This window comes from Acinetobacter bouvetii (genome assembly GCF_902753875.1).
Lineage (GTDB): Bacteria > Pseudomonadota > Gammaproteobacteria > Pseudomonadales > Moraxellaceae > Acinetobacter > Acinetobacter bouvetii_A.
In genome coordinates, this window is record NZ_CADDTS010000027.1 from 1 (window position 1) to 115,343 (window position 115,343).

Consider the following 115,343-nt stretch of genomic DNA (forward strand, 5'->3'; position numbering starts at 1 on the left):
TCAATTGCTCAACCATCAAATAGAAAGTTGACCATGAGATGCCTGTGTATCGCTTGAACTGAGGATCAGAAAGCTTGTTTGAATCGATGTATTTCATCCGCAGATTATGCACGAATGCTAAGAAATCTGGAGTGCAAATATTAACCAAAAAGAAGATCGTTTTTTGATTTATGAAAGAGATCTATTATAAATTAAATTATAAAAGATGGTCAAAAAAGTTAAAAATGTCGATTGCTTGACACAACCTGTCAGAAGTGTGGCTTAAATTAACCTTAAAATTTAACCAGACCAATTTAGATGGTTTTAAGTTAAATATCATGTGATAAAGGGGAATATATAATGAAGATCATATCAACACCATATACCCGTGTGCATAGTTTCCGTGCTTTAAAACGCCTGCATAAGGCGATTATTCGTAATCAGGTGGAGCATTCAAACCTGCATAAGCTTTATCAGGCGATGCTTCATTTAGAACGTTATGTCGAACGTCTTAATCGTAAGGGCAAAAAAAACCGTGTGACACGGCTGGTTAAATAGCTTTTTAGAGCCTCTGTATTAGTCTTAAGTTGAAGGGAATATTTGAAAATTATTTTTTATTTGGCTGTATAATTTTTTTTGATAATTAAATAATTTTGCATATTTTATATGCGGTGCTGTAAAGCACAAAGAGGGGTTTTATGAAGGATAAGCCTTCAACACATGAACGTCTTGCAGAACGTTTGGCCCGTATATTAACCAAGCTCAATGTGGGGCATCAGCTGAGCGTGCAACAATTGGCGCTTGAATTTCGCGTTAGTAGCCGAACCATAGAACGTGATTTTGATCGTTTGAATTCTTATCTTCCTCTTATTCAAGACACTAAAACCAAAAAGTTTTATCTGGATTCTTCCTATCTCGGGCGCTTTAAATTACAGGACATTCAAAATTTTGCCCAGTTGTCTGGTATTCAGGATCTTTATCCATCTTTAGATATGTCTTTTTTAAGAGAGTTATTTGATAACCGCGCAAATCTGGTTTTTTCTGCCAAAGGTTATAACTTTGAAGATACCACGCAGTATGCGGAACATTTTAAGGTACTCACTGCAAGTATTCAAAAAAGACAGCAAATTGCCTTGTTTTACCGAGGTCAAATGCGGGTTGTAAAACCGTATCGATTAATTCATCACATGGGCAACTGGTACTTGGCGGCTGTACGCAAGCAGGAACTGCGTGTTTACCGTCTGGGCCGTATTGAGAAAATTATCCGTAGTCATCGACTTTCACGGTTTGAACATGATCAGGCTGTGCTGCAGCAATTAAAAGATGAAGATGGTATTTGGTTTCAGCACGAAAAGCAGGAAGTCATTTTATCGGTGCAACCTGAGGCTGCAATTTATTTCAAGCAACGCCGTATTTTTCCGGAACAGGTGATTTTAAATGAATCGGAAACAGGGGAATTGCTGATTAGTTGTCAGATTCGACATCAAAAAGAATTGAACCCCTTGGTGCGTTACTGGATTCCTTATGTGAAAATCGTCAAGCCTGCACATTTACAGCAAGAACTGGATGATAGTCTGCACGGCTATTTAAAATGTGCCCAGTAAATATGAATTCGGTATTTTAAAGTTTTAGTAGGGCTGTAGTTAGATGCGGATAAGTATTGGACTTAACGGCCTTTAATTTTATGATATGTCTGCAAGAAATTTCAGGCATAAAAAAACCAGCTTTCGCTGGATCTTTTATTGCACCATTTTAAGAAGTATTAAAATGGTGCCCGAGGCCAGACTCGAACTGGCACGCTTTGTGGGCGGGGGATTTTAAATCCCCTGTGTCTACCGATTTCACCACTCGGGCATTTTACAAGATTGGAGGCGGAGGTCGGAATCGAACCGGCGTACACGGAGTTGCAGTCCGCTGCATGACCACTCTGCCACCCCGCCATCTCTTGTTGCTGCGTATATTATCAAGCCCTGAAAAAAAAACAATAGTAGATTTATGCAGATGTGCAGAAAAGCAGCATATAACGGAAAATATTTAAAATATTCATGTAGAATGTGCGAAATTGATTCATATCAACACTTGGGAGAAGTGCCGTGGCATTAGTTTTAGATGGTCGTGCATTGGCAAAGCAAATTGAAGCTGATTTGTTAACTCGCGTAGAAGCGTTAAAAGCAAAATCAGGTCGTACTCCAATCCTTGCGACTATTTTGGTAGGTGACGATGGCGCATCTGCAACTTACGTTCGTATGAAAGGGAATGCCTGCCGCCGTGTTGGTATGGACTCATTGAAAGTTGAACTTCCAAAAGAAACCACAACTGAAGAATTACTGGCTGAAATTGAAAAATTAAATGCCAACCCTGATGTTCACGGTATTCTTTTACAACACCCGGTACCTGCTCAAATTGATGAACGTGCTTGTTTCGATGCTATTTCACTGGCTAAAGACGTTGATGGCGTAACTTGCCTTGGTTTTGGCCGTATGGCAATGGGCGAAGCGGCTTATGGTTCAGCAACGCCTGCAGGGATCATGACCATCCTGAAAGAAAATAACATTGAAATTGCGGGTAAACATGCGGTTGTGGTAGGTCGTTCTGCAATTTTGGGTAAGCCAATGGCTGCAATGCTGCTTGAAGCAAATGCAACAGTAACGATTTGTCATTCTCGTACGCAAAACTTAGCTGACTTTGTTAAACAAGCAGATATTATTGTGGGTGCAGTAGGTAAAGCTGAACTGATTCAAAAAGACTGGATTAAATCTGGTGCAGTGGTTGTAGATGCTGGTTTCCATCCTCGTGATGGCGGCGGTGTAGGTGATATCCAGTTGGTCGGTATTGAAGAAGTCGCTTCTGCCTATACTCCTGTTCCAGGTGGCGTGGGTCCAATGACCATTACAACATTGATTCGTCAAACTGTTGAAGCTGCTGAAAAAGCTTTGGGTTAATGCTTTTGTTCCTTCTCCCTCTGGGAGAAGGCTAGGATGAGGGGTTTAAGCAAATTCAAAACCTCTCCCTAACCCTCTCCTAAAAGGAGAGGGAATTTCTTCAATCTAAAACGAATAAAAATTCCAATGAGCTGTACTTTCCAATTTCCTAAAGCCCCAGAACATTTAATTCAAGCTTTACATGAAGTAATTCCAAACTGCAAACTGCTTGCGCAGCAACTACCTGAAACCCCAATTTCACTCTGGCTGATTCCACCGGTCTTTCCTAGCGATAAACTGGATGATGAGGTGATTCGTCGCATCTGGAACGATACTCCATATTGGATCTTTTGCTGGGCATCAGGGCTTGCGATGGCGCAGTGGCTGCTGGCAGAGCCACATCATGTCAAAGATAAGGTGGTTCTAGACTTTGGTGCAGGTTCTGGTGTAGTGGCAATAGCAGCTAAAATGGCAGGGGCGAAGCGTGTCATTTGTTGTGATATTGATCAGGTCAGCCTGAATGCCTGTCGTGAAAATGCTTTACTGAATGATGTGGAGCTGGAATATCTGGATGATTTGTATAAAGCTGAGCAGGTGGATGTGCTGTTAGCCGCAGATGTGCTTTATGACCAATGCAACCGTTTTTTCCTGGATGAGTTTTTAAAATTTTCGCCTGAGGTGTGGGTGGCAGATAGTCGGGTGAAAAATTTTAGTCATCCCAATTATCAAAAACTGGATGAACGTAGTGCCACCACATGGCCAGATCTGGATGAAGCCAAAGAATTTCGAAATGTCAGTTTTTATAAGACGCTGTAAACAGCGTCTTATTTGTTTCTAAAGTACAGTTGTTAAGATTAAGAGCAAGTATAGCGAACGACTCTAAGAGTGGCTGGACGCGCTTCTAGAGCTTGACGGGTTGCATAATCTTCACTGTTATAGAGATCTGGTGTATTTGATAAACCGATACTGGTACGGCTATGTCCCAGTTGACGACCATACTCAGGTGTTTGGATGGCTGGATTGGCTATTTCACTGATGCTTAAAATGGCAATTTTATATTGCTTATTGCCCCCCAAGACTTTTTGACAGGCACGTTGTAATTTGCTTTCATCCATTTGCTGATTTTGACGGCCGGCAAGGGTATAAGCCAGTGTGGCACTGCCATTGGATTGACTCTCAACCTGATAACCGACATTACCGTTGTATTGACGTGGAGTACTTTGACATGCAACCAGTCCAAGCGCTATAAAACCTAAGCCTAGCAATTTATATCTATTGTTCATCTTCAAAAGTTCCAAGCATTATTATTCTATTCAGTATGCCATAAGCCTGTTTTTTTAACGATCTTCAAGCTCTCTTTTAGCCATAAAAAAAGCTTTCCAATTGTGACAAGTTGGAAAGCTTTTTTATGTGAATATTCAATTAAAATGAAACGGACTTAGTTGTCGGTAATCATGCTGTGCTTTTTGGTGTCTTTCATAAATACATAAGTAATCAAAGACAAACCAATCATAAAGGTAATGTAATAGAAGAAGTAGTTTTCATGACCGGCATTTTTAAAGCTTAACGCCACCAATTCTGCAGTACCACCAAACAGGGTATTGGCAATCGCATAAGGCAGTGCAACACCTAATGCACGAATATGTGCAGGGAACAGTTCAGCTTTCACTACCGCATTAATGGCAGTATAGCCAGTGACAATCACCATGCCACTCATACAAAGCATGAAAGCAGTGGTTGGATTGGTTGTTGAACCTAAACCATTAAAGATAGGAATAGTGAACAATACGCCCAGTACACCAAAAGCGATCATAATTGGTTTACGGCCAATTTTATCCGACAATGCACCGACTACAGGCTGTAACAGCATAAAGATGAAGATCGCTGCAGTGGTAATTTCAGTCGCTGTGGTTTTTTCAAAACCTGAAGTATTGACCAGATATTTTTGCAAATAAGTGGTGAAGGTATTGAAGGCAAGTGTACCGCCTGCAGTCAACATAATCACGGTGAAGGCTTGTTTTGGGTATTTTGTAAATAAAGCCAAGGCACCTGATTTAGGGCCACCATTTTTCGCTTGTTCTTGAGCTTCTTTGGAAGACTGGGTTTCTACCAAACCGCGACGAATCCAGAACACCACAATCGCCAGCAAGGCACCAATCAGGAAGGGGATACGCCAGCCCCACTCGGTGAGCTGACCTTCAGTTAAGGTGCGTTGTAAAATGATGAGTACGCAAAGAGCAAGTAGCTGACCTGAAATTAAAGTTACATACTGGAAGCTGGAGAAGAAACCACGATGATGTTTCCCTGCCATTTCAGTTAAGTACGTTGCACTGGAACCATATTCACCACCAACACTCAAACCTTGTAACAGGCGTGCGAATAACAGTAATGCTGGTGCAAGCATGCCCACAGAGGCATAAGTCGGTGCGCAGGCAATAATGAGTGAACCCACACACATCAATGATACAGATAGAGTCAGACCGGCTTTACGTCCTTTACGGTCAGCGTAAATGCCCATAATCCATGCGCCAATCGGGCGCATAAGGAAACCGAGCGCAAATACGGCAGCGGCTTGGAGCAGTTTTACAGTATCATCACCTTCAGGGAAGAATTGAGAAGCAAAGTACAGAGTGAACGCGGCATAGACATACCAGTCATACCATTCAACCAAGTTACCAGCAGAACCGCCAAGGATAGATTTAACACGAGTTTTTCTATCAAGTTGCACATCTGCAACCTGAGGAGATGAATCTGTCACAACAATTCTCCAAAAAATTGTTGGCAAAACACATCCTTTTAAATTCTTCATGATGAAAAATTCAAAAACATATATTTTGTAGTGGAAGATAGAAATAAATTTTTACAGTTATGTTATACGCCTATTCTGTTGCTTCTTCATTCGACTTTAGTCTAGGCTATGTGTGGATTTTGAACGTTTGTTATTATTAAATAATTATTTTTATTCAAATAATTTACAAATAAAAAGGCCTTTCAATACGAAAGGCCTTTTTTGATCATAAGGGATTAATGTTCCTTGATCTCGGAATGATGCTTGGTGTCTTTCATAAAAATGTAAACCAATAATGAAATCGAAATCAAAATGGTCACATAAATAAAGAACCAAGACTCATGTCCGGCTTCTTTAAAACTTAGTGCGAAAAATTCAGCAGTTCCACCAAACAGGGTATTGGCCAGTGCATAAGGTAAGGCGACCCCTAAGGCCCGGATATGCGCTGGAAACATTTCAGCTTTCACCACAGCATTGATGGAGGTATAGCCCGTGACAATAATCAGGCCGGCCAGGCAGATCCAGAATGCAGACCAGTAGTCATGTGTTTGTCCTAATTTATCAAATAGGAAATAGGTAAATAAAACGCCTAACACACCAAAGGCAATCATCAATGGTTTACGTCCAATTTTATCGGATAAAGAACCGGCTAGAGGTTGTAAACACATGAAAATAAACAGCGCCAGCGTGGTGATCTGAGTGGCTTCAGGTTTGCTAAATCCGGAGGTGTTGACCAGATACTTTTGCAGATAAGTGGTGTAGGTATAGAAAGCAACCGTCCCTCCGGCAGTTAAAAATAGAACCGTGAATGCCTGTTTGGGATAATGTTTGAATAGGGCAAACATGCTGGATTCAGGCTGGTTTTTATCTTGCTGGGCATTTTTAAAGGATTGGGTTTCCATGAGTCCACGTCGGATATAAAACACCACAATTGCCAGACAAGCTCCAATAAAGAAGGGGATGCGCCACCCCCAGTCATGCAACTGTTCTTCAGTCAGTACAAACTGCAAAATCAGCAATACGCAGAGTGCTGTCAACTGGCCTGCAATCAGCGTGACATACTGAAAACTGGAGAAAAAACCGCGATGGTTTCTTTCTGCCATTTCACTTAAATAGGTTGCACTGGCACCATATTCTCCACCCACACTTAAGCCCTGAATCAACCGGGCGACCACTAAAATAATGGGCGCAAAAATACCAATCTGGTCATGGGTGGGAGAGATTGCAATCATCAGTGAGCCTATACACATCAGGGTCACTGAAAGGGTTAAACCAGATTTGCGGCCTTTTTTATCCGAGTAAATACCCATAATCCAGGCACCAATCGGTCGCATTAAAAAGCCGACTGCAAAAATGGCTGCCGCCTGAAGTAGTTGCGCTGTTTGACTGCCTTTGGGGAAAAATGCATGAGCAAAATATAAAGTAAATGCGGCGTAGACATACCAGTCATACCATTCCACTAAATTACCTGCTGAACCGCCAAGAATGGATTTGACTCGTGTTTTGGTATCTAGATTCACCTGAGGAACGTTTTGTTCAATCATCTGTACAAGTCCATTTTGTTATTGTTTTTCAATATTAAGGCAATTGGTAAGGTGACATAAGCATCGGATTTTTGCATTTTGTATAAAAAGTGTGCTGCATTAAGAACTTAATCTGAGCTTAGATATTAGGCGTTAAAACAGATTGATTAAATGATAAAAGGCGATGGTAAAAGTGAAATAAGAGCTTAATCAGCTTTAAACTCAATGCTACAGACAGATTATTTCTTGGTATTATTTCTGCTTAAATAGTGTTAAGTTTTTAAGCACAACAAGAATATTTAATCAGCGGTTTAAACAAGACTAGAGGAGGTGATTATGCAAATGAGTCATCCGGTCTATGACATGGCAGTAGTCGGTGGCGGAATCAATGGAGTGGGTATTGCTGTTGATGCTGCAGGTCGGGGCTTGTCAGTCTTTTTATGTGAAAAAGATGATCTTGCCAACCATACTTCTTCTGCGAGTAGCAAGCTGATTCATGGCGGTTTACGCTATCTTGAACATAAAGAATTTCGTTTGGTGCATGAGGCTTTGGTGGAACGGGAAATACTGTTGGCTAAAGCACCGCATATTATTCGCGCGCTGCGTTTTATTATGCCGCATCAACCGCATTTGCGCCCTGCATGGCTAATCCGTACCGGTTTATTTATTTATGATCATCTGGGGAAACGGAAAAAATTAGCGCCTTGTAAACATATCAGTTTTGAAGCTGTAACCAGTCCTTTAAAAGATGAAATGACACAGGGATTTGAATATTCTGACTGTGCTGTAGATGATGCACGTTTGGTCATACTCAATGCCATGCAGGCAAGAGAACTGGGAGCACGAATTGTAACGCAAACACGTTGTACTGCTGCCTATCGTGAAAATGGATTGTGGAACCTTCATCTGGAAAATGAGCAGGGCAGCTATCAAATTCAGGCGAAAACGCTGGTCAATGCCGCAGGCCCTTGGGTGAAAAGGTTTATTGAACAGAACCTTAAACAAAAATCACCTTATGGACTTCGGCTGATTCAGGGTAGTCATATTATTGTGCCTAGAATTTATGATGGCGATCAGGCTTTTATCCTGCAAAATGATGATCAGCGGATTGTGTTTGCCATCCCGTATTTGGAGCAATTTACATTAATCGGGACCACGGATCATGAATACCAAGGTGATCTGGATCAGGTCAAGATTACTTCGTTAGAAGTGGATTATTTGATGGATGTTTATAATGACCATTTTAAACACCAATTGGCAGTTGAGGATATTTTATATACTTATTCAGGTGTGCGGTCTTTGTGTGATGATGAGTCTGATAACCCGTCGGCGATTACCCGTGACTATACTTTGGCGATATCGCATGAGCATGAAAATACGGCACCTTTGCTTTCTGTGTTTGGGGGCAAGCTCACCACTTACCGAAAACTGGCAGAATCGGCCATGATGCATTTGGGCCCGTACTTTCCAGCCATGAAAAAACCTTGGACTGAGACGGCATTATTGCCAGGAGCGGAAAATCTGGTTTCAGTTGAGTTATTAATGCAGCAGATTATGCAGCGCATTGATGGTGTTTCTTTGGCCTTAGCATCTCGCTGGGCGCATGCCTATGGTACGAGGGTGTGGAAGTTTTTGGATGGTGTTATAGCAACCGATGAACTTGGTGAGGACTTTGGGCATGGATTATTCGCCAAAGAAGTAGATTATTTGGTGGATGAAGAGTGGGCGAAAAGTAGTGAAGATATACTCTGGCGCAGAAGCAAACTGGGTTTTCAATTTGATGATGCTGAAATACAAAAATTGGATCAGTATCTTTTAAAATTATTGATGAAAAGATCTGAAGATACTGCAGCTTAAATTGATGAATCAGAAAATAAAAGACCGCTTGAGCGGTCTTTTTATTTGCATCTAATCTTGTTTTAGATCGTCACTTGGACGATAACTTTAATTTCAATATTACTTAAATTTCAACACCACCAAGTGCTTTACAGTTTACTGGTGTATTCCATTTTACCGCAGTTCCCCAAACCACTGGACGTACAAAACGCCAAGGCCAGAAGCCGAAACGTTGGCTGGCATTATAGTTAATCACTACGTTACCACCCACTTGGTGCGCACGTTCTGCAAAACGAGAATATAGCTCTTCCACACTGCCATAAGTTCCTTTAGCGACTTTAATACGCTTTTTAATCTGGAACTGGCTAGAGTCAGGTGTACCTTTGATCGCACAGACGTGAAGATTAGGCTGTGTAGTGGTCTCTGGTGTAGCCATTGCTAATGTAGATAAACCGAGCAGACAGGTACTGAGTGCTAATGTTTTTAACATGAAATTTCCCCTTTTATGGTTGTTGTTAAGTTATAAAATTTTTGTTATTCAACAAAAAATTAAAAAAAAGACCGCTACAGCGGTCTTTTTAAATATCTGTGATTAAGCAGATTTTTTCACAGCTTCTAAAAGTTCATCTTGACGAGCTTTTAGCGCTTTAGGTAAACGGTCGCCTAGTTTGTTGAACAATTCAGTGTGGCTTTCAAGTTCTTTGATCCACTGTTCTTTGTCTTGTGCAGTGACAAGATCAAATTGTTCTTTAGTGAAGTCAGAACCAGTCCAGTTCAATTGTTCATAAGTCGGTACGCGGCCGATAGGTGTATCAATTGCAGTCGCACGGCCTTCACAGCGGTCAATGATCCACTCAAGAACACGCATGTTTTGACCGAAACCAGGCCATACGAAGTTGCCTTCAGCATCACGGCGGAACCAGTTCACATTATAGATGCCTGGAAGTTTGTTGCCTGCAGCTTCAGCTTTAACAGCAACTTGTTCGCCAAGTTCTAACCAGTGAGAGAAGTAGTCAGCCATGTTGTAGCCAGCGAACGGAAGCATTGCAAATGGGTCACGGCGAACAACACCTTGTTGGCCAACTGCAGCAGCAGTTGTTTCAGAACCCATAGTTGCAGCTTTATAAACGCCGTCAACCCAGTCGTATGCTTCTGAAATTAGAGGCACTGTATCTGCACGGCGACCACCGAAGATGAACGCAGAAATTGGAACACCTGCTGGATTTTCCCAGTCAGCGTCAATTGAAGGGCATTGGCCAGCAGAAACTGTGAAGCGGGCATTTGGATGCGCAGCTTTTTCTTCGCCAGTGTGTGGATTGCCTTTCCAGTTAGTTAGGTTAGCAGGTACTTCTTTAGAAAGACCTTCCCACCATACTTCGCCGTTGTCAGTTACAGCAACGTTGGTATAGATCACGTCTTTGTGCAAAGTTGCCATGCAGTTCGGGTTAGTCTTGGTATTTGTACCAGGCGCTACACCGAAGAAGCCAGCTTCAGGGTTGATTGCATACAAGCGACCGTCTTCACCTGGTTTGATCCAAGCAATGTCATCACCAACAGTTTCGATTTTCCAGCCTTCGTAGCCAGCTGGTGGAATCAACATAGCAAAGTTTGTTTTACCACAAGCAGATGGGAATGCAGCTGCGATGTAGTGTTTTTCGCCTTGTGGGTTTGTCACGCCAAGGATCAGCATGTGTTCTGCTAACCAACCTTGTTGACGACCCATAGAAGAAGCAATACGTAAAGCTAGGCATTTTTTACCAAGCAATGCGTTACCGCCGTAACCTGAACCGTAAGACCAGATTTCACGGGTTTCTGGGTAGTGCACGATATATTTTTCTGCGTTGCAAGGCCATGCAACGTCTTTTTGACCTTCTTCAAGCGGAGCACCTACTGTGTGTACGCAAGGAACGTATTCACCATCAGTACCTAATACGTCATAAACAGCTTTACCCATACGAGCCATTTTACGCATGCTTACTGCAACATAAGGAGAGTCAGTTAACTCGATACCGATATGAGCAATATGAGAACCTAAAGGACCCATAGAGAAAGGAACAACGTACAATGTACGGCTTTTCATTGAGCCATCAAATAAACCGTTAAGACGAGCACGCATTTCAGCTGGAGCTTCCCAGTTGTTAGTTGCGCCAGCATCTTCTTGTTTTTCTGAACAGATATAAGTACGACCTTCAACACGAGCAACGTCAGAAGGATCAGAATTAGCAAGGTATGAACCAGGATGTTTCTCTTGGTTAAGCGCTTGCATAGTGCCGTTAGCGATCATCAAATCGATATAACGTTGATTTTCTTCTTCGCTACCGTCACACCATTCAATTTTTGCTGGTTTTGTTAATTTAGCAATTTCTTCAACCCAGGCAATTAGCTTAGGATGACGAACGAATTCTGGTGCGTTCACTTGGGTCATGGTGAGGCCTATCTCAAATGTGTACAATTCAAATGTACAAAGTACAATCCTGGCAATGGGGTACATCGCAAGGATGAAAATATAAAAAAAAGTGGCTGTATTAAAGCATAAAATCGTAAAAAAAATAAGACTAAAGAACTACGATAAAAGGTTTGGTAGATTATGTATATTTGTTTAAAAAACTTTTTAAAACAATAATTTAAGATTGAAATGGTTTGTTTGTTGTTATATTTATTCATGTTATGGGTGTTATTTATTTAAATTATTTTATTTAAAAACAAATATTTATTATTATTTTTTTTATTAAGATTATTATTGATTAAATAAATGGTGGTAATTCGAATTTTACATAAAGATGCTTTCAATTGCTGATAATTTGGACAAAATTAGAGCAATTACTTCAAATAAGTATAGAAAATGTCAGCGATTTTGAAGCCTTTATCCCTTATCTATAATGAAAAATCTGGATTTCATGCAGCGAATAAAGATGAAGTCTATGAAGAGCTTATAACAAATTTAACGACATATGGTTATGAACTGCAAGCGTTTGAAATGAGTGCTGAATCAGACTTTAACCATTTGATGGAGAAAGTGATTTCCAGGCATTTGCAAGCGGAAGAGATTGGTGTCGTAGTAGCCGCTGGAGGCGACGGAACTTTAAATAGCGTGGCATCAAAATTGATGAATACGGAAATCCCGATGGGAATCTTGCCATTAGGTACATTTAATTATGTGGCGCGTTTGTTGAATATTCCACTTGACCTGCTCAAAGCGGCCGAGGTGGTTGCGACAGGGCAGATTCGTACAGTACATGTCGCTCAAATTAATGAGCATATCTATTTAAATAATGCCAGTTTAGGGTTGTACCCCTTATTTATACAAAGACGTGAATTGTATAACCGTCGCTTTGGGCGTTTTCCGTTACACGCTTACACCTCTGCCTTAGATGTGCTCATTCGTGATCGTAAAGAACTGAAACTGGAACTTCAGGTCGATGGTAGAAAATATCCGGTGAAAACCCCGCTGATTTTTTTTGGCAATAATCAGTTACAACTTGCAGAACTGAATTTACGGATTGCCAAAGCCGCAGAGGCAGGACTGGTAGCAGGTGTGGTGGTTGCCAAAAGTGATAAGCCCACCTTGTTTAAAATTCTATGGCAATTGATTCGTGGAAAACTGGATCATGCACCGCATGTGTATAGTTTTTCAGGCCATCAAGTGAAAATTCATTCACGGGCAAGGAAGTTGACCGTGGCGCTGGATGGCGAAATTGTGGAAATGCAGCCGCCGCTTGAAATTTCAGTATCTAAAAATGTACTCAAAATAATGGTGCCACATGATTCTGCACCTGTCTGATCTACATTTTGGTACTGAAAAGCTTGCCTGTATGGCTGCTATTCGCCTGTTTTGCCAGCAACATCCGCTGGAATGCGTGGTGGTGAGCGGTGATTTAACCCAGCGCGCACGCTATATGCAGTTTTACGATTGTAAACAGTTTCTGGAAAGCTTGAACCTACCTTATCTGGTGGTACCGGGTAATCATGATATTCCGCTGTATCAAGTCTGGAATCGTGTATTTAGTCCATTTACCCGTTATAAATTGTTCTTTGGACATATGGAAAGCAGCCTGGAAACAGAGCACTTCTATATTCTAGGCGTGAATAGTATTCGGCGACATTATCATACCCGTGGGCATATTTCTTTAGAGCAAATCCAGAAGATTGATCAGCAGTTAATGTGTGCTCCAGCGGATAAAACCAAACTTATAGTTGCACATCAACCATTTTATACGCCACCAAATGATCCGCATGGTGTCAAGGATTGTCCAATGCTGGGACGGATTGCCTTGGAGTCGTGGAGTCACAGTGGGTTAAGGGGCTTATTGCATGGACATCTGCATCAATCGGCAGTGTATGATTTAAACCAGATTTACCATTTGGGTGCGCAGCATCCGGTATTGGACATTCATGCCGGAACAGCCACTTCATATCGCTTGCATCGTGGTTTGCCCAACAGCTTTAATGTCATTTATCCCAATACAGATGTAGAGCATTATTACTTTAATAGCCAGCTCAAAGAATTTGTATTAAAAGAAGAAATTGCCCAGTAAATAAAGAAAGATGAAGGATTGAATAAAAAAAATACAAAAAACCGGACTTTTTTTTGGCTTAGCCCTTGAAGCGCTTTTTTCCATCCCCACAAAAGTGTCATCGAAATTATTTTGATGATGACCGAATGGAATTCAAGAAGTCATCGTCATTCATCTATAAATAGACTTAGTCTGATGGAGTTTTCAATGAGCAATATTCGTCCTCTACACGATAACGTTGTGATTCGCCGTGTTGAAAAGGAAACTAAAACTGCTGGTGGTCTTATTTTAAGTACTTCAGCAGCTGAACAACCTGCTCAAGGTGAAATCATTGCAGTAGGTAACGGCAAAGTAACTGACAATGGCGTGCGTGCATTAGACGTTAAAGTTGGTGACAACGTATTATTTGGTACTTATGCAGGTACAAAAGTAAAAGTAGAAGGCGAAGAGCTACTTATCATGAAAGAGTCTGACATTTTAGCTGTGCTTGAAGGTTAATCCTGAACCAGTAAATTCAGACCTGATTATTTATTCAGCTTCTTGAAAATTAAAAAATATTTGGAGTAAATTATGTCAGCTAAAGACGTAAAATTTGGTGACTCAGCGCGCAGCAAAATGATTGCAGGCGTAAACGTACTTGCAGATGCGGTAAAAGTAACTTTAGGCCCTAAAGGTCGTAACGTGGTGATTGACCGTTCTTTCGGCGCTCCACACATCACTAAAGATGGTGTAACTGTAGCAAAAGAAATTTCTCTTGCTGACAAATTTGAGAACATGGGTGCGCAACTGGTTCGTGAAGTGTCTTCAAAAACCAATGACATCGCTGGTGACGGTACAACAACGGCAACTGTATTGGCGCAAGCCATTTTGAACGAAGGCATCAAATCAGTAACTGCGGGTATGAACCCAATGGATTTGAAACGCGGTATCGACCTTGCGGTTCGTGCTGTGGTAGAAAACATTAAAGCTACTGCTAAACCGGCTTCTGACACTAAAGCCATTGAACAAGTTGGCTCAATCTCTGCTAACTCTGATACCACTGTAGGTAAACTGATTGCCCAAGCTATGGAAAAAGTGGGTAAAGAAGGTGTAATCACTGTTGAAGAAGGTTCAGGCTTTGAAGATGCCTTGGACGTGGTTGAAGGTATGCAGTTTGACCGCGGTTATATCTCTCCGTACTTTGCCAACAAACAAGACACTTTAACTGCAGAACTTGAAAATCCGTTCATTTTGCTTGTTGATAAAAAAATCAGCAACATCCGTGAATTGATTGCTGTACTTGAAGCTGTTGCTAAAACAGGTAAACCGCTTCTGATCATCGCTGAAGATGTTGAAGGCGAAGCGCTTGCAACGCTTGTAGTAAACAACATGCGCGGCATCATTAAAGTATGTGCGGTGAAAGCGCCTGGCTTTGGTGATCGCCGTAAAGCTATGCTTCAAGATATCGCAATTTTGACTGGTGCAACTGTGATCTCTGAAGAAGTAGGCATGTCTTTAGAACAAGCAACGCTTCAAGACTTGGGTACTGCACACAAAATCACAGTTTCTAAAGAAAACACGGTAATTGTGGATGGTGCGGGTAATGCAGCTCAAATTGCTGAGCGCGTAACTCAAATTCGTGCGCAAATTGAAGAATCTACTTCAGAATACGACAAAGAAAAACTTCAAGAACGCGTAGCTAAATTGGCTGGCGGTGTTGCTGTCATCAAAATTGGTGCAGCAACTGAAGTTGAAATGAAAGAGAAAAAAGACCGTGTTGATGACGCACTTCATGCAACACGTGCTGCAGTTGAAGAAGGTGTTGTAGCGGGTGGTGGTGTTGCGCTGGTACGTGCTGCATCTGCACTTGAAGGTGTTACTGGTAGCAACGATGACCAAAATGTAGGTATCAACATTTTACGTCGTGCGATTGAAGCTCCACTTCGTCAAATCGTAGCGAATGCAGGCGATGAACCATCTGTTGTCATCAATGCGGTTAAAAATGGCGAAGGTAACTTCGGTTATAACGCTGCAACTGGTGAATATGGCGATATGCTTGAAATGGGTATTCTTGACCCTGCAAAAGTAACACGTTCTGCACTTGAACATGCTGCATCTGTCGCTGCTTTAATGTTAACCACTGAATGCATGATTACTGATATTCCTGAAGATAAACCTGCTATGCCTGATATGGGTGGTATGGGTGGAATGGGCGGTATGATGTAATTCATACAATCATCCAATCTTAAAAAATCCCCTCAATTGAGGGGATTTTTTTATCTAGATTATTTGATAATTCGTGCATTTTTGACTTTAGTCTGGATCAATGTATTCTTAAGAAATAATTAAGAATACAAGGGGTTGAACCATGAATCCTGATGTTGAACACAGTATTATTGGCATGATTTACGATGCGGGGCTTGATGCGACACTTTGGCCTGAAGTGATTCAGAAAATTGTTGAATATACAGAGAGTAAAACCGCTATTTTGACTGCGCTGGACAGATTAAATCCGAATTATGATTTTGTGCATACTTGGAATATTCCTGCGGTTTGTTTAGATGCCTATCAAAATGAACAAATTAAATTAATTGATATGAAGCTTCATATGCCTTTATGGCAGCAGATTGGGGTGGGTGGGGTAATTAATCAGGATTTAAGTCATTATGCTTCTTCCGAAGATCCAGATGCATCGCTATTTTATGAAAAGTGCTTAAAAATAACCGGCATTTGTTATATTGCCGGTGTATTGCTGGAGCAGAATGAATATAGCTGGTCTGTGCTCGGTATTCATCGTTCTCCACAGCATATGCCTTTTTCAATGCAAGAACTGGAGTTCTTTAAACGGATTAGGGTACATATTCGCAGGTCATTGCAAATTCATAAACAACTCAGTTATGCACGCAGGGAAAACCAGAATTTGTACAGGATGCTGGATGCAATTAAAGTTGGAATTATTTTGATAGATGAGCAACGTAGCGTCCGTTATACCAATAAGCGTGCACAAGAAATGATGCAGCGTAGCAAAGTATTTGAACTCGATCGCTACGGACGTATTTCGACATTAAGGGTGCATCAACAAAGATTTGAACAGTTAATTCATTCTGCACAGTTAGACGGCAGTTTGCCAAAACATGAAGTTGGTGGGGTAATGCCAGTTTATAATAGTGAGGGTGAACAATTTATGCTGACTGTGACACCATTTAGTCGAATGAACAGCATGGCAGATTTGAGTCAGTCTAAACATGCCTACGTGGTGCTATCTATTTCAGAAACGGGACAAAAATATACTTTGGCAGCGGCATTTTTAAAAGAAGCATATGGTCTTTCAACGCGTGAATTTGAAATATGTGAACTGTTTGTGAATGGAATGAATTTGGGGGAGATCGCAGAAACCTTGCATTTGACGCTTAGTTCTGTGCGCACCTATGTCAAAAATATTTATGGAAAAATGCGTTGTAATTCTCAAGCTGAATTGATGCATAAGCTTATGGGAATGACTATTGAATTTGAGCATATCGACTAAATAGCCTTGGGCAATCCCAAGGCTGAAAGCTGAGAGAGCTTAAAGAATATCAACTGAACTGGTTTTTATATTAGATGGTATATTGAATTGCTGTTATCAAGCTTCCAAGTCAAGGACCGATGATAAAGTCAATGACTTGGATATGTCATGATAATGCCTTAAGGGCGGCTGAAAATGCGAGGTTCTTCATCTTCATACTGGGTTGTGACAGTATCGCCATTAATCACATAAGTGAATTTATCAAAAACAGGATCTATATAAGCTGAGTCAATAAGTCCCGCGCAGCCATTCGTGTCATAAGACAACGTGACTGGTTTTAAAATACCATTTGCAGCACTGTAAGTCGCAGATTCAATACCATTGCTTCCGCAATCATCAGGTATGGTTTCTATATGCAGATAGGTGCCATCTTTAAAGAAGGCTGCCAGCTGGCCACCGGAAATCCATGCACCCAAGATGCTGCCCGAAGTATTTTCGACCTTGGTAAATGTATATGACCCCTCATCATCACGGACGATCAGCTGATTGGATAATGTACCGTAGCTAATATATTGTGTGCCGGCCGGATGTGAAAAGCCCCATTCGCCATTGGTATCAATACTGAAATCGGTGGTTTTACTGATAGCACCCGTGGTTGCATCCCATTTTAGCTGACCTTGTTCAATCCCAGAGCTACCATCGGCATCTTGTGGAGCTGCTTGACCAAGAATGAAATTGAATGCTTTTTCATCGCCAGCAGAAACTGTTTTTGCATCGATATATAGCAGTACCTTGGTATTTGCCTGTTTATTTTCATAAAGCCATACACCAGCGTTGTCTTTAATGAAACTGTCAAAGAAATTGTTTTTTGCGGTCTGTGCTGAAACCAGTGTTGTTCCTGCTGCTTGTAGAACTTGGGTGAAACTAGGGTCTACTGTAAAGCTGGTTGTAGGAAGTTTGAAATTGATTACTTTATCCTTTAAAGCAGCTTCAACTGCAGTAGAAATTTCAATACCGTTGCTATGATTTTTATCTGCATCTAATGATTGCAAGAAAATGAGCAGATTCGTACGAATAACAGGATCAGTTGCCAAGTCTAGCGGGGTTATTTTGCTTTGAGCTTTAATGCTTTCCCCTAGCTGTACATCACCAATATAAAAGGTGACGGTATCACCTTCTTGATATTCAAATAGCCCTTTTTCGCCTTCCAATACAGATGCGCTGGTTGTACCTTGATGGGTGATTTCATTTTTAGCATTGCGGCTAACATAGCGTACTCCGCTGACAGGACCATCCGTCAAGACCCCCTTTTTTACAGATGCGGAAGGAGTGGATCCTCCAGAACCTGTATTTGATGCATTGTCATCTGAAGAACCGCCACACGCGCTCAGCAATAGTGTCAAAGATAGTGCAAGAAATGTTTTTTTCATTATGATGTCCCCCTGAAAGAATAAAATCAAATTCATCATAAAATTGATAAAAATAATTGAATATCCTCAAATGGGGAGGTCATGAATTATTTCTTTCTATAAAAAATAAAATGATCACATGTTCTATAAAATAAATCCTAATAATATATTTATATCAATGTCTTGAAGAGATTGTTTGGTTTGGGACTAATGTTTTTGCTTGATCAATTGATAGTTGAGTTTACTTTCGATGGGTTGTCCGGTGTGAATATCTCGTGCTTCAACAAAATTTTCACCCACAAAAAATTTACGATTTTCTCCTGCGCTATCTAAAGTAATGATAGAAGGATGCTCAGCATCAAAACGGAAAGTGCCTTTTACCTTAAATTCATTTGCTTTGCCTTTGCCTAAATATTCTTGGGTGAGCTCATAGGTTTTATCGGCTTTTAATTCAAGCTCCGTTTCAATGCCTTCACAATCTGCACAGGGAAAAACGCCTTTATATTCTCCGGCCCAATCCAGCGCAGTTTCTGCTGTATCACCGCCAGTTGTTATCACCATTGTTGAGGATGGTGGCGCTGTGGTGGTGGTCTGCGTCATGGGTTGATCTGGTGCTGTATTACTTTCATGGGTATTTGTCTGGGGTTTACTGCAAGCTGTAAATATCAGGCTACTTACACACAAGATCAATAATGTATTTTTCATGATGTTGCCCTTTTTTATGTAGTAGAGTTTTTGAAAATTAAATAAAAATAGGTGGAAATTAAAGGTGAATCCTGTTTTGGTTTTGTGATGATAGAGCAATAATATTTAGGGGTTATTAGTGTCTACATCAGTTTAGGATATTTCAATCTTCCAGCTGTGAAAAAATAATAAATTTTAAAATTTGATGGGTTAAAGTGAGTTTAATAAAGTCAGTTTTTTAGATTTTGCTACCTTAATAAATTATACATTTATATATTAATTGATTATTTATTGTACGTTTTGCACTTTCATATTTTAGCGACGTTGTTAAAATCTGCGCACTTGATTAGGGGCGGTGCTTGAAGTGTTCGAAAAATTAGCAGAACAAAGTTTGGAAATGATGGGCTGGGAAATTGACAATCATTGGCCACTGGATTTAGATCAATGCGTCATGATTGCTGCACCGCACACCAGTAACTGGGATGCCTTGTACGCTCGTTTGGCCCTCAAAGCCCTAGGTGTCAATGTTCGCATTACCATTAAAGACAGCTATATGAAATTCCCTTTTGGGCCGTTTGTACGTGCGATGGGCGGGATTGGCATTGACCGTACCCCAAAACAAGCAGGTGAACCCCGTCCAAGTATGGTTCAGGTGATGAGTGATTTATTTAAAACCCATCCTAAATTGGTGATGTTGGTAACGCCTGAAGCTACGCGTGCTAAACAGGAACAATGGAAAACCGGTTTTTATCATGTAGCTATGAATGCCGGTGTTCCGATTGCTTTGGCTTATATGGACTATGCCAAGAAAAAAACCGGGGTAGGAAAAATCGTATATCCTACAGGTGATTATGAAAAAGACATGGCCGAAATTATGGCCTTCTATGCCCAAATCAATGCTAAATTTCCGGAAAATTTTAGCGTGGATACGCGTTATCATCAGGCATCATAATGCAAAAAGACAGGATCATTTCTGTCTTTTTAAATTTATAACCGAAAGCGATTTAGTTGTTTTTAGTTGGGTTGATTCCACCTAAATGCTGGCAAGCCTCTTGATAAATTACATATTGTTCCTCAATGATATCAGTTAAAGGAACATCAAATAGCTTTTCACCATCTTTATAACTTTGCACATACGATTCAGCTTTTTGACGGCTAGAAGCCAGGGCTTGTTCATGGTAGGACGTGATTGAACTATGCGCCATTTGTGCTGTTTCAATTTTATTGCATTGAAAGTTGGAAAGTACTTTTTCTGCATGTTTAATATCACGAGATGTCGTTAGGGAGCAGCCAGAGAGAAGAATTATCCCTGCTAACAAAATCAAGTTTTTCATTTCTAGAAGAATTTATAATGTGGGGGAAGTTATTGTATAAAGTTTTCTCTATCAGAAATGAATTATACAAAACTGATTGGATATTTTTTGACTGAATGAAATTTATTATGTCTTTTATCAGACTTATTTCGAAAGATAAGCATCTATCTCTCAATATATGAATTTGCTTTGAGAAAATCCGTCCAGCTTAAAGTAGGCTGCTCAAGATTAAAAAACAACCGGAAGCAAAGAGCAGGCTTAACACGGTATGCTTAAACTGCCGTTCAGAAATTTTGTAGAACAGTTTGGCACCTAAAATGGCAGGGATGCTAACACTAAATAATAAGATGGCAATATAGGGTAGTAGGGCTGTTTTTAGCGTACCTTGGAGCAAATAGGCCGCTAGGGTAAACAGCTGAATCGCAAAATTGAAATGCCTTAAAATATAACGTTGTTCCTGTTTAGACAGGTTTTTCAGCATGACCCAGGCTGAAGGTAATGAGCCACAAAATCCACCTAAGCCGCCTAATATGCCTCCAAAAAATCCGACCAGGCTGTCTGCCAGTTTGCCTGACTGTTGTACTCGTGGGAATTGGGGATTAAAAAACATAATGGGGCACCACAGCACTAAAAACACCCCTAAAACTACCTTAAACGTTTCTGGCTGAATAATATGCAGTAGATAGGTGCCTAAAGGCACGCCAATCAATCCAGCAATTAAATAAGGAAGTACCAGTGTTTTATTCAGATGTGGCTGTTTTTGTTCATGTGCCAATGAAATGAGATGACTCCACACCGAAGCAAAAACCACTAAGGGAGCCGCGATTTGTGGAGAAAGTACCCACACCCAGAATGACATGGCGATCAGGGCAAAGGCAAATCCGGTCAGTCCCTGTACAAAACCTGCGACCATTGCACCAAGAATAAATAACAACCAGGTCATATCAATCTGTATGGATGAAAAGTCAGTAGTATTCAAAAGATAGTATGAAAAGCCAAGCTTATATTTAGCTGTATTTCTGCAAATATAAGTCAAACTTTTGCTAAAACAAATTGATGAAGAAGAGCGTATATATTTTTACGATAAATAAAAACTAATAAATGATTACAAGAGCCCAACAATGACTTCGTTTGCTCTACATCAAATCATCCAATACTAGGTTCATACAGTAAGGAGGTGATGAACATGATGAAAAAAGTGATATTACTTTCTGTATTGGCCGTGTCATTAAGTGGTTGTATTTTAGATCCATATTATGACGACGATTATCCTCGCCATTCAGACCGAAATGGTCAATATGATCGACATCATGGCGATCGTGACTGGAAGGGGCAACACCGTTATGGGGATCATGATCGATACGATCGGGATCGCCGCGACAATCGTTAACCGGGTTTATGTCTACGATGACCTAAAACTGCGGACTACATTTGACAAAAAAGGATTCCATCACAGGAATCCTTTTTTTATGGTTCTACTTTTTATGGTTCTACATTAAAATGTATATTAATTAAGTGCCATCTTTTTGATAAAGCCCTGCACGCACGGTACCAGCTTTGGTCTGTTTGAGCTGTTTCCACGTAGCAGGCAATTTCAGCAGATTTAAATCACGATCGGCTTCTATATAGATAAAGGCTTTATCTTTAATTAAAGGATCGGCCAGTTGGGCCAGTTCTTGCCATAAATTCAGGCTATAAGGCGGATCTAAAAACACCAGATCAAACTGTTGTTTTAAGCTTGGCAATACCTGCTGTGCTGTGGCAACTTTCAATTTGGCATGTTGGTTGGTGACTTTGAGCAATTGCAAATTATCGGTTAAAAATGCCGCTTGAGTGCGATTGGGTTCAATCATCACCACTTCTGCGGCACCACGAGATAGCGCTTCAAAACTTAAAGCACCTGAACCGGCACAGAGATCTAAAACCTGCGCATTTTGAATATCCCACATCAGCCAGTTAAACAGGGTTTCGCGGACGCGGTCAGGAGTGGGGCGTAAACCTTCTACACTGGCAAAAGGCAATTGGCGGCGTTTCCAGTCACCGCCAATAATACGGAGTTGATTTTTCATTGGTCAGTCACCTTCTACCGCTTGTGAACTTGCCGCAGCTTGTGCTGTAGCTGAATTGGTCTGAGGCTTGTTTGGATTGGCATTGTGATCCGTGCTCAGTGGCGCTGTTCCGCTCGGCAATTCACCTGGTTTAATCCCAGCTGTCATTAAACCACCACTGATTTGATGACCCGCCGGACGGATTGGATTTTTCTTACGGGTCAATAACCAGTAATCAAAAATAGGCCGCGCCAATTGTGCAGCTGAACCACCATGACGACCATTTTCCCAAACAATCGCCACAGCAATTTCAGGATTTTCAGCCGGAGCAAAACCGACAAATAAACCATGATCGAGTTGGCGCTCGGTCAACAGTGCCTCGTTATATTTTTTACCCTGCGCAATACTTTTGACCTGTGCGGTCCCGGTTTTACCGGCAATGTGATACAGCGGTGTACGAATACCACGTCCCGTACCTGTTTCAACGACATCGACCATGGCATCACGCATTTTAATCCAGTCTTCAGGTTTGCCATTAAACTGGATTTTACCATCAGGGGCATTATGGGTCTTATACGGTTTGGCACCATGGCTTTCACGTAAGACGTGTGGGGTAATATGTGAACCCTGATTGGCGGTAATTGCCGTGGCCATGGCCAGTTGTAAAGGTGTTGCAGTAAAAGCACCTTGTCCAATACTGACAGAAATGGTTTCACCTTTCAGCCACTTACTTTTTCGGGTACGCATTTTCCAGTCTGGACTTGGATACAAACCGGTACTTTCGCTTGGTAAATCCACCCCAGTTTTTTCACTAAAGCCAAATTGGCGCATCCAGGCATTCATTTTCTCAATGCCCATACGGTAAGCTAGAATATAGTAGAAGGTATCACAAGACACCACTTGGGCTTTATGCAAATTCACGGCACCATGACCGGATTTGCGCCAGTCACGGAATTTGTGTGAATCACCGGGTAAAGAGAAATATCCCGGGTCAGAAATAGCTGTACTCCAATCAATCAGATTGTAGTGCAGACCACCTAAACCAAACATCGGTTTAATGGTGGAACCGGGAGGATAAGCCCCCTGAACAGCGCGGTTATAGAGTGGCTGATCCAGGTCGTCACGCAGTGCGCTATAGTTGGTGCTGCTAATCCCGGTGACAAATAAATTAGGGTTAAAACTTGGGCTGGAAACCAGCGCTAAAATTTCACCTGTTTTAGGATTAAGTGCCACAATGGCACCACGACGTCCAGCCAGTTGTTCAGTCGCTGTGACCTGTAAACCATAGTCAATGGAAAGATACAGGTCATTACCGCGTACCGGATCTTTACGACCCAAATTACGTAGCACATTACCGTGAGCATCGGCTTCTACCGATTCATTACCCGGGATGCCGTGTAAAAGTTCTTCATAGGATTTTTCTACCCCAATTTTCCCAATCAGGTTGGTGCCGGCGTATAAGTCTTTATCAATCGATTTTAATTCTTTGTCATTGATACGGCCCACATAACCAATCACATGGGCAAACAAGTCTCCATGTGGATAGTAGCGGGTCATTTGCGTTTCTATATTGACCCCGGGAAACTGGAATTTGACTTCACTAAATTTGGCGATATCAGTTTCAGTTAAATTCAGTTTCAGAGAAACCCGCTCGGTTTTTTTCGAGGTTTTAATTCGACTGCTAAAACGGTCGATATCTTCTTGGGTCAAACTCAAAATAGGAGTTAGGCGTTTGACGGTACCATCAATATCTTCAACATCCGCGCGGGACATGGTGGCTGAAAACACTGGATAGTTATCGGCCAGTAAAATACCATTACGGTCATAAATATAACCGCGTGCAGGTGCTAAAGGCTGTAGCCGAATCCGATTCTGGTCAGAGGCAGTAGAAAATTCGTCATAATGTGCGATCTGCAAATAAGCATAACGAACGATAAGTAGCAGCAAAAAGAACAGCACAATGCCGATGGAGATAAAAACCCGATTGCGATAGATGCGCTTTTCTTGTTGAACATTTTTTAAAGGAAAGTGCTGCTTCATAACGCGATCGACTTACATACAGGGGAGTGGAAAAACCAAGGGCATATTCTAACCCAAGTCATGATGTATTGATATTTGTTCGGCAAAACAGTTGGCAGTGTTTCGCTTAAACTTTGACTTTACAGACATTAAAATTATAAAGTGCAGTATATAAGAGTTCTTATAATTCTGCTAAAGTCAAAATTCAAAAAAAGGACTGTATTAAAAATAAAATTTAGGGAAAACGATGAAAATAATCACAAAAGCGTATCCTTTGTTGGCTTTTTTTGCGCTGGCAAATGTGGCTCATGCACAAGACAATCCATATTTACCTGAAGCAAAATTGACATCAGATAGTGCAAAAACATGGAATGTAGGGGCAGGTTTTACTCAAAAATTACTTCATCTGAATGCAGAATGGGTCAATCCCTACGGAATTGCCTATGCAAAAGCTGGGGTATTTTATAATGATGATTATAATGTCGGGGCTCAGGTTGGGTTTCGTTATCCTTACCATCTCACAGGCACAGACAAAAATGGTTATTATGTTGGGGTTTATGCCGGACATATTGATAGTAAAAGAGTGGATGATGGGCATAAAGAACGGCTGGGTGCAGGTGTAGATTTGGCCTATGTTTTGCTAAGTAAGGAACGGATTAGTAGCTTTAGTGTGGGGATTGGTGCCGGTGAAGAGTTAAAAGATCGATCTGGCAATGTGGTCGCTGAAACAGAGCCAAGACTACAATTTTCCTATACGCTCAGTTTCGGGTTATAGTGAAAATAGTCAAATTTTATAATTTAGTATTTCGTGATTAAAAATTAAATATGGATATTCTGCATGCTTGAGTACGTCAACGAATTGTGGCAAACCTTCTTGAATCGCCCTGATTTTTGGGCAGTACTGAGCATTATTCCTGTTACGGCTTTCGTCACCTGGGCACATGTGTGGATGGCACTGAAAATGGTGTTTTATCCCCTGACGTTTTGGGGATTCCATTTGGGACCATTGCCAGTCGGCTGGCAGGGCATTGTGCCACGTAAAGCGGGCCGTATTTCCGGGATTATTACCGATAATACTTTGTCTAAACTAGGTTCCCTGCGTGAATTTCTCGATGCCATGGATCCTGAGGATATGGCACGTATTATTGGTGAGCAGGTCGGCTTTGAGCTGGAACATTTGATTGATGAAATGATGATTGATCGTAATGCCGTGCTCTGGGAAAACTTACCTTATTCGATTAAACGCCGTATTTATTCGCAGGCTCATAAACAATTACCCGGTATTTTAAGAGAATTGGTGACTGAGCTGACCATGAACGTCGAGTCACTTGTCGATATGCGCGAAATGGTGGTTCGCCAAATGGAAGGTGACCGCCGTTTAATGGTGAACATGTTTCTTAAAGTTGGACGCAAGGAAATCAACTTTATTTGGCATATTAGCGCCCTGATCGGGATGTTTTTTGGCGTATTCCAAATGGTCGTCTGGTTTGTGGTGCCATGGCACTGGACGGTACCATTTTGGGCATCGGTTTGGGGCTTTTTGACCAACTGGATTGCCATCTGGATGGTGTTTAATCCACTGGAACCTCATTATGTACGGTACCCACAAGTATTTGAATTAACGAAAGATCGCAAGTTTCCTTGGGTCAAGCCGGTAATTCCGAGAATGGGAACCTATAATATTCAGGGCGCATTTATGAAACGTCAGGATGAAGTCTCCGACGTCTTTGCCAGTGTAGTCACCGAAGACCTGATTACGTTAAAATCCATCATGACCGAGATGATGTACGGCGGAAAAAAAGATAAAACTCGCCGCATCGTGAAACGGCATATTAATGAAATTATGGAAACACCGATCGTCCGGACTTCTTTACAGCTCTCTTTAGGGCCAAAAGAGTATGCAAAACTCAAGACGGACTTGATCGATCGCTCGATTGAAATTACGATGGTGCCTGTATGCGACCCTGCTTTCAATGCGAGCCGTGCACAGAAAATCTATCAGATGTTTAGAGACCGCATCCGAGAGTTGACCCCGAGAGAGTTTCAGAACTTATTACGTCCTGCTTTTCAGGAGGACGAGTGGATTTTGATCGTTCTGGGTGGTGTAACTGGATTTATAGCGGGTACAATACATTTGTTTGTGGCTTTCTTATAATTAGATGCTGGATAAATGCTGGATCTTATTGATTCACCATAAGCCAAGCATCACATATCTTGTTAAATGAGGATGTTTTTTTATGCGCATTATATTACTCGGACCACCTGGAGCAGGTAAAGGTACTCAAGCTCAGTTGATCTGTAAGCGCTACAATGTCCCACAAATTTCAACCGGTGATATGCTCCGTGCTGCAATTCGTGAAGGTACTGAATTAGGTCTTAAAGCTAAGAGCGTGATGGAAAGTGGTGGTCTTGTATCTGACGAGCTTATCATCGGTTTGGTAAAAGAACGTATTGCACAGCCTGATTGTGTTAATGGTTGCATCTTTGATGGTTTCCCACGTACGATTCCTCAAGCTGAAGCTTTGGAAAAAGAAGGCATTAACATTGATCACGTGATCGAAATTGATGTTCCAGACGAAGAAATCGTACAACGTCTTTCTGGTCGTCGTCAGCACCCAGCTTCTGGCCGTGTATATCATGTCGTTTACAATCCACCTAAAGTGGAAGGTAAAGATGATGAAACTGGTGAAGACTTGGTACAACGCCCGGATGACCAAGAAGAAACCATCCGTAAGCGTTTGGGTTCATACCACACTGAAACAGAACAATTGGTAGGCTTCTATCAAGGTCGTGCAGCTTCTGGTGAAAATGCACCGACTTATGACAAATTAAACGGTCTTCGTCCAATTGAAGACGTTCAAAAAGATTTGTTTGCAATTCTAGATCAAGCGAAATAATTCATTAGCCTGTACAGGCTGAATGTTTTGACATTAAAAGAGTCCTAAGCCATATTAGGGCTCTTTTTTTATTTATACATAATTTTGAGGATCACACTTTGCTAAAAATGGGTCTGTTTGCACTGGTCTTGGTGTTTGTTGTGATTATTTTGGCTTTAATGGTTCAGAGCTTCAAGGCTTTACGTCGTGTAGAAAAGCAGCAGGTGGCGGAAAAGAAAAACAACCCACCTGAACGCCAGCTTCATCCCAAATTACAGCAGAAAAATAAAGATAAAAATTGAGTCTGGTTTTAATTCTCTAGCATTTGGACTGGAATGTTTTTTGCTGCACCAAATTCATACTTATCTGGCCACTGACAGACATCAGACACCACGCATTCATGGCATTTAGGCTTACGCGCGATACAGCAGTAACGTCCGTGTAAGATCAGCCAGTGATGGGCATCAACCATAAATTCTTTGGGAATGACCTTAACCAGCCGATGCTCGACTTCCAAAACATTTTTCCCTACAGCCAAACCGGTACGATTTCCCAGACGGAAGATATGTGTATCTACCGCCATGGTCGGATGACCAAAGGCGGTATTGAGCACCACATTTGCTGTTTTACGCCCTACACCTGGTAAAGCTTCCAAGTCTGCACGATTGTTGGGAACGACGCTGTTATGCTTTTCTATCAGCATTTTACAAGCTTTAATCACGTTCTCGGCTTTGGCATTATATAGGCCAATGGTTTTGATATATTCTTTTAAACCTTCAACGCCTAAGGCATAAATTGCTTCTGGTGTATTAGCGACAGGAAACAGTTTATCCGTGGCTTTATTAACACTGACATCGGTGGCTTGAGCAGAAAGGGTCACCGCCACCAAAAGTTCAAAAGGGTTGGAATAATTCAGTTCCGTTTTTGGGCTGGGTCTTTGTTCACGTAAACGTTCGAAAAAAATCTGAATCTGCTTTTTGGTCATATTTTTCACAGCCATCATGATGCTCCTTGCAAAGCATTGAGCTGTTGGCTGAGTTCATCTAATTGCTGACGTTTATTCGGATCTTCACGGACGCTCAGCTGTTTTTCTAATTTTTTGATTTGTGTACGAATTTTAGCTAGTTGTATGGTGGTTGCTGCATCGTGAGTGACGACCACTTTGGCGGTTTTTTCCATGATTTCAATTTCTGGCACGGCATCGCTCTGAGCAGAAAATTGAGCAAATAATGCCGTGTCAATATTGGCACGCACGACAGGACCTTTACGGTTTAGGCGTCGTTTTTCTTCACGCTGAATATGTGAGTAATAACGATTGCGCAGATCATTCTGCTCGGTAACGCGAGCGAACTCTGAAGGCACAGTTTGTATGTCTTCAATCAAATCTATGCAGTCCACAGGACAGGGTGGAATACATAGTTCGCAACCAGTACACAGATCCGTCAAAATGCTGTGCATCAGTTTGCCTGAACCAATAATGGCATCCACCGGACAGGCACTAATACATTTGGTACAGCCTATACATTCAGCTTCACGAATTACCGCTTTCATGCGTTGTGGGCGACCATCCGTCTGGATGGGCCAGACGCTTTCTTCCGCTTTGAGTTGAGGGCGAACCAGCAATTGAGCTAAAGCATCCGCAACAGGTTGGCCACCGGGTACACACTTGTTGGCTGCTTCACCTTCAGCAATTGATTTTGCGTAAGGCAGACAACCATCACGATGCCCGCAAAGCCCGCATTGAGTTTGTGGTAGCAAGGCATCAATTTTTTGGATGAGAGAAATTAGAGAGTTCATGTGTAACCGGAAGTGCAGGGCTGGCAGTGTCTAACAATTTGCTGTATGCGCCATATTAGCATGTTTTCAAGCAGAATTCCTGTGCGCAAAAATGGAACCAATAATGCATTATTATCGAGCAATATTATTGAATAATTCATATATAAAAGTTATTCGACTTATAACTAAAAATACTAATAAATTAAATTAAATCTATGTTCTATATGTAAAATTAAGTTTTTTTTAAAAAACTATTGCTGAATCATGACAAAAGATATTTAATATTTTGCGCCAAAATAAATCACTGATTAAAATTTTGACCAATTTTGATCCATACCTGCTGAGGATTAAGCGTTGAAATACAACAGCCTTAACGACTTCCTAAACTACGTTAAATCACGTGACCAACATCAACCAGAGTTTCTACAAGCTGTAGAAGAAGTAATGACCAGTCTTTGGCCATTCATTGAAAAGAATCCAGAATATGCTGATCATGGATTGCTTGAACGCCTGGTAGAACCTGAACGTGCAATTCAATTCCGTGTGTCATGGGTAGATGATCAAGGTCAAACTCAAGTAAACCGTGCTTTCCGTGTACAGTACAATTCAGCTATTGGTCCATTCAAAGGGGGGATGCGTTTCCACCCTTCAGTGAATCTTTCAATTCTTAAATTCCTGGGCTTTGAGCAAACTTTTAAAAATGCCTTGACTACTTTGCCTATGGGCGGTGGTAAAGGTGGTTCAGACTTCGACCCTAAAGGTAAGTCTGAAGGCGAAATTATGCGCTTCTGCCAAGCCTTAATTATTGAATTGTATCGTCACCTGGGTTCAAATACTGATATTCCTGCGGGCGATATTGGTGTGGGTGGCCGTGAAGTCGGTTACATGGCTGGCATGATGAAAAAGCTCAGCAATGACACTTCATGTGTATTTACTGGTAAAGGTCTGTCTTTCGGTGGTTCATTGGCTCGTCCTGAAGCAACAGGTTACGGTACCGTTTATTTCGCTGAGGAAATGCTGAAAACCCGTGGTGATAGCTTTAAGGGTAAAACTGTCGCTATTTCTGGTTCAGGTAACGTTGCGCAATTTGCTGCTGAAAAAGCCATGTTTTTGGGTGCGAAAGTGGTTTCACTTTCAGACTCAAATGGTACTGTTTACGTAAAAGACGGTTTCACTGATGAGCTTCTGGCAGAAGTGATGGAGCTTAAAAACGTTAAACGTGGCCGTATTTCCGAATTTGCTTCTAAACACGGTTTTGAATACCTTGAAGGTCAACGTCCGTGGTCAATCAAGTGTGACATCGCATTGCCATGTGCCACTCAAAACGAGTTGGATGGAGATGATGCTGTTCAACTCCTGGCTAACGGAACCATCTGTGTAGCTGAAGGTGCAAACATGCCTTCAACTCTGGATGCTGTTGAGAAATTCGTTGAAGCGAAAATTCTTTATGCTCCGGGTAAAGCATCAAATGCCGGCGGTGTTGCGACTTCTGGTCTGGAAATGTCTCAAAATGCGATCCGTTTGGGCTGGACTTTTGAAGAAGTTGACGAACGTCTACATGCGATCATGAAAGAAATTCACCGTAACTGCGTGAAATATGGTACTGAAACAGATGGTACTGTGAACTATGTAAATGGTGCGAATATTGCCGGTTTCGTAAAAGTTGCCGATGCCATGTTGGCTCAAGGTGTATTCTAAGAATATATTTTCTTGAATATGAAAAAACCGATGCTTTGGCATCGGTTTTTTGTTTAAAAGATCAATGATTTATTTCACTGTTGCGCTTTCTACAGTCATATCATGGATATAGGCATATTTCGACTGATCTGCGGCAGGATTTTTGATTTCATAGCGTTTGACCCGAATAATCTGGCGTAGGGTAGGGTTATGTTCAAAACCTTCAATTTGGCTATAGAATAAAGTCCAGTCTTTATCGACGTGAGTTTTTACTCCATTTTCTGCATATTTCACTTCCCGAACCTGTAAGCATTGTTGTGCTGCGACACCAGTACAGGCTTTGGTTTCAGGTGAAACTTCCAGGAAGATAATTTCAGCCTGACTTTGATATTGCGTTTCTGGTGTCATTTTGCCACTAAAGACATATTTCTGACCTGTCGCTGAGATAATCGTTAAAGTCGGCTTTTGCGGATCATCCAGATTCAAGACAAAAGGAGCTTTACGATTGCTGAATAAATCTGAAGCGACTTTTTCCTGTTCCATGGCCTTAGGTTCACATGCCATCTGGGTTGCCATTAAATGACCGGTGATAATCTGATTATTTTCAACTTTCCAGTTCGTTCCCATGCCATTACAGCTGGTGGCGATGCTTAAGCGGTCTTGATCATTGAAGTTTAACACCAGTGGCTTAGGGGCAGTACCGGTCTGAGTGCTCCATTGATAAGCAGACAGGGTTTTATCGGCGTTTTGTTGTTGTAAGACAGACACGGCAACATCTCCAGCTTTTTGAAGATCACCAGATTGGCAGGCTGCAAGCGTGAGAGGGAAAAGGGCAATTGCTAAAAATTTCAGTTTCATTTTAAAAGTACTTGGTTTTGAAGAATTTTTCTTAGAATAGCCGATGAGCGTTCAAAAAATATGGATACATTCTGATATATTCGGTATCAAAATGTATCCATAACTATAATTTTGTTAATTATTAATAAAAAGTTATGAGTTTGGGCGTTAGTCAAAACGATAGATGTCCATTCCTAGCGATCCCATACTAAAACTACTATGCACAATACTAAAACGATGACCTGTACCCATGGCAAAAAACAGCGGAGCAAAGTGTTCCAGGGTCGGATGATTACGCTGTACATAGGGAATATTCTGCCATTCCAGTACCGCAGCATAATCGCTATGACTGAGTTTATTGACCACATAATTGCGGAAAGTTGATGCCCATTCCGGCACAGCGGCAGATTCACCATGCCAAGACAGTTCACTTAAGTTATGGGTAATACTTCCTGAACCAATCATCAATACCTGTTTTTCACGCAGTGGCGCTAAAGTTTGACCAACTTTATAGATATCTTCAGCTGACAAGTTCATCGGTAACGAAATTTCTACCACGGGAATATCAGCCTCATGATACATGTGTAGCAATGGCATCCACACGCCATGATCACGTGGACGGGTGCTGTTGGCGTGGGCGGTTAAACCGGCACTGGCCAACAGATGCAGAATTTCTTCAGCCAGTTCGGGCTGACCGGGTGCCGGATAGCGCATTTCATACAGTTCAGCAGGGAAACCACGGAAGTCATGCCAGGTTTCTGGGCGTACACTACTACTGACTTCTAGGGCATTACTTTCCCAATGCGCAGACATCACAATAATGGCTTGCGGCTTGGGCAAATTGATACTCAAGCGTTCTAATGCAGGACCTACTTGCTCAGGATTAAGCGCAAGCATGGGTGATCCATGTGAAATAAATAAACCGGGTAAAGTTTGAAAATTCATGACAATGCGCCTAATTCAAAGAAGATTAACTTTAGTTATGATGCCAAAAAGCAAAAGTTGATGAAATAGTGGATATTTCAACATATTGTTGCATAAATGAAACGATGTGGTGAAATCGTATAATATTGATTTTTAACCAGTTAAAAGCAGTTCGTAATGCCCATCTTGAGGTATAGCCTTGAGCAATGATGAGCAACCATTTATATCTGACTTTTAACCTGCACGATGATAAGGATGATTATTGTTGATACTCATTGCACGGTAGAGCTGTTCAATCAACATCACTCGAACCATAGGATGAGGTAAGGTCAGTTTTGACAAAGACCAGTGCCATGCAGCAGCCTTACGGACTGCTTCAGAATGACCATCTGGACCACCAATGGCCAGTACGACATCATTGCCTTCAAGCATCCATTGTTTCATGGTCTCAGCCAGTTTTTCAGTACTGAATTCTTTACCACCTACTTCAAGAGCAATCAGGGTTTCATTGTGTTTCATCGCATTAAGGATGCTTTCACCTTCAATCTGGCGGTATTTCAGAATATCCGCTTCTGAATCATTCTTGCCGCGTTTTGCCATGGGTAATTCGATGATCTGAGTTTGCACAAAGGGTTGAATGCGTTTGAAGTAATCTTCAAAGCCGGTGAGTACCCAGGCTGGCATTTTTTGACCGATGGTAATAATACGGATTTTCATAAGATACAAGGATGTGAAAGTCAGTCCTATTATAAACGCTAAAATGATTTTTACTGCTTTTGAGCAACAAATTGAAATTGAAAATAGGTTTGTGATGCTGTTTAAATCGTTACTAAGGGACTAAATGTAAATAATAAGAGTGGGATAACAATAAATGAAATTAAAAAACCATCAAAATTTAGGCGTATTCTTTTGTGGTTTGATCAGTTCGGTTTGTATGAGTGTTTCAAGCTGGGCATTACCTAGTGAAACACCAGCCGGTACCGATAATTTAAAAGTTTATCTTGAACAAATCATTGGCGAACAGGGGTATCGTAATTATAAAAATGTTCAGGAATTACAGCGTGTTTCGGCATGGATTAAAGAGCAGATGCGGCTGTTTGGCATTCCTTGCCAGTATCAAAATTATTCGGTCAACAGTTTAGCTTATCGAAATGTGGTTTGTACGTTAACCGCAGGCCATGCTGAAAAGGTAATTGTAGGCGCTCATTATGATGTTTATGGTAAGTTTCAAGGCGCTGATGATAATGCTTCAGGTGTTGCTGGTGTCATAGAAACTGCACGTATACTGTCACAGCAAAAATCCCAGCTGGCGCACAATGTGGAATTTGTCTTTTATACCCTGGCTGAGCCGCCATTTTTCAAATCTGAGCAGATGGGGAGTTATGTACATGCTAAATCCATAGAGGCACAAAAAGACCAAATTCAGGGCGTTTATATTTTAGAGATGATCGGGTTTTTTGATGAAAATCTGGTACAGCAATATCCGGTAGGCCTGAAATGGGTCTATCCACAACATGGTAATTTTATTGCTGCGGTTAGTAATTTACAGTCTTATAATTTGAGTGCGAAATATTGTGAAGCCATGCGAGAGCTGGATGAACTCGAGTGTCAGCGTCTGGTTGCACCATCTTTTATTTCGGGTATGGAATTTTCTGATCATCTGAATTACTGGAATTTAGGTATTCCAGCCATGATGATTACCGATACAGGCCCTTTTCGTAACAAGCACTATCACACTGCCACCGATACACTAAAAACTTTAAATCTGAATAAAATGGCTTATGTGGTTGACGGTTTGGTAAAAATTTTGATGGCGCAATCAGATTGAGCAAGTACTAAACAGGCACGCATAAAAAACGCAGTCCCTGAATGGAATACTGGGACTGCGATCAAAAGGTCATCCACCTGGAGATGTAGATGACCATTCACATAACATATAAAATAGAAACTAACAGCGCATCTGTGTTTCTATAATATTAGATGGGGATGAGGCACAGATTTTTCAAGACTCATGGATGCTTATATAGTAAAACTTTTAAACAAAAATAGAGAGCCGAAGCTCTCTATTTTTTGTATCGAAATACGATTAATGGCGTGCTGCTTTACCTTCAGCGATTGGTTTCACAATCGGAGTTTTAGGCAAAGGTTTTGGTGCTTCTACCAAAGCGAATGGCAAGATCTCATCGATACTTTTCACTGCTTTAATTTCCAGACCTGCTTTAACATTTTCTGGAATTTCCACCAAGTCACGTACGTTTTCTTGAGGAATAAACACCATCTTGATACCACCACGATGTGCAGCAAGCAGTTTTTCTTTCAAGCCACCGATCCGCATTGCACGACCACCTAAGTTGGTTTCACCGGTCATGGCAATATCTGCACGAACTGGAATGCCGGTGAAGGCAGAAACCAGAGCAGTAGTTAAGGCCAAACCTGCAGAAGGTCCATCTTTCGGTGTTGCACCTTCAGGCAAGTGAACGTGAATATCGGTTTCTTCAAATCTTGAAGATTCAATACCCAAGGCATCGGCACGTGTACGAACTACGGTCATTGCAGCAGTAATCGATTCTTTCATCACATCACCCAGAGAACCGGTGGTGATGAACTTACCTTTACCTTTCACCGCAGCCACTTCAATCGATAACAGTTCACCACCGACAGAAGTCCAAGCCAAACCATTGACACGACCGACTTGTGCTTCTTCTTCCGCCATACCGAAGTCGAACTTATGTACGCCTAAGTAATCTGACAGGTTTTCAGCAGTCACATCGATATGCAGGTTTTTGGCCTTTTTGCTCACCGCTTCTTTTACCACTTTACGGGCAATCTTAGACACTTCACGTTCCAGACTACGCACACCAGCTTCGCGTGTATAACGACGCACGATGTCACGAATCGCTTCTTCATGAATAGTCAGTTCTTTACCACGTAAACCGTTGTCCTTAATAGCTTTAGGCACCAGATAACGTTCAGCAATATTGACTTTCTCTTCTTCGGTATAACCCGGCAGACGAATCACTTCCATACGGTCAAGTAACGCTTCAGGAATATTCATGCTGTTTGCAGTACAGATGAACATCACTTCAGATAGGTCCAGATCAAGATCGAGGTAGTGGTCGTTAAACTTGCTGTTTTGTGATGGATCAAGGACTTCAAGCAAGGCTGAAGCTGGGTCACCGCGATAATCCTGTGCCATCTTGTCAATTTCGTCGAGCAAGAACAGCGGGTTCTTCACGCCAACTTTGGTTAAAGATTGCACCACTTTACCTGGCATCGCACCGATATAAGTACGACGGTGACCACGGATTTCAGCTTCATCACGTACACCACCCAAGGCCATACGCACAAATTCACGACCTGTGGCTTTGGCAATGGATTCACCGAGTGACGTTTTACCTACCCCTGGAGGGCCAACCAGACAAAGGATCGGACCACGCAGTTTTTTCACTCGTGATTGAACCGCCAGATATTCAACAATACGCTGTTTCACTTCGTCCAGGCCGTAGTGATCGGCATCTAGAATCTCTTGCGCCTTGTTCAGGTTAATGCTGACCTTGCTCGCTTTATTCCAAGGCGTATCTAAAATCACCTCGATATAGTTACGAACCACGGCCGCTTCGCTTGAAGCCGGTTGCATCGCTTTGAGCTTACGGAATTCAGATTCAGCTTTTTTACGTACGTGTTCCGGTAAATCTGCTTCTTCAAGACGACGCTCAATTTCAGCCACGTCATCTTCCGCGCCGCCATTCATGTCGGAAAGCTCGCGCTGAATCACCTTCATTTTTTCATTCAGGAAATATTCGCGCTGGTTTTTCTCCATCTGGCGTTTAACCGAGTCATGCAAGGTTTGTTCAATCTGTTGTTCTTCAGACTGTTGTAACAAATAAGTCATGAGCTCAGTCAAATGAGCTTCAAAGTCATCCTGTTCCAAGAACTTTTGTTTGATATCGATATTCAGCGGGACACGGGTCGCCACGAAGAACAAAAGCTGTAACAGGTCGTCAATTTTATTTGCCGCAGTAATCAATTCACGTGCATTACGTAATTTGGCTTCTGCATATTGGGCAAATAAAGTACGCAGTTCCTGAATGCGGTTGGCTTGAGTATCGGCATCGACATTAACAGTCATTGGACTAAGTGCATGTTCAGCTGATAAATACTCATCATTTTCAATGATTTTGACCAACTTGGAACGATGTAAACCCTCAATTAATACTTTAATGCAGTTTTCATCGTTTTCATGATTTACCACTTGCACAATCTTCGCGACAGTACCGTATTGATATAAGTTGTCGTGATCAATTTCTTCTGTAAGAGAATCTTGTTGAGCAACTACAAATACTAGATTGTCACTGTTACGAGCCACGTCAACTGCATTGATCGATTTTTCACGACCTACAAATAACGCAATTTGCATGTGTGGATAAACCACGACATCTCGTAGCGCTAAAAGCGGTAATACGCTTGGAACCTGAGTATCTAAGGTTTCTTGATTCATAATAATTTCAGACATGGGCACTCCTAATGAGTAACAACAGTGTTGCCATGTTTTTTATAGTGATGGGTATTTCAAAAAATACAAGGGCAGGGCAAATGAAAATGTATAAAAAATGAGTAAATGTGTGATTTTAAAGTGTTCCTAAGCGTCAAAAATACCAATTCAACGCTTGAAATGTAAATATTTTGCAGGGGTCATTAAAGCATCTAAAGGTTGATCCCACGGTTGGCGCGGCAAACGTAGTTGCAGCAGCTGAAAGTCATGGGCAATGCCTAAGCGAAACGGTTTATGTCTGGCGCTGGCCAGAGTTTTGTCATAGAAACCGCCCCCCATGCCTATACGTGTGCCATGCACGTCACAGGCCAATAAGGGCATGATCAACAGATCTAGTGTGGAAACATGCAAACCGCGACTGGCCATCGGTTCTTGCATCCCTAGCGGATGATAGGAAAAACGCTTGTTGCGATATTGGGTCTGGCTAATCTGCACCCAGTGCAATTGCTGGTTCATAGTGCAAATCATCGGAAGATAAACTTCTTTACGCTGTTTAAAACAGTACTCGATAATTTGATTGGTATTAATCTCACCAAAAGCATGCAGATAGAGACCAATTTTCTGTGCCTGCTGGAACGGTTTGAAGCGAATCAACCGGCTCAGAATGTCTTGTTGGGATTTTTTGTGTCGAAAGCGGGAAACAGATCTACGTTGATGTCGCAGGTGTTTGCGTAAAGCTTTTAAATGCACTGACATCAGTTGCTGTTCCTCTAAATAATCTATAAACGTGCTGCTAGATGAAGTTTAACTTTTTTTCAGTTCCTGCAAAATTGGACAGCAGCTTTCCTGAGTAGATTTACATTCATCAATCCAGCTCGACAGGCGGTTTTTCAGGCTTTGCAGTTCTTGAATACGTTGATCAATTTTATCCAGTCGTTGCTGAATCACCTGCCGCACCTGTGCACGGTCATCCAGTTGCAGTTGCAGCAATTCCTGTATTTCACTGAGTTGCAAGCCTGCATCTTTGGCTTTTTGAATAAAGCTTAAGGTTTCGATGTCTTTGTCATTGTAATAACGATAGCTCTGGGTGGTTTCAGGGATGCGCATTAAACCAATCCGTTGATAATAACGGATGGTTTCGACATTGACCTGACATTGTTTGGCCAGTTTTCCTATGGTGAGCATAAAAATATCCTCAAAATGACTTGACTCTGTACCTAAGTACAGACTTTATGCTAACACAATTGAAGAATAATATGAGGCGAGTCTGATGAATAAGCAACAACCATCTTCCTGCTGTGCCGGGGAAAAATCAGCACTTGAATTGGTGAACATTGATCCGGTCTGTGGGATGCAAGTTTCTGAGCCTTCAGCGCATAGTTTTGAATTTCAGGGGAAGAAATACCTCTTCTGTTGCAATGGCTGCCAGCAGAGTTTTGCCAGTAATCCTGAAAAATATCTTCAACCAAAAAGCAAACCTGTTTCCGGTTGTGGCTGTGCAAGTAAGGTGAAAGTGGCTGCCTCATCAAGTTCGTGTTGTGGCGGTGAAAAAGCACCACAGCAGGCCTATATTGACCCGGTATGTGGTATGACCGTGACCGATTTATCCAAACCGCATATCGAATATTCAGGACAACTTTATTATTTCTGCGGTCAGAACTGTTTGAATAAATTTCAGCAAAATCCGGAACAGTATTTAGCAAAAGAATCTGCAAAAGCTTCAGGTTGTGGTTGTGCATCAAAATCGCAGGTCAAAGCAAAAACTTCCTGTTGTGGTGGGACAAATGAGGAAACTGTGTCTCAAGAAGTGTTGACAGTAACAGATCCAGTCTGTGGCATGCAGGTTAAAAAGGATTCTAAATGGCATAGCCAGTTTGAATCAAAAGACTATTATTTCTGTTCGGAACGCTGTTTGACTAAATTTACCCAGCAAGCTGAACAATATGTGTCAGTCAAAGCCAAATCATCCTGCTGTGGTAGTCAACCAGAAGCAATGGAGAAAAAAAGTACCTGTTGCGGCGGTGAGCATCACGCTCATGCGGAAATAGCGCAAATAACACCTGCTACACCAACCACGCAAACACAGATTGATCCAGTCTGTGGCATGTCGGTGGATACATCGACAAATTTAAAAACCGATCATTTAGGTACCACCTATTATTTTTGTAATCCGTCTTGCCTGGAAAAATTTAAAGCTGACCCGGAATTTTATCTGATTCCGGCAGATCAGCGTCCGGTGCCGGAAGGGGCAGAGGATATGGATTATACCTGTCCGATGGATCCTGAAATTGTGCAAAAAGGGCCGGGAACTTGTCCAATCTGTGGTATGGCTTTGGAGCCTATGCAGCCGAGTTTGAATGATGCACCGAATCCTGAACTGGTGGATTTCAGCCATCGTTTCTGGATGACTTTGCCTTTGACCCTGATTGTTTTTGTTTTGGCGATGGGTTCGCATATCCATGCTTTTATTCCGCAGCATATTCAGCCCTGGATTGAACTGGTGTTGTCCATTCCCGTAGTGCTTTGGGCAGGCAAACCTTTTATTGAGCGCTGCTGGATTTCTTATAGAACACGTAATCTCAACATGTGGAGCCTGATTGGTGTTGGGGTGCTGGCAGCCTTTATTTATAGTGTCATTGCCACCATTTTCCCATCACTAATTCCGATGCAGGCAAAAACCGGTCATGGGGTCGCTGTGTATTTTGAAGCAGCCTGCATGATTGTGTCTTTAAGTCTGCTCGGGCAAATCATGGAGTTGAAAGCCCGAGCCAAAACCGCGGATGCATTAAAATCATTGCTGAAACTGCAACCCCATACCGCGAAATTGGTACAGAACGATCAGGTGGTGGAAGTGGATATTGCCATGGTCAAACAGGGCGATATTTTACAGATTGCTTCCGGTGAGCAAATTCCGCTGGATGGTGTGGTTGTCGAAGGCAAAACCTATGTTGATGAAGCCATGATGACCGGTGAACCTGTACCGGTAAAAAAAGAACTGGGTGATGCAGTGATTGGCGGCACGGTGAATCAGCAGGGCAGTATACGCATTCAAACCACAGCAGTTGGCGCTAATACCACCTTGGCGAAAATGATTCAGACCGTAGCTGAAGCGCAGCGTTCCAAAGCGCCGTTGCAACGATTGGCCGATGTATTTGCCAAATATTTTGTGGTGATTGTGCTCGCGATTAGCATTCTGACTTTTATCGCCTGGATGCTGTTTGGCCAAGCGCAATTTGATCTGGCACTGATGTGTGCAGTGGCCGTGCTCATTATCGCCTGTCCATGTGCCTTAGGGCTAGCGACTCCTATGTCGGTGATGGCAACGACAGGTCGTGCAGCGCAAAAAGGGGTGTTGTTTAAAGATGCCGAAGCGATTGAAGCCTTAAGTAAAGTCACCACCTTAATCATTGATAAAACCGGAACCTTGACGGAAGGCAAGCCGAGTCTGAAAGAGATTAAACTGCTTTCAGATACGGTTCAGCAAACACAGGCGGAACAATGGATTGCCTCGATGGAACAGTATTCGACTCATCCTATCGCGCAAACGCTGAGTAAACTGGTGCCGAATGATCAGCTGATCAAGGTCATTGAATTTGAAGATGTGGCCGGTTTTGGAGTTAAAGGACAAATTGAAGGGCAAACGCTTTATGTGGGCAGTCAAAAGCTGATTGATCAATTGGGACTCAAGCTTAATGCAGATGCTCAGGCACAGCTGGATCATCAACGTGCCATGGGCAATGTGATTAGTTTCCTGGCCAATACGCAGGAGGTTTTGGCTTATTTCTCCATTCATGATGCGATTAAACACAATGCCCATCAAGTGATTGATCAACTGATTGCTGATGGGATCGACGTGGTGATGGCAACAGGCGACCATGAGCAGAATGCCAAACTGGTTGCAGCTGAACTGGGTATTCAGCATGTCTATGGCAACTGTACGCCAACTGAGAAACTGGATATTGTGAAAAAATTTCAGGCGCAAGGCAAAGTGGTCGCCATGGCCGGAGATGGGATTAATGATGCACCGGCACTGGCCCAAGCCAACGTCGGTATTGCCATGGGTAATGGAACTGATATTGCTAAACAAACCGCACAGGTAACTTTAGTCAAAGGTGATATTCGTGGTGTGGCCGATGCGATTCATATGGCCAAACTGGGCGTAAAAAACATGAAGCAGAATCTGGCATTTTCCTTTGTCTATAATGGGCTGGGTGTGCCGGTAGCGGCCGGCGTATTTTATCCATTAACCGGATTGCTTTTAACACCGATGCTGGCGGCAGTCGCCATGTCACTCAGTTCGCTGTCGGTTGTGATTAACGCTTTGCGTTTGCAAAAGTCTGAATAACAGAATTAGACCAAATCAGTAAAAGAGAATACCCAAGATGGAAGTCTTGGGTATTTTTTTGCAGATAATAAAGATGATTTAAATAGCCAAATGATGATTACATCTTTAAATATGAATATTTTTTGAATAAAAAAATAGATCAATGGGACGGTATATATCTTTTAATAAGTCCAAAATCGATTTTTATTGACTTTGTATTGCGATACTTTCTTCCTTATACACTTTATTCAATAGTTTAATAAAATCCAGATTTCTTTTTTCTTCTAACTAGATTTTTGAAACGGAAAATCTTTCATTATTTTTTATTTCACTTAAGAACGATCAAGTTATTCACGAATATTTTAAGAAAAAAAATTAATATTTATAATCTTTTATATGGCTATTAATTAATGTATCTAACGATACAAATAACATTTATCTACAGTCTATGAAGGATATATTTAAAAAAATGGGCGAGAAATCTATTTTATAAATTATAGTATTTTGAATAAGTTGTTATTCTCATCTTAAATAAAGCACTCCGAAGATGCCGCTGCATGTCGTTACCCTGAACCCGAAGAAGTTCAAGGTGGACGCGACGCATACTTGCTGGGTTTCCCATACGAAGATGGGCATACGCTCTAAATATGCAGAACACAATCCGTAGATTTAAGTATCGGCAGGGATATAGACTCGCTGGCGAACACCTCAGAGATAGAATAAGTATAACTAATAATGAGGTTTTGGCAAATCCCCAGTGTGCAACAACTGCTAAGTTAAATCACAAACGCTGATAGTTTATTCAATTTAAATCAAAATTAAGCCTGATCTTCGACATCTTCTAAAATGGTGGCCAGTAAACGTTCGCAATGTGCATACTCTTGCAAGGATTTGTTCATGGCCAGCACTTCCTGCATCAGTTCTAAAGCCACCATAATAATCAGTTTGCTGGGTTCTACGCGTGGTGCTTTACGTCGAAAATCATCGTATTTTTCATTTAACAATTCAGCTGCACGCTCTAAATCTGCTTTTTCCGCTTCAGTCGTGGCTAAGCGGAAATTATGCCCCAATACCCGCAATTCAACCGCAATTTGTTCACTCATGATTAAATGTCCTCATTGGTATCGGTAGGGTGGGCAAGTTGTTGAATTTCTTGCGCATGCTGGTCTTGTGCTGTGCCTAAAATAGACAGACGCTGAATAATCGCTTCAACTTTGGCCTTGGCATGTTCATTTTTTTGTAACAATCTTTCACGTTCCTGCTGCAAACCCTGAATTTCCTGCTGTGTAGCACGTTGTTCATTTTGCATTTTTTCTTTAATGACACGTAATTCATTCCGTTCAGCCAGAATTTCCTGAAAACGGTTTTTAAGATCGGTACAGCTTTTTTCCAGGCGGCTATAACGGTCAGCTAAAGAAGCGGCATCGGTATTCAATTGCTTGAATTGTGATTGAGTTTCGCTCAATTGCTCGCTCAGGTTATCTATTTCTTCTTGTTTCTGAGTAATGATGCCATTTTTTTGCACAATTTGGGCATGATGGTGCTCGGCAGAATCTGCTTTTGCTGAACTAAGGGCATCATTTTCACTTTCATAATGCGCAAGTCGCGTTTTTAAAACGCCAATATGCGCCTGTAGACGCTGTAATTCTTCTAACATATCGTAGTCGCACAGTATCGCAAACAAAGGTAATATATAAGAAGTATAGAGATTGGATAAACGAATGCAAGACGATATTTCAGGTTGGTCGGAATGGCACCACAATTTTTCAAAAATTGAAGAGATTTCAAGCCCAAGTGAGTTACATGGGCTACTCACAGGTATTGTTTGTGTTACTCAAGCACCAACTGGTGATGAATGGCAACAAATTTTAGCTACCCTTGAAATTCCAGCATTAGAGCAACAGGTTTTAGATGCATTAACCGATGAAGCCGAAGATATTGCCCATGCTTTATCTGAAGATGAACTGGATTATTTACCTTTGCTTCCAGATGATGAACATGTTCTTGCGGATCGTGTACAGGCCTTGGCTGACTGGTGTGCCGGTGTAGTTTTAGGGTTTGGTCTGGCTTCAGGTCATATCCGTCAGGATGAAATGGAACTGATTGAACATCTACAAGATGTCGCAGCCGTTGAATTTGATGCTTCGGATGATGACGAAGAAGGCGAAGAAAGCTATCAGGAGCTTTACGAATTTGTACGCCTGATTCCTGTCAGCCTGTCTTTGGGTCGTAAAAAAGTTGAAGTGGCAGAAACCCCATTGTTGCAAAACATTCAGCCACAATCACAAAGCAGCACTGCTTCAGCAGACGCGAATAGTGTCGTTGAAATGTTTACCCCACATCGTCCGAGTTAATTCGGGCGATTGTGTTCAAGAACAGACCATTTAGAAGTTATAAACTCTATTCATAAAAGATAAAAGTACATTTAATGATGAAATTGACTCAAGCAGATTTTCAGGAACGTCGCGACCGCCTGGCAGAAGAAATGGGTCCGCACAGTATTGCCATTATTGCCACTAGTCCGGTGGCCATGCGTAATCGCGATGCGGATTATAAATTCCGTGCAGACAGCAGTTTTTTCTATCTGACGGGATTTGCTGAACCTGAAGCGGTCGCTGTGATTGAGACTTTTGAGTCGATTGATGAAGGTTATACCTATAGTCTGTTCTGCCGTGAACGTAATCGCGAGATGGAAATCTGGAATGGTTACCGTGCCGGTGTCGATGGGGCAGTGGATGATTATGAGGCGGATGAAGCCTATGCGATTGACCTGCTCGATGAAGAAATTATCGAGAAATTGCTGAATAAACAAAAGCTGTTCTATCGGATTGGTCAACAGGCAGATTTTGATGCCCGTGTAGCGAAATGGATTGCCACAGCCAATGGTGAATCACGCCGTGGTACCTCTGCACCTGCACAGGTCATTCAGCTGGACCGAATTGTAGATGAAATGCGTCTACATAAATCTGAACAGGAAATCAAACTGATGCAACTGGCATCGGATATTTCAGCAGAAGCGCATACCCGCGCCATGCAAACGGTGAAACCGGGCATGATGGAATATGCGCTGGAAGCAGAGTTGAATTACATCTTCGGCAAAAATGGTTGCTTGCCTTCGTACAACAGTATTGTGGGTGGTGGTAAAAATGGCTGCATTTTGCATTATGTGGAAAATGACAAAGAGCTGAAAGATGGTGATCTGGTGTTGATTGACGCAGCATGTGAATATCAGCTCTATGCCTCAGACATTACCCGTACTTTCCCGGTCAATGGTAAATTCAGCCCTGAGCAAAAGGCCTTATACAACGTGGTGCTGGATTCACAAATTGCAGCAATTGATGCAGTGCGTATTGGTAACTCTTACAAAGAGCCACACAATGTTGCAGTACGCATCTTGGTTCAAGGTTTGCTTGATCTTGGCATTATGCAGGGTGATATTGACGAGATCATTGAAAAAGAAACCTTCCGTCAGTTCTATATGCATGGTACTGGTCACTGGTTGGGTATGGATGTACATGATGTCGGTTCATACAAGCAAGACGGTGAATGGCGTTCCTATGAACAGGGCATGGTGGTCACTGTAGAGCCAGGTTTGTACATTGCACCGGATGATGAAACTGTTGATGCAAAATGGCGTGGTATTGGTATTCGTATTGAAGATGATGTGGTCGCAACTGAAAATGGGCCACTGGTTCTTACCAAAGATGTAGTGAAAACAGTAGAAGATATTGAAGCCTTGATGGCGCAGTAACTTGCAATGAATAAAAAAAGCCGGTCAGTTGATCGGCTTTTTTTTGTGTATAAGAGTTTTTTATGTTAAATGGATAGGGTTTTGGTGAAAATTATTTAAGCCGAATATACATATGATATATATGAGATGAGTCATTAGGTTTACGTTTATCTATCTCAAGATAATTGAGATTTTCTACTAATGCACCTAGTTTTTCATAACCGTAATTACGAGGGTCAAACGAAGGGTCGCTTTTAATCATATATCCTCCTACTCCGGATAAAGCAGCCCAATCTGAATCTTTGGATGAAGCATTAATAGCAACTCTTAGAGCATCTTTTAACTTTTTATCTTTAGATAATTCAGCTTTTTTAGTCGTTTTTGGCTGTTTCTGATCTACTACTCCGATAGAAGCTATTTCTTCAACTTTAGGTGTTAAATTTTCAACAAAAATAAATTGATCACATGCCACAATAAAGGCATTTGGAGTCTTTTTTTCACCAAAGCCATATACAACTAAGCCATTCTCTCGAATTCTTGTTGCTAGCATTGTAAAGTCACTATCTGAAGAAATCAAACAGAATCCATCCAAATGACTTTGATGCAGTAAGTCCATTGCATCAATAATTAAGGCTGAGTCCGTAGCATTTTTTCCTGACGTATAGCAAAATTGTTGGACTGGTTGAATTGCATGTTTATGTAATTCTTCTTTCCATGATTTTAAGTTTGGCTTAGTCCAATCGCCATAGATTCGCTTAATGTGTGCTGTACCGAAACGAGCGATTTCTTTCAGTAAGTTTTCACAAACAGATGCTTGAGCATTGTCAGCATCTATTAAGACAGCAAGTTTTAAATTATTTATTTCAGACATTTCTTACTATTTATCAAAAATTTTAATTAAAAAATATAACAATAAAATAGTAATTACAATAACTTAAAGAATTAATTATTATCAATATAGTATTTTTACTATGCTAATTTTTCTAAAATTAACATAGTACGGATTATACGAAGCTCGGACACTAGATCCATGCTATTAAATAACTTATTTTATAAGTCACTATACGGAGTAAAACCTATAGCTTGTGCCCCACTATTTTTATTTTTTAAATTTAGTTCTTTACAAATAATTGCATAAGTTTTTTTATTAAACCCTCCCTTAAAATCCCATTCATCTATTTCTTGTTTCATATGAACAATGCCTGAAATATTAGGATAAAGATTGCCTAAATTATTATCTGTTATATAACTAGATAATTCACTGCTGTATGTAAAGTTTTGATTACGAGTATCTTGTAGAAGAGCAAGGAGTTCTTCTGCTTCTATGCGTGTTAATTGATATTTAATAGCTAACCGAGATACTTCAGTCATTTCTAAGTTTTCCTAAAATTAACATAATACACGTAATACGAAATTTTTTATATTTTAATTTAATAATCAATATCTTATATAGATATTTTCTAGTAAAAAGCATGCTGGGATGGATTTTGTGTGAATCATTATGTTTATTGGTTGTTATTTGATCTCTATTTCATGTTTTAAATTAGAAAAAATAAACACGCTACTTTTTTAAAAACTAAGTGATTCAATGCAATCTCGATAAAAGCATCAAGATTCAATCACCTTACTTAGCATCAACGCTATTTCATTATAAAAATAAATGACTTTGCGGTAATATAAAATCCATTACAGATTATACGTATTTCGATTGAATCTCCTGAACTCGAATACCTCATAAAAAAGGATCAAAGCATGCAGCAAGAAGTCATCATTGTGGGCGGTGGTATGGTCGGGCTGAGTTTAGCCTTGATGTTGGCTAAGGCAAAGATTGGCGTAAAGCTGCTTGAAGCCATCAAATACCCAAATTATGATGATGCTAATCTTGCCCCATATCACTCAAGTTTTGATGCGCGAAACAGTGCCTTGTCACGCCGTACTGTTCAAATTTATCAAGAACTGGGTTTGTGGGATGCACTGCAAGAACATGCAACGCCTATTTTAGAAGTGAATATTACTGAACAAGGCAGTTTTGGTAAGGCACGTTTAAAAGCAGAACAAGAAAAGGTCGAAAGCTTTGGACAGGTGATTGAAAATGCCTGGCTCGGTCGTGTGCTATTAACCGAAGTTAAAAAACAATCGCTCATTGAGTTAATTGATGGCATTCAAGTGACCTCGTTAACCCAAGATGCAGACCATGCGTATATCGAAGCACAACGTGGTGAAGCGTTGCTGAAATTGCAATCCAAAATCGTGATTGCTGCTGATGGTCGTGATTCGTTCTGCCGTAAAGCTCTGGGTATTGGCACATCAGTGCATGACTATGATCAAGTTGCGATTGTAACGACGGTACAAACCTCTAAACCGCATCATCATGTCGGCTTTGAGCGCTTTAGCCCGCTTGGCCCTCTAGCATTGTTACCATTACCGGGCGAATACTGCCGTTCTGTGGTTTGGCCGGTACAAAAAGGCACAGAAGGTGAATGGTTGGGCGATGAAAATGACCAGCATTTTCTTGATGCTTTGCAGCAAACCTACGGTGACCGTGCCGGAAAATTCCAGAAAACCGGTAAGCGTTTCAGCTTTCCGTTGTCACAAGTACTTGCGGAAAAGCAGGCCGTGGGTCGTGTGGTGCTGATGGGCAATGCGGCACATACCATTCACCCGGTTGCGGGGCAGGGCTTTAACCTGTGCATGCGTGATGCCTATGTTTTACGACGTTATTTGATTGAGCAAGTACAAAATCAGGCAGATCTCGGTGATGCAGCCATGCTGCTCGACTATGAAAAGTCCCGCCTGACCGATCAGCAACGCGTGATTAAATTCTGTGATTCCGTAGTGCGTGGTTTTAGTAATAGCAATCCATTGTTGAAATTGATCCGAAACACCGGTTTAGTAGCATTTGATACCATTCCGGGCATTAAACCACTGGTTGCCAATTATGCAATGGGGTTAAAAGCATGAGTTTAAATCAGTCAGATATCCTTGATGTCGTCATTGTCGGTGGCGGTTTAGTGGGTGGTTTAACTGCCTTGCTACTTGCCCAAGGTGGAGTGCAAGCCACGGTACTCGATGCTGCACCCATTCTAGATACTGACAAAACCAAAAGTGTCGCCAACCCGCGTGTACTGGCACTCAGCCAAGCGACCATCCATTTATTAAAAACAGTCAATGTTTGGGACAAACTTGCCCGTCAGCAACCTTATACAGGGATGCAGGTGTGGAATAAAAATGGCTATGGTGAAATTAACTTTGGTCATGAGTCAAGCAAAACGCCTGCTGTGGAAAATGCACTCGGTACAATGGTGGAGCCGAGTTTATTGAACTTGGCCATTCAAGAGAAAATGCTGGAACAGCTGCAAGACTATCGTACCCAAGTCAAAGTCACTCGCGTCGAGCAAGGGGTTGGTGTGTGGATTATTCATCTTGCAGATGGCACGCAATTAAAAACCAAACTGGTGATTGGTGCAGATGGAGCAAATTCATTTGTCCGCGAACAAGCCTTTATTGACATCGACATTTTAGATTACAAACAAGCGGGTATCAGTTGTGCGATTAAAACCACACAGCCGCATCAGCATGTGGCGCGTCAGATTTTTCTGGAGACCGGCCCATTGGCATTTTTACCGATGGCCAGTTTAAATCCGGAACAGGAAGGATACTGGCAGTCAATTGTCTGGACATTGCCAGATGACTATGCTGATGAATATGTGGCTTTATCAGATGCTGAATTTACCCAACTGCTGACTCGCGAAAGTCATCACATGCTAGGTGAAGTGGTCGAAGCTACACCTCGGGCTAAATTTCCGTTAAAAGCACGTGCGGCACAACAATATGTACGCAATGGATTGGCTTTGATTGGTGATGCAGCGCATGTGATTCATCCATTGGCAGGTCAAGGGGTGAATATTGGCTGCTTGGATGCTGCCATTTTATGTGATGTCTTGTTGCATGATAAAAAGCGTGGAGTTTGGGCACATGAGCAAACTTTGCAATGCTATGAACATCGCCGTAAAGGTCAAAATGATGCCATGATGCACAGCATGTCTCTGATTGGCTGGATGGAAACTAGCCAGCTTTTCCCGGTAGTCTGGACGCGAAATTTTGGCTTAAAACAGGTGGAACAGCATACAGCATTAAAAGATGCCTTTCTGTCTCAAGCCAACGGATTGCAGATCTTAAAAGATACACGGTATGCTGTTTGAGCTCAAAGAACTGCTTTTTGTACAAATATTTATAAAAGGTTACTTTTTTGATTAAAAAAGATACGTTTTTTTTGAAATTGACTCTATGCGAAACCGGCAGAGATTGCTAAATTTCTTCCTAATTCGCAACCAATTCAAATTGGATTAATAGAAGTCATTTGTGGGGAGAAATTAAGATGACGGATATGAATGACTACGATGATGTAGAAGAAACTGCAGTGGATGAAGACGAAGCAAAAGCTGCGGAAAAAGGTGCATCTGATAGTGAAAGTACAGCAACTGATGGTGATGTCGCTGAAGCTGAAACATTGACCGTTACTGCCAAATTGAAACAGCGTCAGGCACTGGAAGATGAAGTGGCTGCTTTCCTTGCACGCGGTGGTCGTATTACAGAAGTTCCGCCAGACGAATCTGCAAAAGATTAATCTAAGCTTTGCTTGCGTCAGCAACGCTTGAGTCAGGAATATAAAAAAGCATCACAGTAGTGATGCTTTTTGGTTTTTAACTGTTCTATTAATCTTTATGGGTCAGTTCTAAAGCACGCTGATATGCCACTTTCTTTTTGATTCCGGTCAAATCAGCGGCCAGTTGCGAAGCAGCCTTGACCGATAAATCTTGCAATAAACGGGTTAATAACTGGTCCAGTTTTTCCTGTTCCAGATCTTTTTCGACTGTGGCACCGCCAATCACTAAAACGATTTCGCCTTTTTGCTGGTTGTGATCTGATTCGACAAATTCAACCAATTCGCCCAAAGTCATTTTTTTGATGGTTTCAAAAGTCTTGGTAATTTCACGGGCAAAACCCACAGGACGATCCGCACCGAACACCTGAGTCATATCTTTTAAGCAGTCGACAATGCGGTGGGGTGCTTCATAGATAATCATGGTCTGAGTTTCATCTTTGAGTTTTTCCAGCGCCAATAGACGTTGCGACTGCTTGGAGGGCAGGAAGCCTTCAAAACTGAAACGGTCACTCGGTAGACCAACCGAACTGAGCGCAGCAATGGCTGCACAGGCACCCGGCACAGGAATGACACGGATATTGTGTTCTTGCGCAGCACGAACCAGTTTAAAGCCTGGATCACTAATCAGCGGTGTGCCTGCATCACTGATCAAGGCCATATTTTCACCTTTCAGCAAGCGCTGGATTAAGATGTCAATTTTATTGCTTTCATTATGATCGTGACAGGCGGTCAGTGGAGTTGCTATATTAAAGTGCTTTAATAATTGAGCAGAAGTACGCGTATCTTCTGCTGCGATAATACTAACCGATTTTAAAACATCAATAGCTCGATAAGTAATGTCATCTAAGTGCCCAATTGGGGTCGCTACAACAAATAACTGAGCACTCATAAGGTTTCTCCAATGTTGAATAATAAAAAAATTTTGATGGGCTTCATGCTGTATTGCATTTTTAACCACGCTCAAGCTGAAGTGCTGGTCATTTTACCCGAATCGGGACCTTTGGCGCGAGCCGGATTAAGTATCAAACAGGGTTTTATGAGTGCTTATCAAGCATCAGGCTCGAAAACAGCGCTTAAATTTGTAAACTCGGATAAAAAGAAAATAGCCCAGCTGCTCAAACAATATGTGAATAAAAAAACGCAAATGGTAGTGGGACCTTTGGCACGTAACGAGGTAGAAGATTTAATCAGGGCCAGACCCAAGCTGCAGGTTTTGGCATTAAATGAAGTTTCTCCGCAATTGCCTAATGTTTGGCAATTTAGCCTGTCAAAAACCGATGATGCCTATGCATTGAATCAGGTCTTGCAGCAGGAGCAAATCAAAGAACTTTATATATTACGTCAAAAGAATGCAGAGGTTGATAATGAACTATTTCTCATGGCTTTACTGACAGAGGGTGATTATCCGCTCAATATGGTCGATCAGGTTCCACAAACATTAAATAAGCACTCAGGATTATTATTGCTGGGTAGTAATGAATGGCTGAATAGTCTAGAGCATCTACCTCGGAAACATATTTATACTTTACCGAATGCGATTGAAGAACGTCAGGTTTTACCGCAAGGGGTAAAGTTTTGCGATGCGCCAGCCTTATATCGTCTGGCATGGCCTGATGTCATTCAAGCCTATCAGCAGAATCCGGTGAGCATGCCTTATCAGCGCCTATTGGCGTTTGGAGGTGATGCCTGGCATATAATAATGCAATATCTGGAGCAACCCAATGTGAAAAGTATTGAGTTTCAAGGGCGTAGTGGAATGGTACAAATCAGCCAGAATCAGATTCGCCGTATTCCACAATGCTTTGAAAATACCCGAAATAAAATTCGGCCATTATCATGAACCATGATCAGCCGGTACAACTTAATTTAGGGCAATGGGCAGAACGGCAAGCCTTGTATGTATTGCAACAACAAGGTTTTCAGCTCATTGTGGCGAATTATCATTGCCGTTATGGGGAAATTGATCTGATTGTGAAAAAAGATATGGAGCTGATTTTTGTAGAGGTGAAAGCACGCTCAATAACAAAGTATGCACAATCATGTGAAAGCGTGAATTTTTCGAAGCAAAAGAAAATGATGAAATCAGCGCTGTGCTTTTTGCATGCCTATCCGGAATTTGAGCAGTTCTATTGTCGTTTTGATGTGTTTTGTTTTGATTTTTTTCAACAATTTGCAAAAACAATACAGCACGATTTTTCAAAATTCACTTATGATCAACAATGGATTGAAAATGCTTTTACTTTTGATCAAGAGTTTATTAATCTTTGAACAAAATCAGAGCATAAATGCTGAACTAAAATAGAAATGAATGATGAGGAGTCTTGCTGAGTGTTTAACCGTATTGCAATGACGTTACTGTGTGTAGCAAGTTTATCTGGTTGTGCAAGTTTTATCTCCAGTGGCACCGGATCCGCCCCAGTAGGTACAGAAAGTGGCGCGCGTTCACTGGGTCAGGTGTTTATTGATTCTTCTATAGAACGTACGGCTAAAATTAATTTATATAAACTGGATTCCCGTTTTAAACAGTCCCGTGTCAACATTGAAAGTTTTCATGGCAATGTCCTGTTGACCGGACAGGTGCCAGATGCACATTTGAAACAACTAGCAGAAGAAAATGTTCGTGCCATGAGTGATGTGAAAGCAGTACACAATTACATTACTGTAGGCAACCAGATTGGTTATAGCACCATCATGCAGGACACCACCGTGACTGCAAATACGCGTGGGCTGATCATGAAAGCTGTAGTGGTTTCGGATAGTAAGGTTCGTATTCATACCGAAGATGGTATTTTATATGTGATGGGACGTTTAAACACTGCAGAAATTAATGATTTGAATCAGGTGTTACAGCAGGTGGGTAATGTCACTAAAATTATTACTTTAATAGATAATATTGAGCAATCACGTGCTATGTCTTCAAGTTTTGGCAGTCCGATGGTGAGTGCACAACCTGTTGCACAAACCCCGGTAGCGATTGATCCAGATCAAGCTGAGCCAACCTCATATGCTCAATAAGGTCGCTGAAGTCGTCAAAAAGCAGATCAATCAAAACGTGGAACGGGTGAAAATTCTGTATAAGGATTTTCGCCTTTACGACTTTGGAAGTTATGCACTCAATCGTTTAACCCCGCGAAAGGGTTATACCGTACATGAAAATATTGCTTATGGTTTAAAGGCGCGCCATCGTTTAGATATTTTTTCAGCTCAATCTCCCCGTGAGCAACGTCCTTTGATTGTGTTCGTGCATGGTGGTGCGTGGTTGCATGGGGATAAAAAAGATTACCGTTTTGTTGGTGAGGCTTTTGCTAAAGAGGGTTTTGATGTTGCGGTGATTAATTATCATCTGGCTCCGGCGCATGTTTTCCCCAGTTATATTGATGACCTGAGTCTGGCACTCAATTATCTGACCCAGCATCAGTCCAGATTAAAGATTCAGACTGAAAAAGTGGTTTTAATGGGGCATTCGGCTGGCGCTTTTAATGTGATGTCGGCACTCTATCATCCCAAGCCATATAGCCTGCAATGTCGTACAAAAATTCGTGCAATTATTGGCTTGTCTGGACCTTATCATTTTGATTATAAAGATGATCCGATCTGTGCAGATGCCTTTGATCAAAGCGTACCTTATCAGCAGGTCATGCCTTATTATTTTGTGGAAAGCAATACAGTGCGACATTACCTGTTTTTAGCATCCAATGATCAGGTGGTGGGGCATAGCAATTCGGAAGATTTTCATCGAGTTTTGCAGGAAAAAGGTAATCATAGCCAGATGATTACCATTCCGGGCACCGGGCATGTCTCGATTATGGGATCGGTGTCCAGTCTGTTCAGTCGTTATTTTCAGACCAAACGACAGATTTTAACCGTGCTGGAAGAAGCGCTCAAACCTTGATTTACAGCCATTCCCGGGTGTCATCCGCCACAGGATGTCCTTCGGTAATGTGTTTGATCATGGCATGTGCAATACTGCCTTTAAATGGAATTTCAGGCAGTTGATCAAATTTAAAGAATTTTGCCTCGCTAATTTCTTCTTCTTGCAGTTGAATGTCGCCTGAAGCATATTCAGCACGAAAGGCGAGCATTAAATTACTTGGAAAAGGCCAGGGCTGGCTGGCAAGATACTGAATATTTTTGACTTTTAAACCTACTTCTTCCAAAGTTTCACGGCGTACGGCTTCCTCTAAAGTCTCACCTACTTCGACAAAACCGGCAATCAGACCATACATATTACTTTTGTTTTTGGCATTTTTCGCCAGCAGGATTTCATCGTCACCGCGTGTAATCACGGTAATAACGCAGGGGTTCACGCGAGGGTATTGATGATATGCACAAGCTGGACAGACCATGGCATATTCCGTAGCATGCGCGTCAGTGGCATGACCGCAATGACTGCAAAATTTATGATTTCTACGCCATTCTAACAGCTGAATGGCACGACTGGCAGTTTCAAACTGCTCGGTATCCCAAAGCGGTAATAATTGACGAATCGGAACCAGTTGCAAGCCGGCAGGAAGGGGTTCATTTTCTAGCAGATCACGGGCAATCACCTGATCACCCGTGTTGAAGTGAAGATCACTTGCGAGACTTTCTACCTGTGGAAGCTGAAAGTTTTCATCGACCAAAAGTTGATGTTGGTGGAAGATATACGCAAGTGATAATTCAGACATTAGGCTACAGTTTTCAGTTTTTCGCTACTTTCCAATGCTACATTAAACATCGATTGCAATACAGGCTGTTTCGATTTTAAATTGTCAATCATCATATCGGCACTGGCTAGAGTATCCAAAGTGTGATTGATTTGTTCAGCACTGATAGCAGCAGAGCTTTCAATTTGTGCCTGAATAAATGCTGCCGCTGTATTTAACGAGTTCTGACCAGATTCTGCATTCAGGAACAATAATGCTCCACCAATTTCACGTAACTGGGTGGCTGTGTTTTCTAAGGTTGCCAGATTGTTGTCTTGCAAATATTGCATCAAGCTTTCACTCGCCAGAGTCACTACGGCTTTGGATTCATTTAGCAATGCATCATGTGCTTCATCTAAACGGTCTAAAGAGATATTCATGTTATTAACACGAAGTTGTAGACGGCTAGAGGTATGATGACGTTCCAGCACACCAATCGAATTCATGGCAGACAGGATACAACTCATCAATTGCTGAGCAAAACTTTCATCTTTCAGAACTTCAGCCTGACTAAGCTGATTGGCCTGACGGGATAAATCATTGAAAGCTTCATTCAGATTGAGCACTCTGAAAATATTGGCAAGACTATTTAGCTTGTCTTGTAATTCCTTAGTTTTTTCAGCCGTCATGTTCTGATAGTTGTATTCGATATCGTTACGAATTTGCGCCATTTCGGTGGTGACTAACTCGCTAATGGTATGCATGGTATCGAAATCTGGACCATAAAGATGGCGGCTAAATACCTGTAATTGGGTATCGGTCAAATGATCTTCGGCTACATTCAGCTGGCTGCGGATATGCTGCGCTATATCATCTTCTTGGCTAATACATAAGCTTAAGATATTGGCCAAATCGGGCAAACTTGGCTTGAAACGATCTGGCGAGTTGAAAAATTGAGCCATATTGCGTTCAATACTGACCAGGGTGCGTAAACGCGGATCGTTAAGCAGTAAATGATCAATTTGATTAAATGCGACATGCACCAGATTCCAGTACTGTTTACTTGGCGTATTTTCTGCCAGACCGGCTAAATAGGCACCTGTTAACTTGATCGCTTGCAGATCAAACTCAGTTTCTTCCTGTTTAATCAGTTTGTGTAAAGACAATTTGTACAAGCGATGTACATATTGTGATTTTTCCAGACTTGGCGCTTGAGGAAGCTGAAAATCAGGCGTGATACAGTCGAGTAAGGATTCGATATGTTGACCTTCATGGGTAAGCGGTTTACCCAAGACAATTTCCAGACGGTTCAAGGTATCGAGCAGGAATTGCGGAATTTTAACTTCACGCAAGCAAATAAATTCTATATAGCGCTTCAGCATGGTCGTGCCTTCACTTAAGGCAATGACTTCCTGAGTGTTAATTTGCGCAGGATTCCCCATAATCTTGCGCATTAACTCCGCTGAATACTGAGCAATTTTCGCCAGACTTTGCATGTCAATCAGTGCAAGGACCTGAGCACATTGCTCGAACTGGTTCAAGGTATCATCAATACCAAAAGGCAATGTTTGGTCTTCTGCCAAAGTACTAACCGCTGATTCAACTAATTTAATTGAGTTATCAACCTCATTTTTTATTATCAGCAATGCAGTCGGGTCAAAATGAATAGAGGTTTGGTAAGACATGGATCTGCACCTTTCCTAGTGTTTTATCTGTTTATGAGCAGCCTGTTCAAGGCGAAACTTCTTTGCGTTTAACTATAACTTAACTGTTAAACGTTTAAATACAAAAAACAACTAGAAATGTAGATTTTATTTTGTAAAAAGACAAGCTGTTCCATGTTTTTCTTCAAATTGTTTGACCCAATTCTCATGTGCTTCAAGTTCTTCGGCAGAGGGACGGATAACTGGCAGGTCAATTTGCACCGCAGAACGGGCTGTTTGCGCTTCTTGTTGATAGCTCTCGGTCAAGGTATCCATGTCGAAGGAAACCTGACCACCGGTCATGGCCAGATAGACATCTGATAGAATTTCAGCATCCAGCAAGGCACCGTGGAAAGTACGGTCACGCTGTGGGATTTCATAACGACGCACTAAAGCATCGAGGGAGTTTTTTTGTCCTGGATGCTTGCTCTTGGCCATGGCCAAGGTATCGGTCACTGTACAAACTTCTGATAAGGCTACAAAGCCCGCACGTTTAAACTCCATGTCCAGGAAGTTCATATCGAAGGTCGCGTTATGGGCAATAATTTCTGTGCCTTTTAAATAGTCAAACAGTACATCAGCAATCTCTTGATACAGCGGTTTGTCTTTCAAAAAATCATCTGAAATACCGTGAATATTTTCAGATTCACCGACCGGTTTTTGCGGGTTGATATAGATATGAATCGAGCTGCCGGTCAGTTTGCGATTGACCATTTCAATCGCGCCCACCTCAATAATACGGTCGCTGTCCTGAAAATAGAAACCTGTGGTTTCGGTATCCAGAATCAGTTGCCGTGGGCCATGAACTTCTTTGGTTCGCGGTGTAATCACAATATGCGGATGCAGTGATTTTTCCGAAATGGGCGTAGATATATTTGCTGAAACGGCTGCGACTACTTCTGTTGTTTCATTTAAATTTTCAGCCTGTGGGATATCATCTGACACTGAATTTTTTACAGTTTCATTTTCCAATACCTCACTGTCCTCCTGCACATCGGCATCCATCAGGTCGAAACCAAAAGGGTCATCGAGCAGCCAGTCTTGCTCAGCTTTTTTTTTATCTAAACTTGGAGCTTGTGCTGAAGAATTTTTCATGGTTTTTAATGTGTGATCTGCACCCTGGTTTGCCAATTGGTCGGCCATTTCGTTCCCAGGATGTCCTGCATGACCTTTGATCCAGTTCCATTCAATTTCACGGCCTTGGCAAGTAGCATCCAGTAATTTCCAGAGGTCCGGGTTTTTGACATCTTTCCAGTTTTTCTTTTTCCAGCCGTGGATCCATTCGGTAATGCCTTGTTTCACATAGTTGGAATCGGTCCAGATAATCAGCTTGGCGTCACTTGGGCAAAATTTTATCCCTTCAATGGCTGCAGTCAGTTCCATACGGTTATTGGTGGTTTCCGGTTCGCCACCAAACAACTTATGTTCTTCAGATTCGGTGATCACATATGCACCCCAACCGCCTAAACCAGGATTGCCGCGACAGGCGCCATCGACATAGAGTGTGATTGTTTGAGTCATAGAAACCAAATCCGAACGAAATAAGAGCCAAATTGAATTGAGTGTAGTGCGTATTGTATAACGCAATTGCACTTTAGAACTGTATAACATGGTTATTTTTTAAATTCTTGTAACATTTATACTGAAATCGCGCTAAATTAATCGCTTGTGTCTGCGTCGTGCTTCACTACAATGGCATATCTAAAAAATAAATTTTATACGAGTTGTTTGGATTTTTTTATGTATAAACCAACCGCGATTTTGTGGCAGCCTTCATTCCCCATTTTTTTTAAAATAACTGTATTGGGATCAGCTTTGGCTGCATTGGGGCTGACGGGTTGTTCATCAAGCCAGAGTGCAACGCATGGCTCAAAATCGAAAATGGTTGGTTCGTCCGGATATTTAGATGCCAGTAGCTTAGACTCATTAGAAGATCTACTTTCTGCGACTGATATGCGTGCGGTGGAAGGTGATCGTTTGCTCATTTTAAAACACGGTGACGTTTGGAAGCGTATGATCGTGGGTTTTAAAATGGATGAAACCCATTGGGATCCGCGTATTGAAGCACAGCGCGGCTGGTTTATTTCGCGCCAACCTTATCTGGATCGTTTAAGTGCGCGCGCGTCTCGTTATCTTTACCATACTGTAAAAGAAGCGGAACGTCGCGGTTTGCCTACCGAACTGGCTTTATTGCCGATTATTGAAAGTTCTTATGACCCAGCAGCGACCAGTAGTGCCGCAGCGGCAGGGATGTGGCAAATTATTCCGAGTACCGGACGTATTTATGGCTTAAGACAAACCAGTTTATACGATGGCCGCCGTGATGTGGTGGAATCGACCCGTGCAGCCTACGAGTTTTTAGGTGGTTTATACAATCAGTTTGGTTCCTGGGAGCTGGCACTGGCAGCATACAATGCTGGTCCGGGACGTATTCAGCAGGCAATTAACCGTAACAAGGCAGCAGGTTTGCCGACGGATTATTGGTCGCTGAAACTTCCGCAGGAAACCATGAACTATGTGCCTCGTTTCTTGGCAGTTGCCCAGATTGTGAAGAATCCGAGTGCTTATGGCGTTTCTTTACCGCCAATTGCCAACCGCCCTCATTTTAGAGAGATTTCAGTTGGGGCAGTCAGTTTAAATGAAGTGGCTTCGATTACTGGTTTAAGCCGTGCAGAGTTGTATCAATTAAACCCAGGGCATCGCGGAGACTGGATTGACAGTCAAAGTCCGATGAAAATTATTATTCCTGCAGATTTAAGCCCTTCTGTAGATGCTCGTTTAAAAAAATTATCACCGAACTCGACTGGTTTATGGGCAAGTGCAGCTCAGCCTATCACTGCTAACAAGACCAATCCGCCCGAGATGAATACTCAGGTAATTAACCCGGTTAAAACAGCACCACCTATATTGGCATCAAATACGAATAAAACTGTTCAGCAGCAGACTCCAGTAAAAGCTGCCACTGCTGTCGCTGTAACGAAACAGCCATCAACCCGTACCCGTATAGCAACACCTCAGGGTTCTGAAGCATTGGCCTCTTTTGCTGCAAATAGCGATATTCCAAGTGCTCCACGTATTCCAGTTGCAGTCACTCAGGTTCAAAATGTAAAACCGGTGACTGTAGAACCGCCATTGTCAGCAAATGAGCGAGAACAAATTCTGGCAGCTGTGAAGGCGGAAGGTGAAAACAAAACAGTTGAACAAGTGTTGCAGCCTGTAGCGAGCAAGGCTGAACAGGAAAAAGTGGTCGCAGAAATTAAAGCCATTGCACCGCAAGGCACGGAAATTGTCGATCCGTATGATGGCAAAATCAAGTTAACCGCAATTCAAACCAGCTTATCCGTAGCTGAGCAACAAGGTAAAGAACTTACCAAAGGCTTTGCATATCCTAAAGGGGTTGCTGAAAGTACCAAGGCTGATTCTGAAGAAGCTAAACGTAATGAAGGCAAAAACTACGTTAAAACCGAGTCAGAAGTGGTGGTGGTGCCGCCTAAAGGTAAACGTAGCACTTATACTGTTTTACAGGGTGACACCTTGGCGTTGATTGCCATGAAAAATGGCTTGAACTGGCGGGATGTCGCCAAATGGAACCAGATTGATCCAAACTCTCCGTTGTATGTAGGCACCAGTATTTATCTGTATGATGCCAAACCACAAAATACCGATAATTCTTCAGGCAGCAAGTCGAAATCACAGCCTGAAAGCTATGTGGTACAGGCCAATGATAGTTTGACTGGAGTGGCCAACCGATTTGGTCTGTCAGTGAAGCAACTGGCAGATTACAACGATTTATCTGTCAGTAGTGGTTTACGTGTCGGGCAAAAATTATCTTTAAAAGAAACCGCTCAAGGCAATTCCGAGACTGTTGAAGCCAAGAGTAATACTTCCAAATCTACTGCAAAAGTCAAAACCAAGTCCTATGTGGTGAAACGTGGCGAATATCTGAAACTGATTGCAGATCGTTATGCTTTGTCTAATCAGGAGTTGGCAGACTTAACTACAGGATTAACAGCCGGCAGTAGCCTAATGGTGGGACAAAAAATTAATGTGCCATTACAGGAAGTGGACGGCAAAGTAGAAACTAAGCAAGAAGAAAAAGAAACTTCTGTTAAAAAAGTCGAGACGGCAGCAGTAGAACTGACTTATAAAACTGAAAATTATCAGGTGCAACGTGGTGATACTTTATCCAGTATTGCAGCACAGTCGAAAATGTCTTTAACGGAACTGGCTCAGCTTAATAAATTATCTAATAGCAGCGGACTACGGGTGGGACAAACCCTTAAAATTCCAGCGGGTTCCACCATTCCAGATAGTTACACCGTACAATCGGGTGATAGCCTGTCTGCCATTTCTGCCAAATATAATTTAGGGATGGATTATATTGCCAATATTAATGGTATTAGCCGTAATACCGGCTTACGCGTGGGACAGCGTTTAAAACTGACAGGTGAAGAACCGGAAGCCACTAAAGCTGAAGCGAAAGTTGAAAAAGTCAGCTTTGAAAAACAGAGTGACACGCATGTGGTTAAATCAGGTGAAACACTCAGCAGCATTGCTAAAAAATACCACCTGCAATTGGATTATTTATCTGGATTGAATGGTTTAACTCGTACCTCCAGTGTACGTGTGGGACAGCGTTTAAAAATTGAAGGGGATTTACCCAAGCTGGAAACTAAAATTGATGCACCAGCAGCAAAAACTGTGAAGACCTCTAAAAGCACTGAAGCTTATACGGTGAAATCAGGCGAATCTTTAAATGCAATTGCCAATCGGGTAGGCATCTCTGTCGCTGACTTGGCAGCGATGAACGACTTGAATACCCGTGCAGGCCTGCGCGTGGGTCAGCAGATTGTCGTCCCTAAAACAGTGGTTGAATATAAAATTAAACGTGGGGATACCCTGATTGGCTTGGCGAACCGTTATGGACTAGATACCGATAAACTGGCAGAAATGAATGATTTTCAGCCCAATAAGCAATTGCGTATTGGCGAAGTGATTAAAGTTCCAAACTGATCTGTAAGCCAAGACAGGGAGTCTTTTTAGATGTCATTTGCTTTAGCAAAACACTTGAGTTTTGCCTGTGGGATGAGTCTGTTGACTCAAGGGCTATGGGCTGCAGTACAGACCACGCCTTATATCGCAATCCATAGCCAGCCGAAATATGCTGGCTTGTCGGTCATGCCTTATGCCAATGCTTATGCGCCGAAAGGTGGTTATTTAAGTACAGCCAGTAATGGCACATTTGATAATCTGAATAGTATGAATGGCAAAGGTAGTTCAACTGATGGTGTGGATCATTTGTTTGATTCGCTGATGTCGAGTTCACTGGATGAGCCAGGGGTCATGTATCCCTTACTGGCAGAGAAAGTGACGTTTGATCCTGATCAAACCAAATATGTCATTTTCCATTTAAATCCAAAAGCGCACTTTAGCAATGGCAGTGCGGTGACTGCCGAAGACGTGAAATTTAGTTTTGATACTTATCAGACCAAGTCCAATCCGGGCTTGCAAATGTATCTGGCCGATCTGGATAAAACTGAAGTGTTATCCAGATATACAGTGAAGATGAGTTTTAAATCTGATAATAATTCGGAAATGCCGCTGATCCTGTCACAAATGCCAATCTACTCTAAAAGAGATTGGCAGAAGAAAGATTTCACCCGTGTTACCATGCAACCGATTTTAGGTTCAGGCCCTTACCTGATTGACCGGATTGATGCCGGTCGTAGTATTACTTATAAACGCAATCCAAATTATTGGGCTAAGGATTTACCGGTTAACAAGGGACGTTATAACTTTGACCGGCTGAAATATGTCTATTACCGCAATTTAGACATTGCTTTTGAGGGCTTTAAGTCAGGTCAATATACCCTGCATGAAGAATTTACTGCACGTAAATGGGTCACAGAATATAATTTTCCTGCAGTCAAAGCGGGTATGGTGGTGAAATACAAATTTCAGCATAACAATCCCATACCGACCCAAAGTTTTGTTTTCAATACCCGGCGCACGCCATTTCAGGATATCAAATTCCGTCAGGCTATTACTTATGCCTACGATTTTGAATGGCAAAATAAAGCTTTGTTCTATGGGCAATATCAACGGTTACAAAGTTATTTTGCCAATAGTGAACTGGCAGCCAAAGGTGTTCCCAGTGCTGCGGAACTGAAAATTCTAAAACCTTATTTAGCCAAACTTGACCCGATTCAACGTCAGGGTGTTTTGAAAGATTGGAAATACCCGGTGTCTGATGCCAGTGGCTTTAACCGTAATAATTTGCTGAACGCACGCCAGTTACTCATTAAAGCCGGTTATAGCTTTAAAAATGGACGTTTGCTGGATACCAAAGGCAAGCCGATTCGGATTGAGTTTTTAATCCATCAAGATGGTTTGCAGCGCACCTTAATGCCCTTTATCCGCAATATGAAACGCTTAGGGGTTGAAGTCGCCATTCGCCATGTCGATGTGCCGCAGTATATTGAGCGTATGCGAACCAAAGATTTTGATATGACCACCAATGTAATGCCGCAGTCTCTAAATCCGGGCAATGAACAGGCGCAGTTCTGGGGCAGTGCATCTGCAGATCAGGCGGGCAACTACAATTATGCAGGCATTAAAAACCCGGTAATTGATGCTGTGATTCAGCAGGTGATCCGTTCACCGAATCGTGAACAGCTGGTGCTTCGAACCCGGGTACTGGATCGTTTATTACGGGCTGGTTATTATCAAATTCCGACCTATGGTAAAGGTGAAAACTGGTTTGCCTACTGGAACATGTATCATCAACCCAAGGTGAAACCTAAACTTTCATCAGGCATTGATTATTGGTGGAGTGATGCCGAACAGGCCAAAAAAGTCACCCATTATTTAGGTCAAAATAAGCAATAGCGAAGGCACAAGGAACGTTGTTTCGATGGGCATATATATACTAAAAAGACTGCTGCTGATTATTCCAACGCTGTTTTTCATTTTATTGATTAACTTTGTGGTGATTCAGATTGCACCGGGTGGGCCTGTTGAGCAAGCTATTCAACAGGCAGAAGCATTTCAGGGCTTGAGTGCGACGGGTGGGGAAACAGCCACTGCGAAAAGCAATTATCAGGGCGCCAAAGGTTTAAGTGAGGAAATGGTCGAGAAGATTAAAGCCCAATACGGTTTTGATCAGCCTGCGTACATACGCTTCTGGAACATGCTCAAAAGTTATGCCAGCTTAGATTTCGGTGTCAGTTTTTTTAAAGACAAACCGGTAACGCAGTTGCTGTGGGAAAAAATGCCGGTGTCCTTGTCCTTGGGTTTATGGAGTACTTTGCTGATTTATCTGGTGTCGATTCCGTTGGGCATTAAGAAAGCCCGTCAGCATGGCATGCTGTTTGATAAATCCACGTCGCTCTTGCTGGCGATTGGTTATGCTGTACCATCTTTTGTCTTTGCAGTGTTATTGATTGTATTCTTTGCTGGTGGTTCATATTTTCAGTGGTTCCCGCTGCAAGGTCTGGTTTCTGAAAATTTTAGTGAACTGAGTATCTTGGGAAAAATTAAAGATTATTTTTGGCATATGACCTTACCTTTGCTGGCAATAGTGATTGGTGGTTTCGCCGGGCTGACTTATCTGACAAAGTATTCCTTCATGGAAGAATTAAATAAACAATATGTTTTGGCAGCACGTTCCAAAGGTTTAACAGAATCGCGGGTGCTGTATGGTCATGTATTTCGTAATGCCATGCTGATTGTGATTGCCGGTTTACCTGAAGCCTTGATTGGTATCTTCTTTGTTGGCAACCTGTTTATCGAAATTATCTTTAATTTGGATGGCCTAGGTCTGCTTGGTTTTGAAGCGATTCAGCAGCGTGATTATCCGGTTATTTTCGGAACATTATTTTTATTTACCTTGCTGGGTTTGATTCTACGTTTAATCAGCGATGTGTTGTATCAGGTGATTGACCCGCGCATTAATTTTGATTCGCGAGGTGCTGAATAATGTCACCTTTAATGCATGTGCGCTTTCAACGTTTCAAGGAAAATAAACTCGGTTTTGGCTGTCTGATGGTCTTTGCGGTGATTTTTATTTTATCGCTGGCTGCAGAGTTGATTGCCAACGATAAACCGCTTTTAGTCCAATACGACCATTCCCTATATATCCCGGTGTTTAAGTCCTATCCAGAAACCACCTTTGGTGGTGTGTTTGAAACCGAAGCTGATTATAAAGATCCAGCCGTACAACAGCTGATCAATGAAAAAGGCTGGGCTGTCTGGCCGATTATTGAGTATTCCTATCAGACGCCAAATTTAGAGCTGGTGGTACCGGTGCCTTCTGCACCGACTTCACAAAACTGGTTAGGTACTGATGATCAGGGCCGTGATGTCTTGGCACGTATTCTCTATGGTTTACGGGTATCACTGCTTTTTGGCTTTGCCTTGACCTTTGCTTCTGCGCTGCTGGGCATCGTTGTAGGTGCGATTCAGGGCTATTACGGTGGCTGGATTGATCTGTTGGGGCAGCGCATTCTGGAAGTCTGGGGTGGTCTGCCAATGCTATTCATGGTGATGATTCTGGTCAGCATGTTTACCCCGAATGTGTACTGGCTGTTCCTGATTATGCTGTTTTTCGGCTGGACTACGTTGGTCGGTCTGGTTCGGGCTGAGTTCTTAAAAGCACGTCATCTGGATTATGTGCGTGCAGCGCGCAGTCTGGGGGTGGGAGATCGAACCATTATGTTCCGGCATATCTTGCCGAATGCGATGAGTTCCAGTCTGTCGCAGCTGCCTTTTATGCTCACGGCCAATATTACCGCGCTGACCGCTTTAGATTTCTTGGGGTATGGATTACCGCCCGATGCGGCATCGCTAGGTGAATTATTATTGCAGGGTAAATCCAATTTGAACGCACCGTGGTTGGCACTTTCCGGCTTCTTTACCTTGGCCATCGTCCTATCTTTACTGATTTATATTGGGGAGGCGACACGCGATGCATTCGATCCAAGACGCCAATAATCCGCAGACGCTATTAAAAGTAGAACATTTAAAGATTCAGCATCAACAACAAGTGCTGGTAGATGATCTGAATTTTCAGCTGCATGCCGGTGAAACCCTGGCTATCGTCGGGGAAAGTGGTTCAGGTAAATCGATTAGCAGTCTGGCTTTGCTTGGGCTGTTGCCTAGCACACTGAATATACAGGGTCAGGCCTGGTTGGGGCAGCAAGATTTATTATCGCTACTGCCTGAAGCACTACGACAGATTCGTGGCCAGAAAATTGCCATGATTTTTCAGGAACCGATGACCGCTTTAAATCCCTTACATCGGGTAGAAAAAATTATTGCTGAAAGCCTTTGGCTACAAGGCTGGTCTAAACAAAAAGCACGCGCACGTGTGATCGAATTACTTAAAGATGTGGGCATTCCAGATCCGGAAGATAAGCTGCGTCGTTATCCACATGAGCTTTCTGGTGGCCAGCGGCAACGAGTGATGATTGCCATGGCACTGGCTTTGGATCCGGATATTCTGATTGCCGATGAACCGACGACCGCTCTGGATGTCACCTTGCAGGCGCAGATTTTAAACTTGCTGAAATTCTTACAGCAAAGCCGAAATATGGCAATGATTCTGATCAGTCACGACTTAAATCTGATACGTCGCTATGCTGATCAGGTGATTGTGATGAATAAAGGTGTGGTAGAAGAACAGGGTAGCGTTGCCGATATATTTACCGCACCCAAACAATCCTACACCCAAGATTTGCTCAATCATGATTTTGGTCAAGCTATTCAAATTGCAGAAGCTCCCAATCTATTGGCTTTACACCGTGTTGCAGTGAAATTTCCCATTAAACAAGGCTTGTTGAATCGGGTCAAAGACTACTTTGTCGCAGTCGAACCGCTGGATTTACAGTTAATGCAAGGTGAATCGATTGGTATTGTTGGGGAAAGCGGTTCGGGCAAAAGTTCATTGGCTTTAGCAATTTCACGCCTCATCAAAAGTGAAGGTGAAATTGTCCTGCTGGGGACAGATTTAAACCAGTGTAATGAAACACAGCTGCGCCCACTGCGTGCCGAATTTCAGATGGTCTTCCAAGATCCGTTTAGCAGTTTAAATCCACGCCTGAATGTCGAACAGACCATTGGCGAAGGTTTGGGACTCAAAAAACTGTCTGCGGTTGAAATCTCACAACGGATAGATGAAGCCCTAGAAAAAGTGGAATTGCCGATCAGCTTTAGAATGCGTTATCCGCATGAACTGTCAGGTGGACAACGTCAGCGGGTGGCTTTGGCACGTGCGCTGGTTTTACGGCCGAAATTACTGATTCTGGATGAACCTACTTCGGCACTGGACCGAACCACGCAGCGCGCGATTGTGAAATTGCTCAGACGCTTGCAGCAAGAACACCAGATCAGTTATCTGTTTATCAGTCATGATTTGCAGGTGGTAAAAGCGTTGTGTCAGAAAGTACTGGTGCTGCGCCGTGCACAGGTCATGGAATTTCAAAGGACTGAACAATTATTTTTAAATCCGCAAACAGAATATACCCGGCAACTGATTGAGGCCAGCCAATACGCATAAATATACTGACAAGTCATATTGTCAGAATTACCATTGACGGATGGCAGAATAAGTTTAGAGTATTAACTCTAAATAAATACAAATAAATCAGGATTGAAATATGAGTCATCTTGCTGAAGCCACCACGATTCGAAATGTCAGCTTTAAAAACCGTATTATCAAGGGTGCGATGAGTGAAGCCTTGGCCAATGATGCAGGTCAACCCAGCCAGTTGCATTTCAATCTCTATGAGGCTTGGGCCAAAGGGGGCTTGGGCTGTGCCATTACCGGTAATGTCATGGTGGACTTTCGTGCCAAAAATGAACCGGGCGTGGTGGTGATTGAATCCGAACGTGATCTCGCCCAGCTCAAGCAGTGGGCAGAAGTGGGTAAACGCCATGGTATGGTGCAACTGATTCAATTGTCTCATCCGGGGCGTCAATGTCCGAAAGGTTTAAATAAGGAAACGGTGGCACCATCGGCTGTGCCGTTTTCTCCCATGCTGGCCACCACTTTTGGTACACCGCGTGCCCTGACTGAAGATGAAATTCTGGATATTATTCAGCGTTTTGCCACTTCTGCCAAAATCTGTGAACAAGCCGGATTTGAAGGGATACAACTGCATGGTGCGCATGGCTATCTGATCAGCCAGTTTTTATCGCCTTTGACCAATAAGCGTGAGGATCAATGGGGCGGTTCGATTGAAAACCGGATGCGTTTTTTACTGGAAATTTATAAGGCTGTTCGGGCGGCAACTTCGGAACAATTTATTATTTCTGTCAAACTCAATTCGGCTGATTTCCAGCGTGGCGGAATCACTGAGGAAGAAGTGGTTGCTGTATTTAAGGCAATTGATGCTGCGGGGATCGATTTAATTGAAATTTCGGGCGGCACTTACGAAGCACCTGCTATGGCTGGTGCCAAGGAAGATAAACGTAAAGTCAGTACCATCGCACGTGAAGCCTATTTCCTCGATTTTGCCGAGAAAATCCGTAAAGAAGTGCAATGCCATTTAATGGTAACGGGTGGATTCCGTACCGTAGAAGGCATGAATGCGGCACTCGATAGTGGTGCCTGTGAATTTATTGGGATTGCCCGTCCCTTGGCGGTGGAAACCGATTTAACGGATCGCCTGATTGCGGGGCAGGATGTGCGTTATGCAGTCAATAAAATTAAAACCGGTATTCCGATGGTTGATAAAATGGCGATTATGGAAATTATCTGGTATGCCGCGCAGTTTAAAGATATTGCCCGAGGTAAACGTCCAAATCCGAAATTGTCCCCGCTGAAAGTGTTCCTAAAATATGCCAAAGGCAATATCACGGCCATCATTAAAGGGCAGATCAATTCACGTCGTAGTGCCTAAATTTACCAGGCTTGAGACCAATACGTCTGAAACACAGTAGCAGACCATTGCCCTTTTTCTAATGCGCGTTGAAAGGCGGGTCTGCTTTGTATTTTTTGTAGATAACGCTGAATATGCAATAGCTCTGCAAATTTTGTACTGGCTTGGGTGCATGCTAGTAGTGGAAACCACAATAAAACATCGGCAATGCTGAAATGATTTCCGGCTAAATATATGTGGTCTTTCAGATGCGCATTGATCCTGAACAGATGCTGCTGCAATGCATCATTTAAATAACCCTGATCAAATCCGAACTTCAGAAATTTAGAGATAAAGCGCACTGGAAAAGGTGTTCGTAGCACAATTTGAGCAAAAATCTGTTTTAAGGCTAAATCTGGCATAAGCGTCGCTTCAGCAAAATTTTTCCAAAAATAGTAATGAAGCATCTCTGACGATGAGAGCTGGGCCATACCTAAACTATTGCACTGATGACTCAGGTAATCGGCTATTGCAGCCGTTTCAGTGAGACTAATGACCTCGGTAGAATGCTCATCACAAATCTGTACGGTTGGAAATTTGAGTGTTGAATTCAGGTTTGGCAATTTATCGAATCCTTGAGTCGGAATAGGGTCATCACAATGGATCAATTCATAATCGAGATTTAATTCTTCTAATAACCAGAGAATGCGTTGAGAACGTGAATTGGTTTTATGAAACAGCGTAATATGCATATCGATATGTTTATTATTTTACTGAGTTGAGTGTAGCGAATAGCACGCAGTTTTGAAATGAAATCTATTTTAATTCAGAAGACTAAAAACAAAAAAGCCTGATTCAAATGATCAGGCTTTTTAGTGAGATCTTGCGATCTCGAATATGGCGACCCTACGGGGATTCGAACCCCGGTTACCGCCGTGAAAGGGCGATGTCCTAGGCCTCTAGACGATAGGGTCATCTAAGTATTGGCGTCCCTACGGGGATTCGAACCCCGGTTACCGCCGTGAAAGGGCGATGTCCTAGGCCTCTAGACGATAGGGACGTTTCAGAGGTGGGCGTATAATAGGGTGGATCAGACACCCTGTCAAACCTTTTTCGGGCATAATTTTTAAAAAAGCATTTAACTGAATAAAAATAAAACAAATATGGGAAAACTACCTGTAAATGGCGATTTTTTTGAGATTTAAGCCATCAATGATGCTTTTAATCACAGCGGGATGTTGCAAGTAGCCGGTAATGCTGTGCGGATTTTGCAAGAAGGTGGTGATGGCCTGATTAATAATTGGCGGTTCAAAGTTGAAGGGGGCTTCGGATAGCGGAAACGCTGTTAAAAAATCATCGGGTGAATAAAAATTAAACCAGTCACCTTGCAGTTGTGGTGGTCGGGAAATGGGTAAATTGAGTTTTTCCTGTATAACTTTAAAAGCCAGTGGTGAACCCAGGGTAATAAAGCGCTGGATTCTGAAATTGGAAAATTGATGCAGCAGGTTATAAGTAATCACTGAACCCAAGGAATGCGCCACAATAATGTGATCTAACTCGGGATGAAGGTAAGACATAATCCGGTGATGAACTTCATGCATGAAATCCGGATTGGACAAATATAAATAGGTTTCAATCAAGAATTTATGGATAAATGTTTCATGTAGCTTGGGATAATGATTGAGAAATAGAGCCAGTTCTTTAAACGCATGATCTCTGGTCAATGCACTAATCAGGGCTAATCGCTGGGTTAGGGATGCTGCATGTTCTGGATTAAAACACGGTAATTTACTCACACAGGGATGTTGTTCTGGGACCATTGTGCTGTTATGTCTTAAATGAAAGGGCAGATGTAAATGTGATAGGGATTTGGGTAATAAGGTATTTAAATCCAGACTGTTATATAAATGATGTTTGCTGAGCAAATCTCCATAAAAAGGAATACGGATCTCTAGAGAATGAATATTGATATTCAGTTGCGCATTATTTAAGCCGGCTTGAAAAGTATTGAGCCAAAGATGTTTTAATGATTTTTCATCATAATTTTGTTGATTCATGCCGTGAATAAAAATAATTTTCATACAGGCTCAGATTGTTTATAGATGTCATTATCTCTCTTGAGCTTAAAAAAAAGAGTGGCACTTGACCACTCCTTTTATGTGTTAGTTTTGCTTTCGGTAAAAGACAAAATAACTGAGATAACAACCCGCAATAAAGATCAGACAGCCGATAAAGCCTGCGAGCATTTCAGGATCTGCCGCCATACTGATACAGGTAATAAAGCAGAACACAAAGCCGAGAATCGGCACGATCGGGAACAAAGGCGCAGCAAAGCCCAATTCCTGCGCACTATGTCCAGCTTTATACCATTGACGACGGAAATTGAACTGGCTTAAGCAGATGCTCATCCAGACCACCACCATGGTAAAAGCGGCCACACCCAACAGGTTTTTGAAGATGGTTTCTGGGGCAAACTGTTCTGACAGTAACCCTGGAATCGCACCAAACATGGTGACAATAATCGCTACAAAGGGAATACCACGGCTGTTTACTTTCGAGAACACGGCAGGCAACTGCTTTTTGTCCGATAAAGCCCACATCATGCGAGAAGCGGCATACAGGCCTGAGTTGGCTGCAGACAACAGTGCGGTGATAATCACAAAGCGAATAATATCTTCGGCATGTGGAATACCAATATAAGTAAATACCGTTACGAATGGACTGCTACTGACTCCTTCAGCGCCTAAGCCTGCCATTTGATGCGGCAACAGGGCGCTGATGACCACAATGGTACCGACAAAGAAAATCAGCAGTCGCCAGATTGCGGCATTGATGGCTTTGGGTACGTTTTTAGCTGGATCTTGGGTTTCACCTGCGGCAACACCAATCAGTTCTGTGCCTGAGAAAGCAAAATTTACGATCAGCATGGTCGCAAAGATAGGGAACAGGCCTTGAGGGAACCAGCCCTGAGCCGTGAGATTACTGAACAATGGCGCAGAAGTATGACCCTGGAATGAAAGCACCCCAAAGATTGCCAATAGCCCCAGAATAATGAAACTAATGACAGTAATCACTTTGACCAAAGAGAGCCAAAATTCGGATTCGGCAAACAGCCGGGTTGAACTCATGTTGAGTCCAAAAATAATCGCGGCAAAAACAATGGTCCAAATCCACACCGAGATATCTGGGAACCATTCCTGCATCAGCAAAGCAGCAGCAGTAAATTCAGTCCCCAGCGTGGCGGTCCAGGTCAGCCAATATAACCAGGTAATCATATAGCCGGTACCTGGGCCAATGAATTTTTGTGCATAGGTACCAAATGAACCGGATTCAGGCATATGTACCGCCAGTTCGCCCATGCACAGCATGACGGCATAGGCAATTAAACCGCCTAAAATATAAGAGAGAATGGCACCTACAGGCCCCGTTTGTGCAATGACTTCACCCGAACCTAAAAATAAACCGGTTCCGATTGCACCACCAAGTGAAATCATGACCAGATGTCGAGTACTCATAGCGCGTTTTAAAGGCGCAGAATTGCCCTGATGCGAAGCATCATTCGGAGTATGAGATGACTGCATAAGAGAAAAATGAAAAAGATGAATGAAGCGAGTTATTGTAGTGAAAAACTACAAATCTGCAATGTAATAATAAAAAGTATTGAAGTGTAAATGATCGTATAGCACGATATATGGCGACCCTACGGGGATTCGAACCCCGGTTACCGCCGTGAAAGGGCGATGTCCTAGGCCTCTAGACGATAGGGTCGTTAGGAGGTGATGCGTATATTATGGATTTTTCCTCAGGCTGTCAAACCTGTAATTGTGTTATTTTTAAAATATTGAATTGATTGCATAAAAAATGACAAATCCCCCAATAAAAAAAGCGCAGTTTGTTACTGCGCTTGATCTGTAGCTTTAAAACGGTATTACTTTTTAGGGTGATATAACCAGTAATAACTGGCATAACAGGCAGCCATAAACAGCAAGCAACCGATAAAACCTGAAAGCATTTCAGGGTCAGCCGCCATACTTAAACCTGTTGCGGTACAGCATATAAATCCAAGGATTGGGACCAGCGGGAACCACGGGGTACGGAATTTAAGTTCCGAAATGCTATGACCTTGACGCAGCCATTGACGACGGAAATTGAACTGGCTCCAGCAGATACTCATCCAGACAATGACCATGGTAAACGCGGCTACACCCATCAGGTTTTTAAAGATAACATCTGCACCAAACTGTTCAGATAACAGTCCGGGTAAACCACCAATCATGGTCACCAGTACTGCAATGACTGGAACGCCGGATTTGCTGACTTTGGCAAAGACACGCGGAAGCTGGTTTTGCGCAGCCAAAGCCCACATCATACGTGAAGCGGCATATAATCCAGAATTGGCCGTCGAGAGTAATGCAGTAATAATCACAAAACGGATAATATCTACCGCATAAGGAATGCCCATCAGGTTAAATACCGACACGAATGGACTGCTACTTAAACCTTCACCCTGAGCACCTGCATTTAAGCCTGCATCGCTATAAGGTAAAAGTGAACTGATCACGATAATGGTACCGACAAAGAAAATCATTAAACGCCACACTGCCGCATGAATCGCTTTAGGGACATTTTTTTCAGGATTTTCTGTTTCGCCTGCGGCGATCCCGATCATTTCGGTGCCATTAAAGGCAAAGTTGACGATCAGCAGCGTTGCAAATAGCGGGAACAAACCATTTGGTAACCAGCCATGTTCAGTCAGATTATGGAACATGGGTGCAGATTCATAGCCCTGGAAGGGAATAAAACCAAAGATGCTGCCAAACCCGAGAATGATAAAGACCAGTACGGTTGCGACCTTAATCATGGATAACCAGAACTCGGACTCGGCAAAAGTACGGGTAGAGCTTAAGTTAGAAATGAGCACGCCACTGGCAAAGATCAGCGTCCATAACCAGATGGAGGTTTGCGGAAACCATTCCTGCATCAGGATGGCGGCTGCGGTGAATTCAGTCCCCAAAGTGGCGGACCAGCCCAGCCAGTACATCCAGGACACCATATAGCCCGTACCCGGGCCAATATAGTTGGAGGCAAATGCGCCAAAAGAGCCGGATACCGGTAAATGTACGGCCAATTCACCCAGACAAAGCATGACCATATAGGCAATTAAGCCACCAATAATATAGGCAAGGACTGCACCGAGTGGACCAGCCTGTGAAATCACTTCGCCAGATCCCATAAAGAGACCTGTACCAATGGCTCCACCAAGCGACAACATAATGAGGTGGCGTGTGGTCATCGCTCTTTTTAGCGATGGCTTAGGCCCCTCAGCAGACGAATGCTGCGAAGGTTGAGAGGGAGATTGCATAAGATAAATGATAGGTTGAAAGTACTATTTTAAGTGTTTGTTATATGAAATTTCAAATAAATCAATTTTTCGATGATGAAGTCAGCCTTTTAAAAGTCATGAGTTAAAAAAAACACAATTCAGTGGTCTGGCGTTTGGTATTTCTGCACTGGGGTGGATGCCGGAGCTTCTGTGGCAGGTGCAGCTTTCTGTCCAGCCTCTGAATTTTTGTTGACGATATACAAATATAAAGCAGCTGGAAGAAGAATAAGGATCACAATAAAGATATTTTTCAACATGATGACAGGTTCATTAATCTGAAGAGCATGAACTTAGCATGCCACGTGAGATAAAAAAAGGGCACCTAAGTGCCCAGGAGTTAAACTTTGAAGATTAGAATTTAAAGGTCACATCGGCAATAAATTGACGTCCGATTTCCGATTTTAATGTGTTGGAATTTAAATAAGAGCCGGTATACGTGTTCTTGCGATTGGTTACATTATTAATGGTCAAACCGAGGGTTACTGTATTGTCTTTCGCCAGATTGAAATCATAGCTGGTTCTCATATCCCAGGAGAAGCGTGGTTTAACTTTTAGAATTTCATAAGCATTAATCATTTCACCTTGATAATCAATATCTTTTACTTTAAGTGCATCGTCATAAGCAGACTTATAGCTAAAGAAGTTATTGATCTTCAAAGGTAGTTGCTCAAAGCCAATGTCCCAACTGATACGCGCGGTCCACGGTTGATTAAAGTTTTCAGCCGGGCGATCCGACCAGTGAATGATTTTATCGCCATACTGTACTAAGCGATCTTCTTCATTTGGGGTGTTGACTTGGTAATTTTCATGATAATCAATGAAATTCTTTTGAACATCTGTGTAATCAAAACCTAGAGCAAATTGATGCGAGCTTGACAATAATTTAAATGGAGACAGATTTTTGAGGGTGAATGTATAAATGTCGGATTGGCTTCGGCCATTATTGCCATAAGTAAAATAATCGGTACCTAAAAAGGTTTTTCCATTGAAGCTTTGTTCGCTGACATAGCGGTCACGGGTAATTTCATCTTTAGAATGACGGTTAACCCATTTCAGTCCCATTTCCCAGTTGTTAAATTGAGTGATTAAACCCAAAAGTGTTTCATCTGAATAAGGCGTTTTTAGATTGGTCGAATCATTGCGATAGCCTGAATTTTGGGTCTCTTTCCATGTTAATGTCGCAGGATTTTTGGTTTCACGTTCGATATCATATTTTAAATTTGCAATCTGCTGACGTAATTCGGTGGCCAGTGTTTGGGCGCTGTAATACCGATTAAAACCGGTGACCAATTTTAATGATTCATTGTGTAGAGGGCGGTAGGTTAAAGCGCTACGTGGAGCAATATTGTACTGGCTGCTTAAAGAGTCGTAATCACTGCGCAGACCTAAACGTAAGTCTAGATTTTTCCATAAAATTTGATCTTGGACATACGCATGCCAGCGATCTTGCTGGGCTTGTGCTGAACCTGCTTTATAGAGAACTCCCTTAAAGAAATACTGACCCGATTTACCATTTAAAGTGGTTGCAGAATCACAAAGGAAGTCATCTGGCTGGCATGATTGCCCACTGCTTAAATTGGTACGTCCTGCTGCATTGTAATTGTATAAATCCGTAGGTCTTTCCCATTTAGCATTGTAATGGTCATAGCCTGCACCGAGCGTCCATGTATGTTGGGTATTGCCAAAATTGAATGAATCAAAGACAGACTTCAAACTATAAGATAGCGAATCCTGGAATTGATTTAAGCTGCCTGATGTTGTGCCTTCAGCAGCGTTAGCAGTGGCAGAGCTGGGTTGTTCTGTCCAGTCTTTACTGCCGGGTGCATATTGCCAAAAGATCCCTAGATGATTTTCTGCAACACGTTGACTGTCCATTCTTTGATAGTTTAATTTTTGCGTGACGGTCGCTGTATTTAAGCGTGTTTCAATTTCTGCAAAGAGTGCTGTAGATTCGGTGTTGGTGGTTGCCCCAGAGTTTCTTCTCGATTCAATATACGTCAATGCATCGATATCGCCATAATCAAAGCCAAATTTAATATTGTTTTGTGCATTGGGTTGATAGTAGAAGGTTGCACCGGCATTGGTATTATTGCGTTCCTGATCAATTTTTTCAGGAGAGCTTATGCCACTCATCACGGGAATAATGGACTGACGTTTCGAGCCGTATAAATTTATTCCTAAATTTTCACTCATACGGCCATACAAATTGGCACTTAGACCTTGTTTCTTAAACTCTTTCTGATTGGATTGAGTCGGTTCATCAAAGTCTTTGATATCTTCAGGAGTAAAGATGTTATAGCGTGCCCAATCACTTTCGGTATAGTCATAGGTGATACTGCCGTGAATTTTGCCTACTTCAGATGTGGGTGCGCAGGTTTCTGCACTTATAACACCACCGCTAAATTCTCCATATTCTGCGCTGACATTACTGTCTAACACTTCTAATTTACATAATAAATCAGCATTAATTGCCATACCTTGTGAGCCGCTATCAAAACCTTGATAACTGTCTTTGCCTAGTGCACCACCAGGATCCATAACGTTGCTGTTATTTACGCCGTTCACCAGGAACTTGTTTTGATAATATTGTGCGCCGTTAATTGAAACTTCAGCAGGGCGAAGCTCTCCTTGGGTACGGCTGGAACGTTGTTCACGGTCAAATTGTACATTCGGATTCACTTTTAAAAAATCAGTGATATTTTTTGAACTGTTGGGTGTTTTTTGTAGATCTTCTTTTGTATAGGTGGTTGTACCTATTTCTATCGTTTTTTCTGCCTGTAATACAATCGGATTAAGCGCAATTGATTCACTCATTTGCTTTGAATTTTTCTGTTCAGAAATATCATTGGCATGAACAGAAGTACTTAGCAGGGTTAAAATAGCAAAGCTAAGCGGGGAGTAAGCAAAACGCATAAGTATTGTAAAGTCATGTAAAACGTAATGCGATCGAGTATCATTAACTTTGATAATTTAATCAATAGAAATGAGAACTATTTTCAATAAATAATAAACAAATGTTAAATATAAGGGTGCAATAAAATAAATTTCAGGGTGTAAGAGGGTATATAAAACTAAGCAGCTAAAAAATTGAAAAATAACTGAAAATAAGAAAGAGATAAATAGATGGCGACCCTACGGGGATTCGAACCCCGGTTACCGCCGTGAAAGGGCGATGTCCTAGGCCTCTAGACGATAGGGTCGTTTAGAAGATGGCGGTATCTTATTGATCCGCCACCAAGGTGTCAAGTAGATGAGGAGCGAGTTTGTTCAAAATATGACAAAACAGTTCAGCGGTTTTTTGAGTGTCATAAAGTGCAGAATGTGCTTCCTTACCATCGAACTCAATTCCAGCCTGAATACATGATTTTGCCAGTACCGTTTGACCAAACATGACGGCACTTAAAGTCACCGTATCAAACACCGAAAAACTGTGAAATGGATTTTGATTTTTAGTGCCTGTACGAGCAATCGCCGCCTGAACAAAACCTAAATCAAAATGTGCATTATGACCCACCAAAACGGCATGGGTACAATTCTGCTGACGTCGCACTTCATTGACCGATTTAAAAATACGTTTTAGAGCACTTTTTTCATCTTCAGCCATGGCCATACGCATGGGATTGGATGGATCAATACCGATAAAATCCAGAGAACGACGGTCTAAATTTGCCCCTTCAAAAGGATTGATATGTGCATGATGGGCTTCACCTGGCACAAATAAACCTTCTTCATTATAAATAATCGGGATTGCTGCAATCTCCAGCAAGGCATCGGTCTGTGAGTTAAAACCTGCTGTCTCGACATCGACAACAACAGGTAAAAATCCACGGAAACGCTGACCAATTACTGGTTGGGTTTCATCTGTCACACTTTTCTCCATTGGATGGTCTTACCCGCATACAACGGAATAATTTGTTCGCCATCCAAGTAGTCTAAACTTTCTGGGATCACTTGCTCTTCTTTGACCAAGGTAATGGTATTGGTATTACGTGGCAGACCATAGAAGTCAGCACCAAAATGGCTGGCAAAACCTTCCAGGCGATCAATTTTACCTACTTGGTCAAACGCTTGAGCATATAATTCAATTGCTGTCGGTGCACTATAACAGCCGGCACAGCCACAGGCATTTTCTTTGGCATTTTTTGAATGCGGTGCACTGTCAGTACCCAGGAAAAACTTGGGATTAGAGCTGGTTGCAACTTCAAGTAAAGTTTGCTGATGGGTTTGACGTTTTAAAATCGGCAAACAGTAAAAATGTGGCTTGATCCCGCCGACCAGCATGTCATTACGGTTAAACAATAAATGTTGGGGTGTAATTGTAGCAGCAACATTACGGTCTTGTTCAAGTACAAAATGTGCCGCTTCACTGGTGGTGATATGTTCCAGCACCAGTTTTAGTTTTGGAAACTGTTTGAGTAAAGGTGAAAGTACTTCATCTATAAAGCGTTTTTCACGATCAAAAATATCGACATGATTATGGGTGACTTCACCATGCAGCAGTAAAGGAACCTGATGTTCTTCAAGCTGTTCAATGACTGCATAGACTTTACGAATGTCGCTCACGCCATTGTCTGAATTTGTGGTTGCACCAGCTGGATACAGCTTGATGGCATTCACATGTTCAGATTCTTTAATTTTTTTAACTTCGCTAGGCTGGGTATGATCAGTAAAATACAGCACCATACGTGGATCAAAGGCGATACCTTCAGGCACATGTGCCATAATGCGATCACGATAAGCCAAAGCCTCTTCTACGGTTTTGATTGGAGGAACGGTATTGGGCATACAGATCGCGCGGGCAAACTGTTTGGCAAGGTCGGGAACTGTACGTTTTAAAGCTAAACCATCACGTAAGTGAGCATGCCAATCATCTGGCTGGAGAAGGGTGATTGTATTCAAGGCCATTTCAATCGAAGAAATAATATAAATGATAATCCATAAAGTGTGAAAATGGTAACGAGAATTCATGACAAATGGTGAGATATATTTAATTATAAATAAGAAAATTATGTTATTTTAAGTAACTAAAAGAATTAAATAATGCTTGGAAATGGACTACAAGTATAATCTGGCGAAGTTACAGTACGATAAAGAAAAAATAGAAGAACTTATAACGCGGCAAAGTCATCGTGTAGGTCAGGTTTTTCCCAAAAAAATGGAACAGGAGTTTTGGTCCAGAAATCTGGAGCGTGCGCGCAAGCATGTGGACAGATATCTTTGGGGTGGCATTTTATCTTATTTTATTTTTATTTTGGTGATTGTACCTAGTGATTACTGGGTTGTAGACAAACGCTTTTTCAAACATGATTTTCTAAACTGCATGTTGGGTTTGGCAAATGGAGCTCTGTGTCTTATCACTTTGTATGTTTTTTCGCATTTCTCTAAATTACGTCCATATTTTGCCCAAGCTTCCATGATGATTATGTTTTGGGCTATTGTTTCCATGTCTTGGCTTACATTGACAGTAGATACAGTTGCCTTGCGACAACAGGGTTTGGCTATCATCTGTATGATTTATATCGTCAGTTCCCTGATTACTGGGGTAAAGCCCTTTCATATGCTTATTGCTGGATTGTCAGCGGCCTTTGTTACCACCATTTTGTTCTTTACACTTAAAATTGACTTTAATATCATGGTATTAGGTCGTATTATTTTTGGCAGCTGTATCTTTGGTTATGTGATTAGCCATATGATGTTTGCCCGTGAAAGAATGATTTATTTATATTCCATGCGTGCCAAAATTAGCGAAAAAATGCATCGTATTCATAATTCAGAATTATTGCATTTAAGTCAGCACGATGAACTCACTAAAATTTCCAACCGTCGTACTTTCGACGAAATGATGGAAGTGTTTTATCATCAGACACGTAAAGATCAGACTTCTTTGGCTATTCTATTCATTGATGTTGATTTTTTTAAAAACTACAACGACTTTTATGGTCATCAAAAGGGTGATGACGTTATTTCTTCTATCGCCAAATCTATTAAGAATGCCATTCGACATATGGATTTTGTTGCCCGCTATGGTGGAGAGGAATTTGTTGTACTTTTGCCTGAAACTGATGCGCATGGCGCTTATGCTGTGGCATCCAACATATTTAAGGCTATTGAACGTTTAGAAATTCCTCATGAAAAATCGTTAATTTCCCGTTTTATTACCATCAGTTTGGGCATTACGGTGTACAACGGAAAAACTGAATTATCTGCTGAAGAGCTGCTGGAAAGTGCTGATCAGGCTTTATATCGTGCCAAACAGCTTGGGCGAAACCAGATTTATTATCAGTCCCTTCGTACTACTGAAACTGCATAAAACCGACTACAAGCTTAAATCTCATGTAAAAAAACCGCCATCGAGGCGGTTTTTTTATGGCATCAAACAAACTTATTTGTTTTTGTCCTTTAATTGCGGAACTGCTGAACCAGTACCTACTGCAAGTAAGCCTGCACCAGTATAAATACCCAATTTTGCGCGAGTATCAGTGATGTCAAGGTTACGCATAGTCAATTGACCAATACGGTCTGCAGGACTAAACATAGAATCACCTTTCTCCATCGTCAAACGCTCAGCTTCATAAGTGAGGTTAGGAGATTCAGTGTTCATGATGGTGTAGTCATTACCACGACGAAGCTCTAAAGTCACAGTACCTGTGATTGCCTTAGCTACCCAGCGTTGTGCAGTTTCACGCAGCATCAGCGCTTGAGAATCGAACCAGCGACCTTGATAAAGTAGGCGACCTAAACGTAAACCATTGATACGGTATTGTTCAATCGTGTCTTCGTTATGAATACCAGTCACAAGACGTTCGTAAGCAATGTGAAGCAGAGCCATACCCGGAGCTTCATAAATACCACGAGATTTCGCTTCAATGATACGGTTTTCGATTTGATCCGACATGCCTAGACCGTGACGACCACCAATGCGGTTGGCTTCAAGAATGAATTCAACAGGATCTTCGATGCGTTGACCATTCAAAGCAACAGGGAAACCTTCTTCGAAGGTGATAGAAACTTGTTCAGCTTCAATTTTTACGTCTTCTTTCCAGAACGCAACGCCCATGATTGGGTCAACGATTTTGATACCGGCATTCAGGTATTCAAGGTCTTTCGCTTCGTGAGTAGCACCCAACATGTTTGAGTCAGTTGAGTAAGCTTTTTCTTTTGACATTTTATAGTCAAAACCGTTGTCGATCAGGAACTGTGACATTTCCGCACGACCACCAAGCTCATCAATAAAGGTTTGGTCTAACCAAGGCTTGTAGATTTTAAGCGCAGGATTGGTCAACAAACCATAACGGTAGAAACGTTCAATGTCGTTACCTTTATAAGTTGAACCGTCACCCCAAATGTTGACATCATCTTCTTTCATTGCGGTAACAAGCATAGTACCAGTTACTGCACGACCCAACGGAGTCGTATTGAAATAAGGAACACCACCAGTGCTGATATGGAAAGCGCCACATTGAATAGCAGCAATACCTTCTAATGCAAGCTGTAAACGGCAATCAACCAAGCGAGCTTTTACTGCGCCATACGCTTCCGCTTTTTTCGGAATCGCATCATAGTCGTCTTCATCAGGCTGACCCAGATTTGCTGTATAAGCATAAGGTTCTGCGCCTTTTTGTTTCATCCACAAAAGTGCAGCTGAAGTATCTAGACCACCAGAGAAGGCAATACCAACTTTTTTGCCTACTGGGACATTCTGCAAGATAGTTGCATTATCAGACATTGTTAATCCTAACGATATGAAATAGGCACCGAGAAATTTGGTGGCCCAAGAAAATACACATTTCTTTAATTGTAGCACTATTTTATTTCTAATGGTTTTACAAAAGAAAAACTCGTTGAAAATTTGAAATTGATAGATTCAACATATTGTTATGCACAAATATTTTGACTGGACGGTGATGTGATCAATCATTCATTTGTGATAAAGATGTGGTAAATGAAATCATCATCACGATTTAAACAACAAAAGCGCACGGCAGATGAACAAATATGGGGATTAAAAATAAAGTTGTATCATTCATAAAAAAAACATTGAGGCAAATTTTAAAAACAATACTGGGAAAAATAAAACGGTTAATTGATGATTTAATTATTATCATTCAAGAAGTTAAAAAATACTTCGCTGCTTCGCAATTTACAGGTTATAACCCCAAACTTGCTTACTATATTCGATTAACGCAAATCTTTCATATCACTTTGTTTATTTTACTTTTTATTTTTAAAAGACAGGAGATAATGCAAAATCCGTTAGCTGTGTTATTTCTCAGCAGTTTTTTGGGAACACTGCTGTTTTTTTCACATCGCCTTTATTTAAAGGTCAGTAGCGGGACTGAACAAGTGAGAAAGCAGATCCGCTATTTTTTATTGTTGCTGTTATTTTGTTATGGGGAGGGGACGCGGGGAATGATCCTGTTACCGGTTTTTTTTTATCTGGAAAAATACCTTGGATAAATATTGGCAGAGCTATTTAGATATTTATCAGGGAAAGTTTCATAATCAGCCGAAAAGGAGACAGGATTGAATCATAATCTAAATCATCATGGATATTGATCCGATGGGGCATAGCACTACTGTAATGATTATTCTAGCTACGTTTGATGCTGAAACTGGGACAGCGAGTATCCATGGTTTTTCTTAAAGGCACGCCCCAGAGAAGATTGATCGGCATAGCCAAGTTGTAAAGCGATGTCGGTATAAGATAACTGCTTTTGTTTCAGTAAGCTCAGGCAATATTTCATTTTGATCCTTTCAATCAACTGCCGATAAATAATACCTTGTTGTTTGAGTTTACGTTGAAAGTTACGTTTAGACATGTGAAAGCTTTGCGCCAAGGTTTCAAGTTCAGGCAATGTTTGCCCCATTTCCAGATGCTGTTGAATGATATATTCCAGTTGTGCAGTTAATGTATTTTTAATGGCATCGTTGTGCTGTAACCATTGTTCTGCTGCTGACTAAGCAATGAAATCAGGAGCTCGTCAGGTTGAGGCAGCGGGGTGTCTAGCTGATGATTTGCATAGACAAAGGCATAGCGTGAAGCATTCATGATGACCGGACATTGAAAAATATGTTCGTAAATATGCATCGGCATGGTTGCTGAATGTGCAATTTCAATGCGTTGGTATTTTAAGTTTTGCTGTGAGAATAACTGCTGAATAATCAAATGAATGGCAAACAGATTAATTTCATTTAAGGCAATGCTGTCACTGTTCCAAAGGGGCCAGGTCACGGCACTTTCAAAGGCTTTCTGCTCCAGATGAATATTCTCACCGCCGGTATGATCAATAATTAAAGTGCCATATTTTTCAATGTATTGCGCTGCCTCTAAAAAGGTTTTGGCATGCGAAGAAATATAGCCTACCAGTCCATAATGTTTCAGTTCACAATTTTGAGCAATATCAAAGTAAAGCTGTGATGAAACTTCAGATTGTTTCAAGATATTCAGAAAATGATTCAGCTCGCTGAGTGGTTTTTTCTCAAGAATGTTGCTTTCAGCAAGTCGTGCAAGATGCGTTGATTCGGCAGCTGTCAGCAAGTGCATTAATTCATGCTGCAGCATATAGCGATAGAGAATTTGAAAATAGGCATGGGATATTAGGATTTCGCTCATTTTTTATCTTTTTTGGCATCTCAGGTATAAAATATGGCTTTTAAGGTTGAGATGTAAAGCGCTATTTTGCCCAAAATGAAATCATCCAAAACAATGAGAACAAGATGATGAACGCTAAAATACATTTTAATGTTGATCCGGTGGTACGTAAGAACCTTGATTTTTCCTTGGATAAGATTGGCCGGCACTGGTTTGGTAATGATCCGTTTAAATCACGTTTTTTTGATTCGGTCAGTTTACTTTTTCCAGATGGTGAGCGTTACTTTATTGAATCTGTACGCCAGTTTCGTGATCTGATAAGAGACGAAAAACTGAATCAGGAAGTGGGTGATTTTATTCGTCAGGAAGCGCAGCACAGTATTGCCCATAGCAAAATGAACAATGTACTAGAATCACACGGTTTGCCGGTGACACAAATCACAGCAGAAGCCAACGAAATTTTTCAATGGATGAGCAATAATTTTTCACCACGATTTAATCTCGCACTCACGGCGGCTTTTGAGCATTTAACGGCATTGATGGCAGAAAGCTTTTTTGCAGAAAAGGCTGCTTTTGCAGAGGCCGATCCCTTTGTCCGAGCTTTACTTGCCTGGCACTCGATTGAAGAGATGGAACATCGGGATGTGGCTTTTGATGTCATGAAAACCGTGGGTGATGTGCCTGAATCGATGCGCAAAGTGGCTTTGGTGGTTGCGGTATTGCACATGTTTGGTATTGGTTTAATTCGCACCAATGAGCTGCTGCGTTATGACGGTTATTCCAAAGTCGAGCGGTTGAAATTATTTAGTTCAGGATTACCCTGGTTTTTTGGTCGCAAAGGCATTTTGCCTAAAATGAACAAACAATTTTTCTCATGGTTTAAGCAGGATTTTCACCCGAGTCAGCATCCAGTCATTGCACAATACGATGTTTGGGTCGATGTACTGGCTCAAACCCAGGATCCGATTCAGGCTGGACAGGCTTTCTGGGAAGCAGGCAGGGAATAAGTCTGAAGTGAACAGATAAATTTTAAACACTCATCTTAGGTTATGGGCCACGGATAATGTTGTCTGAGTGGTTTTTATAAAGATTTTTGTTCTTATTAAATAACTGGTTTTAAATTAATAAATTTGAGGTAGAAACTCTTACTGCCACAATTTTTCAAATAAATCGAAAGGCATTTGTGTAGGCGGATTCTTACTTTTGAGAGGCCAAAAGTAAGCAAAAGCCTCTGTTACCCATACACAACATCCTGAGCCAGTTTTAAGCACTGCTTTAAAACGAAGCGCAAGGGATGGGTAACGTGTGGCATCCCTGCCACATCCGTGTATCCCAATCCGGATTAAATTAGACTATGGGACACTAATGGTCTCATATAGTCTTTTGTTTTTCTGCATTTGTAAGCGATATCGTTAAAATTTCATGTTGAAAGAAGGGGATGCGACTAAAGTTGTAGGATGGGATTTTGATTTTTGAGCAAAAAGTAAAAAAATAAATAAAAACAAGCAATTTCTTTAAATGCGAACAAATTTCATTACTTAAAAAAGTTGATCTTTGTCGCGAAATCTTTTGCAAAATTGGTCATACCAATAATTATTTAAGTAGCTAATATTGATCTTTAATTAAACAAAAACTACCATTATTCCTAGAACATGAATTATTTTTTTTGATTAAATTAATATTGGTCATACCAATATCGAAATAATTCTAAGCGGCTCATACCATTTTTAGCAGACCAGTGAGCATTTCAAGGAGATGACAATGCTTCAATCTTGGCAACAGATTTACGATCCGATGGGCAATATCTGGTTTTCCAGTGCAATTGCCTTGATCCCGATTATATTTTTCTTTCTCGCTTTGGCTGTATTTCGTTTAAAAGGCAGTGTAGCGGGGACCATTACCGTTGTTTTAGCACTTTTAGTCTCGCTTTTTGCTTATCAAATGCCCGTTGCGATGGCCTTTGCATCCATGATTTACGGTTTTTTCTATGGTTTATGGCCGATTGCCTGGATCATTATTGGTGCAGTATTTCTCTATAAAATTTCAGTCAAAACCGGTCAATTTAATATTATCCGTTCTTCAATTTTATCCATTACCGAAGACCAGCGTTTACAGATGCTATTGGTGGGTTTTGCCTTTGGTACCTTCCTTGAAGGTGCAGCAGGTTTTGGTGCGCCGGTCGCAATTACCGCCGCATTGCTAGTTGGACTTGGCTTTAAACCGCTGTATGCAGCAGGTTTATGTCTGATTGTGAACACTGCACCCGTTGCCTTTGGTGCCATGGGGATTCCTATCATTGTGGCCGGACAGGTGTCAGGGGTCGATACCCACGAGATCAGTCAGATGGTGGGTCGCCAGTTGCCATTTATGGTGCCGGTGGTGTTGTTCTGGATTATGGCAATTATGGATGGCTGGCGCGGGGTGAAAGAAACCTGGCCTGCGGTGATTGTGGGTGGTGGATCTTTTGCGATTGCCCAATACTTAACTTCCAACTTTGTCGGTCCAGAACTGCCGGATATTACTGCCGCGATTGCATCATTGGTGAGTTTGACCATTTTGCTTAAATTCTGGCAGCCCAAACATATTTTCCGTTTTGCCGATCAAGACAGTAATATTGATGAAAATTTGGCAGCGCAAAAGCAGCATAAATACAGCTTAGGTCAGATTGCCAAAGCCTGGTCGCCATTTGCGATTCTGACTGCCATGGTGACCGTATGGAGTATCAAGCCATTTAAAGATCTGTTTGCCAAAGACGGTGCTTTAAGTGACTTGGTGATTTCCATCAAGGTGCCGTATCTGCATCAACTGGTGCAAAAAATGCCACCGGTGGTTCCTGAAATTAAAGACTACGATGCCATTTATAAATTTGACTGGATTTCTGCCACCGGTACAGCCATTTTTATTGCAGCAGTGATCACAATTATTTTCCTGAAAATGAAGCCGCGTGAAGCCGTAACCACTTTTGGCGAAACCCTGAATGAATTAAAAACACCAATCTATTCAATTGGGATGGTGTTGGCTTTCGCGTTTATTGCCAATTATTCAGGTATGTCCGCCACTTTGGCTTTGGCACTGGCACATACCGGCAATGCCTTTACTTTCTTCTCGCCATTCCTCGGTTGGGTCGGTGTATTCCTGACCGGTTCGGACACCTCTGCCAATGCCTTGTTTGCAGCACTTCAAGCGACAACGGCACAGCAAATTGGTGTGCCGGAAGTGTTACTCGTGGCTGCCAATACCAGTGGTGGCGTAACCGGGAAAATGATTTCACCTCAATCCATTGCAATTGCCTGTGCGGCAGTGGGCTTGGTTGGTAAAGAGTCTGATCTGTTCCGTTTTACGGTGAAACACAGTATCGTCTTTACGGTAATGATGGGTATTATTATTACCTTACAAGCTTATGTGTTCCCATGGATGATTCCATAACACGCAATTGAGGACAAACAATGAAAGTCTCCGACAAAGTAGTACAAAACCTACGCATATTGATTGAACAAAACAATATGCAAGTCGGAGACCGTTTGCCTGCTGAACGTAAATTATGTGAACAGCTAGGTGTGTCACGTTCTTCTTTACGTGAAGCGATTCAGCAGCTGACAAGTATGGGCATGTTGTTAAGTAAAGTCGGCGCAGGCACTTTTTTGCAACAGTTACCGATCAATTGGTCGCAGCATCAAATTGTGCAGCCTTTAAGCCTGCTGATTGATCAGGACCCTGCCTATCGTTTTGATGTGCAGGAAGCACGAACCATTTTGGAAGGCGGGACAGCATGGTATGCGGCACAGCGTGCGACACAGGAAGACCTGCAAAATATTCGTCAGTGTTATGAGCAGATCTCGCATTTTCAGGCCATTGGTGATGACGAGCAGGCGGCAATCGCCGATGCTCAATTTCATCTGGCCATTGCTGAAGCATCCCACAATCTGGTGCTGATTCAAATGATGCGTGGCTTATTTGATTTGCTGCAATTCAACGTGGTTTTGGGGCGCCGCAAAGTGTACACCGAAGCCCGAACCTATGATCAATTGCGTGATCAGCACTTTCAGGTGATAGACGCCATTGAACGCCGTGATCCAGAGGCTGCACGCAATGCAGTCTGTGGACACATCGAGTTTGTAGTACAGCAAGTGCGCATGATTGACGAGGAAGAAGCCCGTCGTCAGCGCGCGAGCCGATTAAACAGGACATAACTATGATTATTTCTTCTGCGAATGACTATCGTGAAGCCGCTAGACGTCGCTTGCCACCATTTTTATTCCATTACATTGATGGCGGTGCATATGCGGAATATACACTCAAGCGTAATGTGGAAGATTTATCCAAAATTGCCTTAAGACAGCGTGTGCTGAATGATATGTCTGCCTTGAGTCTGGAAACCCAACTGTTTGATGAAACCTTGTCGATGCCGGTGGCTTTATCACCAGTCGGTTTGACCGGCATGTATGCGCGTCGTGGTGAAGTACAGGCGGCCGTTGCGGCAGATAAAAAAGGCATTCCATTTACTTTATCTACGGTTTCGGTCTGTCCGATTGAAGAAGTGGCACCCGCGATTCAACGTCCGATGTGGTTCCAGTTGTATGTATTACGTGACCGTGGCTTTATGAAAAATGCCTTGGAACGTGCCAAAGCTGCCGGCTGTTCCACTTTGGTCTTTACAGTGGATATGCCTGTACCGGGCGCGCGTTATCGTGATGCCCATTCGGGGATGAGTGGTCCAAATGCCGCCATGCGTCGTTATATGCAATCGTGTTTTCATCCGCACTGGGCATGGAACGTGGGTTTGCATGGCCGTCCGCATGACTTGGGCAATATTTCTAAATACTTGGGTAAACCCACTGGGCTTGAAGACTATATTGGCTGGTTGGGTGCCAACTTTGACCCCTCTATTTCATGGAAAGATCTGGAATGGATTCGTGAGTTCTGGGATGGCCCAATGGTCATTAAAGGCATTTTAGACCCTGAAGATGCTAAAGATGCTGTACGTTTTGGTGCAGATGGGATTGTGGTTTCCAACCACGGTGGTCGTCAGCTGGATGGCGTATTGTCTTCTGCGCGTGCACTCCCGCCCATTGCTGATGCGGTTAAAGGCGACATTAAAATCCTGGCCGATTCCGGTATTCGTAATGGTCTGGATGTGGTGCGTATGCTGGCCTTGGGTGCGGACACCTGTATGCTCGGACGAGCCTTTGTCTATGCCTTAGGTGCAGCAGGTGGTGAGGGGGTTTCAAATCTGCTTGAGCTGATTGATAAAGAAATGCGTGTAGCGATGACCCTGACCGGTGCGAAAACCATTGCGGATATTACGTCGGATTGTTTGGTGAAGTTAGATCGAGAGTTGGCTGAGTGAAGATTGCCCCAAACGCTTCTTTGAAAAGCAGGAGTCCCCCTCTTTATTAAAGAGGGGTTAGGGGAGATTTTGAGAATTTATAAATTAATAAATTCTCAAAAAATGGCTTCGAAAATTTTGAATTTTTCTTCCAAGTCTCTGTTAATCATATAGATCATAAATTTAAGCAAGCTGAGTCGAGACGGAGTCTTATCGTGAAAAAACAAATATTAGGAGCTCAGCTGTTACTTTGGTTTTGCCCAAAGTAACCAAAGGCATTTGTCATCCGTTGAACTCGTCAAATAGCAAAACGAATGAATCTCTCGCAGAAACATTGAGGCTTCTATTTCAGTCTGCCTCAAACAGCAACGGATGACGTTTTCGCGTATCAGATATGAGTTATGACCGATATTTCTAAAGCGTATTAAAAGAGCGATGAATAGCTCAAAAAGACTTTTAGAAAAGGATTAGAAATATGTTCACGCAATCAAATTCACAGCAAAACATTCAAAACCTCATTAATATTGTTGGCAAGCAGCATGTCCTGACTGATGACAAGGACACACGTCTTTATCGTCAAGGTCGTCGTTACGGTTCCGGCCAAGTCTTGGCTGTGGTTTCTCCTGGGTCATTGCTGGAACAGTGGCAAGTCTTGCAAGCTGCGGTGGGTGCAGACTGTATTGTGATTATGCAGGCAGCGAATACTGGACTCACTGGTGGTTCAACACCGTTTGGCGATGATTATGATCGACCAGTGATTTTGATTAGTACCCGGCGTTTAAGTGGTATTCAAGTGATTAACGAGGGTAAACAGGTCATTTGTCTACCCGGTGCAACACTGGACAAACTGGAAAAAGAACTGGCAGTGTTTAATCGTGAGCCACATTCCGTGATTGGCTCTTCCTGTATTGGTGCTTCGGTTTTAGGTGGGGTCTGCAATAACTCTGGGGGGGCACTGGTTCGCCGTGGTCCGGCCTATACTGAACTGGCGCTGTATGCCCAAGTGAATGAAGCCGGGCAACTGGAACTGGTGAATCATTTAGGGGTTAATTTAGGTTCAAGCCCAGAAGAAATTTTGACTCGACTGCAAAGCCAAAACTATCAGATGGCCGATATTGAAAATAATCCGGGCTGCTGTGCTTCGGATCATCACTATGCGCATGATGTGACGCAGGTCGATGAAAATACCCCGGCACGTTTTAATGCAGATCCATCGCGTTTGTTTGAAGCTTCCGGTTCGGCAGGTAAGGTGTGTGTATTTGCGGTACGATTGGATACCTTTGAAAAGATTCCAAGCCAAGTATTTTATGTCGGCACCAATACTCAGCAGGATTTAACTGCTATTCGCCGTTTCCTGTTAACCGGTCTGCCACGTTTGCCGATCGCAGGTGAATATATTCATCGTGTGGCTTATGACATTGGTGCGGAATACGGCAAAGATACCTTCATGTTTATTGAAAAATTCGGAACGGCCAAAGTCCCGGCTGCCTTTGCCATGAAAGACAAGGTCGATGGTTATTTAGAAAAATTTGGCATGAAAGGGCTTTCAGACAAGGTCTTGCAGTTGGTAACCAAATTTTTACCCTCACATTTACCCAAACACATGAATGAATTTCGCGATCTGTATGAACATCATCTGGTGCTGCGTATCGAAAATCAGGATGTAGAACAGGTCGGACAATTTTTAAAACAATATTTTGCTGCAAATCCTACCGGGAATTATTTCCTGTGTACTGAGGAAGAAGGCCGTAAAGCCTTTTTGCACCGCTTTGCGGTAGCTGGTGCGGCCATTCGCTATCGCGATACTCATCGTTCAGAAGTGGAAGATATTGTGGCTCTGGATATTGCACTGCGTCGTAATGACCATGAATGGGTCGAAACTTTGCCCAAGGAAATGGATGAGCTGATTATCCATAAATTGTATTATGGCCATTTCCTCTGTCATGTCTTCCATCAGGATTATATAGTCAAAAAAGGAGTCGATCCTTTGGCGATGGAGCATGAAATGTGGCATTTATTGGATCAGCGCGGTGCTGAATATCCAGCTGAACATAATGTCGGGCATTTATATGTTGCCAAGCCGGCCTTAAAAAATCATTACCAAAAGCTGGATCCGACCAACAGTTTTAATGTCGGCATTGGTCAGACGTCTAAACTGAAACACTGGAAATAAAATAAAAATAAGAAGGGGTTTTATCTCAGGCGCAGTCTAAAAACTGCGCTTTTTTTATGGCAAATTGACTGTTTCGTCAGACAATGTTGAAAACAAGTCATAAACAAAATGTTAAAAACAGGTAAAGTAATATGCAACAAGTTGCAAAGCCAATATATTAAGGATTCATCATGACAACTAGCTATGCAAATATTTTAAAACCGCTACATTTGGGCTTTACGACTATTAAAAACCGTGTCGTGATGGGTTCTATGCATACAGGTCTGGAAGACCGTTTTTATAATTATCCGAAACTGGCTGCCTATTTTGGTGAACGTGCTAAAGGCGGTGTGGGACTGATTATTACCGGCGGGATTTCGCCCAACCGTCAAGGCTGGTTATTGCCTGCTGGTGGTACCATGAATTCTTTGGGTGATGTGGCACCACACCGTCTGGTGACGCATGCCGTACATAAGCATGGCGCCAAGATTTTGATGCAGATTTTGCATTCGGGACGTTATGGTTATCAACCTTTTGTGGTTTCTGCTAGCCCGATCAAATCGCCCATTTCACCGTTTAAGCCGCGTCAAATGAGTGAAAAGCAGATTTTAGATACCATCGAAGATTATGCACACACGGCCAGCATTGCTAAAAAAGCCGGTTATGATGGTGTGGAAATCATGGGCTCTGAAGGCTATTTGTTGAATCAGTTTTTAAGCCGGCATGTCAATCAGCGTGATGACCGCTGGGGCGGCGATATCGAAAACCGCATGCGCTTTGCCGTTGAAATTGTAAAAGCCATTCGTGAAAAAATTGGTGAAAAATTTATTATCTGTTTCCGCCTGTCGATGCTGGATTTGGTGCATGATGGCAATACCATGGATGAAGTCATTACCGTGGCTCAGGCCTTAGAAAAAGCCGGCGTTACTTTACTCAATACCGGAATTGGCTGGCATGAAGCACGTATTCCAACCATTGTAACCTCTGTCCCTCGAGCTGCATTTGCTGATTACACCGCTGAAGTGAAAAAGCATGTTGCTATTCCGGTGATTGCCTCCAACCGCATTAATATGCCTGAAACAGCCGAAGCGATTTTGGCGGCTGGAAAAGCAGATATGGTGCAAATGGCACGACCACTGCTAGCCGATGCTTTCTGGGTCAGTAAAACAGCCACCAATCGGGTGGATGAAATTAACACCTGTATTGCCTGTAATCAGGCCTGCTTAGATCATACCTTTAAAAATCAGCGTGCAACCTGCCTGGTCAATCCACGTGCGGCCTATGAAACGGAACTGGTATATGTCAAAACCAAAACACCGAAAAAAATTGCTGTGGTCGGTGGTGGGGTGGCAGGAATGTCGGCTGCAACCGTGGCTGCCAGTCGTGGTCATAAAGTCACTTTATTTGAAGCAGCTTCTGAGGTGGGTGGACAGTTTAACTTGGCCAAAGTGGTTCCGGGGAAGGAAGAATTCCACGAAACCATCCGTTATTTTAAAGTCCAGATTGAAAAAACCGGGGTAGAACTGCGATTAAATACCAAGGTCAACCGTGAACAGCTAGAACGCGAAGGTTTTGATGAAGTTGTGGTTGCAACAGGTGTAGTGCCTCGTAGTTTAAAAATTGAAGGCAGTGAGGCACCGCAGGTATTGTCCTATGCAGAAGTATTACGCGGAGCAGCAGTCGGTCATAGAGTTGCCGTGATTGGTGCTGGCGGAATTGGTTTTGATGTGTCTGAGTTTTTGTTAAAACCGGAACATCAGCCACAACCGCAACCGCTTGCAGACTGGCAGCGTGAGTGGGGGATTGATCCAAATCCAAATTATGTCTCTGAAGGCGGCATGCAGGCGGCAGAAGTTGATCATCCGGTACGTGAGATCTATTTGTTGCAGCGTAAAACTACGCCACTGGGAATGGGATTGGGAAAAACCACTGGCTGGGTGCATCGTGCACAATTGAAAAAACATGCGGTGAAGATGTTACGTGGCGTGCAATATAAGTCTGTGAGCAATGAAGGTTTATGGATTGAGACCAATGGCCACGATCAACTGCTACGTGTAGATACTGTGGTGGTATGTGCAGGACAGGAGTCAGTCAAAGACATCATGCCAACAGCAGATGAATTTACTTTGGCAAATTACCATATTATTGGCGGGGCAAAACTGGCAGCAGAGCTGGATGCCAAGCGTGCTATCCGTGAAGGTGCTGAATTAGCAGCCAAATTATGATTTTTACAGTGAATTTGGTGAAACAATATTCATTTGAATGGTTTGGTTGTAATTTTTACTTGTCAGCTTTTAAAAAGATCCGTATTATGGCGCACATGGAAGCGTGGCAGAGCGGTTTAATGCACCGGTCTTGAAAACCGACGAGGGTGCGAGTCCTCCGTGAGTTCGAATCTCACCGCTTCCGCCAAATTCAAAAGCCCCTGTGAAAACAGGGGCTTTTTTAATGGCTAAAAAATTTCCTTGATTATAAGTTTTTTTTTACTTTTCCATATTGTTAAATCCGTATAAATTTTTGTTTTTTAAATCAAAAAATCTTGTCCTCACTCATCTATTCTGTTTGGGAACTTGCTTCCCTAAGTGATTCTTAAGAGGAGCATCAGTTAATTTCTGCAATTCCTCGAAATCTAATCCTTCAACCATTTCAATGACTTTAAGCCCTTCAGCATCAACATCAATCACACAAAGATCTGTATAAATTCGGTCGACACATTGCTTGCCCGTTAAAGGATAGCTGAGCTGTTTGACAATTTTGGCTTCGCCATGCTTAGTGGTGTGCTCAGTTGTGACAAAGACTTTTTTTGCGCCTACGGCTAAATCCATGGCACCGCCAACGGCAGGGATGGCATCTGCAGCGCCGGTATGCCAATTTGCAAGGTCACGATTAGCCGCAATTTGGAAAGCCCCGAGCACACAGATATCTAAATGTCCGCCACGCATCATGGCAAAAGAATCTCCATGATGGAAATAACTGCCGCCAGTGAGCATGGTGACAAACTCTTTGCCAGCATTAATCAGGTCTGAGTCTTCTTCACCTTGTTGCGGCGGTGGGCCAAAAGCCAGTAAACCATTTTCAGAATGCAGAAAAATTTCTTTATCTTTGGGAAGATACTTAGCAATGCGTGTTGGAACACCAATGCCCAGATTCACGTATGAACCGTCTGGAATATCCTGCGCAACACGTTCCGCAATCTGATCACGGCTTAATTTTTGATAGGTCATTTTTATTCCATTTATTCAAAAATTTTACTTAATATTAAAGTCATGCATTTTATGTAAAGGGCAGGCATTAGCACTGCACAATGTGCTGAACGAAAATGCCCGGTGTGACGATATGCTCAGGATTGAGTGCTCCCAATTCAACCACTTCCGAAACTTGAACGATGGTCGTTGCCGCAGCCATAGCCATAATCGGACCGAAATTCCGTGCTGATTTGTTGTAGACCAGATTGCCCCAACGGTCGCCTTGATGCGCTTTAATCAGGGCAAAATCTGCTTTAATTAGAAGTTCCAGTACATAGTCTTTGCCATCGATATGGCGCGTTTCTTTACCTTCTGCAAGTAAAGTCCCATAACCTGTAGGGGTAAATACAGCACCTAAACCCATGCCTGCGGCTTGAATGCGGCAGGCAAGATTACCCTGTGGCACCAGTTCAAGCTTAATTTTTCCTGCCCGATATAATTCATCAAATACCCATGAGTCTGACTGGCGAGGGAAAGAGCAGATCATTTTTTTTACACGGCCTGGGCTTTGTTGCATAAACATTCAAAAGCTGAGTTTTCCCCAATCCATTCAAATTTAAGTGACAACTTGGGTGTGAGGTCTACCTAATTCCGTAAATCTATTCAGAACTGCCACACGTGCATGAATTTCATTGACCTGACTTTGAAAATGTCTTGCCATCAGCTTATCTCCTAATAATTTGATGCAATATATCTTGGTTTCCACCAAACTGCGACGGTGATAGCCCGACCATTTTTTCCATAGGGTTCTGCCTAAATGTTTAACCGCTTGAAGTAACTCATTTCGTACTATTGAACTGATTTTAGAATCTTTCCAGGGCTTGGCATTCTTTCTGGGTGGAATTACTGCATGTGCTTGACGATCTGAAATCAATTGTCTGCTGCACTTCGTGTCGTACGCCCCATCGATATAGACAGAATCTATTCGCTCATATAGTGGGATTCGATCCAATAAATCACCTAGTACTTGGAATCACTGACATTATTTGTCGTAAGCTGAATAGCACGTATTTGCAGTGTTTTAGCATCTATAGCAATAAGCAGTTTACGCCATTGCCGACGGTATTCAGGCTGATGTTTCTTACGCTTCCATTCGCCTTCACCTAAAAATTTTAAACCCATAGAGTCGACGAGTAGGTGTAACCCATCACGACTTTTCTGATAGCTTATCGCAATATCAATATGCTTTTGTCGTCTACAGAGGGTGGAGTAATCTGGTGCTGTCCAATTCAAGCCACTGAGTTTAATCAGGCTTTGAGCAAAGCCAGTGACCATACGTAAAGAAAGACGGAATAGAGATTTGATCATTAAACAGCATTGAATCGCTGTATCGGAATAAGTTTGATTTCGTCCGTGCTTGCCTTGTGGTTGTGCATACCATTGGGTCTTTGGATCAAACCAGATTGAAATATTCCCTCGCTTGATTAAAGCTTGGTTATACGAGGACCAATTGGTTGTACGGTAGATTTTAGGTGCAGGCTTCTTCATCTGGAAATTATATTGCTGAAGAAGCCTTCAAGAATAGCTTTGTGCAACAAAGCCCTTTAAATCTGCAATTTAAAGATTATCCTGCAAAAAATTATAATGGAAAAAATCAACCATTAAAGCTGAATCGTGAAAGTCGAAAGTATCGAACTTTATTTAAGGAAATGGTGCAACAAAAACCGAATTTTGCAGGACAATATGTAATGCAAACCATAGGATGTGGTGGAGGATGTAGTTTAGCCTTGGCTTATAATGCTAAAACGGGTAAAAGTGCAGTATTACCAAATACATTTGTTGATTGCTATAATAAAAAGGATGGTTTTACTGCAAACGATATTTTGTACCAAAAGAATAGCGTTTTAATCATTGCAATTGGTAGTCGCTATGGTAATCAGGAAGAATGTGAAACTGTTTATTACATTATTCAAGACGATCAGTTTAAACAAATATCGAAGTCATGGAGATAAAAATATAGTGTTCCTAAAAACTGGAAAGTAAAACTTCTCAAAATGAAATTTCTAATTTGGATCAACATCTATCAAATATTATTCATTTATACAATGGAATGAAACTCTAGATAAAATGATTCAATTTTTTCAAAATAACAAAATTATGAAAAAATTGAATCATGTATTTATTATATAAAGATATGAAATGATTCGAACATGAAGAAAGAAATGCTATTGAGACAATTACATTAGAAATTATACCACTTGCTAAAATAGGTTTTACTGAACAAGCAATTGAACTTGTAGGTCGCGTAAAAACAGTGGTAAAGCATTGATCTTCAAAAACGACAAGAAAACCGTGTATTTTTTGCAAAATATTTTCACTAACTGTGGGGGGGTAAAATAATATTCAGAATATCATTTTTCCTAAACCCGTAATTCCACCTTCACCAAAACCAAAGCTATGCGTTCAATATGCTGATAAGCTGGTTGATCTAATTCTTCGCCAAACACATCGGGATCAATTTCTTCATAAGTCCAGCTTACATTTGCTTTGGATACCATCAACTTTTCAAGCTGTTCTAAAAAGGGATGACTGTCTGGCCGAATAGCCACACCTGTATATAAAAATAGGCAACCTTGAGGATTCAGCCGCTCAATACCTTCTTGAATGATTCTAAATGACAGTTCACAGCCGTCCATTTGATTACCTCCATGACGATATTGTCTCTGATCAGCATCAATCAAATAAGGCGGATTGGCAAAAATAAGGTCAAATGGTCCATCAAGATGATCAAATAAATTGCTGTAAATGGGAGCGATATACTTTAAACCTGCAAAGTTTGCATTGATTTGACTATAAAATAGGGCCTTGGGATTCAGATCAGCCACGATGATTTCTTTGATGTTTGGAACAGATTTTGCCAGCTGAATTGCCGCAGCTGAAGTGCCACAACACAATTCCACAGCACGTTTAAATGAATGAGAGCGAGCTGCCAAAAACTGTTGCAGATGATATGTAAAGCGATAGGTATCCGGGCCAAAAAATACAGAATCTTGTTCTATGGTGGGGAAACTAGAATGAATAAATAAATCGTGATCGAGTGACGCGACCCGAACAAGACTGAGGTATTGACCATATTGAATACGAAGAAGCTGATTTTCTTTTAATAGCGCAAAAAGCTCCGGATCAAGATCCGTTTCTGCAAATGCAAGATTCCAGCCGAAGATATCCTGTAATGTCATTTTCTGGTTTGTTAACTGACTTTTTCGGGCCAAAATGCGTTGATGAGAAAGTGGCGTTATAGCAGTAAACTGATAGTCTTGTTGTTTTAAAAAGTTCAATAATAAAAGCAAAGCCTGTTGCTGGTCAGTTTCTATATTTAAAATTTGGTTCATATAGATTTTCTCTTCTGATTATTTAAAAACAAGTGTAGTGCTATAAGTTTTATTCACCTTTTTAGCGTGCCATGCTTATATTTCGCAGGATTGAGTTGTGCTTGAATTTTTGAAAATAGATCATTTGATATTCGCCTAATAGACGGTTTTTTTAAGTAAAAATATGAGGGAGATTGGTTTAATTTATATTTTTCTTGTATGGATGATGCCAGCTGACTCAATGCTTTTTTGTAAATTAATAATTAAAGAGAAAATTAAAAAACCGGGATGACAATTTTAGTATCATCATCTCGGTACAGGGTTTATAAACAATAATTTATAAGCGCTTTATAATAAATCGCCTTAGGCTTGAACTTCAGGCAAATCAAACCAGATCACTTGCGCATCTTCCAGCGCTTCAATCTGACCGGCGTCCAGGAAAGCAATTGCGCCGCCAGCTTCTACTGTATGCTCTGCAATTTGCACGCTGCCAGAAATAACATGCACATAGTTAATATGCTGGGTTGCTGCAATCTCTAAACTGTTACCTTGCGTAATGACTGCAGTTTTCACTTCGGCTTGCTGGAGAATATGCATAGGCGCATTTTCATTGGGACCCACAATCAGATGCCATTGATCAGGCTGTTCGCGCGGATCACATTTGATCTGTTGGTAAGTAGGCGCTGCATCACGTTCATTCGGAATGATCCAGATTTGCAAGAGCTGCACATCTTCATCACCTTGGTTCATTTCACTGTGGCGAACACCGGTACCAGCACTCATCAGCTGCCATTCCCCAGCAGAAATACCGCCGTGGTTGCCCATGCTGTCTTTGTGAGTAATCGTACCTTTGAGTACACAAGTCAGGATTTCCATATTGTCATGCGGGTGCTGACCAAAGCCTTCATGTGCCGCAATGATGTCATCATTAATCACGCGCAGCGCGCTGACGCCCATGAGTTTTGGATTGTACCAGCTGCCAAATGAGAAGCTGTGTTTAGATTCCAGCCAGCCCATTTTCACGTGACCACGGTTTTCACTCGGATGTAAAAAAGCATTCATGTTGATGCTCCTATCATTATTTTTAAACATGGGCTTATTTTAATGGTTTGAAAATGACATAGAAATCATAAAACGGCAACAAATCATCCTATTTTTGCAACGATATTATTGGATGATGTCAATCATGTTAAAACAGCAGTTTATAAAAAAGCCTGCAATAGATGCAGGCTTTTCTTGATGCAGCGTAAAGGGATTATTCTAAGAATTTAACCGTTACACCTGATTTCACTTTTTTGCCTAAATCATTGGCATCCCAGTTGGTCAAACGAATACAACCGTGTGATGCAGTTTTAGAAATAGCCGATGGGTTTGGTGTACCGTGAATACCAAATGATTTTTTGCTTAAACCAATCCAGATGTTTCCAACAGGAGCATTTGGACCTGGTGGTAAAGAAAGTGGTTTAGTGTTGTTACCTTGTATGAAGTTACTTGGTGAGTAGCTGTACCATGGGTTTTGCGCTACACCAGTCACTTTATACGTACCTGTAGGTGATGGAGTGTCTGAACTACCAATCGTAGCAGGGAATGATCCAATCATCTGGTTTCGGCTATTGAATAGGTATAATTGTTTAGCGCCTTTATGCGCAACAATCAGGTGAATATCTTCAGGGACTTCATTACGGATATTGGCAACGATAATTTTCTCGCCAGCTTTTTTGAAGCTTGCCTTAGGATTTAACTTTTTCAAAAAGTCTTCATCCATGTGGAATTTTTCACCTAACATTTCAGTTACGCTGGTGTAATACAGGCCTTTCATTTTGGCTTGTAATGCATAATCGTGTGGAATAGATGCCGCATAAGGACCTTTAAGGTCTGCATCGGTCAAAGTGTATTCAATAAAGGTCGGTTTAGAGCCTTGACGAGCAATCAAGGCATCCCATGTCTCTTGCGTTAAAATACCTGTTGGTTTGATACCATTAATTTGCTGGAAGGATGCAATCGCTTTCAGGGTATTTTTACCACTTGCACCATCAATTGCACCTGGAGAAGCGTGGGCATTGTTTAACATGACATGCGCACGTGCATAAACCGGGAATTGACCTTTACCAATATTTTCATACCATGCCGCATTATTTAGACCATCTAATGTCCAAGATGCCTTAGCTGCAGCAGAGGTATTCGTTGATGGTGTGCTCAGTGTTTTAGTTGTAGGAGCAGCACCAATTGCAGCATTATTATCTTCAGTTTCTTGAAGATTTTCCAATGTTTGCGAAGCCTTGTTCAAATCATGTTGTTCTTGAGGCGTAATCTGCGTATTCGCAGTGCTTGCAGCACCTGACGCTGCGTCTGTAGCAAGTGGATCAATCGGATCTTGCACTGCAGTATTGGCAATCTTTTTAGGATTTAATGGTTGTTCAGCAGTAGATGCGGCGAAAGTAGTACCCGCAAACATGCAACTTAAACTCATGGCGAGTAATGTGCGAACGAACATGTAATTCAACCTTAAGAATTATTCATTAACTATGTGATAAAACTACGCAAGTATTGCAGAAAAAATGAGGAGATGCAGTATTTGTTTTGTGTAAAAATTATTTTACATTTACAGCGATCGTTTTTTTGCTGCAAGAGAAGTTACTAAATTTTAGACCTTTTTGTTATGATGGTTCGAAGATTAAAAATGAGATGGGAAAGTGAATGACGACTCTAAAAAACGATCGTTTTCTGCGCGCTTTATTACGTGAGCCTGTAGATACCACACCAGTTTGGATGATGCGTCAAGCGGGACGTTATTTGCCTGAATATCGTGAAACACGTGCTAAAGCAGGCGATTTTCTTTCCTTATGCAAAAACAACGATTTTGCCTGTGAAGTGACATTACAACCTTTGCGCCGTTATGATCTGGACGCAGCTATTCTATTTTCAGATATTTTAACTGTGCCCGATGCTTTGGGTTTAGGCCTGTATTTTGAAGCAGGCGAAGGTCCTAAATTCCATAAAACCATCCGTACCGAGCAAGATGTCGCAAACTTGCCTAATTTTAATGCCAAATCTGATCTTGATTATGTGATGAATGCAGTCAGTACTATTCATTCAGCTTTGGGGGGACAAGTACCATTGATTGGTTTTTCAGGTAGTCCGTGGACATTGGCAACTTATATGATAGAAGGTGGTTCCAGTAAAGACTTCCGTTTCACCAAACAGATGATGTATGCACAGCCTGAAGTCCTGCATGCCTTGCTTGATCGACTGGCAATCGCCGTGATTGATTACTTAAATGCACAAATTGATGCAGGTGCAGAAGCTGTACAGATTTTTGATAGTTGGGGTGGGGCGCTGGCGCATCGTGAATATATCGAATTTTCACTAAACTACATGCAAAAAATTGTGGCTGGTTTAAAACGTGAAAAAAATGGTCGTAAAGTTCCTGTGATTTTATTCACCAAAGGTGGTGGTCAGTGGCTTGAGCCGATGGTAGCCACTGGTGCAGATGCTTTTGGTCTGGATTGGACCACACCTTTAAATGTGGCACGTCAAACCATCAATGGTCGTGCTGCATTACAAGGCAATCTCGATCCTGCAACTTTATATGGTACAGCGGCATCCATTGAAAAAGCCACCAAAGCCATGTTGGATGATGCTTATGCAAATGGTGAAAAAACAGGTTATGTCGCTAATTTAGGTCATGGTATTACCCAATGGGTCGATCCTGCGAATCCTAAAGTGTTTATTGATACAGTACATGAATACAGTGCTAGATATCTTTAAGTGCTTGTGAGTCAACTCATTTTTTAGGATTCAACCTTGATCAGTATTTTTAAATCATGTTTTGAGTTCTCATTTAAGGCAGCTTCGGCTGCCTTATTTGGGATACTGTTACTGATTGCATTTGTAGTTACGGCATCTATGGGCAGTCAGGAGTTTTACGGTTTTTTCCGTTATGATTACCTGTTGTTCTACGCACTTACCATTCAGGCCTGTTTGCTGTATTTAAAATTAGAATCTTGGGCTGAAGCTAGGGTAATTGCCTTGTTTCATATTATGGCCATGGGGATGGAAATCTTCCTGACTCATCCACAGATTGCATCCTGGCAGTACCCTCAGCCGGCCGTTTTTAAAATCCTGACCGTCCCTTTATTTGCTGGATTTATGTATTCCGCGGTTGGTAGTTTTTTTGCACGTTCACTCAGACTGTATCAAGTGTCATTTGAGAAACTGCCAAGTTTCAGCAATATGCTGGCTTTAGCAGTGTTTTCCTATATCAACTTCATGAGCAAATTTTTTGTTCCAGATATACGCCTGATACTCTTCGCTTGGAGTGTAATCATTTTTTGGAAAACTAAAATCCGCTTTCAACTGCAGCAACATCAGCTGCAACTGCCTATGCTTCCAGTGTTAATGATTTTGGCCTTTATAATCTGGATTGCGGAAAATATCAGTACCTTTTACAAAATCTGGTTGTATCCTAGCCAGGTGGATGCTTGGCACATGGTTGGTTGGGCTAAGCTGGGTTCATGGTATTTGTTGCTTCTTTTGAGTTTGGTGCTGGTCTTAAAAATATTGGGGCATCGAAGTGAGCAAGGCTTTTGGCAGCTCAAAAATAAACAATGATTTTTTGTATGAAAAATAATCGTAATCTTTAATGTAAATTGTTTTGCGTTCAGATCATGTTGCAGTTATCTTACAAGTGTGCAGGTTATTTTGCACACAATTGGAACAATAAAAAATACTCGGAAATAATCGAGTCTGGAGAAGTGTTATGTTGAAGAAATTAGCTTTAGCTGCAGTTGTAGCACTAGGTTCCACAGCTGCATTTGCAGATAAAGATGCGGGCTGTGGTATTGGTTCACAAGTTTGGGCAGGCCAATCAGGCAAAGCCCCTAAAATTCTTGCTGCAACAACCAATGGTCTTTTTGCCAACCAGTTATTCGGTATCACCTTTGGTACTTTAGGTTGTAGCGGTACAGGTACAGTAACTGCACAGGCAGTAACATTCACCAATGAAAATTCAGAAGCTTTGGCACGTGATATGGCAGTAGGTGAGGGGGAAAACCTAAATGTACTAGCCGAACTTCTAAATATTAAAGCGCAAGATAAAGCACGTTTCTTTGCTGTATCTAAACAGAATTTCTCTAAAATTTATTCAGCAGAAAATCACGATTCGCTACAAGTGCTGGCATCTTTACAAGCTGTAATGGCTAAAGATGAAGTGCTTAAAGCCTACGTATAAGACCTGATCGCAAAACCCTGTCACTCTGACGGGGTTTTTCTTATTTAAAATTTCTTATTAAATAAAACATAAATATCCGAATTGCATGAAACCACTCGCTTTAGTTTTTACTTTAATGTTCTCTAACGTTGCTTATTCGGCAGAAAACTCCCCAATAGTTCAACGCTATATCGATCAGGCAGAACAACAAAAACTAGAACAGGACATCACTTGGCAAAGGCTGATGTATGCCAATGAAAAAGGGCAAAGTGAAGTCAGTTATAGTGGCTATTTCTTATCGCCCAATGGCAAAACCGATTTAAAACAGGAAGTACAGGCCAATATTCAGGCATTGTTTCAAACCGCAGAACCAAATCAATCGGTGCGTTGCCGTTTCCCGGCACGCAGCCAGTGGCTCATCCAGCAACTGAATATTTCACAGCAGCAGCTGCCAGTTATCTCTTGTCCGGAACTGGATAATTGGCTTGGACAGATCAAACCCTATAAAGCTACATTAATCTATGCAACCGATTTTATGGGCAATCCGAGTTCCATGTTTGGTCATACCTTATTGCGTCTGGACCCTGAAAATCAAAAACAACTCAATTTAATCTCTTATGCGGTGAACTATGCAGCGACAGTGACAGATGGTGAAAGCTGGTCTTTTGCATTGAAGGGATTAACCGGGAAATATCCGGGTGAATATTCCCTAATGCCGTATTACCGTAAGGTCAAAGAATATGGCGACTTGGAAAGCCGGGACTTGTGGGAATATGAACTCAGTCTAACTCCAGACGAAACCCGCTTTTTGGTGCAGCATATTTGGGAAATGAAGCATGTGACTTTTCCTTATTATTTCGTCAGTGATAACTGTGCCTACCGCTTACTGGGTTTAATCGATCTGGTTCGTCCTGAAATGAATCTAAAACGGCAATTTAAAGTTGCAGCCATTCCAGTTGAAACCATTAAAGCTATTGAGCAGCAGGGTTTAGTTCAGGAAATTGTCTATCGTCCGGCACTGGAAACCCAGCTTTTATCTCAAGCCAAACAGCATGGTCATAGCCTGGCCAAAGTAGCACACCAGCTTGCCTTTGCTGAACTTCAGGATATGCCAAACATCTTGCAAAGCTATCAGGGTGCGGAGCGCGCCAAAATTCTGGAAATGGCCTATGATGATTTATATCTACAGTTCATCGGGCGTAAAGTTGAGCCAAGTTTTGCCCAGTCACGGTTACGTCAGTTATTAAGTTTACGCAGTGAAATTGATCTAGAAAAACAGCGCCAAGAACCTGTACGCCCTAAAGTCGACCCCACCCAAGCCCATGATGCCCGTCATTTTTCGGTCAATATCGGGGAAGTGCAGGGTGAAAAGTTTGTCGAGCTGGGACACCGACAGGCTTATCATGACCTGATTGATCCGCAAGGAGGTTTTCGGACCGGTACCCAGTTACTTTTTTGGGATGGATCAATCCAGTACCGAGAGGATCAGTTTAAACTCAATCATTTTGATTTTCTTTCGGTGAACTCTTATAACCCGGTGACTCCATTTAAAACACCACTCAGTTGGGGATTTAATTTCGGTTGGCAACAGGCATCGTTAGATCAGGGGCAATTTAGTGAAACCAAGCAGCATGGCGTTGCTGAACTCAAAGTACAAACGGGCTATAGCTGGGCCAATCAGGAACGTAGCCAGTTATGTTATGTTCAGACACAAATGCAACTTCAAGCCGGCAAGGCTTTAGACCGAGGCTGGCGTGTCAGCATGGGGCCAACCTTAGGTTGCCAAAATATTTGGTCGGATAAAATCAATAGCCTGATTCAGGTCGAATTACCGTACTGGGATGATTCACAACAATGGAACCTGCAGTTTGACGGTCAAATTCAGTATTTGTTCAATCAGCAAAATGCTTTACGTGTAGGATATGAATATCAGCAGCAAAATTCAAAAAACTGGGATAAATTTCAATTCAGCTATGTTTTTTTCTTTTAATTCTAAACAATTAATAATAAATAGAATTATTGAGTGAAATATCACTTAAAAATGTTTTTTCACCGATTAAAGCAAGGTATTATCTTTAGTTTTGAACTTCTGCAGTTTTCTCTCTTATGAATCAGGAATGTATTGCAGGTCTATGTATGACCTGGAAAAATATCTGTGATCAATATACTGAAGCCGAACATCAAACAGCTTTGAACTTTATTGAGAATCATGTAGAACATTTAGTCACTGTATTTTATGAGCATATGGCAAAAGAACCGGAATCTGCCGAGTTCTTCAAAGATGACATCATTCAAAAAAGACTGATTGATACCCTGAGAAAATGGCTGCTGGAAACTTTTCATGTAGCACTCAATGCTGAATATGATAAGTCGGTTAAACGTCAGCAAAAAGTAGGCATGGTTCATGCGAGAGTTGGTATTCCATCGTGGTTGATTATGCGTGGAGTGCGTGAAATTGAACGTAAAATATTTGAAATATTAGAGAAAAAAACAGAACAAAATAATTTACACCTGTGTAGTTATATCGTACAAATCATGGGTTTCTCGACCGAGATTATGTGTCGTTCCTATGAGGCGAATACAGAAAAAAATCAGGAAAATAAACATAACTATCGCTTATTTTCTGCGATGCAGGATGTTGCGGTACATAAAGATAAACAACGAGGTTCATTGCTGGATTGGGAAAATGAACTGATGTTTAAAATCTTTTCCGGCAAATTAGGCTTTTATCATCCACTATTTTCCAAATCCGAATTTGGCTTGTGGTTTATTCATAAAGCCTCTTATGCTTTTTCAGGCTCTGACCAAGTTCAACTCATTATTGATCGTATTTATAAAGTCGATGCTTTGACTCAGCAAACAATGCAGATACTGGAAAAAGATCAGGTTCTTGTACTGATTCAAAGCATTCGTGAATTAAACCGCGAAATTCAGCATTTGGTTGATCAGTTGTTCCAAGTGGCAGAATATATTGAATCGGGGAATGATTCCTTAACCCAGTTATTGAACCGTCGCTATTTAAATACCATTGTGTCACGCGAAATTACTTTTGCGCGGCAGAATCAGACACCATTGTCTTTATTGGCTTTTGATGCTGATTATTTTAAAACCATCAATGATAAATTTGGTCATGCCGCAGGGGATTTGGCACTGAAATTTATTGCAGAAGCCTTGCAGCGTTATAGTCAGGGCAGTGACTATGCGTTCCGAATTGGTGGTGAAGAATTTTTGTTACTGTTGGTGGATACTGAATTATGTCGTGCAATGACTATTGCAGAAGACATTCGCAATTATATTGAGCATGGCTTAATTCGTACTACGCAAGGCCAGCAATTTAGCTTCACAGTAAGTGTTGGCTGTGTACTATATGATGGGCATCCGGATTATCAACGTTTCCTTGATGCTGCTGATCATGCCTTGTATGCTGCAAAAAATAATGGGCGAAATTGCATTCAGGTAACAAAGCATTTATCCAGTGTCTAAGCTGTTAAAGCAAGTCCCAAAATATAACTCCCTTCAATGTGGGAGTTTTTTTATGAGTAAATGTCAAAGGATTCAAATTTACCAAGGATCAAGCTTCAACCACAACGTAATATTTTTTTACTGCTTCAACGACTTCGAAGCTGCCCACAAAAGCAGGTGGAATAATCCCGGCATTACCAGCAGTCACTTCAATATAGGTCCCAGTGGCTTGGTCATGAATACGGACGACACCTTCAATTACTTGAAAGAATTCCTGTTTGTTAGCTGCAAACTGAATATTCCAGGCACCTACTTCACAGTGCCAGAAGCCACAATCCATATGCGGATGTTCATACAGACTATAGGTTTCGCGTTTAGGATTGCCTTGCACTAAACGATCAGGACGAGGGTAATCAATTGATTTTTCAGCTTGCGTTAAACCGTGACCTGCTAACAGAATTTGCGACATAAGCGATCCTAAAATATATGTGCTTCAATCAGGGATGTATCAATTTTTGCAGTATATTTAACCACACATAAAAAAAGCCTCAATATCTATTGAGGCTTTTTACAACCTAAATCTTAGAGGCTTTCAGGCAAAGCCGCCAAGAATTCACGGCGTTCATCTTTATTGGTTTTGAAATCACCTACAAAAGAAACCGTACGAGTAGTCGATTCCTGTTTGCCCACACCTCGCATCATCATACACATATGTGCAGAATCAATCATTACCGCAACACCACGTGCTTTGGTGACTTCAGCCACAGCTTCGGCAATTTGCTGAGTCAGGTTTTCCTGAATTTGCAAACGACGTGCAAACATTTCAGTAATACGTGCAAACTTGGATAAACCCAAAACATTACCTTCAGGTAGATAGGCAATATGCACACGACCGTAAAACGGCAATAAATGATGTTCGCAGAGTGAATAGAACTCGATATTTTTAACCAGCACCATTTCGCGGTTATCGGAAGGGAAGACCGCATTATTGGTCACTTCTTCCAGAGTTTTGCTATAACCAGACGTTAAATACGAAAAAGCTTTAGCAGCACGCATGGGCGTATCTTTTAGACCAGGACGATTAAGATCTTCACCAACGGCAGTCAAAATGTTGGTGTAGGATTGCTGCATAGACATAATACGTGTTCACTTACACTGATATTGAACAAGGACGGCATTGTAGCAGAAAACCGCTACAATGCCCTGTTTTAGGGAAAAATTCCGATTACTGTTTGAATTTAGGATTTTTTTCACTTCGTTTAAGTAAAACTAAAACTGCACCGGTGCCACCTTGGTTTTCAGGAGCACTGACAAATGCTAAAACATCACGGTGTTGGCGTAGCCAGCCATTCACATAGGTTTTTAAAATAGCTTCTGGACCTTTGCCATGCACGATTTTAATGACATTCTGATTTTCATCTTTGGCCATCTGAATAATCTGCAACACTGCAATTCGTGCTTCTTCCACAGTACAGCCATGCAGGTCGACCGCTTCAAACCAACGCAGATTACCAGCTTTTAAATCTTCAAACACTTTATGTTGCAAAGTTGCAATGCGGTAGCTAAGTGCGGCTTGGCTTGCCACCGGATTGAGCATGGCTTGTGTATCAGATAATTCGGCATGATCTGTTTCCATAGGACCGGTTGCTGCAGCACGTTTTGCTAAAGTTTGCGCATCCGGTTTTTTACGGCTTGCTTTATCCATTTTCGCAATATTGCTGGTATTCATTTTCTGAACACCTTGCATTTGCTTTTGGAATAATGCGAAGTCGTCTTCCTGCTCTTGCTCAACAGTCTTTGCCTTTGGCTCAGGCTGTTTGGCAATGTTAGAGGAATGTGGATTCGTAATTTGCTTTTTAAAAGATTTCAGTAAGTTGTATTGATCTTTAGAAAGCGAAGAATCGTGTTTGCTCATATTGAAAAAACGGAAAAGATGCAAAAATTTAAGTAAATTATAGACCGAAATGGATTTGATTTGAACTGAATTGGATTCACTCTGTTTATTGCATATTTTCCGTCTATTGAGGGATATTTGTTTTGCGTAATAAGGGCCAGTTTTGGATTTGTTTTAAAAGCTAATAATGAACTATAGGTTTACTTTGATATTTTTAAGTTAGAAAAGAAATAGATAAATTATCATTTAGAATGGTTAAAACCTAATTAAGGCAATTAGGTTTTAACTCAATGAATTACAAGTTTGATAAAAAAATTAAACAGCCTTTGGTACACCAAACAACTCTTTAAAAGCCTGATCAGGGCGAGGTTGCTTCATAAAACTTTCACCTACTAGGAAAGCATGAATATCATGCTCTTGCATCATTGCAACATCAGCAGGTGTTGCAATGCCGCTTTCTGTCACAAGTAGGCGAGAAGGCTCGAGCAATTTTTTCAAACGTAATGATGTATTTAAATCGACATCAAATGTTTTTAAATTACGGTTATTTACACCCAATAAGCAACGATCTGAAAGTTTTAAAGCACGCTCCAGTTCATCTTCATCATGCACTTCAACCAATACATCTAAGTTATGTTCAAAGGCTGTTTTAGACATTTCTTCCAATTGCTGGTCAGACAAACAAGCCACAATTAGAAGAATACAGTCGGCATGTAATGCGCGTGCTTCAATCACACCATAAGGGTCAATCAAAAAGTCTTTACGCAGCGCAGGTAAGTCACAGTTCGTACGTGCAATCTGAATGTTTTCATCTGCGCCCTGGAAAAAATCCACATCGGTCAATACAGACAAACAGGCTGCACCTGCATCCTGATATTGCTGTGCAATTTCAGCAGGGTTGAAGTTTTCACGAATTACACCTTTCGATGGAGATGCTTTCTTGATTTCAGCAATCACTCCAGGGCGTTTAGACATTAAGCTTTGTGCAAAACCACGCACAGGCGTAGCGGCCTGTGCCAGTTTTTCAACATCTTTATAGCTGCGTTGCTTAAGACGGACAGCAAATTCTTGCTGTTTACGGTCTACAATTTTACCCAAAATTGTATTTGCGATATCTACCATGTTGCGTGTCCTAGTCTTAAGCTTCGTATTCTTTTAAAGTTTTGGTGAATTCAGCCAAAATGCCCATTTTTTCTAAAGCTTGTCCGCCATAGATAATGTCATGCGCCAATGCCACACCTTGCTTATAGCTACTGGTTAAGCCTGATACATAAATACCGGCACCTGCATTGAGCGCAATCATATTGGCCGCTTTTTCACCCAGGGCAGATTTTTTCTTGCCTAATGCATCTTTGATTAATGCCAAACTTTCAGCAGAACTATCCACAGATAAACCTGTTAAGGTTTGTGATTCAATATCGACTGCTTCAGGCTGAATTTCCCATTCAGTGATTTCACCATCTTTCAGTTCAGCCACATAAGTTGAAGAAGCAAGGCTGATTTCATCCAGGCCATCTTTAGAGTGCACTACCATCACGTGTTCAGCACCAAGCTGTTTTAATACTTCGGCCATTGGACGGCAAAGTTCTGTCGAGAATACGCCAATCACGAAACGTTTTACCCCAGCCGGATTCGTAAGCGGGCCAAGCAAGTTGAAAATACTGCGGAAGCCTAGCTCTTTACGTGGGCCAGCGGCATATTTCATGGCTTTATGATGATTCGGTGCAAACAGAAAACCGACGCCCATTTCACGGATACAACGCTCAGTTTGTTGCATGCTCAGATCAAGGTTAATGCCGGCTTGTTCCAGTAAATCCGATGAACCTGATTTAGAAGACACGCCACGGCCACCATGTTTGGCAATGGTGGCACCCGCTGCTGCAATCACAAAACTAGACGCGGTTGAAACGTTAAACAGGTTTTGACCGTCGCCTCCTGTACCGACAATATCAATTAAATGCGGCAGGTCGCTGACATCAATTTTGATGGCAAATTCACGCATCACACGCGCTGCAGCAGTAATTTCGTCAATACTTTCGCCTTTTAAGCGTAAGCCCATCATTAAGGCACCAATTTGTGCAGGGCTTGCTTCACCTTGCATGATGGTGCGCATCACATCTTCCATTTGCGGTTGAGTGAGCTCAATATTTTTCGTGATGTTATTTAAAGCTTGTTGAATATTCATAATTGTATGGCACCGAATTAAGCGTAAATTTCCAGAAAGTTTTTGAAGATTTGATGACCGTGCTCGCTCAGAATCGATTCAGGGTGAAACTGCACGCCTTCAACCGGCAATGTCTTATGTTTAACACCCATAATTTCTTCCATAGAGCCGTCTTCTTCATTGGTCCAGCAAGTGACTTCCAGACATTCAGGCAATGTCGCTTGATCAATCACTAGCGAGTGATAGCGAGTTGCCGAAAAAGGGGAAGGGAGGTTGCTGAAAATGCCCTTATCGCTGTGATACATTTCCGATAAACGACCATGCATGACTTTTTTTGCGCGAATAATGTGTCCACCAAAGGCTTGCCCAATCGCTTGATGTCCCAGACAGACACCGAGCAGTGGAATTTTGCCGGCAAAGTGCTGAATGGCCGGAATGGAAATACCAGCTTCAGAAGGTGAACATGGGCCAGGACCAATGACCAAATACTTCGGTTGCCATCGCTCGATATCTTCCAATGTGACAGCATCATTACGGACTACTTTTACTTCCTGATTTAACTCGCCAAAATACTGCACGATGTTATAGGTAAAAGAGTCATAGTTGTCGATCATCAAAAGCATGAGCGTTTTAACCTTTGAAATTATGCACTTAACTGTGCTCGAATAGTCCAAGAATACTCACATTGTTTGGCTTTAGGGCTGAGTGGTTTAATCAAATAGCGGCACTCAAAACCCGTAAAAAATGGAGCGTGAATAATCATAGCAAAAAATAAGCATTTTCTGCTGAACTATTTCTATGATAATGATTTAAGTAAAATCACTGTATGAGCATAAACTGGCTGATTTTACCCGGACTGTATAAAATTCAATAGCGGTGATTTTAGCTATCGAACACAACTTATTTATATACCATGGCATCTGACTTGATATTAAAATGCAGAGTTGAAATTCTTAAATATATTCTAGTAATAAACTTACTATAAGTAAGTAATTTGGGAAATTGGTTTTTGCTTTAATTTGATCACTTGAAGCTAAGCTTCATAAAAGAACATCTATGAGCAGAAATAAAAAAATATAGTTGTCACCAAAATGGCGCAGAGTATTTCTTTATTTTGGCAGTTTGAAATATTTTAATTTTAACAACAAAATTAATAAAAAATATTTATAAAATAATAATATAGTGTTTATGCGAGGTTTATGGGGTATTGTTGTGCTAAAGCTGAATATTGTATATATTTATTAATAAAATCATAAAGATAATGATTAACTTATTGTTAAGTGCTGATTTAGACCTGCTTCGATGAATTTGTGTTCAAATAGCAGAAGAAATCAGTTTAAGACACACTTTAAAAATAAATACGCACCAATTTGGTACACTAAAAGCAGCTTTTTAAGTAAATGTAATTATGAGTGTTTGAATATGGTGCATTTACATTTACACACAGTATAATAGCGGCAAAGCAAAGGGCTTAAATCTTCTATTCTGATAAAGAATTCAGTATTTTAACTTTGTTTTTTTAAAGTTGGTACGAGATTTGCTTAATAGACACCAACTACTAACACGCACTTAGCAGGTGCAACAAAAAATCATCGGAGCAAAATGAGCATGGCGAACAAGGTCCTTCAACTCATCCAAGAAAGTGGCGCAAAATGGGTCGATTTTCGCTTTACTGATACTAAGGGTAAAGAGCAACACGTAACTTACCCTGCAGATACAATCGACGAAGATACTTTTGAAGACGGCAAAATGTTTGACGGTTCTTCAATTGCTGGTTGGAAAGGCATTGAAGCTTCTGACATGATTTTACGTCCAGATGCTGAAACATGTTTCCTTGACCCGTTCTTCGCTGAAGCGACTGTTGTGGTAACTTGTGACGTAATCGAGCCATCTACTGGTCAAGGTTATGAACGTGACCCTCGCTCTATCGCTCGCCGTGCAGAAGAATACCTAAAATCAACTGGTATCGGTGATACTGCATTCTTCGGTCCAGAACCAGAATTCTTCGTATTTGACGAAGTGAAATGGGACATCGACATGTCTGGCGCTCGCCACACATTGATCGCTGAAGAAGCTGCTTGGTCTACAGGTAAAGATTACGAAGCTGGTAACTCTGGTCACCGTCCACGCGTTAAAGGCGGTTACTTCCCAGTACCACCAGTTGATTCTTCACAAGATATGCGTGCAGAAATGTGTGCAAAAATTGAAGACATCATGGGCCCAGGCCGTGTAGAAGTACATCACCACGAAGTTGCATCTTGCCAGCTTGAAATTGGTGTAAGTTTCAACACTATGGTTCGTAAAGCTGACGAAGTTCAACAGTTTAAATATGCTGTTTGGAACGTTGCGCACCAATACGCTAAAACTGCGACTTTCATGCCTAAACCAATGGTTGGTGACAACGGTTCTGGTATGCACGTTCACATGTCTATCTCTAAAGATGGCAAGAACTTGTTCGCTGGTGATGAATATGCAGGCCTTTCAGAAATGGCATTGTACTTCATCGGTGGTGTGATCAAACATGCACGCGCATTGAACGCGATCACAAACCCATCGACTAACTCGTACAAACGTTTAGTGCCACACTTCGAAGCGCCAATTATGCTTGCTTACTCAGCACGTAACCGTTCTGCTTCTATCCGTATTCCTTACGTTTCTAGCCCTAAAGGCAAACGTATTGAAGCACGTTTCCCTGACCCAATGATGAACCCGTACTTAGGTTTCGCTGCATTGTTGATGGCTGGTCTTGATGGTATCCAAAACAAGATTCACCCAGGTGAAGCTGCTGACAAGAACTTGTATGACCTTCCTCCTGAAGAAGAAGCTAAAATCCCTACAGTTGCTCATAGCCTAGAAATGGCGCTTGAAGCACTTGAAGCGGATCATGACTTCTTGCTTAAAGGTGGCGTGTTCACTAAAGAAATGCTTGATGCCTACATCGAACTTAAAACTGAAGATGTACGTCGTCTTAACACGACTACTCACCCAGTTGAATTTGACATGTACTACAGCCTGTAATTTTTCCGAGAATTTCACTGTAAAAAAAGACCCGCCTTGTGCGGGTTTTTTTGTATCATCTGTTTAATTATTTTAAGCATGTAAATGAAAATGGCTCAGCGTAAAAAGCACACTGGTTTTTTTCCCTGGATTGATCCCAAAGATCATGAAAAGGGCTTTAAGTTGAATTTTTCAGAAGTAACTTATCTTGAAGTTGGGCGCACGCTAGAAGGGTATAAGCAAGCGGCATTTGTAGCTTTAAAAAATCCAGAACTTGCACTGGATTTTAATTATCCTAAAAGCTTTTATATCAGTGCTGAGGGACTGGTCTTGGTAAAAACACCTCAAGGTAAATATGAAGTAATTGCCAAGACGGATAATGCTTAATTCAGTATTTTTGAATGGCGTTGACTGAAGTATTTCAGAGTGAGTGTGAAATCATCAAAGTTCAATCAAGCTGATGCTGTTTTAAATTTTCTAATTCATAAGGCGCGTCTTCAGCAGGGTAGCACAGTTCTTTTCCCTGAGTTTTAGCAAGCGACCAAATTACACTTTCACCCGCCGGGATATTGCGACTTTGCTGTGTATAAATTGGCTCATCAAATGCTTGTTTCGTAGAGATAGATGTCCAACCTTGCTGTTTAAATGCCGTGACAACATCTGATAAAAAGGCTGCATTAATTTGATTTACATGTAGCAATAAGACGTGTTTTGGTGAGCGTTGCAGGGTTTGAACTGCGAGCTGATCATAATATTCTGCACGGTTTAATAAATGCCAAATATAAGCTTGTTTTAAGCGCTGTAATTTTTCAGTATCGGCTTGTTTGGTATATTGCAAATATTTACGATTATAAAACCAATCGCTGGCATCTATGCTGACACCGCCTAAAGCATATTGGTTGTTTTTAAGCCATTGATATACAGCGTCACGTTTTTCGACGGTATTTCCTTCCTTTAAGAATGGATAGCGATAAATACGTTTATATCGAGGCAGGGTATTTAGGACAAGGTCAGCATCCTGAATGCTTTGGATGTATTGTTGTGTGGTGATATTTGATTTATTTAGGTTTTGATGTAATGCACTATGATTACCAATCAGATGTCCCGCTTTTCCCCAATTTGCAATCAGTTGTTTACCTTGATAGTCACCAATTTTAACAAGGCTTGGAAATACAATCGATTTAATTTGATGTTCTGCAAGTTGATCTAAAATCTGTTGATTAATTTGAACTGCTTTAGGGTTTTGCTGTGGATTAACTCCATCATCAAAACTAAGTGCAAGCTCTTTGGCTTGGGTTATTGTATATAACGTAAATAAGCTCGCTATACAGAGTGAATTTTTTAGAGATTTTTCGGATTTTGTCTTGTGCTTTATCATTATTGAAATATTCGCGATGAATTTTATAAGTCCGGTTATTTTAGGTTTGGGGTCAGTGTGGTGGTCTTCATACATTAACATAAATGACTTTAAATCTGTCCGTCAAAAGGCAAGGGTGTGTATAATTAACATCATGCATAAATGCATTGATAATGTTGGTTTTATAAAGGCGAGGGTTATGCGGACCGCAGCGAAACTTCAATTACAACAAATACCGGAAGCGTTAAAAATTTGGCTCTATGCTTCTGGGTCTTTGACACAGCAATTGACAGATTTGGCAGGTGGAACATTTCAAGTTGAGCCATTAAAAGAAGATTATCAGCGTTTAAATCGACGTGATGCGCAGTGGATGAAAATGCCGATACAGCATACTTCATGGGTGCGTGAAAGTTATCTTTATGGCAATCAAAAACAGCCGTGGGTAAAAGCGAAATCCATATTTCCTATTTTAAGTTTAAATCAGCGAGCACGACTTTTTAAACACATTGGTACGAAGCCGATAGGTTGGTTTTTATTTCAGCGTACAAATCCTGCATGTGAGCGTCGAGTGCTATGGCTTGAAGATGGTTGGACACGTCAGAGCTGCTATACTTGGCATGGCTGTAAATTTATTGTGCAGGAGACATTTTTACCTGCGTTTGAACAATATATTCAGCAGTCTAAATAAGATTGGATAAGGACAGGCATGGCAACGGTACAGCAAATTACGTGGCGTGAACGCTTAGAAGCATATTATTATTTGTGTCGTTTTGATAAGCCAATTGGCACAGAGTTGGTTTTTTGGCCCACCATGTGGGCGCTTTGGATTGCCAATCAGGGCATGCCATCACTGGCGATTTTAGTACCTATGATTATAGGGACAATTTGTATGCGTGCAGCAGGTTGTGCAATTAATGATTTTGCAGATCGTAAAGTTGATGGCGCTGTCGAACGAACCAAAACTCGTCCGCTGGCGACAGGCATAATCAGTGCTAAAGAAGCTATTTATGTGTTCCTTATTTTAGTACTCGCGAGCGCATGCACGTTATTTTTCTTGCCGATTGAAACGTTCTATTGGTCGTTTGGTGCCTTATTTTTAGCCTTTATCTATCCTTTTATGAAGCGCTATACGCATTTACCACAAGTATTTTTGGGTGCTGCATTTTCATGGTCAATCCCTATGGCCTATACCGCAGTAGGGCAAACACCAGATTTAACGTGCTGGTTACTCTACTTTGGTAACTT

General features: G+C 41.7%; 100 protein-coding genes, 7 tRNA genes, 1 other RNA gene and 2 pseudogenes (1 of these 110 running past the window's edge). 53 read left to right on the forward strand and 57 right to left on the reverse strand.

Annotated features, from left to right (window positions below; translation table 11 throughout):
- Nucleotides 1–339 precede the first annotated feature (339 nt).
- Nucleotides 340–537 carry a hypothetical protein gene (locus FB6_RS07645; RefSeq protein ID WP_174559441.1) on the forward strand — a complete coding sequence of 66 codons (198 nt, stop codon included), beginning with the start codon at nucleotides 340–342 and terminating at the stop codon, nucleotides 535–537.
- A gap of 140 nt (nucleotides 538–677) precedes the next feature.
- Nucleotides 678–1,583, forward strand: coding sequence for a helix-turn-helix transcriptional regulator (locus tag FB6_RS07650; RefSeq protein ID WP_174559442.1), 906 nt, complete (start codon nucleotides 678–680; stop codon nucleotides 1,581–1,583).
- A gap of 164 nt (nucleotides 1,584–1,747) precedes the next feature.
- Here the strand turns inward: FB6_RS07650 and FB6_RS07655 are convergent.
- Nucleotides 1,748–1,833, reverse strand: a tRNA-Leu gene (locus FB6_RS07655).
- Nucleotides 1,834–1,845: 12 nt separating this feature from the next.
- Nucleotides 1,846–1,919 (reverse strand) — tRNA-Cys (locus tag FB6_RS07660).
- 153 nt (nucleotides 1,920–2,072) lie between these two features.
- Here FB6_RS07660 and folD point away from each other — a divergent pair.
- Both folD and FB6_RS07670 read left to right on the forward strand, forming a co-directional pair.
- Nucleotides 2,073–2,921 carry a bifunctional methylenetetrahydrofolate dehydrogenase/methenyltetrahydrofolate cyclohydrolase FolD gene (gene folD / locus FB6_RS07665; protein WP_174559443.1) on the forward strand — a complete coding sequence of 283 codons (849 nt, stop codon included), beginning with the start codon at nucleotides 2,073–2,075 and terminating at the stop codon, nucleotides 2,919–2,921.
- Between the two features lie 126 nt (nucleotides 2,922–3,047).
- Nucleotides 3,048–3,716 (forward strand): class I SAM-dependent methyltransferase, encoded by a 669-nt coding sequence (locus FB6_RS07670; protein ID WP_174559444.1) that lies wholly within the window; start codon nucleotides 3,048–3,050, stop codon nucleotides 3,714–3,716.
- A gap of 38 nt (nucleotides 3,717–3,754) precedes the next feature.
- Here FB6_RS07670 and FB6_RS07675 read toward each other — a convergent pair whose 3' ends face one another.
- The 3 genes from FB6_RS07675 to FB6_RS07685 form a co-directional block, all read right to left on the reverse strand.
- Nucleotides 3,755–4,183, reverse strand: a complete 429-nt coding sequence (locus FB6_RS07675; protein ID WP_174559445.1) for a hypothetical protein — start codon at nucleotides 4,181–4,183, stop codon at nucleotides 3,755–3,757.
- 155 nt (nucleotides 4,184–4,338) lie between these two features.
- Nucleotides 4,339–5,658: an MFS transporter gene (locus FB6_RS07680; RefSeq protein ID WP_174559446.1), complete on the reverse strand. Its 1,320-nt coding sequence runs from the start codon at nucleotides 5,656–5,658 to the stop codon at nucleotides 4,339–4,341.
- A 266-nt stretch (nucleotides 5,659–5,924) separates the two neighbouring features.
- Entirely contained in the window at nucleotides 5,925–7,232 is a 1,308-nt protein-coding gene (locus FB6_RS07685) for an MFS transporter (RefSeq protein WP_174559447.1), read from the reverse strand.
- Nucleotides 7,233–7,547: 315 nt separating this feature from the next.
- On the opposite strand from FB6_RS07685, the gene glpD reads away from it, so the two are divergent.
- Nucleotides 7,548–9,068 (forward strand): glycerol-3-phosphate dehydrogenase, encoded by a 1,521-nt coding sequence (gene glpD, locus FB6_RS07690; RefSeq protein ID WP_174559448.1) that lies wholly within the window; start codon nucleotides 7,548–7,550, stop codon nucleotides 9,066–9,068.
- Between the two features lie 103 nt (nucleotides 9,069–9,171).
- On the opposite strand, the gene FB6_RS07695 is transcribed toward glpD, so the two are convergent.
- Nucleotides 9,172–9,537, reverse strand: coding sequence for a hypothetical protein (locus tag FB6_RS07695; RefSeq protein ID WP_174559449.1), 366 nt, complete (start codon nucleotides 9,535–9,537; stop codon nucleotides 9,172–9,174).
- A 102-nt stretch (nucleotides 9,538–9,639) separates the two neighbouring features.
- The gene (locus FB6_RS07700; protein WP_174559450.1) at nucleotides 9,640–11,472 is read right to left on the reverse strand and encodes a phosphoenolpyruvate carboxykinase (GTP); all 1,833 of its coding nucleotides are present in this window, start codon (nucleotides 11,470–11,472) and stop codon (nucleotides 9,640–9,642) included.
- Nucleotides 11,473–11,889: 417 nt separating this feature from the next.
- Here FB6_RS07700 and FB6_RS07705 point away from each other — a divergent pair, with 417 nt between their 5' ends.
- From FB6_RS07705 to FB6_RS07725, 5 genes are all read left to right on the forward strand, one after another.
- Nucleotides 11,890–12,828, forward strand: a complete 939-nt coding sequence (locus FB6_RS07705; protein ID WP_174559451.1) for a diacylglycerol/lipid kinase family protein — start codon at nucleotides 11,890–11,892, stop codon at nucleotides 12,826–12,828.
- Nucleotides 12,809–13,582: a metallophosphoesterase family protein gene (locus FB6_RS07710; RefSeq protein WP_174559452.1), complete on the forward strand. Its 774-nt coding sequence runs from the start codon at nucleotides 12,809–12,811 to the stop codon at nucleotides 13,580–13,582. Before FB6_RS07705 ends, FB6_RS07710 begins: the two co-directional genes overlap by 20 nt.
- Before the next feature lie 186 nt (nucleotides 13,583–13,768).
- The gene (locus FB6_RS07715) at nucleotides 13,769–14,059 is read left to right on the forward strand and encodes a co-chaperone GroES (RefSeq protein ID WP_174559453.1); all 291 of its coding nucleotides are present in this window, start codon (nucleotides 13,769–13,771) and stop codon (nucleotides 14,057–14,059) included.
- A 72-nt stretch (nucleotides 14,060–14,131) separates the two neighbouring features.
- Complete coding sequence (groL, locus tag FB6_RS07720; RefSeq protein ID WP_174559454.1) at nucleotides 14,132–15,766, forward strand: chaperonin GroEL; 1,635 nt, start codon at nucleotides 14,132–14,134, stop codon at nucleotides 15,764–15,766.
- A 142-nt stretch (nucleotides 15,767–15,908) separates the two neighbouring features.
- The gene (locus tag FB6_RS07725; protein ID WP_174559455.1) at nucleotides 15,909–17,066 is read left to right on the forward strand and encodes a helix-turn-helix transcriptional regulator; all 1,158 of its coding nucleotides are present in this window, start codon (nucleotides 15,909–15,911) and stop codon (nucleotides 17,064–17,066) included.
- Between the two features lie 158 nt (nucleotides 17,067–17,224).
- On the opposite strand, the gene FB6_RS07730 is transcribed toward FB6_RS07725, so the two are convergent.
- Nucleotides 17,225–18,475 carry a hypothetical protein gene (locus FB6_RS07730; protein ID WP_174559456.1) on the reverse strand — a complete coding sequence of 417 codons (1,251 nt, stop codon included), beginning with the start codon at nucleotides 18,473–18,475 and terminating at the stop codon, nucleotides 17,225–17,227.
- A gap of 186 nt (nucleotides 18,476–18,661) precedes the next feature.
- On the reverse strand, nucleotides 18,662–19,159 hold the full coding sequence (locus FB6_RS07735) for a copper resistance protein NlpE (RefSeq protein ID WP_174559457.1): 498 nt from the start codon (nucleotides 19,157–19,159) through the stop codon (nucleotides 18,662–18,664).
- Nucleotides 19,160–19,502: 343 nt separating this feature from the next.
- Here FB6_RS07735 and FB6_RS07740 point away from each other — a divergent pair, with 343 nt between their 5' ends.
- A complete protein-coding gene (locus tag FB6_RS07740) occupies nucleotides 19,503–20,090 on the forward strand; it encodes a 1-acyl-sn-glycerol-3-phosphate acyltransferase (RefSeq protein WP_174559458.1) in 588 nt (195 codons plus the stop codon).
- A 52-nt stretch (nucleotides 20,091–20,142) separates the two neighbouring features.
- Here FB6_RS07740 and FB6_RS07745 read toward each other — a convergent pair whose 3' ends face one another.
- Both FB6_RS07745 and FB6_RS07750 read right to left on the reverse strand, forming a co-directional pair.
- Entirely contained in the window at nucleotides 20,143–20,472 is a 330-nt protein-coding gene (locus FB6_RS07745; RefSeq protein ID WP_174559459.1) for a hypothetical protein, read from the reverse strand.
- Nucleotides 20,473–20,659: 187 nt separating this feature from the next.
- Nucleotides 20,660–21,394 carry a sulfite exporter TauE/SafE family protein gene (locus FB6_RS07750; RefSeq protein ID WP_174559460.1) on the reverse strand — a complete coding sequence of 245 codons (735 nt, stop codon included), beginning with the start codon at nucleotides 21,392–21,394 and terminating at the stop codon, nucleotides 20,660–20,662.
- Nucleotides 21,395–21,637: 243 nt separating this feature from the next.
- Here FB6_RS07750 and FB6_RS07755 point away from each other — a divergent pair, with 243 nt between their 5' ends.
- Entirely contained in the window at nucleotides 21,638–21,841 is a 204-nt protein-coding gene (locus tag FB6_RS07755; protein ID WP_174559461.1) for a hypothetical protein, read from the forward strand.
- 121 nt (nucleotides 21,842–21,962) lie between these two features.
- On the opposite strand, the gene rsmD is transcribed toward FB6_RS07755, so the two are convergent.
- Complete coding sequence (gene rsmD, locus FB6_RS07760; RefSeq protein ID WP_174559462.1) at nucleotides 21,963–22,520, reverse strand: 16S rRNA (guanine(966)-N(2))-methyltransferase RsmD; 558 nt, start codon at nucleotides 22,518–22,520, stop codon at nucleotides 21,963–21,965.
- Between the two features lie 3 nt (nucleotides 22,521–22,523).
- The gene (gene mrdA / locus FB6_RS07765) at nucleotides 22,524–24,539 is read right to left on the reverse strand and encodes a penicillin-binding protein 2 (protein ID WP_174559463.1); all 2,016 of its coding nucleotides are present in this window, start codon (nucleotides 24,537–24,539) and stop codon (nucleotides 22,524–22,526) included.
- Nucleotides 24,540–24,774: 235 nt separating this feature from the next.
- On the opposite strand from mrdA, the gene FB6_RS07770 reads away from it, so the two are divergent.
- From FB6_RS07770 to FB6_RS07785, 4 genes are all read left to right on the forward strand, one after another.
- Nucleotides 24,775–25,293: a hypothetical protein gene (locus FB6_RS07770; protein ID WP_174559554.1), complete on the forward strand. Its 519-nt coding sequence runs from the start codon at nucleotides 24,775–24,777 to the stop codon at nucleotides 25,291–25,293.
- Nucleotides 25,294–25,356: 63 nt separating this feature from the next.
- On the forward strand, nucleotides 25,357–26,673 hold the full coding sequence (locus FB6_RS07775; protein WP_217427329.1) for a hypothetical protein: 1,317 nt from the start codon (nucleotides 25,357–25,359) through the stop codon (nucleotides 26,671–26,673).
- Nucleotides 26,674–26,755: 82 nt separating this feature from the next.
- Complete coding sequence (gene adk / locus FB6_RS07780; RefSeq protein WP_174559464.1) at nucleotides 26,756–27,415, forward strand: adenylate kinase; 660 nt, start codon at nucleotides 26,756–26,758, stop codon at nucleotides 27,413–27,415.
- Between the two features lie 98 nt (nucleotides 27,416–27,513).
- Complete coding sequence (locus FB6_RS07785; RefSeq protein ID WP_174559465.1) at nucleotides 27,514–27,696, forward strand: hypothetical protein; 183 nt, start codon at nucleotides 27,514–27,516, stop codon at nucleotides 27,694–27,696.
- Between the two features lie 8 nt (nucleotides 27,697–27,704).
- Here the strand turns inward: FB6_RS07785 and nth are convergent, their stop codons facing one another.
- Nucleotides 27,705–28,394 (reverse strand): endonuclease III, encoded by a 690-nt coding sequence (nth, locus tag FB6_RS07790; RefSeq protein WP_174559466.1) that lies wholly within the window; start codon nucleotides 28,392–28,394, stop codon nucleotides 27,705–27,707.
- Nucleotides 28,394–29,191 carry an RnfABCDGE type electron transport complex subunit B gene (locus FB6_RS07795; RefSeq protein WP_174559467.1) on the reverse strand — a complete coding sequence of 266 codons (798 nt, stop codon included), beginning with the start codon at nucleotides 29,189–29,191 and terminating at the stop codon, nucleotides 28,394–28,396. The genes nth and FB6_RS07795 overlap by 1 nt, the downstream gene beginning before the upstream one ends.
- 333 nt (nucleotides 29,192–29,524) lie before the next feature.
- On the opposite strand from FB6_RS07795, the gene gdhA reads away from it, so the two are divergent.
- Entirely contained in the window at nucleotides 29,525–30,868 is a 1,344-nt protein-coding gene (gene gdhA, locus FB6_RS07800) for an NADP-specific glutamate dehydrogenase (protein WP_174559468.1), read from the forward strand.
- Between the two features lie 69 nt (nucleotides 30,869–30,937).
- Here gdhA and FB6_RS07805 read toward each other — a convergent pair whose 3' ends face one another.
- From FB6_RS07805 to rlmH, 3 genes are all read right to left on the reverse strand, one after another.
- Nucleotides 30,938–31,705, reverse strand: a complete 768-nt coding sequence (locus FB6_RS07805; protein ID WP_174559469.1) for an META and DUF4377 domain-containing protein — start codon at nucleotides 31,703–31,705, stop codon at nucleotides 30,938–30,940.
- A gap of 147 nt (nucleotides 31,706–31,852) precedes the next feature.
- Nucleotides 31,853–32,629, reverse strand: a complete 777-nt coding sequence (locus tag FB6_RS07810; RefSeq protein ID WP_174559470.1) for a dioxygenase family protein — start codon at nucleotides 32,627–32,629, stop codon at nucleotides 31,853–31,855.
- Between the two features lie 213 nt (nucleotides 32,630–32,842).
- A complete protein-coding gene (rlmH, locus tag FB6_RS07815) occupies nucleotides 32,843–33,325 on the reverse strand; it encodes a 23S rRNA (pseudouridine(1915)-N(3))-methyltransferase RlmH (protein WP_174559471.1) in 483 nt (160 codons plus the stop codon).
- A gap of 217 nt (nucleotides 33,326–33,542) precedes the next feature.
- Between rlmH and FB6_RS07820 the strand changes: the two genes are divergently transcribed.
- Nucleotides 33,543–34,436: a M28 family peptidase gene (locus tag FB6_RS07820; RefSeq protein WP_254592214.1), complete on the forward strand. Its 894-nt coding sequence runs from the start codon at nucleotides 33,543–33,545 to the stop codon at nucleotides 34,434–34,436.
- A 258-nt stretch (nucleotides 34,437–34,694) separates the two neighbouring features.
- On the opposite strand, the gene lon is transcribed toward FB6_RS07820, so the two are convergent.
- The 3 genes from lon to FB6_RS07835 form a co-directional block, all read right to left on the reverse strand.
- Nucleotides 34,695–37,121 (reverse strand): endopeptidase La, encoded by a 2,427-nt coding sequence (gene lon, locus FB6_RS07825; protein WP_174559473.1) that lies wholly within the window; start codon nucleotides 37,119–37,121, stop codon nucleotides 34,695–34,697.
- Between the two features lie 147 nt (nucleotides 37,122–37,268).
- A complete protein-coding gene (locus FB6_RS07830; protein ID WP_174559474.1) occupies nucleotides 37,269–37,856 on the reverse strand; it encodes a 5-formyltetrahydrofolate cyclo-ligase in 588 nt (195 codons plus the stop codon).
- 48 nt (nucleotides 37,857–37,904) lie between these two features.
- Nucleotides 37,905–38,285 (reverse strand): MerR family transcriptional regulator, encoded by a 381-nt coding sequence (locus FB6_RS07835; RefSeq protein WP_174559475.1) that lies wholly within the window; start codon nucleotides 38,283–38,285, stop codon nucleotides 37,905–37,907.
- A gap of 85 nt (nucleotides 38,286–38,370) precedes the next feature.
- On the opposite strand from FB6_RS07835, the gene FB6_RS07840 reads away from it, so the two are divergent.
- Nucleotides 38,371–41,445 (forward strand): heavy metal translocating P-type ATPase, encoded by a 3,075-nt coding sequence (locus FB6_RS07840; RefSeq protein WP_174559476.1) that lies wholly within the window; start codon nucleotides 38,371–38,373, stop codon nucleotides 41,443–41,445.
- A gap of 513 nt (nucleotides 41,446–41,958) precedes the next feature.
- Here FB6_RS07840 and ssrS read toward each other — a convergent pair.
- From ssrS to FB6_RS07855, 3 genes are all read right to left on the reverse strand, one after another.
- A non-coding RNA gene (gene ssrS, locus FB6_RS07845) (6S RNA) lies at nucleotides 41,959–42,142 on the reverse strand.
- Between the two features lie 100 nt (nucleotides 42,143–42,242).
- Nucleotides 42,243–42,527, reverse strand: coding sequence for a cell division protein ZapA (locus tag FB6_RS07850; protein ID WP_174559477.1), 285 nt, complete (start codon nucleotides 42,525–42,527; stop codon nucleotides 42,243–42,245).
- A 2-nt stretch (nucleotides 42,528–42,529) separates the two neighbouring features.
- Nucleotides 42,530–43,081: a hypothetical protein gene (locus tag FB6_RS07855; protein WP_174559478.1), complete on the reverse strand. Its 552-nt coding sequence runs from the start codon at nucleotides 43,079–43,081 to the stop codon at nucleotides 42,530–42,532.
- Nucleotides 43,082–43,145: 64 nt separating this feature from the next.
- Here FB6_RS07855 and FB6_RS07860 point away from each other — a divergent pair, with 64 nt between their 5' ends.
- A complete protein-coding gene (locus FB6_RS07860) occupies nucleotides 43,146–43,778 on the forward strand; it encodes a UPF0149 family protein (RefSeq protein ID WP_174559479.1) in 633 nt (210 codons plus the stop codon).
- A gap of 77 nt (nucleotides 43,779–43,855) precedes the next feature.
- On the forward strand, nucleotides 43,856–45,175 hold the full coding sequence (pepP, locus tag FB6_RS07865; RefSeq protein WP_174559556.1) for a Xaa-Pro aminopeptidase: 1,320 nt from the start codon (nucleotides 43,856–43,858) through the stop codon (nucleotides 45,173–45,175).
- 91 nt (nucleotides 45,176–45,266) lie between these two features.
- Here pepP and FB6_RS07870 read toward each other — a convergent pair whose 3' ends face one another.
- Nucleotides 45,267–46,025, reverse strand: coding sequence for an NYN domain-containing protein (locus tag FB6_RS07870; protein ID WP_174559480.1), 759 nt, complete (start codon nucleotides 46,023–46,025; stop codon nucleotides 45,267–45,269).
- 179 nt (nucleotides 46,026–46,204) lie between these two features.
- Complete coding sequence (locus FB6_RS07875; RefSeq protein WP_174559481.1) at nucleotides 46,205–46,525, reverse strand: hypothetical protein; 321 nt, start codon at nucleotides 46,523–46,525, stop codon at nucleotides 46,205–46,207.
- Between the two features lie 381 nt (nucleotides 46,526–46,906).
- On the opposite strand from FB6_RS07875, the gene ubiH reads away from it, so the two are divergent.
- The 3 genes from ubiH (at nucleotide 46,907) to FB6_RS07890 (ending at nucleotide 49,781) form a co-directional block, all read left to right on the forward strand.
- On the forward strand, nucleotides 46,907–48,115 hold the full coding sequence (gene ubiH / locus FB6_RS07880; protein ID WP_174559482.1) for a 2-octaprenyl-6-methoxyphenyl hydroxylase: 1,209 nt from the start codon (nucleotides 46,907–46,909) through the stop codon (nucleotides 48,113–48,115).
- Complete coding sequence (locus FB6_RS07885) at nucleotides 48,112–49,356, forward strand: FAD-dependent monooxygenase (protein WP_174559483.1); 1,245 nt, start codon at nucleotides 48,112–48,114, stop codon at nucleotides 49,354–49,356. Before ubiH ends, FB6_RS07885 begins: the two co-directional genes overlap by 4 nt.
- 176 nt (nucleotides 49,357–49,532) lie before the next feature.
- Entirely contained in the window at nucleotides 49,533–49,781 is a 249-nt protein-coding gene (locus tag FB6_RS07890) for a hypothetical protein (protein WP_174559484.1), read from the forward strand.
- 88 nt (nucleotides 49,782–49,869) lie between these two features.
- Here the strand turns inward: FB6_RS07890 and rsmI are convergent, their stop codons facing one another.
- Nucleotides 49,870–50,709: a 16S rRNA (cytidine(1402)-2'-O)-methyltransferase gene (rsmI, locus tag FB6_RS07895; RefSeq protein WP_174559485.1), complete on the reverse strand. Its 840-nt coding sequence runs from the start codon at nucleotides 50,707–50,709 to the stop codon at nucleotides 49,870–49,872.
- Nucleotides 50,710–50,721: 12 nt separating this feature from the next.
- Between rsmI and FB6_RS07900 the strand changes: the two genes are divergently transcribed.
- From FB6_RS07900 to FB6_RS07915, 4 genes are read left to right on the forward strand one after another with little or no spacing between them, the layout of a single operon-like run.
- The gene (locus FB6_RS07900) at nucleotides 50,722–51,660 is read left to right on the forward strand and encodes a penicillin-binding protein activator (protein WP_174559486.1); all 939 of its coding nucleotides are present in this window, start codon (nucleotides 50,722–50,724) and stop codon (nucleotides 51,658–51,660) included.
- On the forward strand, nucleotides 51,657–52,088 hold the full coding sequence (locus FB6_RS07905) for a YraN family protein (RefSeq protein ID WP_174559487.1): 432 nt from the start codon (nucleotides 51,657–51,659) through the stop codon (nucleotides 52,086–52,088). Before FB6_RS07900 ends, FB6_RS07905 begins: the two co-directional genes overlap by 4 nt.
- Nucleotides 52,089–52,148: 60 nt before the next feature.
- Nucleotides 52,149–52,835 (forward strand): BON domain-containing protein, encoded by a 687-nt coding sequence (locus FB6_RS07910; RefSeq protein ID WP_174559488.1) that lies wholly within the window; start codon nucleotides 52,149–52,151, stop codon nucleotides 52,833–52,835.
- Nucleotides 52,825–53,712: an alpha/beta hydrolase gene (locus FB6_RS07915; protein WP_174559489.1), complete on the forward strand. Its 888-nt coding sequence runs from the start codon at nucleotides 52,825–52,827 to the stop codon at nucleotides 53,710–53,712. Before FB6_RS07910 ends, FB6_RS07915 begins: the two co-directional genes overlap by 11 nt.
- 1 nt (nucleotide 53,713) lies before the next feature.
- On the opposite strand, the gene nudC is transcribed toward FB6_RS07915, so the two are convergent.
- The 3 genes from nudC to dnaQ all read right to left on the reverse strand — a co-directional run bounded on the left by nudC (nucleotide 53,714) and on the right by dnaQ (nucleotide 57,669).
- Nucleotides 53,714–54,487, reverse strand: coding sequence for an NAD(+) diphosphatase (gene nudC / locus FB6_RS07920; protein WP_174559490.1), 774 nt, complete (start codon nucleotides 54,485–54,487; stop codon nucleotides 53,714–53,716).
- Nucleotides 54,487–56,130, reverse strand: a complete 1,644-nt coding sequence (locus tag FB6_RS07925) for a chemotaxis protein (RefSeq protein ID WP_174559491.1) — start codon at nucleotides 56,128–56,130, stop codon at nucleotides 54,487–54,489. The genes nudC and FB6_RS07925 overlap by 1 nt, the downstream gene beginning before the upstream one ends.
- Before the next feature lie 126 nt (nucleotides 56,131–56,256).
- On the reverse strand, nucleotides 56,257–57,669 hold the full coding sequence (gene dnaQ, locus FB6_RS07930) for a DNA polymerase III subunit epsilon (protein ID WP_174559492.1): 1,413 nt from the start codon (nucleotides 57,667–57,669) through the stop codon (nucleotides 56,257–56,259).
- 219 nt (nucleotides 57,670–57,888) lie between these two features.
- Here dnaQ and FB6_RS07935 point away from each other — a divergent pair, with 219 nt between their 5' ends.
- From FB6_RS07935 to FB6_RS07960, 6 genes are all read left to right on the forward strand, one after another.
- Nucleotides 57,889–61,161 (forward strand): LysM peptidoglycan-binding domain-containing protein, encoded by a 3,273-nt coding sequence (locus FB6_RS07935; protein WP_174559493.1) that lies wholly within the window; start codon nucleotides 57,889–57,891, stop codon nucleotides 61,159–61,161.
- A gap of 30 nt (nucleotides 61,162–61,191) precedes the next feature.
- Nucleotides 61,192–63,036: an extracellular solute-binding protein gene (locus FB6_RS07940; protein WP_174559494.1), complete on the forward strand. Its 1,845-nt coding sequence runs from the start codon at nucleotides 61,192–61,194 to the stop codon at nucleotides 63,034–63,036.
- Nucleotides 63,037–63,061: 25 nt separating this feature from the next.
- Nucleotides 63,062–64,126: a microcin C ABC transporter permease YejB gene (locus FB6_RS07945; protein WP_174559495.1), complete on the forward strand. Its 1,065-nt coding sequence runs from the start codon at nucleotides 63,062–63,064 to the stop codon at nucleotides 64,124–64,126.
- Nucleotides 64,126–65,139 (forward strand): ABC transporter permease, encoded by a 1,014-nt coding sequence (locus FB6_RS07950; protein WP_174559496.1) that lies wholly within the window; start codon nucleotides 64,126–64,128, stop codon nucleotides 65,137–65,139. The genes FB6_RS07945 and FB6_RS07950 overlap by 1 nt, the downstream gene beginning before the upstream one ends.
- Nucleotides 65,114–66,703 (forward strand): ABC transporter ATP-binding protein, encoded by a 1,590-nt coding sequence (locus FB6_RS07955; RefSeq protein ID WP_174559497.1) that lies wholly within the window; start codon nucleotides 65,114–65,116, stop codon nucleotides 66,701–66,703. The genes FB6_RS07950 and FB6_RS07955 overlap by 26 nt, the downstream gene beginning before the upstream one ends.
- 100 nt (nucleotides 66,704–66,803) lie before the next feature.
- Nucleotides 66,804–68,048 carry an NADH:flavin oxidoreductase/NADH oxidase family protein gene (locus FB6_RS07960; RefSeq protein ID WP_174559498.1) on the forward strand — a complete coding sequence of 415 codons (1,245 nt, stop codon included), beginning with the start codon at nucleotides 66,804–66,806 and terminating at the stop codon, nucleotides 68,046–68,048.
- Between the two features lie 2 nt (nucleotides 68,049–68,050).
- On the opposite strand, the gene FB6_RS07965 is transcribed toward FB6_RS07960, so the two are convergent.
- The 11 genes from FB6_RS07965 to pyrC all read right to left on the reverse strand — a co-directional run bounded on the left by FB6_RS07965 (nucleotide 68,051) and on the right by pyrC (nucleotide 78,288).
- A complete protein-coding gene (locus FB6_RS07965) occupies nucleotides 68,051–68,758 on the reverse strand; it encodes a glutathione S-transferase N-terminal domain-containing protein (protein WP_174559499.1) in 708 nt (235 codons plus the stop codon).
- A 146-nt stretch (nucleotides 68,759–68,904) separates the two neighbouring features.
- Nucleotides 68,905–68,980 (reverse strand) — tRNA-Glu (locus FB6_RS07970).
- Between the two features lie 10 nt (nucleotides 68,981–68,990).
- Nucleotides 68,991–69,066 (reverse strand) — tRNA-Glu (locus FB6_RS07975).
- A 112-nt stretch (nucleotides 69,067–69,178) separates the two neighbouring features.
- Nucleotides 69,179–70,087 carry a hypothetical protein gene (locus FB6_RS07980; protein WP_174559500.1) on the reverse strand — a complete coding sequence of 303 codons (909 nt, stop codon included), beginning with the start codon at nucleotides 70,085–70,087 and terminating at the stop codon, nucleotides 69,179–69,181.
- Nucleotides 70,088–70,168: 81 nt separating this feature from the next.
- Nucleotides 70,169–71,587 carry an amino acid permease gene (locus FB6_RS07985; RefSeq protein ID WP_174559501.1) on the reverse strand — a complete coding sequence of 473 codons (1,419 nt, stop codon included), beginning with the start codon at nucleotides 71,585–71,587 and terminating at the stop codon, nucleotides 70,169–70,171.
- 111 nt (nucleotides 71,588–71,698) lie between these two features.
- Nucleotides 71,699–71,774, reverse strand: a tRNA-Glu gene (locus FB6_RS07990).
- A gap of 160 nt (nucleotides 71,775–71,934) precedes the next feature.
- Entirely contained in the window at nucleotides 71,935–73,368 is a 1,434-nt protein-coding gene (locus FB6_RS07995; RefSeq protein WP_174559502.1) for an amino acid permease, read from the reverse strand.
- A gap of 372 nt (nucleotides 73,369–73,740) precedes the next feature.
- Entirely contained in the window at nucleotides 73,741–76,302 is a 2,562-nt protein-coding gene (locus FB6_RS08000; protein WP_174559503.1) for a TonB-dependent receptor plug domain-containing protein, read from the reverse strand.
- 211 nt (nucleotides 76,303–76,513) lie between these two features.
- A tRNA-Glu gene (locus FB6_RS08005) sits at nucleotides 76,514–76,589 on the reverse strand.
- Nucleotides 76,590–76,609: 20 nt separating this feature from the next.
- On the reverse strand, nucleotides 76,610–77,269 hold the full coding sequence (gene rnt / locus FB6_RS08010; protein WP_174559504.1) for a ribonuclease T: 660 nt from the start codon (nucleotides 77,267–77,269) through the stop codon (nucleotides 76,610–76,612).
- Nucleotides 77,254–78,288, reverse strand: coding sequence for a dihydroorotase (gene pyrC / locus FB6_RS08015; protein WP_174559557.1), 1,035 nt, complete (start codon nucleotides 78,286–78,288; stop codon nucleotides 77,254–77,256). The genes rnt and pyrC overlap by 16 nt, the downstream gene beginning before the upstream one ends.
- A 151-nt stretch (nucleotides 78,289–78,439) precedes the next feature.
- Between pyrC and FB6_RS08020 the strand changes: the two genes are divergently transcribed.
- A complete protein-coding gene (locus FB6_RS08020) occupies nucleotides 78,440–79,699 on the forward strand; it encodes a GGDEF domain-containing protein (protein WP_174559505.1) in 1,260 nt (419 codons plus the stop codon).
- 72 nt (nucleotides 79,700–79,771) lie between these two features.
- Here the strand turns inward: FB6_RS08020 and argG are convergent, their stop codons facing one another.
- On the reverse strand, nucleotides 79,772–81,115 hold the full coding sequence (gene argG / locus FB6_RS08025) for an argininosuccinate synthase (protein WP_174559506.1): 1,344 nt from the start codon (nucleotides 81,113–81,115) through the stop codon (nucleotides 79,772–79,774).
- Between the two features lie 269 nt (nucleotides 81,116–81,384).
- Here argG and FB6_RS08030 point away from each other — a divergent pair, with 269 nt between their 5' ends.
- Nucleotides 81,385–81,846, forward strand: a complete 462-nt coding sequence (locus FB6_RS08030; RefSeq protein ID WP_174559507.1) for a hypothetical protein — start codon at nucleotides 81,385–81,387, stop codon at nucleotides 81,844–81,846.
- A gap of 137 nt (nucleotides 81,847–81,983) precedes the next feature.
- On the opposite strand, the gene FB6_RS08035 is transcribed toward FB6_RS08030, so the two are convergent.
- Together FB6_RS08035 and FB6_RS08040 are read right to left on the reverse strand one after the other, a co-directional pair.
- Nucleotides 81,984–82,256: a helix-turn-helix transcriptional regulator gene (locus FB6_RS08035; RefSeq protein ID WP_174559508.1), complete on the reverse strand. Its 273-nt coding sequence runs from the start codon at nucleotides 82,254–82,256 to the stop codon at nucleotides 81,984–81,986.
- A gap of 38 nt (nucleotides 82,257–82,294) precedes the next feature.
- The gene (locus FB6_RS08040; RefSeq protein WP_174559509.1) at nucleotides 82,295–83,002 is read right to left on the reverse strand and encodes an AraC family transcriptional regulator ligand-binding domain-containing protein; all 708 of its coding nucleotides are present in this window, start codon (nucleotides 83,000–83,002) and stop codon (nucleotides 82,295–82,297) included.
- A gap of 107 nt (nucleotides 83,003–83,109) precedes the next feature.
- On the opposite strand from FB6_RS08040, the gene FB6_RS08045 reads away from it, so the two are divergent.
- The 7 genes from FB6_RS08045 (at nucleotide 83,110) to FB6_RS08075 (ending at nucleotide 92,871) form a co-directional block, all read left to right on the forward strand.
- Nucleotides 83,110–83,988 carry a metal-dependent hydrolase gene (locus tag FB6_RS08045; protein ID WP_174559510.1) on the forward strand — a complete coding sequence of 293 codons (879 nt, stop codon included), beginning with the start codon at nucleotides 83,110–83,112 and terminating at the stop codon, nucleotides 83,986–83,988.
- A 748-nt stretch (nucleotides 83,989–84,736) separates the two neighbouring features.
- Nucleotides 84,737–86,407, forward strand: coding sequence for an L-lactate permease (gene lldP / locus FB6_RS08050; protein WP_174559511.1), 1,671 nt, complete (start codon nucleotides 84,737–84,739; stop codon nucleotides 86,405–86,407).
- A gap of 20 nt (nucleotides 86,408–86,427) precedes the next feature.
- Nucleotides 86,428–87,171: a transcriptional regulator LldR gene (lldR, locus tag FB6_RS08055; RefSeq protein ID WP_174559512.1), complete on the forward strand. Its 744-nt coding sequence runs from the start codon at nucleotides 86,428–86,430 to the stop codon at nucleotides 87,169–87,171.
- 2 nt (nucleotides 87,172–87,173) lie between these two features.
- Nucleotides 87,174–88,328, forward strand: a complete 1,155-nt coding sequence (lldD, locus tag FB6_RS08060; RefSeq protein ID WP_174559513.1) for an FMN-dependent L-lactate dehydrogenase LldD — start codon at nucleotides 87,174–87,176, stop codon at nucleotides 88,326–88,328.
- Between the two features lie 454 nt (nucleotides 88,329–88,782).
- Nucleotides 88,783–90,480 (forward strand): D-lactate dehydrogenase, encoded by a 1,698-nt coding sequence (dld, locus tag FB6_RS08065; RefSeq protein ID WP_174559514.1) that lies wholly within the window; start codon nucleotides 88,783–88,785, stop codon nucleotides 90,478–90,480.
- A gap of 170 nt (nucleotides 90,481–90,650) precedes the next feature.
- Nucleotides 90,651–92,684, forward strand: coding sequence for an NADPH-dependent 2,4-dienoyl-CoA reductase (locus FB6_RS08070; RefSeq protein WP_174559515.1), 2,034 nt, complete (start codon nucleotides 90,651–90,653; stop codon nucleotides 92,682–92,684).
- 97 nt (nucleotides 92,685–92,781) lie between these two features.
- Nucleotides 92,782–92,871 (forward strand) — tRNA-Ser (locus FB6_RS08075).
- Between the two features lie 137 nt (nucleotides 92,872–93,008).
- Here the strand turns inward: FB6_RS08075 and FB6_RS08080 are convergent.
- From FB6_RS08080 to FB6_RS08090, 3 genes and pseudogenes are all read right to left on the reverse strand, one after another.
- Entirely contained in the window at nucleotides 93,009–93,683 is a 675-nt protein-coding gene (locus FB6_RS08080) for a 3-oxoacid CoA-transferase subunit B (RefSeq protein ID WP_174559516.1), read from the reverse strand.
- A 67-nt stretch (nucleotides 93,684–93,750) separates the two neighbouring features.
- A pseudogene (locus tag FB6_RS08085) lies at nucleotides 93,751–94,206 on the reverse strand (3-oxoacid CoA-transferase subunit A); the annotation flags it as partial.
- Nucleotides 94,207–94,260: 54 nt separating this feature from the next.
- Nucleotides 94,261–95,192: pseudogene (locus tag FB6_RS08090) on the reverse strand (IS5 family transposase).
- On the opposite strand from FB6_RS08090, the gene FB6_RS16555 reads away from it, so the two are divergent.
- Entirely contained in the window at nucleotides 95,177–95,656 is a 480-nt protein-coding gene (locus FB6_RS16555; RefSeq protein WP_254592212.1) for a hypothetical protein, read from the forward strand. The pseudogene FB6_RS08090 and the gene FB6_RS16555 sit on opposite strands and share 16 nt — an antisense overlap.
- Nucleotides 95,657–96,064: 408 nt before the next feature.
- Here FB6_RS16555 and FB6_RS08100 read toward each other — a convergent pair whose 3' ends face one another.
- The 3 genes from FB6_RS08100 to FB6_RS08110 all read right to left on the reverse strand — a co-directional run bounded on the left by FB6_RS08100 (nucleotide 96,065) and on the right by FB6_RS08110 (nucleotide 99,509).
- Nucleotides 96,065–97,036 carry a methyltransferase gene (locus FB6_RS08100; protein WP_174559517.1) on the reverse strand — a complete coding sequence of 324 codons (972 nt, stop codon included), beginning with the start codon at nucleotides 97,034–97,036 and terminating at the stop codon, nucleotides 96,065–96,067.
- Nucleotides 97,037–97,378: 342 nt separating this feature from the next.
- The gene (locus tag FB6_RS08105; protein WP_174559518.1) at nucleotides 97,379–98,077 is read right to left on the reverse strand and encodes a pirin family protein; all 699 of its coding nucleotides are present in this window, start codon (nucleotides 98,075–98,077) and stop codon (nucleotides 97,379–97,381) included.
- A gap of 193 nt (nucleotides 98,078–98,270) precedes the next feature.
- A complete protein-coding gene (locus FB6_RS08110; protein ID WP_174559519.1) occupies nucleotides 98,271–99,509 on the reverse strand; it encodes a L,D-transpeptidase family protein in 1,239 nt (412 codons plus the stop codon).
- A gap of 203 nt (nucleotides 99,510–99,712) precedes the next feature.
- Between FB6_RS08110 and hemE the strand changes: the two genes are divergently transcribed.
- The 5 genes from hemE (at nucleotide 99,713) to FB6_RS08135 (ending at nucleotide 105,707) form a co-directional block, all read left to right on the forward strand.
- Nucleotides 99,713–100,783 (forward strand): uroporphyrinogen decarboxylase, encoded by a 1,071-nt coding sequence (gene hemE, locus FB6_RS08115; protein WP_174559520.1) that lies wholly within the window; start codon nucleotides 99,713–99,715, stop codon nucleotides 100,781–100,783.
- 39 nt (nucleotides 100,784–100,822) lie between these two features.
- Entirely contained in the window at nucleotides 100,823–101,626 is an 804-nt protein-coding gene (locus FB6_RS08120) for a DUF817 family protein (protein ID WP_174559559.1), read from the forward strand.
- A 148-nt stretch (nucleotides 101,627–101,774) separates the two neighbouring features.
- On the forward strand, nucleotides 101,775–102,245 hold the full coding sequence (locus tag FB6_RS08125; protein WP_174559521.1) for a DUF3015 family protein: 471 nt from the start codon (nucleotides 101,775–101,777) through the stop codon (nucleotides 102,243–102,245).
- An 85-nt stretch (nucleotides 102,246–102,330) separates the two neighbouring features.
- Nucleotides 102,331–104,214, forward strand: coding sequence for an Lnb N-terminal periplasmic domain-containing protein (locus FB6_RS08130; RefSeq protein WP_174559522.1), 1,884 nt, complete (start codon nucleotides 102,331–102,333; stop codon nucleotides 104,212–104,214).
- Between the two features lie 116 nt (nucleotides 104,215–104,330).
- Nucleotides 104,331–105,707 (forward strand): diguanylate cyclase, encoded by a 1,377-nt coding sequence (locus FB6_RS08135; RefSeq protein WP_174559523.1) that lies wholly within the window; start codon nucleotides 104,331–104,333, stop codon nucleotides 105,705–105,707.
- 88 nt (nucleotides 105,708–105,795) lie between these two features.
- On the opposite strand, the gene FB6_RS08140 is transcribed toward FB6_RS08135, so the two are convergent.
- The 6 genes from FB6_RS08140 to FB6_RS08165 form a co-directional block, all read right to left on the reverse strand.
- Nucleotides 105,796–106,155 (reverse strand): cupin domain-containing protein, encoded by a 360-nt coding sequence (locus FB6_RS08140; protein WP_174559524.1) that lies wholly within the window; start codon nucleotides 106,153–106,155, stop codon nucleotides 105,796–105,798.
- 113 nt (nucleotides 106,156–106,268) lie between these two features.
- Nucleotides 106,269–106,817, reverse strand: coding sequence for a GTP cyclohydrolase I FolE (folE, locus tag FB6_RS08145; RefSeq protein WP_174559560.1), 549 nt, complete (start codon nucleotides 106,815–106,817; stop codon nucleotides 106,269–106,271).
- 94 nt (nucleotides 106,818–106,911) lie between these two features.
- Nucleotides 106,912–107,601, reverse strand: coding sequence for a Smr/MutS family protein (locus FB6_RS08150; RefSeq protein WP_174559525.1), 690 nt, complete (start codon nucleotides 107,599–107,601; stop codon nucleotides 106,912–106,914).
- 294 nt (nucleotides 107,602–107,895) lie between these two features.
- Nucleotides 107,896–108,702, reverse strand: a complete 807-nt coding sequence (gene trpC, locus FB6_RS08155) for an indole-3-glycerol phosphate synthase TrpC (RefSeq protein WP_174559526.1) — start codon at nucleotides 108,700–108,702, stop codon at nucleotides 107,896–107,898.
- 16 nt (nucleotides 108,703–108,718) lie between these two features.
- Nucleotides 108,719–109,765 (reverse strand): anthranilate phosphoribosyltransferase, encoded by a 1,047-nt coding sequence (trpD, locus tag FB6_RS08160; RefSeq protein ID WP_174559527.1) that lies wholly within the window; start codon nucleotides 109,763–109,765, stop codon nucleotides 108,719–108,721.
- A 17-nt stretch (nucleotides 109,766–109,782) separates the two neighbouring features.
- Nucleotides 109,783–110,367 carry an anthranilate synthase component II gene (locus FB6_RS08165; RefSeq protein ID WP_217427330.1) on the reverse strand — a complete coding sequence of 195 codons (585 nt, stop codon included), beginning with the start codon at nucleotides 110,365–110,367 and terminating at the stop codon, nucleotides 109,783–109,785.
- Nucleotides 110,368–111,346: 979 nt separating this feature from the next.
- Here FB6_RS08165 and glnA point away from each other — a divergent pair.
- Both glnA and FB6_RS08175 read left to right on the forward strand, forming a co-directional pair.
- Nucleotides 111,347–112,762 carry a type I glutamate--ammonia ligase gene (gene glnA / locus FB6_RS08170; protein WP_174559528.1) on the forward strand — a complete coding sequence of 472 codons (1,416 nt, stop codon included), beginning with the start codon at nucleotides 111,347–111,349 and terminating at the stop codon, nucleotides 112,760–112,762.
- Nucleotides 112,763–112,852: 90 nt separating this feature from the next.
- Nucleotides 112,853–113,128, forward strand: a complete 276-nt coding sequence (locus FB6_RS08175) for a hypothetical protein (protein ID WP_174559529.1) — start codon at nucleotides 112,853–112,855, stop codon at nucleotides 113,126–113,128.
- A gap of 61 nt (nucleotides 113,129–113,189) precedes the next feature.
- Here the strand turns inward: FB6_RS08175 and FB6_RS08180 are convergent, their stop codons facing one another.
- Nucleotides 113,190–114,119, reverse strand: a complete 930-nt coding sequence (locus FB6_RS08180) for a polysaccharide deacetylase family protein (RefSeq protein ID WP_174559562.1) — start codon at nucleotides 114,117–114,119, stop codon at nucleotides 113,190–113,192.
- Nucleotides 114,120–114,297: 178 nt separating this feature from the next.
- Between FB6_RS08180 and FB6_RS08185 the strand changes: the two genes are divergently transcribed.
- Together FB6_RS08185 and ubiA are read left to right on the forward strand one after the other, a co-directional pair.
- Nucleotides 114,298–114,786, forward strand: coding sequence for a chorismate--pyruvate lyase family protein (locus tag FB6_RS08185; protein WP_174559530.1), 489 nt, complete (start codon nucleotides 114,298–114,300; stop codon nucleotides 114,784–114,786).
- A gap of 18 nt (nucleotides 114,787–114,804) precedes the next feature.
- Nucleotides 114,805–115,343, forward strand: partial view of a 4-hydroxybenzoate octaprenyltransferase gene (gene ubiA, locus FB6_RS08190; RefSeq protein WP_174559531.1) — the 5' portion only. It continues 340 nt past the right edge of the window; 539 of the gene's 879 nt are visible here — the first part of the coding sequence; its start codon is at nucleotides 114,805–114,807; its stop codon lies off the right edge, out of view.

What these genes read in the sequence shown, in the direction of transcription:
- FB6_RS07645 (WP_174559441.1), top strand. Translation starts at nt 340, where the DNA reads ATGAAGATCATATCAACACCATATACCCGTGTGCATAGTTTCCGTGCT.
- FB6_RS07650 (WP_174559442.1), top strand. Translation starts at nt 678, where the DNA reads ATGAAGGATAAGCCTTCAACACATGAACGTCTTGCAGAACGTTTGGCC.
- FB6_RS07670 (WP_174559444.1), top strand. Translation starts at nt 3,048, where the DNA reads ATGAGCTGTACTTTCCAATTTCCTAAAGCCCCAGAACATTTAATTCAA.
- FB6_RS07675 (WP_174559445.1), bottom strand. Translation starts at nt 4,183, where the DNA reads ATGAACAATAGATATAAATTGCTAGGCTTAGGTTTTATAGCGCTTGGA.
- FB6_RS07685 (WP_174559447.1), bottom strand. Translation starts at nt 7,232, where the DNA reads ATGATTGAACAAAACGTTCCTCAGGTGAATCTAGATACCAAAACACGA.
- glpD (WP_174559448.1), top strand. Translation starts at nt 7,548, where the DNA reads ATGCAAATGAGTCATCCGGTCTATGACATGGCAGTAGTCGGTGGCGGA.
- FB6_RS07695 (WP_174559449.1), bottom strand. Translation starts at nt 9,537, where the DNA reads ATGTTAAAAACATTAGCACTCAGTACCTGTCTGCTCGGTTTATCTACA.
- FB6_RS07700 (WP_174559450.1), bottom strand. Translation starts at nt 11,472, where the DNA reads ATGACCCAAGTGAACGCACCAGAATTCGTTCGTCATCCTAAGCTAATT.
- FB6_RS07705 (WP_174559451.1), top strand. Translation starts at nt 11,890, where the DNA reads ATGTCAGCGATTTTGAAGCCTTTATCCCTTATCTATAATGAAAAATCT.
- FB6_RS07710 (WP_174559452.1), top strand. Translation starts at nt 12,809, where the DNA reads ATGATTCTGCACCTGTCTGATCTACATTTTGGTACTGAAAAGCTTGCC.
- FB6_RS07715 (WP_174559453.1), top strand. Translation starts at nt 13,769, where the DNA reads ATGAGCAATATTCGTCCTCTACACGATAACGTTGTGATTCGCCGTGTT.
- groL (WP_174559454.1), top strand. Translation starts at nt 14,132, where the DNA reads ATGTCAGCTAAAGACGTAAAATTTGGTGACTCAGCGCGCAGCAAAATG.
- FB6_RS07725 (WP_174559455.1), top strand. Translation starts at nt 15,909, where the DNA reads ATGAATCCTGATGTTGAACACAGTATTATTGGCATGATTTACGATGCG.
- FB6_RS07730 (WP_174559456.1), bottom strand. Translation starts at nt 18,475, where the DNA reads ATGAAAAAAACATTTCTTGCACTATCTTTGACACTATTGCTGAGCGCG.
- FB6_RS07735 (WP_174559457.1), bottom strand. Translation starts at nt 19,159, where the DNA reads ATGAAAAATACATTATTGATCTTGTGTGTAAGTAGCCTGATATTTACA.
- FB6_RS07745 (WP_174559459.1), bottom strand. Translation starts at nt 20,472, where the DNA reads ATGAAAAACTTGATTTTGTTAGCAGGGATAATTCTTCTCTCTGGCTGC.
- FB6_RS07750 (WP_174559460.1), bottom strand. Translation starts at nt 21,394, where the DNA reads ATGACCTGGTTGTTATTTATTCTTGGTGCAATGGTCGCAGGTTTTGTA.
- FB6_RS07755 (WP_174559461.1), top strand. Translation starts at nt 21,638, where the DNA reads ATGATGAAAAAAGTGATATTACTTTCTGTATTGGCCGTGTCATTAAGT.
- rsmD (WP_174559462.1), bottom strand. Translation starts at nt 22,520, where the DNA reads ATGAAAAATCAACTCCGTATTATTGGCGGTGACTGGAAACGCCGCCAA.
- mrdA (WP_174559463.1), bottom strand. Translation starts at nt 24,539, where the DNA reads ATGAAGCAGCACTTTCCTTTAAAAAATGTTCAACAAGAAAAGCGCATC.
- FB6_RS07775 (WP_217427329.1), top strand. Translation starts at nt 25,357, where the DNA reads ATGCTTGAGTACGTCAACGAATTGTGGCAAACCTTCTTGAATCGCCCT.
- adk (WP_174559464.1), top strand. Translation starts at nt 26,756, where the DNA reads ATGCGCATTATATTACTCGGACCACCTGGAGCAGGTAAAGGTACTCAA.
- nth (WP_174559466.1), bottom strand. Translation starts at nt 28,394, where the DNA reads ATGGCTGTGAAAAATATGACCAAAAAGCAGATTCAGATTTTTTTCGAA.
- FB6_RS07795 (WP_174559467.1), bottom strand. Translation starts at nt 29,191, where the DNA reads ATGAACTCTCTAATTTCTCTCATCCAAAAAATTGATGCCTTGCTACCA.
- FB6_RS07805 (WP_174559469.1), bottom strand. Translation starts at nt 31,705, where the DNA reads ATGAAACTGAAATTTTTAGCAATTGCCCTTTTCCCTCTCACGCTTGCA.
- FB6_RS07810 (WP_174559470.1), bottom strand. Translation starts at nt 32,629, where the DNA reads ATGAATTTTCAAACTTTACCCGGTTTATTTATTTCACATGGATCACCC.
- rlmH (WP_174559471.1), bottom strand. Translation starts at nt 33,325, where the DNA reads ATGAAAATCCGTATTATTACCATCGGTCAAAAAATGCCAGCCTGGGTA.
- FB6_RS07820 (WP_254592214.1), top strand. Translation starts at nt 33,543, where the DNA reads ATGAGTGTTTCAAGCTGGGCATTACCTAGTGAAACACCAGCCGGTACC.
- lon (WP_174559473.1), bottom strand. Translation starts at nt 37,121, where the DNA reads ATGTCTGAAATTATTATGAATCAAGAAACCTTAGATACTCAGGTTCCA.
- FB6_RS07830 (WP_174559474.1), bottom strand. Translation starts at nt 37,856, where the DNA reads ATGTCAGTGCATTTAAAAGCTTTACGCAAACACCTGCGACATCAACGT.
- FB6_RS07835 (WP_174559475.1), bottom strand. Translation starts at nt 38,285, where the DNA reads ATGCTCACCATAGGAAAACTGGCCAAACAATGTCAGGTCAATGTCGAA.
- FB6_RS07840 (WP_174559476.1), top strand. Translation starts at nt 38,371, where the DNA reads ATGAATAAGCAACAACCATCTTCCTGCTGTGCCGGGGAAAAATCAGCA.
- FB6_RS07850 (WP_174559477.1), bottom strand. Translation starts at nt 42,527, where the DNA reads ATGAGTGAACAAATTGCGGTTGAATTGCGGGTATTGGGGCATAATTTC.
- FB6_RS07855 (WP_174559478.1), bottom strand. Translation starts at nt 43,081, where the DNA reads ATGTTAGAAGAATTACAGCGTCTACAGGCGCATATTGGCGTTTTAAAA.
- FB6_RS07860 (WP_174559479.1), top strand. Translation starts at nt 43,146, where the DNA reads ATGCAAGACGATATTTCAGGTTGGTCGGAATGGCACCACAATTTTTCA.
- pepP (WP_174559556.1), top strand. Translation starts at nt 43,856, where the DNA reads ATGAAATTGACTCAAGCAGATTTTCAGGAACGTCGCGACCGCCTGGCA.
- FB6_RS07870 (WP_174559480.1), bottom strand. Translation starts at nt 46,025, where the DNA reads ATGTCTGAAATAAATAATTTAAAACTTGCTGTCTTAATAGATGCTGAC.
- FB6_RS07875 (WP_174559481.1), bottom strand. Translation starts at nt 46,525, where the DNA reads ATGACTGAAGTATCTCGGTTAGCTATTAAATATCAATTAACACGCATA.
- ubiH (WP_174559482.1), top strand. Translation starts at nt 46,907, where the DNA reads ATGCAGCAAGAAGTCATCATTGTGGGCGGTGGTATGGTCGGGCTGAGT.
- FB6_RS07885 (WP_174559483.1), top strand. Translation starts at nt 48,112, where the DNA reads ATGAGTTTAAATCAGTCAGATATCCTTGATGTCGTCATTGTCGGTGGC.
- FB6_RS07890 (WP_174559484.1), top strand. Translation starts at nt 49,533, where the DNA reads ATGACGGATATGAATGACTACGATGATGTAGAAGAAACTGCAGTGGAT.
- rsmI (WP_174559485.1), bottom strand. Translation starts at nt 50,709, where the DNA reads ATGAGTGCTCAGTTATTTGTTGTAGCGACCCCAATTGGGCACTTAGAT.
- FB6_RS07900 (WP_174559486.1), top strand. Translation starts at nt 50,722, where the DNA reads ATGTTGAATAATAAAAAAATTTTGATGGGCTTCATGCTGTATTGCATT.
- FB6_RS07905 (WP_174559487.1), top strand. Translation starts at nt 51,657, where the DNA reads ATGAACCATGATCAGCCGGTACAACTTAATTTAGGGCAATGGGCAGAA.
- FB6_RS07915 (WP_174559489.1), top strand. Translation starts at nt 52,825, where the DNA reads ATGCTCAATAAGGTCGCTGAAGTCGTCAAAAAGCAGATCAATCAAAAC.
- nudC (WP_174559490.1), bottom strand. Translation starts at nt 54,487, where the DNA reads ATGTCTGAATTATCACTTGCGTATATCTTCCACCAACATCAACTTTTG.
- FB6_RS07925 (WP_174559491.1), bottom strand. Translation starts at nt 56,130, where the DNA reads ATGTCTTACCAAACCTCTATTCATTTTGACCCGACTGCATTGCTGATA.
- dnaQ (WP_174559492.1), bottom strand. Translation starts at nt 57,669, where the DNA reads ATGACTCAAACAATCACACTCTATGTCGATGGCGCCTGTCGCGGCAAT.
- FB6_RS07935 (WP_174559493.1), top strand. Translation starts at nt 57,889, where the DNA reads ATGTATAAACCAACCGCGATTTTGTGGCAGCCTTCATTCCCCATTTTT.
- FB6_RS07940 (WP_174559494.1), top strand. Translation starts at nt 61,192, where the DNA reads ATGTCATTTGCTTTAGCAAAACACTTGAGTTTTGCCTGTGGGATGAGT.
- FB6_RS07945 (WP_174559495.1), top strand. Translation starts at nt 63,062, where the DNA reads ATGGGCATATATATACTAAAAAGACTGCTGCTGATTATTCCAACGCTG.
- FB6_RS07950 (WP_174559496.1), top strand. Translation starts at nt 64,126, where the DNA reads ATGTCACCTTTAATGCATGTGCGCTTTCAACGTTTCAAGGAAAATAAA.
- FB6_RS07955 (WP_174559497.1), top strand. Translation starts at nt 65,114, where the DNA reads ATGCATTCGATCCAAGACGCCAATAATCCGCAGACGCTATTAAAAGTA.
- FB6_RS07960 (WP_174559498.1), top strand. Translation starts at nt 66,804, where the DNA reads ATGAGTCATCTTGCTGAAGCCACCACGATTCGAAATGTCAGCTTTAAA.
- FB6_RS07965 (WP_174559499.1), bottom strand. Translation starts at nt 68,758, where the DNA reads ATGCATATTACGCTGTTTCATAAAACCAATTCACGTTCTCAACGCATT.
- FB6_RS07980 (WP_174559500.1), bottom strand. Translation starts at nt 70,087, where the DNA reads ATGAAAATTATTTTTATTCACGGCATGAATCAACAAAATTATGATGAA.
- FB6_RS07985 (WP_174559501.1), bottom strand. Translation starts at nt 71,587, where the DNA reads ATGCAGTCATCTCATACTCCGAATGATGCTTCGCATCAGGGCAATTCT.
- FB6_RS07995 (WP_174559502.1), bottom strand. Translation starts at nt 73,368, where the DNA reads ATGCAATCTCCCTCTCAACCTTCGCAGCATTCGTCTGCTGAGGGGCCT.
- FB6_RS08000 (WP_174559503.1), bottom strand. Translation starts at nt 76,302, where the DNA reads ATGCGTTTTGCTTACTCCCCGCTTAGCTTTGCTATTTTAACCCTGCTA.
- rnt (WP_174559504.1), bottom strand. Translation starts at nt 77,269, where the DNA reads ATGGAGAAAAGTGTGACAGATGAAACCCAACCAGTAATTGGTCAGCGT.
- FB6_RS08020 (WP_174559505.1), top strand. Translation starts at nt 78,440, where the DNA reads ATGGACTACAAGTATAATCTGGCGAAGTTACAGTACGATAAAGAAAAA.
- argG (WP_174559506.1), bottom strand. Translation starts at nt 81,115, where the DNA reads ATGTCTGATAATGCAACTATCTTGCAGAATGTCCCAGTAGGCAAAAAA.
- FB6_RS08030 (WP_174559507.1), top strand. Translation starts at nt 81,385, where the DNA reads ATGGGGATTAAAAATAAAGTTGTATCATTCATAAAAAAAACATTGAGG.
- FB6_RS08035 (WP_174559508.1), bottom strand. Translation starts at nt 82,256, where the DNA reads ATGGGGCAAACATTGCCTGAACTTGAAACCTTGGCGCAAAGCTTTCAC.
- FB6_RS08040 (WP_174559509.1), bottom strand. Translation starts at nt 83,002, where the DNA reads ATGAGCGAAATCCTAATATCCCATGCCTATTTTCAAATTCTCTATCGC.
- FB6_RS08045 (WP_174559510.1), top strand. Translation starts at nt 83,110, where the DNA reads ATGAACGCTAAAATACATTTTAATGTTGATCCGGTGGTACGTAAGAAC.
- lldP (WP_174559511.1), top strand. Translation starts at nt 84,737, where the DNA reads ATGACAATGCTTCAATCTTGGCAACAGATTTACGATCCGATGGGCAAT.
- lldR (WP_174559512.1), top strand. Translation starts at nt 86,428, where the DNA reads ATGAAAGTCTCCGACAAAGTAGTACAAAACCTACGCATATTGATTGAA.
- lldD (WP_174559513.1), top strand. Translation starts at nt 87,174, where the DNA reads ATGATTATTTCTTCTGCGAATGACTATCGTGAAGCCGCTAGACGTCGC.
- dld (WP_174559514.1), top strand. Translation starts at nt 88,783, where the DNA reads ATGTTCACGCAATCAAATTCACAGCAAAACATTCAAAACCTCATTAAT.
- FB6_RS08070 (WP_174559515.1), top strand. Translation starts at nt 90,651, where the DNA reads ATGACAACTAGCTATGCAAATATTTTAAAACCGCTACATTTGGGCTTT.
- FB6_RS08080 (WP_174559516.1), bottom strand. Translation starts at nt 93,683, where the DNA reads ATGACCTATCAAAAATTAAGCCGTGATCAGATTGCGGAACGTGTTGCG.
- FB6_RS08100 (WP_174559517.1), bottom strand. Translation starts at nt 97,036, where the DNA reads ATGAACCAAATTTTAAATATAGAAACTGACCAGCAACAGGCTTTGCTT.
- FB6_RS08105 (WP_174559518.1), bottom strand. Translation starts at nt 98,077, where the DNA reads ATGAATGCTTTTTTACATCCGAGTGAAAACCGTGGTCACGTGAAAATG.
- FB6_RS08110 (WP_174559519.1), bottom strand. Translation starts at nt 99,509, where the DNA reads ATGTTCGTTCGCACATTACTCGCCATGAGTTTAAGTTGCATGTTTGCG.
- hemE (WP_174559520.1), top strand. Translation starts at nt 99,713, where the DNA reads ATGACGACTCTAAAAAACGATCGTTTTCTGCGCGCTTTATTACGTGAG.
- FB6_RS08125 (WP_174559521.1), top strand. Translation starts at nt 101,775, where the DNA reads ATGTTGAAGAAATTAGCTTTAGCTGCAGTTGTAGCACTAGGTTCCACA.
- FB6_RS08130 (WP_174559522.1), top strand. Translation starts at nt 102,331, where the DNA reads ATGAAACCACTCGCTTTAGTTTTTACTTTAATGTTCTCTAACGTTGCT.
- FB6_RS08135 (WP_174559523.1), top strand. Translation starts at nt 104,331, where the DNA reads ATGAATCAGGAATGTATTGCAGGTCTATGTATGACCTGGAAAAATATC.
- FB6_RS08140 (WP_174559524.1), bottom strand. Translation starts at nt 106,155, where the DNA reads ATGTCGCAAATTCTGTTAGCAGGTCACGGTTTAACGCAAGCTGAAAAA.
- folE (WP_174559560.1), bottom strand. Translation starts at nt 106,817, where the DNA reads ATGCAGCAATCCTACACCAACATTTTGACTGCCGTTGGTGAAGATCTT.
- FB6_RS08150 (WP_174559525.1), bottom strand. Translation starts at nt 107,601, where the DNA reads ATGAGCAAACACGATTCTTCGCTTTCTAAAGATCAATACAACTTACTG.
- trpC (WP_174559526.1), bottom strand. Translation starts at nt 108,702, where the DNA reads ATGGTAGATATCGCAAATACAATTTTGGGTAAAATTGTAGACCGTAAA.
- trpD (WP_174559527.1), bottom strand. Translation starts at nt 109,765, where the DNA reads ATGAATATTCAACAAGCTTTAAATAACATCACGAAAAATATTGAGCTC.
- FB6_RS08165 (WP_217427330.1), bottom strand. Translation starts at nt 110,367, where the DNA reads ATGCTTTTGATGATCGACAACTATGACTCTTTTACCTATAACATCGTG.
- glnA (WP_174559528.1), top strand. Translation starts at nt 111,347, where the DNA reads ATGAGCATGGCGAACAAGGTCCTTCAACTCATCCAAGAAAGTGGCGCA.
- FB6_RS08175 (WP_174559529.1), top strand. Translation starts at nt 112,853, where the DNA reads ATGGCTCAGCGTAAAAAGCACACTGGTTTTTTTCCCTGGATTGATCCC.
- FB6_RS08180 (WP_174559562.1), bottom strand. Translation starts at nt 114,119, where the DNA reads ATGATAAAGCACAAGACAAAATCCGAAAAATCTCTAAAAAATTCACTC.
- FB6_RS08185 (WP_174559530.1), top strand. Translation starts at nt 114,298, where the DNA reads ATGCGGACCGCAGCGAAACTTCAATTACAACAAATACCGGAAGCGTTA.